Here is a 110941-nt window from a genome sequence, read left to right as displayed (position 1 = left end):
CGGCGCTGCGCCTGGCCGCCGAGATCGCCGAGACAAGAGGAAAGGCCGCGGCCCCGTGAACCACCTGGTGCTGTCCATCAATGTCGATCACGTGGCCACGCTGCGGAACGCCCGCGGCGGCCACTTCCCCGACCCCGTCGATGCCGCGCGAGCCTGCATCGAGGCGGGGGGGGAGGGCATCACCATCCATCTGCGGGAGGACCGGCGCCACATCCGCGACCGGGACGTGGAGCGGATGAAGGCGGAGGTCGCGGCGCCGCTGAACCTGGAGATGGCGGCGACCGAGGAGATGGTGGCGATCGCGCTGCGCGTCATGCCGCATGCCGTCTGCCTGGTGCCGGAGAAGCGCCAGGAACTGACCACGGAAGGCGGGCTGGACGTGCTGAAGGCCGGGCCGGAGCTGGGGGAGGCGGTGAAGCGCCTGGCCGGCGCCGGGATCCGCACCTCGCTCTTCGTGGAGGCCGATGCCGCGCCGATCGAGCGGGCGGCGGCGCTGGGCGCGGCCTGCGTGGAGCTGCACACGGGCCTCTACGCCGATACGGCGCCGGATGCGCGCGGGCCGCAGCTGGCGCGGCTGCGCGCGGGGGCCGCCATCGCGGTGGGGGCGGGCCTGCAATGCCATGCCGGCCACGGGCTGGACTACGGCAGCATCGGCGGCATCGCGGCGATCCCGGAGGTGACCGAGGTTTCCATCGGCCACTTCCTGGTCAGCACGAGCGTCTTCGAGGGTATCGGGAATGCGGTCCGCCGCATGCGCGCCCTGATGGACGCGGCGCGAGGCGGATGACGCCAACTGAAGGCTATCGTGACCTGCGGCCGACGAAGTCGGCCGAGGCCGCCGCGGGTGCCCAGGCGCGTTGCTTCGCAACGTGCATAGGGTCCCGGAAGGCCGCGAAGCCACGCCCGCGGAACGGGCGCCGGCGATCGAGGCCTGCCTCAGGCGACCCGGCGCTGGTCCTGCGTCACGTCCGAATTCGCGGCGCGGACGGAAGCGGCCCAGCCCGGCGCCGCCGCCAGGAAGGCGTCGAGCTGCTGGACGGACAGCGCCTCCAGGTATTCGGTGGCGGTGATGGTGCTGGGGTCCCAGCGCAGCGCCAGGTCGGCGACCACGGTGCCGCTGGCGGCGGGCGCCACCTGCAGGCGCAGCGCGCGATGCGCGATGGTCAGGACACGGGCCGCGGCATCCAGCCGCATGCGCTCCGCCAGGCCGTCCCCGGCCAGGTCGGCGATGGATCGGAGCGCGCGGATCTTCGCCGCCTCAGGCTCACGAACCCTACCCGTATCCGCCATGTCTCGACTTCTCCTGCTATCGAACCGCGCCAGGGGCGACGCGTCGGCCACCGCGGCTCCCCCCGCGGCCGCACAGGGATGGGGAGGCGGTCGCGTGGATACAAGGCCGATGCGTCATCGGACGGCCGCGCAAGGCTGAATTTCCGGGAAGAACTTCACGGGCGCGGCTGCCTGTCCATGAGTGTGACACCCGAATTGTGTCGAAGAGGTTGACGCTTCCGGTGGCGGGACACAGCCTTCGCGCGAAGATCGGGATGAGTGCGACGACAATGATGAATGAATCCGATGCGGCGAGACTTCATGCGGCGACGCTGACACTCGACACGCATGTGGATATTCCCTGGCCCTCCATGCCCGACCCCACGACGGCGACCTCCCGCTGCGTGGACTTCCCGAAGATGCGCGCGGGCGGGCTGAAGGCGGTGGTCTTCATCGCCTATGTGCCGCAGGGGCCGCTGACGCCGGAGGGCCATGCGGGGGCGGCGGCGCGGGCGGAGGCGATGCTGCTGGCGCTGCGCGGCACGGTGGGGGAGGCGCCGATGCGCCGCCGCCTGGTGACCACGCCGGATGAGCTGGAGGGCTGCGCCGAGGCCGGGGACCTCGCGGTGCTGCTGGCGGTCGAGAACGGCTATGCGATGGGGGAGGACCTGTCGCGGCTCGCGCGCTGGCGGGAACTCGGTGCCATCTACCTGACCGTGACGCATGACGGGCACAATGCGCTGTCCGATTCTGCGCGGCCCAAGCCGGCGCTCGGCGATGGCCCGACGCTGCATGGCGGGCTGTCCGCCCTCGGCCGCGCCGCGGTGCGGGAGATGAACCGCGTGGGCCTGATGGTCGATGTCTCCCATGTCGCGAAGCCGGCGATGCTGGAGGCGGCGTCGCTTTCCACCACGCCCGTCGTCGCCACCCATGCCTGCTGCCACGAGCTGCGCCCGCATCCGCGCAACCTGGATGCGGAGCAGCTACGCGCGCTGCGCAATTGCGGCGGGCTGATCCAGATCACGGCGGTGCCGAGCTTCCTGGTGGCGCCGGGCCCCGATGGCCATGCGCGGGCGACGATCCGTGACTATGTCGACCATGTGGACCACGCCGTGCAGCGCATCGGCCTCGATCATGTCGGGCTGTCGTCGGATTTCGATGGTGGTGGCGGCTTCCCCGGCTGGATGGATGCCAGCACCACCGGCGCGGTGACGGAGGAGCTGCATCGCCGCGGCTATGGCGCGCGGGAGATCGGCCTGCTGTGGTCTGGCAACTTCATCCGCGTCTGGCGCAGCGTGCTGCGCGCCGCGGGTCACTGACGACGGTCCAGGGGCGTCTCGCCGCTGGCCCGGGGGTGCAGGGGGAGCGGAGCTCCCCTTGCGGCTAACGGTCGGTGCAGGGGGAGCGGCGCTCTCCCTGCGAGGCCGTCACCCCCCGTGGATCGCCCGCCACACCCGTTCCGGCGTCGCCGGCATGTCGATGTGCCGCACGCCATGCGCGGAGAGCGCATCGACGATGGCGTTCATCACCGCGGGCAGCGAACCGGCGCAGCCGGCCTCACCGCAGCCCTTGGCGCCCAGCGGGTTGGTCTTCGCCGGCACGGCGTGGCTGACGAAGCCGATATCGGGCAGGTCGCCGGCGCGGGGGAGCGCGTAGTCCAGGTAGCTGCCGGTCAGCAGCTGCCCATCCTCCCCGAAGCTCACGCTTTCCAGCAGCGCCTGGCCGATGCCCTGCGCGATGCCGCCATGCGCCTGGCCCGCGACCAGCAGCGGGTTCACCATGACGCCGAAGTCGTTGACCGTGACGTAGCGATCGACGGTGACGATGCCGGTGTCGGGGTCGATCTCCACCTCCGCGACGTGGCAGCCATTCGGATAGGCCTGCGGCGCCTGGTCGAAGACATGCGTCACATCGAGCGTGCTGGGCACACCCTCCGGCAGCCCCTTCGCGCCGCGCAGCTTCACGGCCAGGTCCATGATGCCGATGCCGCGGTCCGTGCCCGCGATGCTGAAGCGCCCCTGGCCGCCTTCCGCATGCGGCTCGTATTCGATGTCGGACGGCGCGGCTTCCAGCGCCCAGGCCGCGGCCTCGCGGCCCTTCTCGATGACGAGCGCCGAGGCCTCCAGGATCGCCGCACCCGACGCCATTATGGACTTCGACCCGCCCGTGCCGCCGCCGGCGATCAGCTGGTCGGAATCGCCCTGCAGCAGGCGCACCTTCTCGAAGGGCACGCCGAGGCTCTGGTGCAGCACCTGCGCGAAGGCGCTCCAATGGCCCTGGCCGTAGTCGAGCGTGCCGGTGATGATCGTGACGGTCCCTTCCTCGTCGAAGCGGATCCCGCCCTGTTCCTTGGTCGGCGGCGCGGTGCACTCGAGGAAATTGCCGATGCCGCGCCCGCGCAGCATGCCGCGCGCCTCGCTCGCCGCCTTGCGCGCGGCATAGCCGGGCAGGTCGGCTTCCTGCAGCGTGCGTTCCAGCACGGCGGTGAAGTCGCCGCCGTCATAGACGCTGCCGGACGCCGCGGAATAGGGGAACTGGTCGGGGCGGATGTGGTTGCGGCGGCGGATCTCCACCGCGTCGATCCCCATCTCCAGGGCGGCGGCCTCGATCAGCCGCTCCATGAAGTAGTTGCCCTCCGGCCGGCCGGCGCCGCGATAGGCGGAGACGGGGGTGGTGTTCGTCACCAGGCTGCGCGTCGAGACCTCGATCAGCGGCGTGCGGTAGTTGGACTGCACGTTCTTCATGAAATTCGCCGTGCCCATCAGCGGCGCGACGGGCGAGAGGAAGGCGCCCATATTGGCGAAGCTGGTGAGGCGCACCGCGAGGAAATGGCCATCCTTGTCCAGCGCCAGCTCGGCCTCGACCTCATGGTCCCGGCCATGCTGATCCGACAGGAAGCTGCCGCTGCGCTCATCCGTCCACTTCACGGGATGGCCGAGTTCCTTCGCGGCATGCAGCAGGCAGGCATATTCGGGATAGGCATTGGCCTTCATGCCGAAGCTGCCGCCGACATTGCCGGTCAGCACGCGGACCTTGTCGGTGGGGACCTTCAGGATCTCGTTGGCCAGCTGGTTGCGCAGGCCGAAGACGCCCTGGCAGCCCACGCGCAGCACGTAGCGCCCATCCTCATAGGTGCCGATCGCGCTGCGCGGTTCCATCGCGCAGACGACGATGCGGTTGTTGCGGATGGAGAGCTTCGTGACGTGGGCGGCTTCGGAGAATGCGCGGGCCACCGCCTCGCGGTCGCCGTGCCGAAAATCCAGCACCTCATTGCCCGGGATGTCGTCATAGAGTTGCGGCGCATCCGGCGCGGCGGCGGCGGAGGCGAGCGTCACGGCGGGCAGCGCATCGATGTCGAGCTCGACGGCCTCCGCCGCGTCCTTGGCCTCGGCCTTGGTCGTGGCGACGACGAAGGCGACGGGATCGCCGACATAGCGGACGCGGTCGGTCGCCAGCGGCAGGCGCTGCGTGCTGCGCAGCGGCGTGCCATCCGCGTTCTTCAGCGGCATGGCGCATTTCATCGGCCCGTAGCCGGCCGCGACCAGGTCCGCCCCGGTCCAGACGCCCGCGACACCCGGCATGGCGCGGGCGGCCGTGGTGTCGATGCCGCGGATCACGCCATGGGCATAGGGGCTGCGCACCATCACGGCCCAGAGCTGGCCGGGCAGGCTGATGTCATCGGTGTAGCGGCCGCGGCCGGTCAGCAGGGTCGGGTCCTCGGCGCGGGGGACGGGCTGGCCGATGCCGAATTTCAGGCGGGTGGGATCGAAGGGGAGGGTATCGGGCATGGGCATCCTCACGGGGAGTCGAGGGGGGAGGTGGGCGCTATCGTAAGCCCGGGAAGGGTCAGGTGGTGCTGATCCAGGCCGCATAATCGGCATAGGCCGCTTCCGGCGCAAAGCGTGGCGCCCAGCCGATGCCGCGCGCCCGGCCGATATGCATCACGCCACGGGGGCGGATTTCGGGGAAGGTGACGCCCGGCGCCTCGCCATCGGCGGCGCGGCGCCAGCGGAATCCGGGCAGGGCCCGCGCCATCTCGGCGCAGCAGCCGTCGAGATGCGGCGACCAGTCGCGGCCGGAGGCCAGGTTGAAGACGCGATGCGCCGGCGCCTCCGCCTCCATCAGCGCCAGCAGCCCCGCGGCCAGGTCCCGCACATAGACCCAGTCATAGCCATGCACGGTCGCGGGCAGCACCGCTTCCCGCCCCTCCCGGGCGGCGGTGGCGATGGCGAGGTGAGGGCTCAGCGTGTCCCGCACGCCCGTATCGCGCTCCCAAGGCCCGAAGGTGGCGCCGATGCGGGCGGCGACGGCGTCCAGCCCCCATTGCGCGGCGAGCCGCAGCCCCGCGCGCTCCACCGCGTATTTCGTCACGCCATAGAGGCTGATCGGCACGCAGGGCGTCGTCGCCTCGTCCAGAAGCGCGTGGTCATAGGCGGATTCGCCATAGACGGCGGCGGAGGAGGGCAGCACCACGCGCCGCACGCCGCCGGCATCCCGCGCCGCTTCCAGCGTCGCGATCAGGCCCTTCAGGTTCACGTCGATGATGGCGCCGGGGACGGAGGCCTCCCGCGCCGGGCCCGCCGTGATGGCGGCGAAGGGGAAGATGCGGTCGATGCGGTGGGCGGCGAACAGCGCCTTGAGCGCGGCGGCGTCCAGCACATCGCCCTGCACCAGGGTCAGCCGGCCCGGCAGCCCGGCGAAGGCGGTGGCGGCGGCCGGGGGCAGCGCCTCCTCCCGCCCGAAGGCCACGACCTCCTCGCCCCGGCCGAGCAGTGCCTCCAGCAGGTTCAGCCCGACGAAGCCGGCACCGCCGGTGACCAGGACAGACGGCATCGGGAACCTCCAGGAAGCGACCCGCCCTGGATAACCCGGCCCATCCCGGTCAGAAAGCCGCCATGACCCCCGATATCATCGTGATCGGCGCCGGGCCCGCGGGCCTGATCGCCGCCGAATTCCTCGCCCGCGCCGGGCTTCGCGTCGCGGTGCATGACCAGATGCCCTCGGTCGGGCGGAAATTCCTGATGGCCGGGCGGGGCGGGCTGAACCTGACGCATTCGGAACCGCTCGACCTGTTCCTCACGCGCTACGCGCCCGCGGCGGCGCCACTGCTGGACGCCGTGCGCGCCTTCCCGCCTTCGGCCCTGATCGCCTGGTGCGAGGGACTGGGCATCCCGACCCTGGTCGGCAGCAGCGGGCGGGTCTTCCCGCAGGGCATGAAGGCCAGCCCCCTGCTGCGCGCCTGGCTGCGGCGGCTGGCGGAGCTGGGCGTGGAGGTGCGGCCGCGCAGCCGCTGGCTGGGGCGCGATGCCGATGGCGGGCTGCGCTTCTCGACCGAGGAAGCGGCGCTGCACCCGCGCGCGGTGGTGCTGGCGATGGGCGGTGCCTCCTGGCCCCGGCTCGGCAGCGATGGCGCCTGGCCGGCGCTGCTGCCCGGCGTGCCGGTCCTGCCCTTCGCGCCCTCCAACATGGGCGTGACGGTGCCCTGGTCCGCGCCCCTGCTGGCGAAGCATGAGGGCGCGGCGGTGAAGCGGATCGCGATCCGATTCGCCGGCGCCACCGCCCGCGGCGATGCGGTGGTGACGCGGGCGGGGCTGGAAGGCGGCGCCATCTATGCGCTGTCCGGCCCGATCCGGGATGCGGTGGCGCGGGACGGCTCCGCGATGCTCTCCATCGACCTGCGCCCGGACCTGACCGCGGCGGCGGTGGCGGAGAAGCTGGGCGCGCGGGGGCGGGCCGAATCGGTCTCGACCGTGCTGCGCAAGGCCGCCGGCCTGTCGCCCGTCGCGATCGGCCTGGTGCAGGAAGCGCTGCATGCGGGTGGCGCGGGGCGCGGCGACCTTGCCGCGCTGGTCAAGGCGCTGCCGCTCCGCGTCACCGGGGTGTCGGGCCTGGCGCGCGCCATCTCCTCCGCCGGCGGCCTGGCCTGGGAGGCGCTGGACGAGAACTTCATGCTGAAGGCGCTGCCCGGCACCTTCGCCTGCGGGGAGATGCTGGATTGGGAGGCCCCGACCGGCGGCTACCTGCTGCAGGGCTGCTTCGCCACCGGCGTCGCGGCGGCGAAGGGCGTGCTGGCGCGGCTCTGATCAGCAAGGCCCATGCACGCCAGGCGGCCGACGAAGCCACCCGAATCCGCCGATGCAACCCTGGAGGACCGGCACCAATCCGGGGTCCCCGCAAAACTGCGAAGCGGTTTTGTGGGGAGTTCTACAGGGGTAAGGCCCCCGGCGGCTTCAGCGCCGTCAGCACGAAGGAACTCCGCGTTTCCTTCACCCCCGGCATGCGCAGCAGCGCCTTCAGCGCGAATTCGGCATAGGCGTCGAAATCCGCCGCCATGACATGCAGCATGTAGTCCATGCCGCCGCTCATGGCGTAGGCCGCGATCACCTCCTCCCGCGCCGCCAGGGCCTTGTGGAAGGCGGAAGCGACATCCTCCGCGTGGGACGACAGCGCCACCTGCACGAAGGCCTGGATGGGCAGGCCGACGCGCGCGGGGTCCACCACCGCGGCATAGCGCGCGATCACGCCCGTCTCCTCCAGCCGCTTGATGCGCCGCAGGCAGGGGGTGGCGGAAAGCCCCACCTGCTCCGCGATCGCGGTCACGGCCATGCGGCCATCGCGCTGCAGGGCGCGCAGGATGCGGCGATCCGTCGCATCCAGCTCGATGGTGGATTTCGCCATAGCGGGGCTGTCCCTGAGTGAAAAGCTGCGCCGGCCCGCATCCTGGCAGCAAATCCGGCGGGATTCACCCCTTTCCCCGCCCTACCATGATGGCATCCCAAGCGAGGAAGCCGAACCATGGACATCCCCCCCGATCGCACCGCCTATGCCGGCGCCATTTCCGACGCCAACCCCATGGGCACGGATGGCTTCGAATTCGTGGAGTTCACGGGGCCGGATACCGCGGCGCTGGAGACCCTCTTCACCCGCATGGGCTTCGCCGCCGTCGCGAAGCACCGGTCCAAGGCCGTCACGCTGTGGCGCCAGGGGGACATCAACTTCATCCTGAACGCGGAGCCCGAGAGCTTCGCGCAATCCTTCGCCCGCGTGCACGGCCCCTGCGCCTGCGCCATGGCCTTCCGCGTGGCCGATGCCGCCGCGGCCTACCAGCGCGCCATCGCGCTCGGCGCCAAGCCCGTCACCAACCGCGTCGGCCCGATGGAACTCAACATCCCGGCCATCGAGGGCATCGGCGGCTCGCTGCTCTATTTCGTCGATCGCTACGGCCCGCGCGGCACGATCTATGACGTCGATTTCCGCTGGACCGGCGCGCCGAACCCGGCGCCGAAGGGCAATGGCCTGACGGTCATCGACCACCTGACCCACAACGTGCATCGCGGCCGCATGGATGTCTGGTGGCAGTTCTACGCGAAGCTCTTCAACTTCCAGGAAATCCGCTACTTCGACATCGAGGGCAAGCTGACCGGCCTGAAGTCCCGCGCGCTCACCTCCCCCTGCGGCCAGATCCGCATCCCGATCAACGAAAGCAGCGACGACAAGTCGCAGATCGAGGAATACCTGCGCGCCTACAATGGCGAGGGCATCCAGCACGTCGCACTCGGCACCACCGACATCCACGCCTCCGTGGAGGCGATGCGCGGCGCGGGCATCGCCTTCCTCGACACGCCGGAAACCTATTACGAGCTGCTGCCGAAGCGCATCCCGGGGACCGAGGCCGATATCGACCGCCTCCGCCGCAACCGCGTGCTGGTGGATGGCGCGCCGACGCCGGAAGGCGGCCGCCTGCTGCAGATCTTCACCAACAACGTCATCGGCCCGATCTTCTTCGAATTGATCAAGCGCGAAGGCGACCAGGGCTTCGGCGAGGGGAATTTCCGCGCGCTGTTTGAGAGCATCGAGCTGGACCAGATCCGCCGCGGCACGCTGAAGGCGGACGCGGCCTGAGGGAAGGGGGGAGCGCCGCTCCCCCCTTTAACCCCCCTCGCCAGGGGCGAGACGCCCCTGGACCGTCGGGACTGGGCGGGGCGGGCGGGGGCGGCCATAGTCGCGGGGGAGGAACCGCCATGTCCGACAGCCCCTTCGAACTGCCCGAAGCCACCCGAGAACTGCGTGACACCGCACTCGCCTTCGCGGCCGATCGCCTGGCACCCCATGCCCTCGAATGGGACGAGAAGCGGCACCTGCCCGTGGACGTGCTGCGGGAAGCCGCCTCGCTCGGCATGGCCGGGCTCTATGTGCGGGAGGAATCGGGCGGCGCCGGCCTCACGCGCCTCGACGCGGCGGTGGTGTTCGAGGCGCTGGCGACGGGCTGCCCCACCATCTCGGCCTTCCTGTCGATCCACAACATGGTCGCCTGGATGATCGACCGCTACGGCAGCGACGCGCAGCGGGAGGCCTGGCTGCCCTCCCTGCTGACCATGGAGCGCATCGCCAGCTACTGCCTGACGGAACCGGCCGCCGGCAGCGATGCGGCGGCGCTGGCCACGCGCGCGGCGCGGGACAACCAGGGCTATGTGCTCAACGGCACCAAGCAGTTCATCAGCGGCGCCGGCGTCTCAGACCTCTATCTGGTCATGGCGCGCAGCGGCGGCGCGGGGGCGGGCGGCGTCTCCGCCTTCCTGGTGCCGAAGGACACGCCAGGCCTCTCCTTCGGCGCGAATGAGAAGAAGATGGGCTGGAACGCCCAGCCGACCCGCCAGGTGATCCTGGAGGAGGCGCGCATCCCGGCCGACGCCCTGCTGGGCGAGGAAGGGCAAGGCTTCCGCTACGCCATGAGCGGCCTCGATGGCGGGCGCCTCAACATCGCGGCCTGCTCGGTCGGCGGCGCCCAGGCCGCGATCGACAAGGCGCTGGCCTATGTGCGGGAACGCCGCGCCTTCGGCCAGGAGATCGCCCGCTTCCAGGCCACGCAGTTCCGCCTGGCCGACATGGCGACGGAGCTGGAGGCGGCGCGCACTCTGATGTGGCGCGCCTGCGCCAAGCTCGATGCCGGCGCGCCGGACGCCACCGCCTTCTGCGCCATGGCCAAGCGCTTCGCCACCGATACCGGCTTCCGCGTGGCGGATGAGGCGCTGCAGCTGCTGGGCGGCTATGGCTACCTCGCGGATTACGGGATCGAGAAGATCGTGCGGGACCTGCGCGTCCACCGCATCCTGGAAGGCACCAACGAGATCATGCGCCTGATCATCGCGCGGGGGATGCTGGGGCGCTGACCCTGGCGGCTTTGCGCTGGCCGGGCTGACCGGGCTGTTCTATCCTGCCGCGATGATGGCCTGGACCCTTATTGTCGCGCTGGTTGTGGCAGCGCCCGCCGGCGCCCAGCCGCTGCGCAGCATGGTCGTGCCGGCGGATGAGGTGGTGGTGGTCGCCCCGCGCGGCCAGGCGCTGCCCCGGCCGGTGGCACCGGTGCGCGTTCCGCCGCCGCCCCCGCCCCCGGTCGTCGTCCCGCCCCCCGCCGTGGTCCTGCCCGCCGGCCCGGGCCTCGGCGCCTTCCTGCCCGCCCTGCTGCCGGTGGCCGGCGCGGTGCTGCTGGGCGCGGGCAGCCCGGGTTCCGGCGGCGGCACCGGCGCGCCCGCCAGCACGCGGTAAGGGGCCTCGCTGGACCGGTCCGGCCGGCTGGGCCATCCTCCCGCCCTCTTCACCACTCGGAACCGAACATCGTTATGGGCACACGCGGCGGGGCCATCGGGCGCGCTTTGACCTTCTTCGACGAGGGGGGGTTCGAGCAGCTTCTCCGCTCCCTCGTCGCCATCCCCTCCACCTCGCAGGAGGCGGAATCCGCCCCCGCCCTCGATGCCTATCTGGCGGAGACGATGGAGCCCTGGCTGAAGCGCCTCGGCTTCGCCGTCTCCATCCACCCGAACCCGCTGCCGGGCTTCGGCCCCATCCTGATGGGCACGCGGATCGAGGATCCGGCCCTGCCGACCGTTCTCCTCTACGGCCATGGCGACACGGTGCGCGGGCTCGCGGACCAGTGGCGCGCGGGGCTCGATCCCTGGACGGTAACGACCGAGGATGGCCGCTGGTACGGCCGCGGCACCGCCGACAACAAGGGCCAGCACGCGCTGAACATCGCGGCGCTGGAGGCGGTGCTGGCGGAGCGCGGCGGCAGGCTCGGCGCCAACATCAAGCTGGTGATCGAGACGGCGGAGGAACGCGGCTCCAAGGGGCTCCGTGAATTCGTCGCCGCCCATGCGGCGGAACTCTCGGCCGATGCGCTGATCGCCTCCGACGGGCCGCGCGTCGAGCCCGGCGTGCCCACCATCGCGACCGGCACGCGCGGCACCTTCCATTTCGACCTGGCGGTGCGGCTGCGCGCGGGCGGCGTCCATTCCGGCCATTGGGGCGGGCTGACCACGGACCCCGCCATCATCCTCGCCCATGCGCTCTCCACCATCATGGACCGGGAGGGCAAGATCCTGGTGCGGGACTGGCTGCCGAGGAACGGCGTGCCGGCCGCGGTGAAGGGCGTGCTGGATGGCTGCCCCGTGGGCGGCGGCGATGGCGCGGCGACGATCGATGCGGGCTGGGGCGAGCCCAATTTGACCGCGGCCGAGAAGATCTATGGCTGGAACAGCTTCATCGTCCTGGCCATGACCTCCGGCCGCCCGGACAATCCGGTGAACGCGGTGGCGCCCGATGCCCGCGCGCATTGCCAGATCCGCTACACCGTGGACAGCGACCCGGCCGATTTCCTGCCCGCGCTGCGCGCGCATCTGGATGCGCATGGGCTCACGCAGGTCACGATCGAGAATCCCGGCATCCGCATGCCCGCCAGCCGCACGGCGCCGGACCATCCCTGGGTGCGCTGGGCGCATGAATCGCTGATGCGCACCCTGGACAAGCCGGTGCAGATCATCCCGAACAGCTCCGGCGGCCTGCCGGGCGATGTCTTCGTGGACCATCTCGGCGTGCCGCTGGTCTGGGTGCCGCACAGCTACAATGGCTGCAAGCAGCACGGGCCGGACGAGCACCTGCTGATCGCGGCCGCGCGGGAGGGCATCGCGGGCTTCGCGGGGATGTGGTGGGACCTGGGCGAGGGGGGCACGCCCAAGGCGGGGTGACCACGTGGGAGGGACGTTACCGTTCCTCACGCACCGACACCCCGCCGGACACGCCCCTGTTGCAAGCGATGGCCATGTTCCCCTCAGACCGGCGCGGTGCCGGCAAGAAACGGAGAACACGACATGGCATCGAAGAAGATCGGCCTGCTGGCCGGCGCGGCGCTCATCCTGGCGGCGGGCGCGGCGCCCGTCCTGGCCCAGCCCGCGCCGGGTGCCGGCGGCCCGCCCCCGCCGCCCCCCGCCCGCGGCTTCGCGGTGGGGGAGGCCTTCGCCCGCGCCGACGTCAACAATGACGGCCGCGTGACGCTGGAGGAAGGCCGCGCCTGGCTGGCGGCCCGCTTCCAGGAAGTGGACGCGAACCGCGATGGCGGCGTCTCGCTGGAGGAATTCACGGCCTATGCCCAGGCCCGCATGGGCGGCCGCACGCCGCCGCCGCAGGCCCAGCAGCATGCCGCGGCGATGTTCCGGGCCGTGGATGCGAATGGCGATGGCCGCGTGACGCTGCAGGAGATCACGCCCTTCGCCGAGGCGATGTTCCGCGCCCGTGACGCGAATGGCGACGGCGCGCTGAGCCGGGAGGAGGTGCGGCCGGAGCATCGCGGCCCGCGCCACCACCATGCGGGCCCCGGCCCGGAAGGCCGCCGCGGCCCGGGCGCGCCGCCGGCGAACTGAGCACGAAAAGGGGAGGCCCTTCGGGGCTTCCCCACCACGCCATCAATCTCTGGAAGCCTGGGGGATGGTGGGCGCGACAGGGATTGAACCTGTGACCCCCGCCGTGTGAAGGCGATGCTCTCCCGCTGAGCTACGCGCCCATCCCTCGGGGCGCGCTGAATATGGCGGCGGGGGGCGGGTGTCAAGCGCTGCCCCGGAAGGCGCTTGGCATTCGCGCCGGGCCGCCGATATGGAAGGCCATGCGCCCCACCCTGCCGGCCGCCGCTGCGATCCTGACCCTTTGCGCCACGGCCCTGCCGGCCGCGGCGCAGCCGCTGCGCGCGACCTATGAGGTCCATGCCGCGGGGATGGTCGTCCTGACCATGGAGGCGGAGATGGAGGTGACGCCGGGCGGCTACCGCCTGGCCACCACGCTGCGCACCCGGGGCCTGGCCGCCGTCTTCGCGCCCGGGGAGCAGGCGACGCGCGTCGCCGGCGGCTGGTCCGGCGGTCTCGCCGCGCCGGCCTCCTACGCCTCGGAAGGCACCTGGCGCGGCCGCCCGCGGCGCACCCTGGTGGATTGGCGCGGCGGCAACCCCGTGATCCGCGACCTGGTGCCCCCCAATGCGGAGGAGCGGGAGGAAGTGCCGGCCGATCTGCAGCGCGGCACGGTCGATGCGCTCTCCGCCCTGGCGCAGCTTTCCCGCGCCATCGCCAGCACCGGCAGCTGCGATGGCCAGGCCGCGGTCTTCGATGGCCGCCGCCGCAGCGACTACACCAGCCGCAGCGCGGGGTGGGAACGCATCTTCCCCTCCCGCAATGCCTGGCACGGGGATGCGCTGCGCTGCGGCTTCGAAGCGCGGGTCATCGCCGGCTTCCGCAAGGATGGCAGCGGGGATGAAGGCCGGCCGACCCCCGGCACGGCCTGGGTCGCCGCCCCCTTCGCCGGCGCGCCGCCCATCCCGGTGCGGGTGGAGATGCCGTCCCGCTGGTTCGGTACCGCGACGGCGATCCTGCTGAAGGCGGAGCCCCTAACCACCCAGGCCCGCGCGCAGTAGCGGCAGCAGCTCGGCCGGCGTCGCGGCCACCGGCGCCCCGGCCGCCATGGCCAGCGGGCCATAGCCCCAGCCCGCGAAGATCACCGGCACCCCCGCGCCACGCCCCGCCGCCACGTCGTTGTGGTGGTCGCCGATCATGATGGCGTCCCGCGCCACGCCCCCGGCATCGCGCAGCGTGGCGTGCAGATGGGCGGGATCCGGCTTGCGGACGGGGTAGGAATCGCCCCCGCCGATGGCGTCGAAATAGTGGTCGATGCCGAGCCCGGCCAGCAGCGTGCGCGCCGGCGCCACCGGCTTGTTGGTGCAGACGGCCATGCGCCAGCCCTCGGCCTTCAGCGTGGCCAGGACGCCGGAAATGCCGTCGAAGGCGGCGGTCTCCACCATGGCGTTGGCGCCGTAATCCTCCAGGAACCAGTCCAGCGCGGCCTGGTCGAAGGCCTGGCCGCGGGCGGCGAGGGCGCGTTCCACCAGCACCTTGGCGCCATCGCCGATCATGGCGACGACCTCCGGCCGCCGGAAGCCGGGCAGGCCGCGCCTGGCCATCAGCCGGTCGAGCGAGGCATGGAGGTCGGGCGCGCTGTCCACCAGCGTGCCGTCGAGGTCGAAGACTGCGATCCGGGTCATGGCCCCGTCCTACGGTCAGGCCGAGGCTTGCGGAAGGGGCGGGCGCGGGATTACGCGGGGGGCATGCCCAGCACCGCCCTGATCCTCGCCGCCGGCCTCGGCACCCGCATGCGCTCCCGCCTTCCGAAGGCGCTCCACCCCATCGCGGGGCGCCCCATGGTCCAGCACCTGCTGGCCGCCGCCACCCAGGTCTTCGACCAAGCGGTGGTGGTGGTGGGGCCGGACATGCCGGAGCTGGAACGCGCCGTCGCGCCGCATGCGACCGTGGTGCAGGCCGAAAGGCTCGGCACCGGGCATGCGGCCCTGCAGGCGGCGGGGCTGCTGGCGGGGTCGGGCGGCGATGTCGCGGTGCTCTATGCCGACAACCCGCTGATCACGGTGGGCACGCTGCGGCGCCTGGTCGCGGCGCGGCAGGAAGCCGGGCTGGCGCTGGTGGCGATGCGCCCGGCCGATCCCGGGCAGTATGGCCGCGTCGTCACCAATGCTGCGGGCGATGTCGATCGCATCGTCGAATGGGCGGATGCGACGGAGGCGGAGCGCGCCATCCCGCTCTGCAACGCCGGCGTGGTCTGCGCCCCGGCGGCGGAGCTGTTCGCGCTGCTGCGCCAGGTCACCAACGCCAATGCCAAGGGCGAATTCTACCTGACGGATGTCGTCTCGCTCGCCGTCACCATCGGCCGGCGCGTCGTGGCGGTGGAGGCGCCGGAGGCGGAGCTGCGCGGCATCAACAGCCGGGCGGAGCTGGCGGGGGCGGAGGCGGAGGCGCAGCAGGCGCTGCGCGCGGCCGCCATGGCGGGGGGCGCGACGCTGATCCAGCCGGAGAGCGTCGTGCTCTCCTGGGACACGGCCATCGGCCAGGACGTGACCATCGGCCCGAATGTCGTCTTCGGCCCCGGCGTGACGCTGGAGGATGGCGTGGAGGTGCGCGCCTTCAGCCACCTGGAGGGCTGCGTGGTGAAGCAGGGCGCCGTCATCGGCCCCTTCGCGCGGCTCCGCCCCGGCACGGTGGTCGGGGAAGCCGCGCATGTCGGCAATTTCGTGGAGCTGAAGGCGGCGGTGCTGGGCCAGGGCGCCAAGGCCAACCACCTCAGCTACCTCGGCGATGCGGAGATCGGCGCGCGGGCCAACATCGGCGCCGGCACCATCACCTGCAATTACGATGGCGTGAGCAAGCACCGCACGGTGATCGGGGAAGGCGCCTTCATCGGATCGGACAGCGCGCTGGTCGCGCCCGTCACCATCGGCGACCGTGCCCTGGTTGCCGCCGGCAGCGTGGTGGTCGAGGATGTGCCCGCCGATGCCATGGCCCTGGCGCGGGGCCGCCAGGTCAACAAGCCGGGCCGTGGCTTCAAGGCGGGCTTCAAGGGCAAGCCGGCGCGATGACATCGCGCACCGCCGGACCCATCTGAGGTCGCCTGGGGGAAGGGACGAAGGAACACGCCATGCTCGACGTCACAGCCAGCCTGCCGCTGAAGGACCCCGACCTGTTCCGCCAAGCCAACCTGATCGGTGGCCAGTGGGTCCAGGCCGATAGCGGCAAGACCATCGCGGTGCGCAACCCCGCGACCGGGGAGGTGGTGGGCCAGGTCCCCGCCATGGGCGCCGCGGAGACGCGCCGCGCCATCGATGCCGCCGCCGCCGCGCTCGGCGCCTGGCGCGCCATGCTCGCCAAGGAACGCGCCGCGATCCTCCGCAAGCTGAACGACCTCATGCTCGCCAATGCCGACGACCTGGCCGCGATCATGACGGCGGAGCAGGGCAAACCCCTGGCGGAAGCGAAGGGGGAGGTGGCCTACGCCGCCTCCTTCATCGAATGGTTCGCGGAGGAGGCGAAGCGGATCTACGGCGACACCATCCCGCAGAACGCCAAGGGCCGCCGCGTGCTGGTGATGAAGGAGCCGATCGGCGTCTTCGCCGCCATCACGCCCTGGAATTTCCCGGCCGCGATGATCACCCGCAAGGCCGGCCCCGGCTGGGCCGCGGGCTGCACCGGCGTGATCCGGCCGGCGTCGCAGACCCCCTTCTCGGCCCTGGCGCTGGCCGTGCTGGCGGAACGCGCGGGCATGCCCGCCGGCGTCTGCAACGTCATCACCGGGCCGTCCGGCGAGACGGGTGGCGAACTCACCTCCAACCCGAATGTGAGGAAACTGTCGTTCACCGGCTCCACGGAAGTCGGCCGCAAGCTGCTGGCGCAATGCGCGCCGACCATCAAGAAGACCTCGATGGAGCTGGGCGGCAACGCCCCCTTCATCGTCTTCGACGATGCGGATCTGGATGCCGCGGTGCAGGGCGCCATGGCGTCCAAGTACCGCAACACCGGCCAGACCTGCGTCTGCGCCAACCGCATCCTGGTGCAGGACGGCGTCTATGACGCCTTCGCGGCCAAGCTGAAGACGGCGGTGGAAGCGCTGAAGGTCGGCAACGGCATGGAAGCCGGCGTGACGCAGGGCCCGCTGATCAACGCCGATGCGGTGGCGAAGGTGGAGGAGCACATCGCGGATGCCACCGCGAAGGGCGCCACCATCGTCACCGGCGGCAAGCGCCATGCCCGCGGCGGCAATTTCTTCGAGCCCACCATCCTCGCCAATGTCCCCGCCGATGCGGTGGTGTTCCGGGAGGAGACCTTCGGCCCCGTGGCGCCGCTATTCCGATTCAAGACGGAGGAGGAGGCCATCGCGCTCGCCAATGACAGCGAGTTCGGCCTGGCCGCCTATTTCTACGCCCGCGACATCGGCCGCATCTTCCGCGTGGCGGAGGCGCTGGAGGCCGGCATCATCGGCGCGAATGAAGGCATCATCTCCACCGAGGTCGCGCCCTTCGGCGGCGTGAAGCAGAGCGGCCTGGGGCGGGAGGGCAGCAAGTACGGGATCGAGGACTACCTCGAGATCAAGTACATCGCGCTGGGCGGCATCGGGACCTGAGGGGCTGGGCGCCGTGATCCGGAACTGGATCGCGGCGCTGCCGCCGGGGCCGCAGCGCTGGCTTCTGCTCGTGGGGCTGCTGGCCTATCCCTACGGCCTGGCGCTGACAGCCCTGCGGTTCGTGCATGAAGGCGCGGCAGCCGCCTGGGTGGCGCCGAGCCTGCCAGTGATCCAGGAATTGCTGCCCCTGGCCTCCGTGATCCTGGCCGGGCATGCGGCGCAGGGCGATCCCGTGCCGGGCATGGTGAATGCCCATCTGCTGGCGGTCGGGCATGTCTCGGGCCTGGCGCTGGGCTTGCTGTTCATCGCTCGGGTGGCGGCCAAGCCTGCAAAGGCGGCGCTGAACTTCCGCCAAAGCGTGGCAACCTCGCCCCAGACATGGGCGCGGCGGATCAGGCCCTGGGCGATGGCCTTGTTCGGCGTGGTGTTCAGCCTGGCGGTCCTGTGGTCGCTCTCGCTCGATACCGGCGGGTTGCGGGCCGATGGCGGGTTCAAGTTCCGTGCCTCGGCGGGGCTGCCTGGATTGATGCTGATCGCCTTCTCGCAATGCGCCTGGCTCATGCTGGCGGGCGGCGCGGCCATGCTGGTGGTCTGGATCAAGTGCCGGGACAGTGCCATCTCTGGGCCGAGCGCGGGGCCACCCGCCGGCATCTGAAGGGCACGCCCATGGCCTATGATTTCGACCTCTTCGTCATCGGCGGCGGCTCCGCCGGCGTGCGCTGCGCGCGCATCTCGGCGGGCCATGGCGCGCGGGTCGGGATCGCGGAGGAGCGCTTCTGGGGCGGCACCTGCGTCAATGTCGGCTGCGTGCCGAAGAAGATCATGGTGAACGCCGCGGAATACGGCATGTGGGCGGAGGATGCGGCCGCCTTCGGCTGGACCATCACGACCGAAGGCCATGACTGGGCGAAGCTGGCCCAGGCGCGGGATGCGGAAGTCGCGCGCCTGTCCAGCATCTACGACAAGCTGCTGCAGGGCGCCGGCGCCACCATCTTCAACGCCCGCGCCACGCTGGTCGATGCCCATACCATCCAGGTCGGCGAGAAGCGCGTGACGGCGGAGCGCATCGTCATCGCGACCGGCGGCCAGGCCGTCCGCCCGCAGATCCCGGGCGCCGAGATCGGCCTGATCTCGGACGACCTCTTCACCCTGCCCGAGCTGCCGAAGCGCGTCGTCGTTGTGGGCGGGGGGTACATCGCCCTCGAATTCGCCTGCATCCTGCGCGGCCTGGGGGCGGAGGTGGATGTGATGTACCGCGCCGCCCTGCCGCTGCGCGGCTTCGACGAGGATATCCGCCAGGCGGTGGTGGAGGCGCTGACCGCCCAGGGCATCCGCCTCAACGCCAATGCCGCGCCGACCTCGCTGGCCCGCGTCGAGGGCCAGGTGATCGTCACCGCCGCGGACAACATGATGCGGGAGGTGGATGCGGTCTTCTTCTGCACCGGCCGCAAGCCCTACACGGCGAAGCTCGGGCTGGAGGCAGCCGGCGTGGCGGTGGACAAGGACGGCGCCATCACCGTGGATGACGACCACCGGACCAGCCAGCCCCATATCCACGCCATCGGCGACGTGATCGACCGGGTGAACCTGACCCCCATGGCGACCGCGGTCGGCCATGCGCTGGCGGATACGCTGTTCGGCAACAAGCCCCGCCGCGCCTCCTACCGCAACGTGCCGACGGCGGTCTTCACCTCCCCCCCCATCGGCACCGTCGGGCTCTCGGAGGCCGAGGCCGCCGCCGAGGGCCCGGTCGATATCTACGTCACCCGCTTCACCCCCATGCGGCACACGATCAGCCGCCGCCAGGGCCGCCGGACGCTCATGAAGCTCATCGTGTGCCAGCGGACGGACAAGGTGCTGGGCGCCCACATGATCGGGGAGGACGCGGCCGAGATCATGCAAGGCATTGGAATCGCGGTGGTCATGGGCGCGACCAAGGCCGATTTCGACCGCACCATCGGCATCCACCCCACCGCGGCGGAGGAGTTCGTGACCTTGCGCACCCGCACCCGGGAAGCCGGGGTGAAGGCGGCGGCGGAGTAGTCAGGTTTTGCGAAACCGGGCCCTGCCGCTACAGTCCGGGGTTCGGAGTGGAGCCCAGGAACATGAGTGCGCGCGCGTGGACCCCGGACAGCTGGCGGGCGATGCCCATCCGGCAGGTGCCGGATTATCCCGACCAGGCCCGACTGAAGGCCATGGAGGACAAGGTCCGGCGATTTCCCCCCCTCGTTTTTGCAGGCGAGGCTGATCGGCTGAAGGCCCAGCTGGCGCGTGCGGGCGATGGCAACGCCTTCATCCTGCAGGGGGGTGACTGCGCGGAGAGCTTCGCGGAATTCCACGCCAACAACATCCGGGACACCTTCCGGGTGCTGCTGCAGATGGCGGTGGTGCTGACCTTCGGCGCCGCCCTGCCGGTGGTGAAGCTCGGCCGCATGGCCGGGCAATTCGCCAAGCCCCGCAGCAGCGACACGGAGACGGTGGAGGGCGTGACCCTGCCCTCCTACCGCGGGGACATCGTCAACGGCCCCGACTTCACCGCGGAAGCCCGCGTGCCCGATCCCGGCCGCATGGAATTCGCCTACCTCCAATCGGCCGCGACGCTGAACCTGCTGCGCGCCTTCGCGACCGGCGGCTATGCGGACCTGCACGAGGTCCATCGCTGGAACCTCGACTTCGCCGCGCGCAGCCCGCTGGCGGACCGCTATGCGGGCCTCGCGCACCGGATCGATGAGACGCTGCGCTTCATGGGCGCCTGCGGGATGTCCGACCTGCCGCAGGTGCGGGAGACGGAGTTTTATACGTCCCACGAGGCACTTCTTCTCCCGTTCGAGGAGGCGCTGACCCGCCAGCCCAGCACGCATCCGGGCCGGCATTTCGCCTGCTCCGCCCATTTCCTCTGGATCGGCGACCGCACCCGGCAGCCCGATGGCGCGCATGTCGAGTTCATGCGCGGCATCGCCAACCCGATCGGCATGAAGGTCGGGCCGAGCATGGAGGCCGATGAGCTGGTGAGGCTCACGGAGATCCTGAACCCGTCGAACGAGAAGGGGCGCCTCACCCTCATCTCCCGCATGGGGGCGGAGAAGGTGGAGGCGAAGCTGCCCGGCCTGCTGCGCGCGGTGAAGAAGGCCGGCCGCAACGTGGTCTGGCTCTGCGATCCCATGCATGGCAACGGCGTGAAGGCCGGCGCCTACAAGACCCGCAGCTTCGACGCCATCCTCGGCGAGGTGCGCGGCTTCTTCGACTGCCATGCGGCCGAAGGGACAGTGCCGGGCGGCGTGCATGTCGAGATGACCGGCCAGAACGTGACGGAGTGCCTGGGCGGCGCGCATCGCCTGACGGAGGCCGACCTCTCCGCCAACTACGCCACCTTCTGCGACCCGCGACTCAATGCGGAGCAGTCGCTGGAACTGGCCTTCCTGATCGCGGAGGAGCTGAAGGCGCGGCGCCCGGGCGCCGCCACCCTGCCGGCCAAGGCCGCGCAGTGACGGCGGGGACGCCGGGGCGGGATGGCCCGTCCCCGGCCGAGGGTGCGGTCCCGGCCTGGACGGACACCTATTTCAACCGGACCAAGGCCGTGGTCGCCCGCTTCGGGGATTGCCGCGTCACCTACGCGGTCTTCCTCCGGCGGCCGGTGATCTCCGCCCCCCGGCTCGCCACCGCCTGGCTGGAAGCGGTGGCGGAGGCGCGGGGGACGAAGTTCGACATCGAGCTGATGCACCGGGAGGGTGACTGGGTCGGCGCGGGCGACCCGATCTTCTACCTCTCCGGCTCCTTCGTGCAGCTCGCGGACCTGGAGACGCTGCTGCTGCAGAAGCTCGGCGCCGCCTGCGTCGCCGCGCACAACGCCTACCAGATGTGCCTCGAGCTGCCGGGCGTGCCCTTCCTCGCCATGGATGCGCGGCACTGCGCGGGGGCGGAGATGCAGGACATGATGGCCTATGCCGCCGCCATCGGGAGCGAGGCCGCCAAGCGGGAGGGGGCGAAGGGCTTCATCGGCAACGCCAATGACGCGACGGCGCATTGGTTCGGCGCGCCGCGGGGCCTCGGCACCATGCCGCATGCCCTGATCGGCTATGCCGGCACCACCGTCCGCGCCGCCGAGATGTTTCATGAAACCTTCCCGGATTCCGACTTGACGGTGCTGGTCGATTACTTCGGGCGGGAGGTGACGGACGCGCTCGCCGTCTGCGCGCGCTTTCCCGAACTGGCCGCGGCGGGGCGGCTGGCCGTCAGGCTCGACACCCATGGCGGGCGGTTCCTGGAGGGGCTGGACCCCGGCGAGAGCTACGCCGTGCTGGAACGCCACGCGCCCCAGGCCGTGCGGCGCTATCGCAGCGAGACGGAGTTGCGCCACCTCGTCGGCACCGGCGTCTCCGCCGCCGCCGTCTGGCGGATGCGGGAGGCGCTGGACGAGGCGGGCTATCCGAAGGTGCGGATCGTCGTCTCCTCCGGCTTCGGCGTCGGCAAGTGTCGCGTGGTGGCGGAGGCCAAGGCGCCGATCGACGTGGTCGGCACCGGGAGTTTCATTCCCGAGGCCTGGAGCGAGACCTACGCAACGGCCGACATCGTCGAGTATGACGGGGCGCCGCGGGTGAAGGTCGGCCGCGAATTCCTGCTGCGCCGGAACGGGGCGCGGAAGCGGAACGGCGAGGGGCACGCCTGATCTGACGACGGTCCAGGGGCGGTTCGCCCCTGGCGGATGGGGTCTGGGGAAGGCAGCGCCTTCCCCAGCGACTACCGCAGCGTCACCCCACCCTGCCCCCGCGCCTTCGCCTCCGCCATCAGGCGCCTCTCCTGCTGCGCCCCCTCCGCATCCGTGAAGAAGGTGAAGATCGCGAAGCGCCGCCCCTTCGTCACCGGCAGCGCCTCATGCAGCAGGTCGCAACAGAAGATCACCGCGCCGCCGGCCTCGGGCTCGTATTCCTCCGGCCCGAATTCCCCGAAGCGCAGCGTGCCGCCCTCATAGTCGCCCGTGTTCAGGTTCAGGCTCATCGCGAAGCGGCGATGCGCCGTGAAGGGGGTGCGGTTGTCGCGATGGGCGCCGAAGGCGCCGGCATTGGCGCTGTCGTAGCAGCCGATGCGCGGCACCTCGAAGCTGGCGGCGCGGAAGCGGTAGGCGCGCCACATCTCCGGCACCACGCGGCGCTCGATCCGGCGCTGGAAGCCCTCATAGAGCGCCTTGTCGTCCAGGAAGACATCGGCGCGGCGCTTGATGTTCGCGACCTTGCCCGCCCCCGCGCCGCCGGCGGAGGATGCGACGCGGTCCGTCGCCTTCTCCCCCTTCTCCCAATGCGCCAGCAACGCCTTGATGAAGTCGGGCTCCAGGATGCCCGGGATGATCAGCGCCGGCGCGCCGCCGCGCCGCACCGGGGCGGGCGGGGCAGGGGGCGGCACCAGGGCGAGCGCGGTGGCGACCGCCTCCTCACCCACCCCGGCATAGGCCAGCCGCCCGCGCGGCGTGACCAGCGCGACGCCGCCCTCCGCCAGGCCGAGCCCCAGGAACAGCTTCCGGTCCGCATCGAAGACCCGCGTCGCGCCGGGTGCCGGGGGCTTCGAGGGCGGGGATTCCGGCAGCACCACGATCGGCACCGCGCCCGCCTTCGCGATGGCGGGGTCGCCCGCCTGCCGCGCCGCCTCCGCCCCCAGCAGCAGGATCCGGTAGCGATCCGCGATGGTCTGCTGGGCCAGGTCGAAGGGCTGGCCCGCGGAATCCGGCAGGGCGAGGGCCGGCAGCAGGTCACCGGGGCGGAAGGGGGATGGCGCGCTCATGGCTGCCATTCTCGCATCCCGATGGGCAGGGCGTGAACACCCGCCTAGTGTCGCCGTCATGGAACCAACCTCCCCAGGGGCCCGGCGCGAACGCCGGATCGGCTATGCCTGCGCCTTCGCCGTGCTGTTCCTCTGGGTGGGCTTCCTGCTTACGGCGCGGCTTTCGGCGAAGCAGGCGCTGACGCCCTGGGACACGGCGGCGCTGCGCCACATGGGCGCCTTCCTGGCCGCGCTGCCGCTGGTGGCATGGCTGGGCTGGCCGAGGCTGCGGGGCGTGCGGCTGCTCGTCGTGCTCGGCACCGCGGCCTTCGGCTTTCCGCTGGCGGCCTATGTCGCCCTCGGCTTCGCGCCCGTGGCGCATGCGGGGGTGTTCATGACGGGCATGCTGCCCTTCTTCACCGCCGCCCTCGGCCTCTGGCTGCTGGGGGAGGCCTGGACCAGGCGGCGCTTCGCCTCGCTCGGCATCGTGGCGGCGGGCATCCTGCTGCTGGCCATCGGCACCTTCGGGGACCATCCCGGCAGCTGGCGGGGGGACCTGCTGTTCCTCGGCGCCAGCCTGTCCTGGGCGATCTACACCACGGCCATCCGGCGCTGGCGCATCTCCGCGGTGGAGGGGACCATGGCCGTCGCCCTCTGGGCGGGGCCGGTCTACCTGCCGGTTTGGTGGCTGGCGCTGCCGTCCAACCTGCAGGCCGCAAGCTGGGGCGTCATCGGCTTCCAGATGCTGTTCCAGGGCGTCTTCGCGGTGCTGGTGGCGGGGTTCCTCTTCACCCGCGCCGTCACCGCCATCGGGCCGGGGCGGACCACGACCATCACCTCCCTCGTGCCGGGGATGGCCGCGCTGGCCGCCTGGCCGCTGCTGGGGGAACCGCTGGGTGTCGCCGCGCTGGCGGGCGTGGCGCTGGTGACGGCGGGGATGGTGATCGGGGTGCTGCAGCCCAACCCCGCATCACCCGCGCGTTGACCCGACGGGGGGCGGAACCTAGCTTCCAAAAATGACCGACCGCCTCCGCATCGCCCTGGCCCAGATCAACCCGCATGAGGGGGCGCTCGACCGGAATGCGGACCGCATCCGCGCCGCGCGCGCCGAAGCGGCGGCGCAGGGGGCGGATCTGCTGGTCACGCCCGAATTCTCCATCGCGGGCTACCCGCCGGAGGACCTGGTACTCAAGCCCGCCTTCGTCGAGGCCTGCCTGGCGCGGATCGAGGCGCTGGCCGCGGAAACCGCGGATGGCGGCCCGGGCGTGGTGGTGGGCGGCCCCTGGCGGGATGGCGATCGCCTCCACAACGCGCTGTTCCTGCTGGAAGGCGGCCGCATCCAGGCGCGCCGCGCCAAGCATGAGCTGCCGAATTACGGCGTCTTCGACGACAAGCGCGTCTTCATGGCCGGCCCCGCGCCCGGCCCGGTGGCCTTCCGCGGCGTCCGCCTCGGCCTGATGATCTGCGAGGATTGGTGGTTCCCCTCGGTCAGCGAGACGCTGATGGAAAGTGGGGCGGAGATGCTGATCAGCATCAACGGATCGCCCTTCGAGGCCGAGAAGCAGGATACGCGCGTGCAACTCGCCGTCGCCCGCGTGGTGGAGACGGGGCTGCCCTTCGTCTTCCTGAACCAGGTCTGCGGCCAGGACGAGCTGGTGTTCGAGGGCGCGTCCTTCGTGCTGAACGCCGATCGCAGCCTGGCCGTGCAGATGCCGATGTTCGCCGAACAGGTGCTGGTCACGGAATGGAATCGCGGCCCGAAGGGCTGGGCCTGCGCGCCCCAGGCCGTGGCGCCCGCCATGCCGCGGCTGGAGCAGATCTACCGCGCCATGATGCTGGGCTTGCGCGACTACGTGGACAAGAACCGCTTCCCCGGCGTGGTGCTGGGCCTGTCGGGCGGCATCGATTCCGCGCTCTCCGCCGCCGTCGCGGCGGATGCGCTGGGGCCGGACCGGGTGCGGGCGGTGATGATGCCCTCCCCCTACACCTCCACCGAAAGCCTGGAGGATGCGGCGGATTGCGCCCGGCTGCTCGGCATCCGCTACGAAAGCGTGCCCATCGGGCCCGCCATGGAAGCCTTCACGGGCATGCTGGCGCCCGCCTTCGGCAACCGCCCGCCCGACATCACGGAAGAAAACCTGCAATCGCGCATCCGTGGCGTGACCCTGATGGCGATGTCCAACAAGTTCGGGGACATGCTGCTGACCACGGGCAACAAGAGCGAGATGAGCACGGGCTACGCCACGCTCTATGGCGACATGTGCGGCGGCTATTCCGTGCTGAAGGACGTCTGGAAGATGACGGTCTTCGCGCTCTGCCGCTGGCGGAACGAGAATTTCCCGGAGGGCGCGCAGGGCCCGAGGGGCGCCGTGATGCCGGAGCGCGTCATCACCAAGCCGCCCTCGGCGGAGCTCAAGCCCGACCAGAAGGACCAGGACACGCTGCCGCCCTATGAGATCCTGGACGCCATCCTGGAAGGGCTGGTGGAGCGGGAGCTCAGCGTGGATGCGCTGGTGGCGGCGGGGCATGACCGCGCCACGGTGCTGCGGGTGTGGCGGATGCTGGACCGCGCCGAATACAAGCGCCGCCAGGCGCCGCCGGGGGTGAAGATCACGCCCCGCGCCTTCGGCCGCGACCGCCGCTACCCCCTCACCAACGGCTTCTCGGCGCTGATCGCATGAGCGATTCCGAGCAGGACCCGATCTTCGCGGGCGGCGGCTTCGGCACCGTCCCCGGGCTCGCGGTGAAGATCATGGATCTCTCGGGGGCCAACGGGTCGGACCCCGTGGAGGTGGTGCGCGGCTTCGACACCATCGCCCACGCCAATGCCTTCGCGCGCCGCTACGTCCGGGATTCGGTCGATCGCTGCCGCACCCGCGGCATGGATGCCTCCGCCGTGCTGGAAGCCTGGTTCGCCTGGGGCGAGGATGCGGAAGTGACCGGCGCCGGCGACGATGCCTGGAAGAGCGCCACCGAGATCCATGATTTCGCCGCCCGCCGCGCGACGGATGCCGAGGAGCGCAACTGGCGCGTGCTCGACCCGCGGCGCGACGGGGATGACGAGGAGGAGGAGGAGTAGGCCGCCAGGCCTACTTCCACCCGCCCCCCTGCACGGGCACCGCATAGGGCGGCGGCGCGGGCGGCACATAGGCGACCGGCGGCGGGGCGTAATAGACCCGCGGCGGCGGCGCATAATAGACCGGCGGCGGCGCGTAGTAGACGGGCGGCGGCACATAGACCACCGGCGGCGGGGCGTAATAGACGGGCGGCGGCGCGTAGTACACGCGCGGCGGCGGCGCCAGCGCCGCGCCCACCGCGACCCCCGCGCCAAGGCCGAGCAGCGCGCCCAGCGCCACCCCGCTGCCATTGTGGCCGTGGTGGTGGCCGCGGCCGCGCCAATCCGCCTGCGCCGGGGCAGGGGCCGCCGCCAGGGCGGCCACCAGCACCGTGCCAACCAACAGCATCCGCTTGATCATCACTCTCTCCCCCATGCCAGGGCATGGCGTTTCACCTGCCGATTATCGCGCCAATTGCGCCCAAATGATGGAGAGAGGCGCTCGATGCCGCGGAGTTGCTCGGCACGCCTTGCCTTCCGCCGCGCCATGTCGTTCCTGTGCCCCCGATGAAAGTCCGTTTCGCCCCCTCTCCCACCGGCCTGCTGCATGTCGGCAATGCCCGGATCGCCATCGCCAATTGGTGCCTCGCGCGGCGCCATGGCGGCCATTTCCTGCTGCGCCTGGACGATACGGATACGGAGCGGTCCAAGCCCGAATACGCCCAGGCGATCGAGGAGGACCTGCACTGGCTTGGCCTCGACTGGGATGGGCTGGTGCGCCAGACCGACCGCCTGGCCCGCTACGCCGCGGCGGCGGAGGTGCTGAAGAAGTCCGGCCGCCTCTACCCCTGCCTGGAGACGGAGGAGGAACTCGCCTTCAAGCGGGAGCAGCGCCAGAAGCAGGGCCGCCCGCCCATCTATGACCGCGCCGCGCTCAAGATGACGAAGGAGCAGCTGGACCGCGCCATCGCCAACGGCAAGTCGCCGCATTGGCGCTTCAAGCTCTCCCACACCAGCGTCGAATGGCAGGATGGCGTGCTGGGGCGCCGTTCGGTGAAGCTGCCGAGCCTGTCGGACCCCGTGCTGATCCGCGCCGATGGCAGCTTCCTCTACACCTTCACCTCCGTGGTCGATGACCTGGAGATGGGGATCACCGACGTGATCCGGGGCGAGGACCACGTCACCAACACCGGCATCCAGCTCGACATCTTCGAGGCGCTGGGCGGCAGGCCGGGCGCCATGCGCTTCGCGCATCTGCCGCTGCTGACGGACAGCGATGGCGGGCCGCTGTCCAAGCGCACGGGCAGCGTGGGCCTGCGGCAGCTGCGGCGGGACGGGATCGAGCCCGCGGCGCTGGTCGGCTACCTGGCGGCGCTCGGCACCTCCGCCGATCCGGTGGCGGCCATGCCGGCGGAGCTCGCACCCGGCTACGACCTCGGCCGCGTGTCCCACTCCGCGGCGCGCTTCGACCTGAAGCAGATGCTGGCGCTGAACCGCAAGCACCTGCACGGCCTGCCCTTCGCCGCCGTCCAGCCGCGGCTGCCGGAAGGGGCGGGGGAGGATTTCTGGCTGGCGGTGCGCGGCAATGTCGATCTGTTCCGCGAAACACGGGACTGGTGGGATGTCGTTGCGGGGGATATCGTGCCCCTCTCCGATCCCGCCGATGCCGATCTCCTGCGCGCGGCGATCGGGACCTTGCCTGAGGAACCCTGGAATGAGGCGACCTGGCCGGCCTGGACCGGAGCATTGGCAGCCAGCACCGGCCGCAAGGGCCGCGCGCTGTACCTGCCGCTGCGCCGCGCCCTGACGGGCGAGGAACACGGCCCCGACCTCAAGGTCTTCCTTCCCTTGATCGGCCGCGAGAAGGCGCTTCGCCGCCTGACGCTGGCCATCCCAGGCTGAGTCGCATGGAAATCCAGCTGCACAACAGCGCCACCAGGCGCAAGGAGCGGTTCATCCCGCTCGATGACCAGCATGTCCGCCTCTATGTCTGCGGCCCGACGGTCTATGACCTGGCGCATCTCGGCAATGCCCGCCCCGTCGTCGTCTTCGACGTGCTGGCGCGGCTGCTGCGGCGCGTTTTCCCGAAGGTCACCTACGCCCGCAACATCACCGATGTGGACGACAAGATCATCGACCGCGCGCGCGACAGCGGGGAGCCGATCGACAGCGTCACCAGCCGCACCACCGCCGATTTCCACCGCGACATGGCCGCACTCGGCAACCTGCCGCCGGATGTGGAGCCGCGCGCGACCGGCACCATCCCGGAGATGGTGGCGCTGATCGAGCGCCTCATCGCCAATGGCCACGCCTATGCGGCGGAGGGCCATGTCCTCTTCGCCGTCGCCAGCTTCGCGCAATACGGCGCGCTGTCCGGCCGCAGCCCCGAGGAGATGCTGGCCGGCGCCCGCGTGGAGGTCGCGCCCTACAAGCGCGATCCCGGCGATTTCGTGCTGTGGAAGCCCAGCACGCCGGAGCAGCCGGGCTGGGACAGCCCCTGGGGCCGCGGCCGTCCGGGCTGGCACATCGAATGCTCCGCCATGTCCTGGAAGCATCTCGGCCCTGATTTCGACATCCATGGCGGCGGCGCCGACCTCATGTTCCCGCACCATGAGAACGAGGTCGCGCAATCCGTCTGCGCCTTCCCCGGCAGCCATTTCGCCCGGTACTGGATGCATAACGGCATGCTGCTCGTGGACGGCGAGAAGATGTCGAAGTCCCTCGGCAATTTCCGCACCGTGCAGGACATCCTGGCCCTCGGCCCCTGGGCCGGGGAGGCGTTTCGCCTGCTGCTGCTGCGGACGCATTACCGCATGGCGATCGACTACACCGTGGCGGGGCTGGAGGAGGCGCGGCGGGAGCTGGACCGCTTCTACCGGGCGCTGGCGAAGATGGAGGATGTCGAGGCGGTGGCGGACGCCGAGCCGCTGGCCTGGGAAGCGCCGAGCTTCGAGGCCGCGCTGGCCGATGACCTCAACACGCCGCTGGCGCTGGCGACGCTGCATCACCTGGTCTCGGCCGCGAATGATGCGCTGGGGCGGGATGCCACCGCCGACCTTCCGATGCTGAAGGGCCGCATCCTGGCCTGCGGGAAGCTGCTCGGCCTGCTCGGCCAGGCGCCGTCGGCCTGGTTCCGGGGCGAGGGCGGCGACGATGCGGCGATCGAGGCCGCCATCGCCGCGCGTCTCGCGGCGCGGAAGGCGAAGGATTGGGGCGAGGCCGACCGCATCCGCAAGGAGCTGGCGGCGCAGGGCATCCTGCTGGAGGACGGGCCGGCGGGCACGACCTGGCGGCGGGCGTGACGCCTCTTGCCTTCCCACGGGGGCAAGGCCCCATGTCGGCATCCGGCTTCATCACCGGAGGAACCGCCATGATCCGTCTTGCCCTCGCCGCCGCCCTGTTCGCCGCCACGCCTGCCTTCGCGCAGCAGGGGCACCAGGGCCATGGTTCGCGTCCCGCGCCTGGCGTGCAGGAGCCGGCAAGCACGCGGGAGTTCCGCGCGGCCAATGCGCGGATGCACCGGGACATGGACATCCGTTTCACCGGCAATGCCGACCGGGATTTCGCCGCCGGCATGATTCCGCACCACCAGGGCGCCATCGAGATGGCGCGCATCCAGCTGCGTCACGGCACCGACCCCGACATGCGCAAGCTGGCCGAGGAGATCATCGCCGCGCAGGAGTCCGAGATCGCCAGACTTCGGGCGTTCCTGGCGCGATGAAGGAAGTGTTTGTTCTCCCGGTCCAGGGTCCGGTTGGACCCTGGCGAGGGGGTGCAGGGGGAGCAGCGCTCCCCCTGCGCACAGCATGACCGGCGGCCGCGGCGAAGGCGGTGCGTTGCTGACGCCCGCCCCCGGCGAATCCCCCATCGTCGTCCTCGTCCGCCCCCAGATGGCCGCCAATATCGGCACTGCCGCCCGCGCCATGGCCAATGGCGGCCTTTTCCATCTGCGGATCGTCGCCCCGCGCGATGGCTGGCCGCAGCCCAACGCCTATGCCGCCGCTTCCGGCGCCGATGCCATCATCGATGCCGCGCAGGTCTTCCCCGACATCGCTTCCGCCGTCGCCGATTGCCATCGCGTCTTCGGCACCTGCCCGCGCCCGCGCCACGTCATCATCCCGATGCGCGATGCCCGCGCCGCCGCCGAGGACCTTCGCGAGATCAATGGCCGCGGCCTGCGCGTCGCCGTGCTGTTCGGGCCGGAGCGGGCGGGGCTGGAGGCCGATGACCTCGCGCATTGCGACACGCTGGTCCGCTATCCCCTGAACCCGCAGCACACCTCGCTGAACCTGGCCCAGGCCGTGATGATCCTGGCCTATGAGTGGTGGATGCAGGCGGAGACGACGTCGCCGCGCGACTTCCAGATGAACGAGACGCGCCCGGCGACGAAGGGCGAGCTCGAGAATTTCCTCACGCGGCTGGTGGATGAGCTGGATGCGTCGGGCTTCCTGCACAATGCGCCGAAGCGCCCCGGCATGGTGCGCAACCTTCGCCACTGGTTCGAACGGGGCGAGGTGACGGCGCAGGAGTTGCGGACGCTGCATGGCGTGGTGACGGAGCTGTCGCGGGGCCGCATGCGCCGCGGCCGTTTCCAGGACAATGACCCGCCGCCTTGGGCCTCATCCCTTGGGCAGGAGAAGGATCAGCCGTGACGACCCACCCCGATGGCACGCCGGTGGCGCCCCTGCCGGACCTTCGCTTCACGGAGGTCGATGGAGGGGCGCTCGGGCTGTCGGGGCGCCGGCTTTCCTACATGGAGGCGGGGGAGGGGCCGGCGACGCTGCTCTGCCTGCATGGCATCGGTGCCAATTCCATGGGCTGGCGCTTCGTGCTGGCCGGCCTGTCGGATGTGGCGCGGGTCATCGCCTGGAACGCGCCGGGCTACCTGATGTCCGACCCCTTCCTGGCGGAGCGCCCGCGGGCGGAGGACTATGTCGAGGCGGCGGTGGCGCTGCTGGGCGCGCTCGGCGTCGAGGGCCCGGTGCATGTGGCGGGGTCCTCCTTCGGCTCCATGCTCGGCGCCTGCCTGGCGGCGCGGCACCCCGCCCGGGTGGCCTCGCTGACCTTGATGGGCACGTCGCGCGGCCAGCGCTGGAAGGGCGAGGAAGGCCGCGCCGCCATGCTCGCCATGCGCAAGGCCAGCGTCGCGGAGGGCGGCGTCGCGCTGGCGCGCACGCGGTCGGACAAGCTGATCTCGCCCAGGGCCGCGCCGCTGGTGCTCGACCTCGTCCGTGGCATGGTGGCGGCGACCAACCCGGCCGGGCTGATGCAATCCGCCCAGGCGACGGACCAGGTGGATGTGGTGGCGGACTACGCGCCGCGGATCACGGCGCCGACGCTGGCCATCACCGGCCAGGACGACGTCGTGAACCCGCCCGATGTCGGCCGCATGATCGCGGAGGCCATTCCCGGCGCCCGCTTCCTCTCGCCCGAGGGCATCGGCCACCTGCCCGAGGTCGAGGCCCCCGCCTTCACGCTCGCGCTGCTGCGCGCCCAGATCCAGGGAGACCGTTGATGCGCCTTGCCCGCCGCACCCTGCTGGCCGCCCTCGCCCTGCCCGCCGTGGCCCAGGCGCAGACCGACTACCCCACCCGCCAGGTGCGCCTGGTGGTGCCCTTCCCGCCGGGTGGCGGGCTGGATGCGCTGGCGCGCGCCCTGGCGGATCGCCTGCAGGCGGCCTGGCGCCAGCCGGTGGTGGTGGACAACCGGCCGGGCGGTTCGACCGTGCCGGGCACCGACATCGTCGCCAAGGCGCCCGGCGATGGCCACACGCTGCTGATCACCGCGGACAATTCCATCACCTCCAACCCGCACCTGATCCGCGCCCTGCCGCATGACCCGATGCGGGACCTGGCGCCGATCAGCCTGCTGGTCGATGTGCACCAGATGGTGCTGGTGCATCCCTCGGTCGGCGCGCGGTCCATGGCGGAGCTGGTGGCGGCGGCCCGCGCGGCGCCGGGGCGGCTCAACTTCGGCTCCTATGGCAGCGCCAGCCAGCCGCATCTCTGCTTCGGCGCGCTGATGGCCCGCGAACGGATCGAGATGGTCCACGTCCCCTATCGCGGGCTGACACCGGCGGTGCTGGCGACCGTGGCGGGCGAAGTGCAGATGACGCTGGCCGGCATCGCCAGCGGCGCCGAACACATCCGCGCCGGCACGCTGCGGGCCCTCGCGGTCGGCAAGCCCACGCGGTTCGAGGCGCTGCCGGAGGTGCCGACCCTGGTGGAAGCGGGCTTCGGGGATATCGACCCCCGCACCTGGTTCGGCGCCTTCGCACCCGCCTCGACGCCCCCCGCGCTGGTGGCACGCCTGCACCGGGACATCGCGGCGGCCATGGCGGAGCCCGCGGTGCGGGACCGCATCCTGGCACCGGCGGGCTACACCGTGCATGCGGCGACGCCCGAGGCGACGGCGGCGTTTCTGCGGGATGATTTGGCCTACAAGGCGCGGTTGATCCAGGCTGCGGGGATACAGGCGGACTGACAAAGCGCCGGGGAAGGCGCTGCCTTCCCCGGACCCCATCCGCCAGGGGCGAGACGCCCCTGGACCGTCGTCAGAGCTGCTTCGCCAGCTTTCGGGCCAGGATGTAACCCAGCAGGCCGGAGAGCGGCGCCGCCGGCAGCAGCAGCAGCCAGCCCAGATGCTGCCCGCCGATGATCAACCCCATGCCGATGCCGAGCATCATGCCGCCTACCAGGCTGCCGACGACACCAGCCGTGAGGCCGAGGACCAGGATCTCTTCGCGCTTGACCATGAAGCGGGAGTAGGGGGCCCAACCCTGGTTTGACAAGGCGCCCCCCCGCCCCTAGAAGCCCGCCACTTCCGGGAACGTGGACAGGCCTTCGGGGCCTGCGCCCGCCTGCGGCCATCCGGGCCACGGGCCTACCGGGACAACCCGCCGCGATGCCCATAAGGGTGCCGGCACAAGAAGAACCCGCACCACGGCACAAGCCGCGGCGGGGCAGGAGCAGCGCATGACCAAGCGCGCGGAAAGCAAGTACAAGATCAACCGCCGCCTCGGCGTGAACCTCTGGGGCCGCGCCAAGTCCCCGATCGCCAAGCGCGAATACGGCCCCGGCCAGCACGGCCAGCGCCGCAAGCAGAAGCCCACCGACTTCGGCGTGCAGCTGATGGCGAAGCAGAAGCTCAAGGGCTACTACGGCAACATCGGCGAGAAGCAGTTCCGCAAGTACTACGAGGAAGCCGTGCGCCGGAAGGGCGACACCTCGGAGAACCTGATCGAGCTGCTGGAGCGCCGCCTCGACACCATCATCTACCGCATGAAGCTGGCGGTGACGCCCTTCGCCGCGCGCCAGTTCGTCAACCACGGCCATGTGCTGATCAACGGCAAGCGCCTCAACATCCCGTCCTACCTGGTCAAGGACACGGACATCATCGAGGTGAAGGAGAAGTCGAAGTCCCTGACCGCGGTGCTGGACGCCGCCCAGTCCGGCGAGCGCGACGTCCCCGAATACATCGAGATCGACCACCGCGCGATGCGCGGCCGCCTGCTGCGCGCGCCGAAGCTGTCGGACGTGCCCTACCCCGTGCAGATGGAACCGAACCTGGTGGTCGAGTTCTACTCGCGCTGATCCAGCGATCCTTCGGGGTTACACGAAGCGCCGGTCCCGCAAGGGGCCGGCGTTTTGCGTTTCGGGGCAGGGCGGCGGGAGGCTGTTGCCGGGCGGAATTCGCACGCGCGAGAACAGCGGAAAGCGGACCTTGCACGGCACGAAGCACGGCGTGCTTGCCTAAGGTTGATACGCGCGTTGGCGCCAGTTGCCCGACCGTTGGACGGCGTCTGCGCCTCGCGACCGCACAGGTACGCCCATGCGCCACGCAGGTGCCGTCGCATGCCTCAGAGCGCGTTGCCCCGTTGCAGGCGCAGGCCCTCACCAGGCAGGCTCGGCGTCCAACGCAGCGGCGCAGCAGGGTCGCTTGCAGGGCGCATGCAACGAAGCGAACCCGTCGTGGTCATGACGAACGTCCACTCGGGATAGAGTGTGCCGCGAACGGAACAGCCAGCATCGGCGGACGCTTGCTGCGGCGGCCGAGGCGGCGTGCCCCGACCCGACGGTTGGACGCAGACCATCGCCGGCTCACCAACGCCCTGTGACGTGACGCTCCATGTTGGCGTCGTTTGCGTGCCCGGCACGCAAATCATGAAGACGCCGATGATGTCGGACGCCAAGGCGATCATGCGGTTCCCCTGTCATCCAAGCCTATACAGCGCGGAAGTTGCCGGACATGGATGGGTGGCAATCTGACCAGCGCATAACCGCAACGATGCCGCGTCTGCAACGGGCCGCATAACAGCCCTCGTCACGCTATCGGCGACGGACCCCGCTGGCAGGGCTTCGTCAACGTGGCTTCCTGGGTCGCCACTGCTGGCCAGCGATTCCAGCGTCTTGACGCATCGGGGAGCAGAAGCCCGGCACGCCTCAGTCTCATGGCACAAACTCATGCCTGATCGCCCGGCGGATCATCGCCTGCGCGTTTCTCCCGCCACGCTCACCCCTCCCGCAGCGCCACCACCGCATCCCGCGCCGCCTGCGCGATCCGCGCCCGCCCCTCCGCATCCGCCGCCACATCCTCGAACACCAGCGGCGTCCCTATCCGCAGCCGCAGCTTCCCCGGCCTCGGCCAGCGGCGGGAGGGTGGCCAGCTTGCATGGGCGCCCTCGATCCAGCAGGGCACCACCGGCACGGGCGTGCCCGCCACCAGCATCGCGAGCCCCGGCTGGAAGGGGGCCATGGTCCCGTCGCGGCTCCGCGTGCCCTCGGGGAAGAGGATATAGGCCAGCCGGTCCTCCAGCAGCCGCTCCCGCAGCAGCTTCAGCTCGCTCCGCTGCGTCCGGCCGCGCCAGACGGGCAGGGCGTTGATGGCATAGGCCGCGAAGGCGGCGCCGGCGGGCTTGCCGAAGAAGACCTCGCCTGCGGCCAGCGCATGCGCGGCCCGCGCGGCCTCCCCGCGCAAGGCCGCGGCCAGGGTCAGCGCATCCAGGTGGCTGGCGTGGTTGGCGATGATGACGAAGGGCGGCGGCGGCAGGTTCTCACGCCCCTCCACCTCCAGCCGATGCGCCGCCGCCAGGTAGAGGCGGAGCGCGTGGCGCCACACCCCGTTCAGCGCCAGGCCGACCAGCCCCCGTTCCCGCGCCAGGCTGCGGAGCCGCTGGCCCAGCGGCAGGCCGAGATCCCGGGCCGGCTTGATCTCCCACGACTTCATTGCGTGAAGATCCGCGTCGGCTCATCCAGCCCGAAGCCCACGAAATAGCCGATGAAGTGGAAGACGGCCGGGGAGACCAGCAGCAGGCTGTTGAAGCGGTCCAGGATGCCGCCATGGCCGGGCAGGACCACGCCCATATCCTTGATGCCGATGTCGCGCTTGATGGAGGACAGCATCAGGTCCCCCGCCTGGCCGGCGACGCTGACCAGCACGCCCAGCAGCAGCAGCCAGAACCAGCCGCCCATCGGCGTCGCGCCGAACAGGGCCTGCGCGATCAGCGCGACGACGCTGCCCGTCACCACCACCGCGCCCAGCGCGCCGGCGATGGTCTTGTTGGGGCTGGTGGCCGGCAGCAGCTTAGGCCCGCCCAGGATCTTGCCGCAGGTGAAGGCCGCCACGTCGTTCAGCGCCACCGCCGTCAGCAGCAGCAGCACGATCGGCCGGTAGCCCGGGTCATTCGCCATGTAGCCGAGATGGGCGAGCCCCGCGCCGAACAGCATGTAGCCCAGCACCGCCAGGCCGACGCGCTGGATATAGCCCTCCGGCCGGTCCTGCGGGATGGAGGCGACGGCCAGCAGGCTGACCGTCAGCGGCCAGAGCGCGACGAAGAAGCCGTACCAATGGTCGAGCGCCGCGAAATTCACCAACAGGATGCCCAGCACCACGACGGCGGAGAGCACCCTCTCCCGGAACAGCCCCGTCGCCCGCGCATATTCGCGGTAGCAGAGCAGGCCGAGCAGCGTGACGGCCAGGATGGTCCATTCCCGCCCCGCCAGCACCGGCCCGATCATCAGCGGCAGCAGCACGCACCAGGAACCGAGCCGCAGCCACAGCTCCCGCCGGAATGCCGGCGTGCCGCGGCCGGCCAGACTCAGCCCGCCGATCACCAGCGCCGCGGTCGCGACCACCGCCAGGGTGGCGCCGACGATCCAGACGGTGACTGGATGGGCAAAAGCGCTCATTCGGGGTCATTCCGCTGGGCCAGTTGCGTCCAGGCGCCCTGCAGCCGGCGCCACCCCGTGACCAGGGAGAGCAGCAGGATGACCCAGAGCGCCATCCCCGGCAGCGCCGCCGTCCAGGCCGAAGGCAGCACGGCGCAGGCGATCGCGAGCGCCGTGACCAGCGCCATGCGGTGCTGCTTGGCCATCGGGCCGCGGAAGTCGCTCGGCGCGCCGGCCGCCTTGCCCACCGCGCGGAGATAGGCCGTCGCCATGGCCGCCAGCGCCGCGCCGAGCCCCAGCGCCAGATCCCCCGCCGCGATGCCGAGGCCCGCCAGCACGGCGGTGTCGGAGACGCGGTCCGGCACCTCGTTGAACAATTCCCCGGCCGGGGAGGCGATGCCGCGCCCGATCGCCACCATGCCGTCCAGCAGGTTCGCCAGCAGCCGGAGCTGGATGAACAGCGCGCCGAGCAGCCAGAGCGGGATCGCCGCCTGCGGCCACCAGGCTGTCCCGGCCAGGCAGAGCCCCGCCAGCAGCCCGGCCCCCATGCCGGCCAGCGAGATGCCATCGGCCGAGGCGCCGCGCCGGACCAGCGCGCCCGCCAGGCGCTGCATGATGCCGAGGTCCCGCGCCGCGATCGGCCGCCTGTCACCGCTCTCCGTCATCCGTCCTGCCTGGCGCCCCTACCGTTGCGCCGCCAGCATCGCATGGGCGCACGCCCCCGCGCAGGATGGCCTGCGAACACAGCAGCATGATTCCGCTGGCTTTCGCGTCGATGTTTTTGTTATGTTCCGGTCACCACGGGGCCGATCCATGTCCGCAGCCTGCCGCCGCGATCCGGCGTGCCCATGCGAAAACGCGACTAAAGGTGCTAAAACGGCTTAATCGGCTAAAGCCACAGTAGTCCTAAATCCGCAGTATTCTGCAGCCGGTCACGCCCCCCGCGCCTCCGGGTACCGCGCGAAGGGGCCGTGCAGGCGGGCGGGCAGGGCCGGCAGGCTGTGCGCGGCGGCCAGCAGCGCCAGGCGCTTGAGGCTCGGCGCGGCCAGGGCGGAGGCGCGGAGCACCCGCAGCCCCTCCGCCCTTGCGCCATGGCGCAGCAATTCCTTGCCGACCACCCAGTCATTCTCGGCCTGCGCCCGGCGGCGGATGCGGGCCGCGGTGGCGGGGCCCAGGCGATCCGCCAGCGCCGGATTCTCCCAGATCGCCGCCATGGCGGGGGCGAAGGCCGCGGGGTCCCGCGCCATGCGGCGATAGGCGCTGCCGCCGCGCTCCCGCACATGGAGCAGGGGCTCGCGGCCCTCGACGGTGGCGAAGGGGCCGGCCAGCGCCAGGCGGATCCAGCACTCCCAATCCTCCCCGTAGCGGAGGCTGGGGCGGAAGCCGCCGGCGGCCTCGAAGGCCGCGCGCCGGGCCAGCAGGTGCCCGCCATTCGCCAGCAGGTTCTCCACCAGCAGGCGCTTCAGGATGTCGCCGGCGGGGTAGGGGCCGGGCTTGAGGCGGAGCGGCGGGTCGCCCGGCCGGGCGCCCTCGGCGACCGCCGCCCAGGGGCCATAGGCCGCGACGGCGCCCGGCGCGCCATCCAGCGCGGCAGACAGCCGGGCCAGGGCATCCGGCGCCAGCCAGTCATCGGCATCGAGGAAGAGCAGCGCCCCGCCGGCCGCGGCCCCGATGCCCGCCATGCGGGCGGCGGAGACGCCGGCATTGGCCTGGCGGAGGATGCGGATCCGGGGATCGCCCTCGGCGGCGCGCTCGGCGGCCAGCGCCGTGCCGTCGCGCGATCCGTCATCGACGATCACCATCTCCCACCGCGTCAGCGACTGGGCCCGGGCGGAGGCGACGGCATCCCCGATGAAGGGGGCGACGTCGAAGGCGGGGGTGACGATCGATATCAGGGGCGCGGCCATCACCCCAGAGTGGGGCAGGCCGGCGGGGTGCCGAAATCAACACCCCGCAAGCAGCGCCGTGCCCTTACTGGGCGGAGGCCTTCGTCGTCACGCCCTTCTCGGCCAGCAGCGTCTCCAGCTCGCCGGCCTGGAACATCTCGGTGACGATGTCGCAGCCGCCGACGAACTCGCCCTTGACGTAGAGCTGGGGGATGGTCGGCCAGTTGGAGAAGGCCTTGATGCCCTCGCGGATCTCCATGTCCTCCAGGACATTGATGCCCTTGAAGGGCACGCCGACGTGGGAAAGGATCTGCACCACGCGGGCGGAGAAGCCGCACTGCGGGAAGACCGGCGTGCCCTTCATGTAGAGCACGACCGGATTCGCATCGATATCGGCCTGGATGCGGTCGAAGGTGGGGTTGCTCATCGGGGTCGGGTCCCTGTTGTCGCGGTTAAGCCGGGTCCGGCGCGGAGGTCTGGAGGGCGAGGGCATGCAGCGCGCCCCCCATCCGCCCCTGCAGCGCGGCATAGACGATCTGGTGCTGCCTGACGCGGGGAATGCCCTTGAAGGCCGTGGAGACGACCTTCGCGGCATAATGGTCGCCATCGCCGGCGAGATCCTCGATCGTCACCTGCGCATCGGGCAGGGCGGCCTTGATCAACGCCTCGATTTCCGCCGCATCCATCGCCATCAGGCCGCTCTCCCCTCCATCAGCGCCGGCAGGGTGGCCTCATGGGCCGCCCGCAGCGAAGCCACGGATATGGAGGAGCCGCCGGCAAGAACCAAGTCCCCGCCGCCGCTGCGCCCGATGATCGCGGCCGGCACGCCGGCGGCGGCCGCGGCCGCGGCCAGCGCGGCGCCATCGGTGACGGCCAGGACGTAGCGGGCCTGGTCCTCCCCGAACCACCAGCCATGGGGCGCGATACCCGCGGGCGGGGCGGCCAGGGTGGCGCCGGTGCCGTCCGCCATCGCCATCTCCGCCACCGCGACCAGCAGGCCGCCATCGGCCAGGTCGTGGCAGGCGCTGACGCTGCCTTCCAGGATGCGGGCGCGGACGAAGTCGCCGTTGCGGCGCTCCACCGCGAGGTCCACGGGCGGCGGTGCGCCTTCCTCCCGCCCCGCGATCTCCCGCAGCCAGAGCGACTGGCCGAGCCAGCCCTGCGTATCGCCGACCAGCACCAGGTCGAGGCCCGGCTTCAGCGCCAGCCCGATGGACTGCGCCGCATCCTCCAGCACGCCGACGCCGCCGATGGCCGGCGTGGGCAGGATCGCGCGGCCCTCGGTCTCGTTGTAGAGGGAGACATTGCCGCTCACGACCGGGAAGTCGAGCGCGGTGCAGGCCGCCGCCATGCCCCGCACGGCGGAGGCGAACTGGCCCATGATCTCCGGCTTCTCGGGGTTGCCGAAATTCATGTTGTCCGTGATGGCGAGCGGCTTGGCGCCGACCGCCGTCAGGTTGCGCCAGGCTTCCGCCACCGCCTGCGCGCCGCCCGCTTCCGGGTCCGCCTGGCAGTAGCGGGGCGTGCAGTCCGTGGTGATGGCGAGGGCGCGCTTGAGGCCTTCGAGCTTGACGACGGCGGCATCCGCGCCGCCCGGGCGCTTCACGGTCTGGCCGCCGACCGTGCTGTCATACTGGTCCCAGATCCAGCGGCGGGAGCAGAGGTCGAGGCTGCCGACCAGCGTCTCGAGTGCCGCCAGAGGGCCCACGGGATCGGCGATGGAAGCGGCATCCAGCACCGGCTGCTTCGGCGTCTCCGCCGCGGGACGGCGATAGAGCGGCGCCTCGGATTCCAGCGGCGCGAGGGGAATGTCCGCCTCCACCACGCCCTTGTGCCGGATGACGATGTGGCCGGTATCGGTCAGGTGGCCGATGACGGCGAAATCGAGTTCCCACTTATGGAAGATGGCCTGGGCCTCGGCTTCCCGGCCGGGCTTCAGGATCATCAGCATGCGCTCCTGGCTCTCGGAGAGCATCATCTCATAGGCCGTCATGCCCACTTCGCGCTGGGGGACATTGTCCATCACCAGCTCGATGCCGACGCCGCCCTTGCCCGCCATCTCGACGGAGGAACTGGTGAGCCCCGCCGCGCCCATGTCCTGGATGGCGACGATCATGTCGGTCGCCATCAGCTCCAGGCAGGCCTCGATCAGCAGCTTCTCCGTGAAGGGGTCGCCGATCTGGACGGTGGGGCGCTTCTCCTCGGAATCCGCGGAGAATTCGGCGCTGGCCATGGTGGCGCCATGGATGCCGTCGCGCCCGGTCTTGGAGCCCACATAGACCACGGGGTTGCCGATGCCGGCCGCGGCGCTGAGGAAGATGCGGTCCTTCGGCGCGATGCCGACGGTCATCGCGTTCACCAGCGGATTGCCGTTATAGGCGGGGTGGAAGTTGACCTCGCCGCCCACGGTCGGCACGCCGACGCTGTTGCCATAGCCGCCGATGCCGCGCACCACGCCATCGATCACGCGCTTCATCCGCGGCGCCTCGGGCGATCCGAAGCGCAGCGCGTTGAGGTTCGCGATCGGCCGCGCCCCCATGGTGAAGACATCCCGCAGGATGCCGCCGACGCCGGTGGCGGCGCCCTGGTAGGGCTCGATGAAGCTCGGGTGGTTGTGGCTTTCCATCTTGAAGATGGCGGCCAGCCCGTCGCCGATATCGATCACGCCCGCATTCTCGCCGGGGCCATGGATGACCCAGGGCGCCTTGGTCGGAAGCTGGCGCAGCCAGACGCGGCTCGACTTGTAGGAGCAGTGCTCCGACCACATGACGGAGAAGATGCCGAGTTCGGTCAGCGACGGCGTGCGGCCGAGGATCGACAGCACGCGGTCATACTCATCGGCCTTCAGGCCGAATTCGGCGGAAAGCTGCTTCGCCCGCGCGGCGTCGAGGGAGGTCGGGGCGTCAGTCATGCGGTGGCCAGGCTCTCGACGAGGGAGGTGAACATCGGCAGCCCATCCGTGCCGCCCATCAGCGGGTCCACGAGGTCCTCGGGATGCGGCATCAGCCCGCAGATGCGGAGATTGGGGGAGAGGATGCCCGCGATGCCGTCGCGCGCGCCGTTGCGGTTGGCGGCGGGCGTCACCTCGCCCTCCGGCGTGCTGTAGCGGAAGGCGACCAGGCCTTCGCCCTTCAGCCGGGCCAGGGTCTCGTCATCGCAGAAGTAGTTGCCGTCGCCATGCGCCATGGGCGCGCGGAACACGGCGCCCTGCTGCCAATGGGCGGTGAAGGGCGTGCCCGCGCGCTCCACCCGCATGTGGCAATCCATGGATAGGAACCGCAGCGTCGCATTGCGCAGCAGCGCGCCGGGCAGCAGCCCGGCCTCCGTCAGGATCTGGAAGCCGTTGCAGACGCCAAGCACATGGCCGCCCTTCGCCGCGAAGTCCCGCACCGCCCGCATGATCGGCGATTGCGCCGCCATGGCGCCGGAACGGAGGTAGTCGCCATGGCTGAAGCCGCCGGGCAGCACCACCAGGTCCGTGCCCGCGGGCAGCGCATCCGCGCGGTGGAACAGCAGCGTCGGCTTGCGGCCGCTGACGCGTTCCAGCGCGATGGCCATGTCCCTCTCCCGGTTCGTGCCGGGGAAGACGATGATGACGGCGTTCATGGTGCCACCCGTTCGCCCGCCGGAGACGGGCCTTGACTGTACAGGGATGCCGCCGTCGTCACGGCAGCGCCCCTCAGAGACCGTTTGAGAACACCGGCGGGTCGGTTTCGCTGGGCTTTTCCGCGCTGGGTGCGTTGCCGGGCTTGCCGATGCAACCAGCATCGGCCGCACCCGGCGCCTTCCCAGCACGCAAAATCCCTCGCGAAGCCTCAGCCGCCGGCATTCTCAAACGGTCTCTCAACCCACCCAGACCCGCAGCCAGTGCAGCCCGCCCACGACGACCAGGGTCGTCAGCGCGGCCAGCGCCGCGGCGGTCACCCAGCGGTCCAGCCCCTTCTTGCCCCGCGCCACCAGGCCGAGGCGCTTCGACTGCGCCACCGCCGGCATGCGCTGCTCGCGCCAGCGGAGCCCCATGGAGATGAGGACCGTCAGCACCAGCATGACAAGGAGGGAGACCTTGACCATCGGGGGTCAGACCACCTCGACCCGGAAGGATTCGATCACGGTGTTGGCCAGCAGCTTGCGGGCCATCTCCTCCGCGGCGGCCTTGGCCTTCACCGGGTCCGTCTCCGCCAGCTCCAGCTCGATCACCTTGCCCGCGCGCACATCGGCGACGCCGGCGAAGCCGAGGGAGGAGAGGGCGTGGCCGATGGCCTTGCCCTGGGGGTCGAGGACGCCGGGCTTCGGCATCACGGTCACAAGCGCCTTCACTGGACGGTCTCCGGCCCCTTCATGTCCCTGACACCCGCTTCCGGCAGGATGCCGAGGCGGCGCGCCACTTCCTGGTAGCCTTCCTCGACCTTGCCGAGGTCCCGGCGGAAGCGGTCCTTGTCCATCTTCTCCCCGGTCTTGACGTCCCAGAGGCGGCAATTGTCCGGGCTGATCTCATCGGCCAGGACGATCCGCATCTCGTCATTCTCGTAGAGGCGGCCGAACTCCAGCTTGAAGTCCACCAGCGTGATGCCGACGCCGAGGAAGAGGCCGGTGAGGAAGTCGTTCACCCGCAGCGACAGCGCCACCATGTCGTCCAGGTCCTGGGTAGAGGCCCAGCCGAAGCAGGTGATGTGCTCCTCCGACACCATCGGATCGCCGAGCGCGTCGTTCTTGTAGTAGTATTCGAGGATGGAGCGCGGCAGCCGCGTGCCTTCCTGGATGCCGAGGCGCTTGGCCAGGCTGCCGGCGGCGACGTTGCGGATGACGATCTCGAGCGGGATGATCTCCACCTCCCGGATCAGCTGCTCGCGCATGTTCAGCCGGCGGATGAAGTGGGTCGGGATGCCGATCTCGGTCAGCTTCATCATCAGGTATTCGCTGATGCGGTTGTTGAGCACGCCCTTGCCGGTGATCGTGCCCTTCTTCGCGCCGTTGCCGGCGGTCGCGTCGTCCTTGAAATACTGCACCAGGGTGCCGGCTTCCGGGCCCTCGAACAGAATCTTGGCCTTGCCCTCGTAGAGCTGACGGCGGCGCGCCATGGTGCTGAAACTCCTCGACTGCCGCGGCCGCCAGGGAATGGGGCGCGCGGGTGCGGCCGGGCGCGGGGCCCGGTGCCGGGGTCGCTATAGCAGGGGAACAACAAGCCCGCCACGCCACCGGCGGGATGCTGCCCGGCGGCGTGTTCAGGGGGCGGCCAAGGGGGGAGACAGGGCCACCGGGGCGAAGGGCGCGGTGCCCGGCGGGGCCGGGCAGAAGCGCCAGCGCCGGCGGCCATCCGCCGCCAGGGCGACCAGGCTGGCGCAGACCGTGCCGAAGCCGCCCACCGGCGGCACCCGCAGCGCTTCCGCCCCCATGCCGGGGCGGGTGGTGTCATCCGCCAGCAGCGCGGCCCACCCCGACCAGTCATCCCGGTCCGGATCGGGCGGCGGCGCGGCCTGGAACAGCGGCAGGTGCCGGGCGGTGCGGGGACTGCCGAGGTCATTGGGGTCATGCGCCGTGACCATGGAAATCCCCGGGGCGAGCGGCATGGCCCGCGGCCGGCCCTCGCCCAGGCCCTTCACGAACCAGGCGCCGGCATGGTCGGCGATCACCATGTTGAAGGGGCGCCAGGCGCCGGCATCGAGGGCGGCCATGGCCGCGACGGCGGCCTCGGCGGAGGGGGCGGCGGCGGCGGCCAGCGGCAGGTCGCCCCGGCTGCGCTTGCCCGCGGCGGGGCCGAGGCTGCCGGGCCGGTTGAGGATGGCGGCCAGCACGCCCCCTGGGCCCAGCGCCATCCAGGTGCCGCCCGCCGTCAGGTCCCGCCCGCCGACCACGCCGGGCCGGTCCGGCCAATGCGCGGCCGGGCCCTGCCAGGCGCGGTCCAGCCTCTCATCCCGGTTGGCCGCGACCAGCACGGGCCAGGCATGGCCCGGGCGCCACAGGCAGATGACGGTGCACACGGGCGGCCACTGGTCCTTGAAGCAGGGGTCCTCAGAAGCGGAAATAGAGCCCGACGCCGGGCGGTGGCGGCGGGCGGTAGTAGCGCGGCCGGGGCGGCGGCGGCGCGTAGTAGTAGACCGGCGGCGGCGCGTAGTGGCGGGGCCGCGGCGGCGGGTAGTAGTAGTAGGCGGGCGGCGGCGGCGCGTAATAGGCCGGCGGCGGCGCGTAGTAGGGCGGTGGCGGGACGTAGGTGCCATAGGGCTTCCAGTCCACGCCGAGCGCGCCCTGCTGCGCCATCGCCGGCGCCGCCATGCCGAGCAGGGCGGCCACCACCATCCCCGGAATCCTGGACATCACACGGGCCTCCTCATGGGTGGAGGAGATAGGCACCACCCATGGCGAAACCGCGGCATCCGGGATGACGTGGGCGCGATCAGTCCCGCTTGCCGCCCATGACGCGCGCGAAACTCTGGTCCACATGGACGAAGTCCCGCGCGGGATCCATGGCGCGGTCCAGCGCCTCCGCCGTCATGCAGGCCGCGACCTCCGGGTCCGCCAGCAGGTTGCTGCGGAAATCCTTGGCACCCGGCTTGCCCAGCGCCTGCCAGGTGGCCATGGCGGAGCGCTGCACGGCGGCATAGGCGCCTTCCCGGCTCATGCCCGCCTGGGTCAGCGCCAGCAGCACCTTCTGGCTGTGCACCACGCCGCCGAGGCTTTCCAGGTTCTCCGCCATCCGCTCCGGATAGACCGTCAGCTTCTCCATCATCCCGGTCAGGCGCATCAGCGCGAAGTCGAGGGTGATGGTGGCGTCGGGCCCGATCACGCGTTCCACGCTGCTGTGGCTGATGTCGCGCTCATGCCACAGCGCGACATTCTCCAGCGCCGGCATGGCATAGCCGCGGACGATGCGGGCCAGGCCGGTCAGGTTCTCGCTCAGCACCGGGTTCCGCTTGTGCGGCATGGCGCTGCTGCCCTTCTGGCCGGCGTGGAAGAATTCCTCCGCCTCCCGCACCTCGCTGCGCTGGAGGTGGCGGACTTCCGTGGCCAGGCGCTCCACGCCGCTGGCCACCACGGCGAGCGCGCAGAAGAACGCCGCGTGGCGGTCCCGCGGGATGACCTGGGTCGAGACGGGCTCGACGGCGAGTCCCAGGTGCTTCGCCACATGCGCCTCCACGCGCGGATCGACGCTGGCGAAGGTGCCGACGGGGCCGCTGATGGCGCAGGTCGCGACCTCCGCCCGCGCGGCGACCAGGCGCGCGCGGTTGCGCTCGAACTCCGCGACGTAGCCGAGCAGCTTGAGCCCGAAGGTCGTCGGCTCCGCATGGATGCCGTGGCTGCGGCCGATGGTGGGCGTGTGGCGGTATTCCTCCGCGCGGTTGCGGAGCGCCACCAGCAGCGCATCGACATCGGCGATCAGCAGGTCGGCGGCGCGGGTCAGCTGCACGGCGAGGCAGGTGTCGAGCACGTCGCTGCTCGTCATGCCCTGGTGCACGAAGCGTGCCTCCGGCCCGATGCCCTCGCCCAGCCAGGTGAGGAAGGCGATCACGTCGTGGCGAGTCTCGCGCTCGATCGCGTCGATGCGGTCGAGGTCGGCCTGCGTGATCGCGGCCACCTTGGCGCTGCCGCCGCGGCGGATCGCGACCGCGGCCTCGGCCGGGATGGTCCCGAGTTCTGCCATCGCTTCAGCGGCCAGCGCCTCGATCTCGAACCAGATCCTGAAGCGCGACTCCGGCGACCAAATGGCGACCATGTCAGGTCGGCTGTAGCGGGGGACCATGTCGTGGATTCCATGAAAGAGACGCCATCAGCGGGTGATGACGCCGTAAAGAGGCGGTTGACAAGCCTCCCGCCGCCAATGGAATTAGCGCCGCCGAGACCGGGAATGGATGCGTCTTAACATGGATTTTTCTTCATTTGGCCCGGAGCTTGTCGCTCTCGGGCAGGTTCTCTTCATCGATATCGTCCTTGCGGGCGATAATGCGATTGTCGTTGGCATGGCGGCCGCGGGCCTGCCGGCCGACCAGCGTCGCAAGGCGATCTTCTGGGGCATCGCGGCCGCGACGCTGATGCGCATCGGCTTCGCCTCCATCACCGTGCAGCTGCTCTCGATCGTCGGCATCACGCTGGCGGGCGGCGTGCTGCTGCTGTGGGTGTGCTGGAAGATGTACCGCGAGCTGCGCAGCGGCGGGCATGGCGATGGCGAGGTGACGGATACCGGCGTCGAGCTCGACGAGAACGGCAATCCGCGCAAGACGCTGCGGCAGGCCATCACCCAGATCCTGGTGGCGGACGTGTCGATGAGCCTCGACAACGTGCTGGCGGTGGCCGGCGCGGCGAAGGACCATCCCTACATCATGATCATCGGCCTCGCCTTCTCGGTCGTGCTGATGGGCGTGGCGGCGACGCTGATCGCCAAGCTGCTGGACAAGAACCGCTGGATCGCCTGGCTCGGCCTGCTCGTCATCCTCTACGTCGCGGGGCAGATGATCTTCGAAGGCACGCACCAGGTGGCGGACAACGTGCCGGAGGCGTATGGCTATCTCTTCCTGCCGCTCGGCTGGATGGCGGTGCCGGAGGTGTTCCCCGTGGGCCTCTGGATCTTCGCGACCCTGTTCCAGGTGGCCGTGGTGGCCATGGTGGCCACCATCGTGGTGGATTTGACGCAGCAGCTGCTGCGCAGGAACCGCTGACCATGCGCCACGCCCCCTTCCCGATCCTCGTCGCGCTCTCCCTCGGCCTGGCCGGGTGTGCGCCGCAGGAAGGGGAGGAGGTGGCGACGGGGGCGTCGCCCGCCGGGGGGCGCCCCACCCTGGCGGCGGTGGCGGATCGCCTGCCCGATGCCGTCGCGGGCTTCACGCGCCGCGACACCACCTGGCACGAACAGTCCCGCGCGGGGCTCGGCGTGGCGATGGACTATGACGGCCCGGCGCGCAGCGCCGTCGCCACCGTCAGCGTCTATGACCGCGGCCTGGCGGGGGTGCCGGACAATACCGACTCGGCCGCGCTGCAGGCCGAGTTCACCGCCGCGGTGAGCGAGGCGGTGGCCATGGCGGGCACCCGCACCAGCCAGCGCATCGCGGAGCGCGACCGCACGGATGTCGAGGTGCCGGGCCAGGCGCCGATGCGCTGCGCCACGCTGCACGGCACCTATGGGCGGCAGGAGGTGCAGACGCTGGTCTGCCTCGGCCCGGCGGCGGGGCGGTTCCTCAAGATCCTCGTCACCTCCCCGGCCCGGCAGGTGCGGCCGGTGAACCCGGTGCCCTTCGTCGTCGGAGTCGCGCAGGCGGCGCGCGGATAGGCTGGCAGGCGGCGCGCGGATAGGCTGGCAGGCGGCGCGCGGATAGGCTGGCAGGCGGGGCGGACGCCGTCAGGCGTCCACCGATTCCTCGTCCACCCGGGCGGCATTGTCCTGGATGAAGCGGAAGCGCAGTTCCGGGCGGCGGCCCATCAGCGCCTCGATCAGCTCCGACGTCCGGGCGCGCTCCTCGCTCGGCAGCACAACCCGCAGCAGGGTGCGGCGCTTCGGGTCCATCGTGGTTTCCTTGAGCGACGCGGGCGGCATCTCCCCCAGGCCCTTGAAGCGGCTGACATCGACCTTCTGGTTGGCCTTGAATTCCCGCTTCAGCAGCCGCTCCCGGTCCGCATCATCCTTGGCATAGACGGTCTTGCCGGGCGCCTGCAGGCGGAAGAGGGGGGGCTGCGCCAGGAAGAGGCGGCCCTGGCGGACCAGTTCGGGCAGTTCCTTGTAGAAGAAGGTCATCAGCAGGGCCGCGATATGGGCGCCGTCCACATCGGCATCCGTCATGATGACGATGCGGCCGTAGCGCAGCCGCGCCAGGTCGAAGCGGTCCCCGGCGCCGCAGCCCAGCGCCTCGATCAGGTCGCGCAGCTCCTGGTTCTGGCGCAGCTTGTCGGCGGAGGCTGAGGCCACGTTCAGGATCTTGCCGCGCAGCGGCAGCACCGCCTGCGTCTCCCGGTCCCTTGCCTGCTTGGCGGAGCCGCCGGCGCTGTCGCCCTCCACCAGGAACAGCTCCGTGCCGTCCACGCCTTCGCGGGAGCAGTCGGCGAGCTTGCCGGGCAGGCGGAGCTTGCGGGTCGCGGATTTCCGCGGCGTCTCCTTCTGCTCCCGCCGGCGGATGCGCTCCTCCGCCCGCTCGATGGTCCAGGCCAGCAGGTTGTCCGCGTTGCCGGGGTCGCCGGCCAGCCAATGGTCGAAATGGTCGCGCAGCGCATTCTCGACCAGGCGCGCGGCCTCCGGGCTCGTCAGCTTGTCCTTGGTCTGGCCCTGGAATTGCGGGTCCCGGATGAAGACGGAGCACATGCCGGCCAGGCCGCCGAAGAGGTCCTCCGCCGTCACGGAGGCGGCGCGGCGTTCCTTCTTCAGCTCGCCATAGGCGCGCAGCCCCTTCACCAGCGCGGCGCGGAGCCCGGCCTCATGCGTGCCGCCCTGGGGGGTGGGGATGGTGTTGGCATAGGTGGAGAGGAAGCCATCGCCCTGTTCCACCCAGGTGATGGCCCATTCGGCGCGCCCTGCGCCTTCCGCGAAGCCGACCTCGCCCGCCCAGGGCTGCGGGACCACGGTGGCGCGGCCCTCGATGGAGGTGGCGAGGAAGTCGCGCAGCCCGCCCGGGAAATGCAGGGTGGCGCTGGCGGGGGTGTCGGTGCCCTCCACCAGCTTCGGGTCGCAGTTCCAGCGGATCTCCACGCCCTTGTAGAGATAGGCCTTGGACCGGCAGAGGCGGTGCAGGCGGGCGGGCTGGAAGAGCTGCTTGCCGAAGATCTCGGGGTCCGGCTTGAAGCGGACCTGCGTGCCGCGGCGGTTGTGGACGGCTCCCAGGTTCTTCAGCTTCTGGACCGGCTTGCCCTGTTCGAAGGCGTGGCCGAACAGCGTGCGGTCGCGCGCGACCTCCACCTCCATCCGCTCCGCCAGCGCATTGACGACAGAGGAGCCGACGCCGTGCAGGCCGCCCGAGGTGTCATAGGCCTTGCCGGAGAACTTGCCGCCGGAATGGAGCGTGGTGAGGATCACCTCCAGCGCGGAGAGCTTGGGGAATTTCGGGTGCGGGTCGATCGGGATGCCGCGGCCGTTGTCCCGCACGGTCAGCCAGTTGCCGGCCTCCAGCGTCACCTCGATGCGGTCGGCATGGCCGGCCACGGCCTCATCCATCGCATTGTCGATGATCTCGGCGGCCAGGTGGTGCAGCGCATTGTCGTCGGTGCCGCCGATATACATGCCCGGCCGCCGGCGCACGGGCTCCAGCCCCTCCAGGACCTCGATGTCCTTGGCGGAATAGTCGGAGCCGCCCGCGGCAGGGGCGGGCGCCTTGGCGGCAGGCTTGGCGGCCGCCTTGGAGGGGCCGCCGCGGGAGAAGAGGTCGTTCATGCTGTGTTCTCGGTCCGGGGGCCAAGATAGCGACCGGGACCGCCCGGCACAACCAACTCCCCGGAGTCGAGCGGGGCGGGCCGGTCAGTAGCCGGCCTTCTTCTCCACGTCGAAGCCGCGCTTGGCGATCAGCATCATGCGATCGAATTCGCAGACCAGCTTGCGGTCCTGGTTGTAGCCGCGGGTGCGTACCGCGACGATCCCGGCATTGGGGCGGGACTTGGACTCCCGCTTGTCGAGCACCTCGCTCTCCCCGGAGAGCGTGTCGCCGGCAAACAGCGGAAACGTCAGCTTGATCTCCTTCCAGCCGAGATTGGCGATGGCCTTCTGGCTGACGTCGCTCACGCTCATCCCCACCAGCAGCGCGACGGTGAAGGGGGAGCAGATGATGCAGCGGCCGAATTCGGAGTGCTTGGCGTATTCGGCATCGAAATGCATGGGGTGCTGGTTCATCGTCAGCAGGGTGAACCAGGTGTTCTCCGTCTCCGTGATGGTCCGGTTGGGGCGGTGTTCGTAGATGTCGCCGACCTGGAAATCCTCGAAGTAGCGGCCGAAGCTTTCGCGGAAGCGCTGGGGTGCCACTTCCGTGTGGGTCTGTACCATGCGGCGTCTCCTGATTTGTCCGGACAAATTCATAGCCGAGACGCCGCGCGCATTCAACGCCGGCGGCGGGCAATCGCGCGGTAGCTGGGCGCCACCAGGCTCGGCATGATGAAGAGGGTGAGCTGGGCGGCGGAGATGATGAGGCTGAGGTCGCCATCCCCCGGCGCGCCGATGGCGGCCAGCAGCAGCACGTTGTTGCGCGACCCCGTGACGAGGGCGGCGGAGAGCGCGGCGGCGACGGCGGCCCGCTGGAAGACCAGGTAGCCGATGACCTGCAGGACCATGTTGAGGCCGAGCGCGAAGGCCAGCATGGCCGCGAAGGTGGCGGGCCGCGCCATCAGCGCCGGGCCCACGCCATCCATGCAGGGGATGGCGGAGACGGTGATCAGCAGCACCACGGCCGAATCCAGCCCCGGCGCGGCGCGGCGGATGGCGGGGCGGCCGAAGATGCGCACGGCCAGGATCGCGCCCGCGAAGCTGCCGCCGACCAGCACCGCGAGCCGCTGCGCCATGCCCAGCGGGTCGACCTGTGCGCCCACCCCCATCAGCGATGCCACCATCGGCAGCCAGGCCGGCGCCAGCGCGTTGGAGGGGATGCCCACCACGGTCAGCAGCGCGCCATCGGCGCCGAGCAGGATGGCGAAGGCGGAGGCCGACATGACGGAGGGCGTGGCCGCGATCAGCACGGCGGCGGCCAGGAAGGGCGAATCGGCGGCCAGGAAGGGACTGAGCGCCAGCCACACCATCACGGGGACGATGACGGTGACCCAGGCGAGGATGAGGATCGCGAGCAGCGGGCGGCGGAGCACCGCGCCGAAATCCGCGGGCTCGATCCGCAGCAAGGCCACCATCATCGTGCCGATGGACAGCAGCACGAGCCAGGGGCGCATCGCACTCGCGAGGTCCGGCAGCGCGATGCCGATGAAGGCCCCCGCCGCGATCAGCGGCAGGCCATGGCGGCGGATGAGGCCGCCAAGGCGTTCCATCATCCGCGCAGCGATTTCGGCAGCGCCGTGACGATATCCGGGGCCAGGGTGATCAGGGCGGTGAAGACCATCATGATGACGCAGAAGGGCCAGGCATAGGCGGCGATCCTGAAGATGCCCTCCTTCGTCAAACCCTGGATGACGAAGAGGTTGAAGCCCACGGGCGGCGTGATCTGCGCCATCTCGATGGTGATGATCAGGAAGACGCCGAACCAGATCGGATCGAACCCCGCCGCGACGGCCAGCGGCAGCGTCACGGGCAGCGTCATGACGATGGCGGAGAGGCCATCCAGGATGCAGCCCAGCGCCAGGTAGAAGAGCAGCAGCACGAAGATCAGCATCCAGGGATGCAGGCCCCAGGCCTGGATGGCATTCGCCACATCCGCCGGCAGGCCGAGCCGCGCCATGGCCTTCGACAGGAACAGCGCGCCGACGATGATGAGCCCGATCATGGAGCAGGTGCGCACCGTGCCGAGCAGCGCGCCCCACATGCCGGCCAGCGTCAGCGTCCGCTGCGCGATGGCGACGATGAGTGAGCCGAGCACGCCGATCGCGGCCGCTTCCGTGATGCTGGCGAAGCCGAAATAGAGGCTGCCCATGACGAACAGGATGAGGAAGGCGATGGGGGCGAGCTGGCCGAGGGCGAGCAGCGCTTCCTTGCGCGGAATCGCGGGCTCCTGCGCCGGCACCAGGCTCGGGTCCTGCCACGACCGGAAACCGATCCAGCCCATGAACATCATCGCGAGCAGCAGGCCCGGCACGATGCCGGCCATGAACAGCTCCAGGATCGAGACATCGGCGACGACGCCATAGACGATCATCGGGATGGAGGGCGGGATGAGGAAGCCGAGCGTCCCCGCGCCGGCGAGCGACCCCACCGCGAGCCGCCGGTCATAGCCGCGGCCGAGCAGCTCCTGCAGCGTGATGCGCCCGACGGTCGCCGTGGTGGCGGCGCTGCTGCCGGACACCGCGGCGAAGAGGGTGCAGCCCAGCACGTTCACATGCAGCAGCCGCCCCGGCAGCCGCCGCGTCCAGGGCGAGAGGCCGGCGAAGAGGTTCTCCGACAGCCGCGTATGGAACAGGATCTCCCCCATCAGGATGAAGAGCGGCAGCGTGATGAGCTCGACGGCGGTGGAACTGGACCAGATGTCCCCGGCGAGGAAGCGGTCCACCCGCATGTCGCGGAAGACCTCCAGCGCCACGATGCCGATCGACATCAGCCCGACACCGACCCAGACGCCACCCGCCAGGGTGACGAAGAGCATGCCGAGGACGAGGGTGAGGGGGCCGGTCATTCGACGCCTCCGCCGGAAAGGGCTGCCTTGGCCTCGACATCCTGCCCCAGCAGCAGCCGCACCAGGCGCGCGACGAAGGCCAGCACCAGCAGCGTGACGCCGAGCGTGAGGAAGCCCTGCGGGATCCAGAGCGGCGTCGCCATGGGGTAGAAGGAGGTGGAGCCGAAATCGATGGTGCGCAGCCATTGCTGCCAGAGTGCCCAGCAGGCGTAGCCGAGCACGCCGATGGCGAAGGTGCAGCCGGCCATGTCCAGCAGCCGCGCCGCCGGCGCGGGCAGCGCCTGCAGCAGGATCGCCACGCGGATGTGCCCGCCCTGCCGCAGCGTCCAGCCCGCGCCGCAGAACAGCACCATGCATTGCAGGTAGATCGCGTATTCCACCGCCCAGGGCTGAGACCAGGCGAAGAAGGAGGTGGCGATGACCTCCGTGATCAGGATCAGCGCGAGCAGCGCGGCGGCGATGCCGGCGACCCAGGCGCCGATGGTGCAGGCGCCATCGACCGCGCGCAGCAGCAGGTCGAGCGGGCCACGTCCCGATGCGGGTTCAGTCATGGATCACGCGGCCTTCTCTCCTGGCTCGAATCACGGCCCAATGGGGGGGCATCGGTGCGGCGCGAGGCGTGGACATGGACGAAGCGGACAGGCATTTCGGGCAGACCATCGGCGGCGTGCCGGACAGCGTCGCGCTGCTGCAGCGGCACGCGCCGGAGGCCTTCGCCGCCTATCTGATGGCGCGGGAGGCCGCCTATCGCCTGCCGCCGGAGGGGCACCTGCCGCTCGCCAGCAAGGAACTCGTCTTCATCGTGCTCGACGTGGTGGCCGGCCATGTGGAGGGCGCGATCGCCCATGCCGAGGCGGGGCTGCGCGCCGGCCTGACGCCCGGGCAGATCATGGAGGCCTTGAGCATCGCCATCCTGATCCATGGCCATCAATGCTGGGCGCGCGCCGGTGCCGCCGTGATGCGCCATGTCGAGCGCATGACGGCAACGGGGGAGGGCTGACACGCCGGCCGTCAGGCCCGGCCGACGCGCTGGCGGAACTGCTGCAGGATCGGCGCCGCCACCGGATTGGCGCGGGCGAATTCGTCGCCCATCGTCGCCGTGGCCTGGCGCACCGCCTGCAGTAGCGCCGGCGCCGGGTCCTCCACGATCATGCCGTTCTGCTGCAATTCGCCCATGCGCAGCGTGTGCTCGCCCTTGGAGACGTTCCAGAACTCCGGCTCCAGCCGCTTTCCGAGATCGGCGATGGTGGTGCGCGTCGCGGCCGGCAGGCGGCGCCAGGCATCGTTGTTCACCACCATCAGGTTCGTCGCCCAGAGGTGGTTCGTGACGTAGGCGTGCTTCAGGAATTCCCAGTACCGCTGCGCCACGGCCGTCGTGCCGCTGGTCATCACCGCATCGACGCGGCCGGAGGCGAGCGCGGGCACGACGTCCGGGTTGGTCAGCTGCTGCGGCACCATGCCGAGCCGCGTGCACATCTCCGCCGTCACGCGGTCATAGGTCCGCATGCGGATGCCGCGCAGGTCGGCGGCGCTGGCGATGGGGCGCTTGAAATAGAAGAGCTGCGTCGGCCAGGGGCACATGTAGAGAACCGTCTGGTTGCGCCGCTCCAGCTCCCTCTCCCAGATCGGGCGGACCAGGGAGTGCATGATCTGCAGCTCGTCATAGTTGCTGATCAGGAAGGGGATGCTCTCGATGCCGAGGATCGGCAGGTCGCCCACATTCTGGAAGGCGGCGAATTCCGCCATGGGCACCACGCCGTCGCCGACGGCGCGCACCGTCTCGTTCGCGCGGACGCCGAGGGAGCCGCCGGCATGCACCGTCATCTGCACGGCGCCATTGGTGGCGTTGCGCACTTCCGTCGCGAAGCGCTGGGCGTTCACGGTGTGGAATTCGGAAGGGCCCCAGGGGATGGAGATGTCCCATCGCGTCGGCGCCTGCGCCCGCGCCACGCCCGGGGCGGCGGCCAGCGCCGCGGCGCCGGCAACCTTCATCACATCGCGTCGAAGCATCCTGATCTCCCTGCCCGTCTGTCCCTGCCACGGAAGCGAAGCATGGGATGGAGCATCGGACAAGAAATTTGTACGGACAAGTCCCGGCGGCGCGGTTATCGTCGCGCCATGCATGCCCCGATCCGGCTGGCGCGCGACGGCGCCATCGCGACCCTGCTGATCGACAACGCGGCGCGGCGCAACGCCATGTCGCGTGCCATGTGGGCCGCGGTGCCCGCGCTGGTGGCGGAGGCCGTCGCGGACCCTGCCGTCGCGGTGCTGCGCCTGACGGGCAGCGGGGGGCATTTCTGCGGCGGCGCCGACATCGCCGAGTTCGGGGAGGCCTATGCGGATGCGGCCGCCATCGCGCACAGCAACCGCCTGATCCGCGAGGCGATCGAGGCCATCGCGGCCTGCCCCAAGCCGACCCTCGCCACGATCCGCGGCGCCTGCGTGGGCGGCGGGGTCGCCATCGCCCTGGCCTGCGACCTGCGCCTGGCGGCGGATGATGCGCGCTTCGCCGTCACGCCGGTGCGGCTCGGCCTGACCTACAGCCATGCCGATACGCGCCGCCTGGTGCTGGCGGTGGGGTCCAACCGCGCGAAGGAGATGCTGTTCAGCGCGCGGATCGTGGAGGCGGCGGAGGCGGCGCGGATCGGCCTGGTGGACCGGCTGTGGGCGGCCGAGGCCTTCGAGGCGGAGGCCGCGCGCTACCTCGGCGGCATCGCCGCCACCTCCCGCCCCGCGCTGCGCGGCGTGAAGGCCATGGTGAATGCCATCGCCGGCGGCGCGGCGGCGGAAACGCCGGCGCTGGCCGCGCTGTTCGAAAGCCCCTTTGCCGGCGACGACTTCCAGGAAGGCTACCGTGCCTTCCTGGAGAAGCGCCCGCCACGCTTCACCGCGCCCTGAGCAGCCAATCCGCCAGCGCGCAGATCGCCTGCTCCCCATAAGCGGGGCCCATGAGTTGAAGCGAGCAGGGCAGGTCGCCATCCGGCGCCGGCCAGGGGAAGGCCAGCGCCGGCAGGCCCGCGACATTGGCGAGCGCGGTGAAATCGGCTTGGTCCACCGGCACCGGGGCGCCATGCGGGAAGGCGCGCTGCGGCGCCGTCGGCATCAGCAGCAGGTCGCAGCGGTCCAGCGCCCGCAGCGCGCCGGCACGCGCCTCCGCCAGGCGGAACAGGGCCTGCGCGATGCGGACGCCCTTGGCATCCCGCCCATAGGCGAGGGCGGCCCGGAAGCCTGGTGTGGCGGCTTCGGGACCATCGACCAAAGCGGGGTGCAGCGCGGCGGCCTCGGCCTCGATCAGCAGCAGCCCGGCGCGGCGCGTGGCGGTCAGCTCCCAGCCCGGCACGGACACGGGCGCCAGGATGGCGCCGGCCTCCCGCAGCCGGGCCTGCGCCTGTTCCCAGGCCGCACGGATGGCGGGCTCCATCGGGGCGGCCAGCACCGGCTCCGGCAGGCCGATGCGCAGGCCGCGGGGGTCGGCCGGCGCCGCGGGCAGGGCACGCCAGCCTGGCGGCGTGGGGCGGCTGTCGGGGTCGTCCGGATCGTCGCCGGCCATCGCCTCCAGACCCAGCGCGGCGCCTTCGATGCTGGCGGCCAGGATGCCGACATGGTCGAGGCGCGGCGAGAGGGCCACGACGCCGCTGCGCCCGACCAGGCCCGAGGTCGGCTTCAGCCCGATCACGCCGCAATAGGCGGCGGGGAGGCGGACGGAGCCCATCGTATCCGTGCCCACGGCCAGCGGGACGAAGCCCGCCGCGACGGCGGCACCGGAGCCGCCGGAGGATCCGCCCGGCGTGTAGCCCGGGCGCAGCGGGTTCATGCAGCGGCCGAAGCCCGGCGTATCCGTGGTGGCGCCGAGCGCACCCTCATGCATCGCCAACTTGCCGAGGATGACGAGCCCGGCCTCCCGCAGGCGTCGCACCACGGGCGCATCGCGGTCGGCCAAGCGGTGGCGGAAGGCGGCGATGCCGGCGGTGGTGCGCAGCCCCGCGACATCGACATTGTCCTTGATGCCGATGGCCACACCATCCAGCGGGCCGCGCCCGGCAGGCGTGGCGGCCAGCGCGCCGTCGCGATCCACCTGCCAGAAGCTGCCGATCGCGCCATCCTCCGCCGCGATGCGGGCGAGCAGCGCGGGGATGTCGCTCGGCGTCATTTGCGGTCGTCGATCAGGCGGATCGGCTTCTGCCGGCTTTCCACCTGCGTCAGCGCCGCGAGCGAACCCGGCGCGCAGAGCGCCACGCCGATCTCGACGCCGAGGCGGGTGCGCAGCGCGCCTTCCAGCCGGGACTGCAGCGCGGCATCGGCATCGCCGCGCACCTCCAGGTGCACGACCATGGCATCGCGCCCGTCGCTGCGCCCGACGCGGCAGATGAAGTCGCCCGTCGCCGTCTCGCACTGCTCCACCAGCAGCGCGCCGATGCCGGTGGGGAAGAGGTTGATGCCGCGCAGCTTCACCATGTTGTCGCTGCGGCCGAGGAATCCCTTGATGCGGCGGAAGGGGATGCCGAGCGGATTGGCCCCCAGCACTTCCTCCGTCACGTCATGGGTGTTGAAGCGGATGATCGGGAAGATGTCGTCCTTGAAGAGGCAGGTGCAGACCATGTCGCCAAGCGTGCCTTCGGGCACCGGGAGCCCCGTGTCGGGGTCCGCGATCTCCAGCGCATGCGCATCCTCCATCACATGCATGCCGGTTCGGTCGGGGCCCTCGCCGGCGATGATCCCGGTATCGCCGACGCCATACCAGTCATAGACCGCCGCACCCCCCCAGGCGGCGGAGAGGCTCGCCTGGCTTTCGCTGCCGAGATGGGCGCAGATCAGGCGGATGGGCAGGTCGCGTCCGGGTTCCAGCCCTTCCTCCCGCGCCACTTCCGCCAGGCGCTTGATGTAGTCGGCGAAGCCCACGATGGCCGTGGCGCCGAACTGCTTCATGATGAAGACCTGCTGGGCGGAGCGTGTCTCCACCCCCGTGCCGGCGCTCAGGAATCGCGCGCCGACCCAATGCGTCACCGTCTCCCGCACATAATGGCCGCCATTGATCATGCCGTGGCCATAGACGGAATGGACGACGTCGTCCCGCGTCATGCCGGCCAGCAGGTACATGCGGGCGAGCAGGCGGTTCTGCACCTCACGGCTCTTCGGGCCGAAGAGCAGGGGTTGCGGCGTGCCGGTGGTGCCGCTGGTGGTCTGCATGATGATCTGCGGGCGGCGTTCCGGCGGATGCGCGTCCTGCCCGTGGAAGTCGCCGATCGGCGGATAGGCCGCGACGGAGGCCATGAGGTCCGACTTGTCGTAGGAAGGCAGCTTCGGCAGATCGTCGAGGCCCCTGATGTCGCCGGGCTCGATCCCCTTGGCGCCCCAGAGCCGCTGGTAGAAGGGCACCTTCCAGGCGAAGGCGAGGAGCTTGCGGAAACCCGCATCCTGGCGCGCGCGCAGCGCATCCCGCGACAGGCCGCGCAGCGCGCCGGGATAGTCGGCGCCGATGGGGAAGTCCCGCAGCAGCGCCGGATGGTCCATCGCCGTCACATAGTCGAAGACGGTCATGCGGGGCGGCTCCTTCAGGGCAGGATGATGTCGAGCGAGGCGACGGGCGCGCCGCCGGGCAGGGCGAGGGTGGCGGCGATCACATGCTCGATCGCGCCATCGGCCACGCCGGCGCTGCGCATCAGGCGGCGCGCCTTGTCGAGGATCTGTCCGGCGGGCAGCGGGTTCTCCGGATCGCCCAGCGCATCGGGGATGGCGGCGCGGCGGGTCTCGCCATCCGCCAGCGTGACGGTGACGGCGCTGCCGAAGCGGGCGGGATAGGCGGCGGTGAAGGCGGGATCGCGAATCAGCGTGACGCGATCGCGCAGCGCCGCCAGGCCGGGATCCGTGAAGCAGGCGGGCTCGAAGGCATCGAGCGGCGGCGGGCCGTCGCGCAGCGTGACGGCCACGGCATGCTGCAGGGAGAATTTCGACTGGATCACGCTTTCGGGCTGCACGCGGTCGCAGAAGGCGATGGCGTCGGCGAAGGCGGCGACCTCGATGGCGGCGATGGCGCGGCCCGCGACCCAGTCGCGCAGCGCCAGCGCGGCATCGATGGTGGCGTGGCAGTGGCGGCAGGCGGGCCAGGGCTTGAAGCTGGTCTCATGCACCAGCCAGGGCGCCGCCGGATCGGCCAGCACGCGGTCCGGCTTCGCATCCGGCGCCATGCCGGCGAAGAGTCCGAGCGCGCCTTCCAGGATCGCGCGCGGCCCGGTCAGACCATCGGCGGCGAGGAGCGCGGCTTCCAGCCCCATCACCGCGGCGCGGGCGGTGTGCAACTGCTTGGTCATCACCGGTTCCGCCCGGCACTGCCAGACGCCGCCCGCCTGCGTGCCGGCATTGCCCAGCGCCCAGACCGTCCGCGCCTCATCCAGGCCCAGCAGCGACGCCGCCGCGGCGGCCGCGCCGAAGGGGCCGCAACTCGCGGTCGGGTGGAACTGGCGGTAATGCGCGTGGCCCATGGCGCGGCCGATGCGGATCTCGGCCTCATAGCCCCGGATGATCGCATCCAGCAGCGCGGGGCCATCCGCGCCGCGTTCCGCCGCCAGGGCGAGCGCGGCCGGCATGACGACGGGGCCGGGATGCAGGATCGCCTCCCGGTGCACGTCGTCCATCTCCAGCACATTGCCGAAGGCGCCGTTGGCGAAGGCGGCGTCCCGCGCGGTGTGGGCCGCGCCGAGGATCACGCGCGCACCACCCACGGGCTGGCGCGCGGCCTGGCGGCGGAAGACGGCGCCCGTCTCGCTGGCCGCGCCCGCCACCGCGCAGCCGATCCAGTCCAGCAGGTGCAGCGCGGCCCTGTCGCGATCCGCATCGCCGATGGGACGACGCAGCAGCGTGGCGATACCCTCGGTCAAGGTGCCCAAGGCGACGACCCCGTTTGCCAGCAAAGTTGTCCGGACATATCAACGGAAGCCCGCCGAGGACGCAAGCCGCCATGCCGATGATCTCGCCCGCCGCCTTCGCCGATACGCTGCGCCCGGGGATGCGCCTCTTCGTCGCGGGATGCGCGGGGGAGCCGACCGCGGTGCTGGATGCGCTGGCGGCGCGGCCCGGATCGCTGGCGGGCAGCACGCTGCTCGGCGTGCCGATCGCCAGCATCAACCGGCGCGACTGGTCGGCGCTGGCGCCGGTGGAGGCGGCCTTCATGACGCCGGAGCTGCGCGGCGGGCTGGCGGCGGGGCGCGTCAGCTTCCGGCCGCTGCACTATAGCGACGCCTTCGCCTGGCTGCGCGGGCCGGCGCGCGGCGACATGGCGATCTTCCGCTGCGCCGCGCCGCGCGGGGGCAGCGTGTCGCTGGCGCTGACGCATGACTTCGTGCCCGCGCTGGTGGAGGCCGGTGCCGCCCTCGTCGCCGTCGTGGACCCGTCCCTGCCCGACGTGCCGGATGGCGTGCGGATTCCGCTGGACCGCCTGCATGCGCTGGTCGATGGGCCATCCCCGACGCCGCTGCTGCCGGTGGATGAACCCGGCGAGGCGATGGCCGCGCTTGGCCGCCACGTCGCCGGCCTGGTGCGGGATGGCGACACGGTGCAGACGGGCATCGGCACCGCGGTGGCGGCGGTGGTGCAGGCGCTGGCAGGGCACCGGCGGCTGCGCTTCCACGGCGGGATGATCGGCGATGCGGTGCTCGGCCTGCTGGATGCGGGGGTGCTGGAGGCCGCCACCACGGGCATCGCCATCGGCAGCGCGGCGCTCTATGAGCGGATGGGCCGGGAGGGGCGGATTGCCTTCCGTTCCGTCGGCGTCACCCATGATGCCGCGCGCATCGCCGCGCTGCCGTCCCTGGTCGCGATCAATGCGGCGGTGGAGGTCGACCTGTTCGGCCAGGTGAATTCGGAGATGATCGAGGGACGGCAGGTATCGGCCCAGGGCGGCGTGGCCGATTTCGTGCGCGGCGCGCGGCGCGCGGCGGGCGGGCGTTCCGTCATCGCGCTGCTGGCCAGCGGCAAGGGCGGCAGCATCAGCCGCATCGTGCCGCATCTGGCGCCGGGCACGCCGGTTTCGATCACGCGCGGGGATGCCGACATCGTCGTGACGGAGCATGGGGTCGCCGCGTTGCGCGATGCCGATCTCGATCAGCGGGCCGAAAGGCTGATCGCCATCGCCGCGCCGCAGCATCGCGACGCGCTGGCCGATGGCTGGGCGCGGCTGCGCGCGCGGTTCTGACTCAGCGGCCGAGGCGCTGGCGCGCCTCCGCGATCACCGCTTCCGTGTGTTCGCCGAGCGCCGGCAGGGTTGGATCGAGCGTGCCGGGTTCGTCGCGGAACTTGATGGGCAGGCCGATATGCAGGTTGCCTTCCTCGTCGCGGACCAGCATCTGCCGCGCGGCCGCATGCGGGCGGTGGAAGGCCTCGTGCAGGTCGAGCAGGGGTGCGAAGCAGACGTCGCGGCCCTCGAACCAGGCTTCCCATTCGTCGCGCGTGCGGGTCAGGAAGGTCTCCCGCAGGAAGGCCTTGGCGGGTTCATGCGCGGGGCCGGGCGGGCCGCTGGCGCCGGCGATAAGGTCGTCGCGGCCGAGGGCGCGCAGCAAATTCTCGACGAATTTATGCTCGCTGCCGCCGAGCACGACATGCCTGCCATCCTTCGTCGCGTAGATGTTGTAGAAGGCGCCACCGCCCCATTGGCGGACCTGCTTCACATCCGGCGCGCGATCCGCGCCGAGCACGGCACCGGTGGCGTTGGGCAGCCAGGACAGCGTGGCGTCGTACATCGCCATGTCGATCACGTCGCCGCGTCCGGTCTTCTCCCGCCGCAGCAGCGCCATCAGCACGGCGGAGAGCGCGAGGAGGGAGGCGGTGGCATCGGCGACGGGCACGTTGGGATGCGTCGGCAGGCCATCCTGGCCGAGATTGGTGGAGAGGGTGCCGGCCAGCGCCTCCACCGCCAGGTCATGCGCGGGCTTGTCGCGCAGCGGGCCGTCCTGCCCGAAGGCGGAGATGGAGCAATAGACCAGGCGCGGGTTGAGCGCCGTCATCGCCGCGGGGCCGAAGCCGAGGCGATCCGCGACGCCGGGGCGGAAGGCTTCCACGAAGACATCGACGGTGCGGACGAGGTCGTACAGCGCCGCCAGCTGGTCCGGCTTCTTCAGGTCCAGCACGATGGACTTCTTGCCGCGATGCGTGTTGCGGAACCAGACGCTCTGCCCGCCCGCGCGTTCGCCGATGTTGCGCACCGGCTCGCCGGAGGGCGGTTCCAGCTTGATGACTTCCGCGCCGTGGTCCGCCATGACGGTCGTCATGTAGGGGCCGGGCAGGAACAGCGAGAGATCGAGGACGCGGATACCGTCGAGCTTCATCAGATGGCCCCAAGCGCACGCAGCTGCGCGATCTCCGCCGGCGTATAGCCGGCCTCCGTCAGCACGGCCTCGCTATCCGCGCCATAGCCGGGGCCGGCGCGGCCGGGCAGGCGCTGCCCGTCGAGGCGGATGGCGTTGGCGACGACCTTGAGGTCGGGCCGCGCCGGATGCGGCAGGTCCAGCACGCCGCCGCGGGCGCGGAAATACGGATTGTCCAGCGCCTGGCCCAGGCCGAGCACGGGCGCGACCGGGACCTGGCCGGCCAGCGCCGCGACCCATTCGGCGGAAGTCCTGGCGCGCATCACGGGATCGAGCGCGGCCATCAGCGCCTCCCGGTTCGCGAGGCGTGCGTCGAAGCCCTTGAACCGCGGATCGGCGGGCAGGTCTGGCAGGCCGGCGATGGCGCAGAACTTCCGCCAGAAGCCGGGCTTGATGCACATGACGAAGACATGGCCATCGGCGGTCGGGAACATCTCGCAGGGCACGATGAAGGGATGGCCACCGCGCGGGCGGCGCGGCACCTCGAACCCGTCATTCAGGTACCAGGTCGCGACATAGGTGAGCGTCTGCATCGCGACATCGTAGAGGGAGACATCGAGGTCGCAGCCGCGGCCCGTCGCGCGCGCGCCGTTCACGCCGGCCAGCAGAGCCATCGCGGCGGTCAGGCCCGACATGAAGTCCACCACGGAGAGGCCCGCGCGCGCCGGCAGCGCCTCGGGCTCCCCGGTCAGGGCGCAGAAGCCGGCCTCGGCTTGCGCCAGGTAGTCATAGGCGGGCCAGGCGGCGCGTTCGCCCTCCCGGCCATAGCCGGAGAGGTGGACGCAGACGATGGAGGGCTTCACGGCGGAGAGCGCGGGGTAGTCGATGCCGAGCCGCGCGGGCAGGTCGCCGCGGAGGTTGTTCAGCACCGCATCCGCATCGCGCACCAGGCGGTGCAATGCCTCCCTTGCACCGGGCTTGCGCAGATCGAGCGTCAGGCTCCGCTTGTTGCGGTTGAAGGATTGAAAATACTGGCTGTCATTCTCGCCGAGGGCGAAGCCGCCGGTGTGGCGCGCGATGTCGCCGGGCGGCTCCGCCCCGTCACCGGGCGGAGGCTCCACCTTGATGACCTCGGCGCCGAGGTCGGCCAGGTTCATGGTCGCGAAGGGGCCGGCGCCGAACTGCTCGAAGCTGATGATCCTCAGCCCCTTCAGGGGCAGCATCACGCCGGGAACCGCTCGATCAACTGCTTCGCGATGATCATGCGCTGGATCTCGTTCGTGCCTTCGCCGATGCACATCAGCGGCGCATCGCGGTAGTAGCGCTCCACATGGTATTCCTTGGAATAGCCGTAGCCGCCATGGATGCGCATGGCTTCCAGGCTGTTCTCCACCGCGGCCTCGCTGGCGTAGAACTTGGCCATGCCGGCTTCCATGTCGCAGCGCTCCCCGGCGTCATAGGCACGGGCGGCATCGTAGGTGAGGAGGCGGGCGGCCTGCACGCGCGTCGCCATCTCGCCGAGCTTGAGCTGGATCGCCTGGTGCTGGCAGATCGGCTTGCCCATGGTCTTGCGGATCTGGCTGTACTTCACGCTGTCCTTCAGCGCGGCAGACGCCAGCCCCACGCCGCGCGCCGCGACATTGATGCGGCCGAGTTCCAGCCCGCCCAGCGCCGTCTGCAACCCGCGGCCTTCCTCGCCGCCGATCAGGTGGTCGGCGGGGATGCGGTAATCGTCGAAGACCAGCTCCGCGCTGTCGATGCCCTTGTAGCCGAGCTTCTCGAGCTTCTTGGAGACGGTGAAGCCCGGGCCCTTCGGCGCGATCACCATGGACATGCCCTTGTGGCGCGGCGTCGCCTCCGGGTCCGTCTTCACGAGCAGGGCGAAGCAGCTGCCCTGGATGCCGTTGCTGATCCAGGTCTTGGTGCCGTTGATGACGTAGTGGTCGCCATCCCGCCGCGCGCGGGTGCGGATGGCCTGGAGGTCGGTGCCGCAATCCGGTTCCGTCAGCGCGAGCCCGCCCCGGATCTCGCCGGTGGCGAATTTCGGCAGCCAATGCGCCTTCTGCGCGGCCGTCCCCATGCGGCTGACGCAGGCCGCCATGATGAGGTGGGAGTTGAAGATGCCGGAAAGCGACATCCAGACTTCCGCGATACGCTCGACGATCTTCGCATAGGTGGTGGCGGAGAGACCGAGGCCGCCATATTCGGGATCGATGGTCGCGCCGAACAGGCCCAGCTCCTTCATCTGCTCGACCATCTCATGCGGGTATTCATCCGCATGTTCCAGCTTCAGCACATGCGGCCGCACGTCGCGGGCCAGCCACTTGTCGATGGCGTCGAGCAGCGCGGCCTCTTCCTCATTGGCCTGCGAGCGGGCGACATGCGTGTCCATGGCTGGTGCTCCCGTGGAATTTGTCCGGACAAATAAGGCCGGGGAGGCGCCGCGTCAATCACTTCCGCCGGTGGTGGCGGACAGGATCGCGACATCGGCCAGCGTTTCGATCCCCGTCACGAGGTCGCGGATGCGCGTCGCCCGGTCCTGCGGCACCGGAGGGACGGCGTGGCCGCAGCAGCGGAAGAATTTCTCCTCGTTCTCCTCCGCCGTCAGGGGCACGGCCGGGTGGCCATAGGTGTGGGCCAGGTGCTTCACGTGGCGCGTGCCATTGGCGAGCGTCACGATGATCTCTTGCGGGTCCAGTGCATTCTCGTTCGTGTTGCCGTCCGGTTCGATCCGGACGCGGGATGCGAAGGCATGGACGCGCGGGTCGCGCAGCGCCTCGCCCCGGAAATCCGGCACGTCGCAGCGCCCCTTGGCCAAATAGACGCCGGCGACGAAGGGCAGGCAGAGCTTCGCGTAGTTGGAGGCGGGATCGGGAATGTCCGGCCGCCCGACCAGGCGCCGCACCAGCGGCGGCACGCGGCACGTCACCTCCGCGACGTCGTCGGGCGCGAAGCCCTGTTCCCGCATTAGGTCGCGCAGCGCATGCACGACGCCATGCGTCAGGCGGCCGGAGGGGAAGGGCTTGTGCGAGAGTTTTTCGAGTTGCCACTCGCGTCCGAGCGCCTTCTCGACGCGATCGGGATGCACGTTCTCCTCGATCAGCGTGAAGTAGCCGTAGCGGCCGGTGAAGACGTCGAGCGGCCCCTGCATGCCGGCGGCGGCCAGGTCGCAGGCCTCGATCGCGCCGCGGGCATTGAAGCCGATCTGGAGGCCGAGCAGGGGCGAGCCTTCGAGATGCGGCTGCAGCGTGCCGCTGGTCTGGCCATACATGTGGCCGAAGGCGCTGCGCGTCGTGGCCTCGTCGAAGCCCGCCAGGTTGGCGATGGCGGCGACGGCGCCGAAGCCGCCGGCGGTGGCGGGGCGGAAGAAGCGCAGCGCGGAATCGGTCGCGACGCCGAGCAGGCCCGCGATATCGACGCCGACCGCCATGGCGGCGATGAAGCGGTCGCCGGACACCGGGCGGCCCTGCGCCGATTCCCGTTCGCACCACGCGAACAAGGCGGAGAGCAGCGTCGCCATGGGGTGGACCACGGCGCCTTCATGGACGCAGTCGAATTCCAGGCAGTGGATGAGGTAGGCGTTGACGATGGCGGCCGATCCCGCGGCCATGCGGCGGCCGCCGATCCAGCTTGTCGCCTCATCCCCCGCGCCCCAGCGCTCCGCCAGGTCCAGCACGGTGTGGACATTGGCGCCGCTGCTGCCGGCGATGCCGACGCCGAGCGTATCCAGCAGGAAGGTCCGGCCCGCACGGATTGCGCCCGGGGAGAGGTCGCTGTGCCGCACCCGCACCGCATGGGCGGCGAAGGCGGCGGCGATGTCGTAGGACGTGCTCATCGGGCAGCGGGCTCCGCGGGCGGGGGGGTGTTGGCGGCGAAGGCGCGGGCGATCTCGGCGCGCGTGGCCATCCAGACGCCCGGCTTGCTGCGGGCATACTGGAGAAACTTGCCGAAGGCGCCGATGCGGCCGGGGCGGCCGATGATGCGCAGATGCACGCCGAGCGACATCATCCGCGTGGCGCTGGCCCCTTCCTCGTAGAGCACGTCGAAGGTCTCCACGGCGTAGTCCAGCCAGTGCTGCGGCGTATAGCCCGGCGCCAGCCAGAACTTCATGTCGTTGCTGTCGAGGGCATAGGGCATGATGACGATGGCGCGCGGGCCGTCCTTCGTCTCCACCACGTCCCAGCGCGGCTCGTCATCGGAGAAATCGTCCATGTGGTAGAGGAAGCCCTCCTCCGCCAGCGTGGTGCGCAGCCGCGGGGAATGCAGGTAGCGGGACAGCCAGCCGATGGGGCGATGGCCGGCGGTCGCGGCGATGGAGGTCACGGCCTTGCGCACGAAGTCGCGTTCCCGCCCCTCGTCATAGGAGAATTGGTGGATCCAGCGCCAGCCATGGCTGCAGGCCTCGTGCCCGCCTTCGGCGATGGCGCGCCCGATCTCCGGCGCCCGTTCCAGGGCGACGGCGGCGGCGGTGAAGGTGGCCTTGACCTCGTGCTTCGCCAGCTGCGCCGCCACCCGCGGCCAGCCTGCCCGGATGCCGTAGAGGTAGTTGGATTCATTCGCGAAGTTGCGGATCGGCACCTTCAGGTGGACGCCCAGCTCATCGACCGGCTCCGGCCCCTTGTCGCCGTCGCGCACCGACATCTCGGCGCCTTCCTCCACATTCACGACGATGGAGAGGGCGAGGCGGGAATCCTGCGGCCATGGCGAGGTCGGCATCCGGGGCACCTGCTGTTGTCCGGACAAATCCTAGGCGCAGCTTTCCGTGTGCGGAAGCCCCTCAGCCCTCGCCGCGGCGCAGCCGCATCGCATAGGTGAAGCGTTCCGCCGGGTGCCATGAGCGGGAGAGCAGCAGCGTCGCGCCATCCGTGCCGAGGTAGCGGCGCAGGAACCGCATGCCGACGGCGCGCGGCTTGCGGCCGAGCGCGGCGGCGACGGCGGCGGACATGGGCGCGGCCGTGATCTCCTGCACCACCTCCGCCACCTCCACCCCGAAGCGGCTTTCGATCATGGCGTAGATGGCGCCCCGTTCCGGCAGCGCATTGGCGATGGCGGCGAAGCGCGGATGGATCAGGACATCGGCGGTCGCGATGGGCAGGCCATCCTGGCCGATGCGCAGGCCCTCCAGCGTCAGCCATTGCTCCCCGACCGGCGCGGGCACGGCGGCCGCATCCTCCGGCGTCAGCGGCGCCATGCGGCGGCTGCGGATGTCGAGGCGGGTATCCGCGGCGTATTGGAACAGCGCCTCGATGCTGCGCATGGACTGCACCGTGCCGCTCGGTGCCTCCCGCGCCACCACCATCGTGCCGGCGCCCTGGCGGCGCTCCACCAGGCCGGATTCGACCAGGCGGCGCAGCGCCTCGCGGATGGTGTGGCGGGAGACCCGCAGCGTCTCGCAGAGCTCGGCCTCGGTCGGCAGCAGGGTGCCGACGGCGTAGTCCCCCTGGGCGATGGCGTCGCGGAGCTGGGCCTCGATCCGGGCATAAAGCGGCAGGCCGGCGCGATCAGCGCCCTGCGACGTCCCCACGCTTGAAGGAGCGCCCCTGCCCGCCATCCACCGTGTCCTTCCCCTGTTGCGGAAGGCTAGCCGCTGATTTTTGTCCGGACAATCGCCGTGTCGTCACGATATGACGGGAAGGGCCTGGATGTCGTAGGCGTGGCGGATCCTGCGGCGGAGCACGGGATCGTTCAGTTCCATGGCGAATCGGGTGGCGGGCCGGATGCCGCCGATGGCGCCGAGCGTGCCGCAGAACATCAGGCTGCCCGGCGGAAGGGCGGGGCCGCCCGGGCGGCGCGCCAGCAGGTCCCGCGGATGGCGGAGCGCGGCGAGGCTGCCCTGCTGGTAGGGCACCTCCACGCCATCGATGGTGGCGGTGGCGCGCATCTCCAGCGCGTCCCAATGGCCTTCCACCTCCTCGAACCGCCAGAGCGTGGTGCCGACCGGCTTGCCGCAGAGCTGCTTGGACAGCGCGATGCCCGCCGCTTCGGCCTTGCGGTCCGTATGGTCCGAGCCGAGGCCCAGCCAGAGGCCATCGGCGAGCGAGAGGAGGACGGGCTCGACCTCTCCGGAACTGTCCGGGCCCAGCACCTCCAGCACCGGGGCCTGGGTCAGGTTGGCGGCGGCGGCGCGGTAATAGACGGGGACGGAGGAGGGGGGCGGCACGCCGATGGCGGCCAGTTCCTCGATATGGTGGCGCACCGCCGCCTCGTCGCGGCCGGCCCAGCCGGCGATGACCAGGGTCGAGACCTCCACCGCCACGCGGTCGGTGCCGGTGGCGGAGATGCGGTCGAAGGTCAGCATGCCATGCTCCTCAGGGGCCGACCGCGCGGGGCAGCCAGAGCGCGATGTCGGGCATGATCATCATCAGCACGATCGCCAGGATGTAGACGGCGCAGAAGGGCAGCACGCCCGCGAAGACGTCGCCGATGGCGCCACCATCCTTGCGCAAGCCCTGCAGCACATAGAGCACCGTGCCGTCCGGCGGGCTGATGAGCGCGATCTCCACCAGCATGGTGACGACGACGCCGAACCAGATCGGGTCGTAGCCCAGCGCCGTCACCACCGGGAAGATCACGGGGATGGTGGTGATGATCATGGAGAAGCCCTCCATGAACGTCCCCAGCGCCAGGTAGAAGCCGATGATGAGCGCCATGATCGCCCAGGGCGGCAGCGGCAGGTGGGAGACGAGGCCCGCCATCATCTGCGGCACGCCGAGCATGGTGATGACGTAGTTCAGCACATAGGCGCCGAGCAGGATGAGGCCGATCATCGCCGTGTTGCGCGCCGTGGCCTCCGCGCTGGCATGCAGCATGCGGAGGGAGAAGCGCCGTTCCACCACCGCGATGCCGATCGCGGCGACCACCCCGAGCGCGGCCGATTCGGTCGGCGTGGCCAGGCCCGCATAGATGGTGCCCAGCACGATCAGGATCAGCACGATGGTGGGGATCAGCCCGACCAGGCCGCGGATCTTCTCCCCCATCGGGATCACCGGGCCGGGCGGCGGCGCGGCGTTCTTCTTCAGCAGGATCACCGCGATGAACAGCGCCATGACGAGGATGGAGGGGCCGACCGCCGCGAGATAGAGCGCGCCGACGGAGGTTTCCGTGATCAGCGCATAGATGATGAAGGTGATGCCGGGCGGGATGAGGTTGCCGAGCGCGCCGCCCGCCGCGAGGCTGCCCATCACCATCTTCGGGTCGTAGCCGCGCCCCTGGAAGAAGGGCATGGCGACCGATCCCATGGTGGCCGCGGTGGCGACGGAGGAGCCGGAGATGGCGGAGAAGACGCCCGACGCCACGATGTTGGTGTGCAGCAGCCCGCCCGGCATGCGGTTCAGCCAGAGGTTCAGCGCGCGGTAGAGCCGTTCCGACAGGCCGGCGCGCAGCAGGATCTCCCCCATCAGCAGGAAGAGCGGCACGGCGACGAGCACGAAGGAGGAGGAGGGGCTCCAGGCCGTCTGGCCCAGGAAGGCCCAGAAGGGACGGTCGGAGAAGACGAAGCCCGCCAGCAGGCCGAGCACGCCGAGCGCCGCGCCGACATAGATGCCGGCCGCGAAGAAGCCGCCGAAGACGCCGAGCAGCAGCAGCACCGCGCCAATCGGCACATCAGCGCCACCACCCACCCCCATCAGCGACATGCCGAGGAAGATGACCAGCATCACCAGGATGAAGACGACGGCGATCATGGCTTCGTCTCCGTGACGCCCAGCGCTTCCAGCGCCTCCTGCGCCTCCTCGTCATAGCCGCGGGAGGAGAGGTTGCGCTCCACCTGCTTCGCATCGCCCAGGATGGCCAGCAGCAGGTTCTCCACCAGCATGCAGGCGATCAGGGCGAGGAACACGACCATGCCGGCGGCCCAGAGGCCCTGCGGGATGGCGAGCGGCGTGCGCAGCAGGCTGATGTCGGTGGCGTTGAACAGCAGGCTTTCATCCACCAGGTCCCAGGCGCCCTTGGCGATGAAGGCCATGAAGACGCCGAGCGCCAGCAGCGAGAGCAGGTGCAGCCAAATGCGGATGCGCTGCGGCAGGCGGTTCACCAGCATGTCGATCCGGACATGGGATCGCTGCGTCAGCGTATGCGCCAGCCCCCAGGAAAGCCCGAAGGCCAGCATGTAGCCGGTGATCTCCGTGGTGGATTGCGTGCTGACGCGCAGGATGGCGCGCGCCAGCACATCGAAGGTGATGAAGAAGGCACAGAGCACGAAGCCCCAGCCGGCGACGAGCCCCATGGCATGGCCGAGGAAGCCGACCGCGCGGCGCAGGCCGGTCGCGGCCCGCAGGATCAAGGGTGCGGGCCGCTCCACGCTCAGCGGGCCTCGTAGCGCGTGCCGGAGATCGGCGCGACGATGCGGTTGTAGGTCTCCCCGCAGCCGGCGCCGCAGCGGCGGACGAAGGCGGGCAGCACGTTGTTGGCCAGGATGCCGCGCAGGGTCTGCAGGTCGTCCGGCGTGGGGCGGGAGACGGTCATCGGCCGGTTCTCCACCAGGCGGCCGATGGAGCAGTTGGCGCGGTCGCCGATGTTGCAGGCGATGCCGTCCTCCGACGCCGCGTCGCCGAGCTTCCACTGCTCGTCCTGGATCTTGGCGAAGGTGCTGGTGATGAGGTCGCGCGCCGGCGCGTCCAGGCGGTTCCACCAGGCCAGGTTGATGAAGTAGCCATAGGTGGACCAGGCGACGGGCAGCGCATACATATGCGTCGTCACCTCATACCAGCGGGCGCCATTGCCCGAACCGGTGCCGGTGATGGCGCAATCCGCCACGCCGCGTTCCAGCGCCGCATAGACTTCCGGGAAGCCGATGCCGACGGCCTGGCCGCCGATGGCGGCGACGAAATCGTTGATGCTGCCGCCACCCGTGCGGATGCGGCGGCCGCGGAGATCGGCCAGCGAATTGGCGCGTTCGCGACAGAACAGCACCTGCGCGGGGTAGGGCGCCATGGCGATGATGCGCACCCCGAAGCGTTCCAGTCCGCGATTGACCTCCGGCATCAGCGCTTCCGCCACCTGCCGGGCCTGGCCGATGGTGGGGTTGAGGCCGGCGAGGTCCACCATGTCCAGCAGCGGCACATCGCCGGCGACGGTGTTGAGCGGCACGGCGCCGATCTCCACCTGGCCGGAGCGGACCAGGCGGATGATCTCCGGCCCGTTCAGGTTGCGCTCCGGCCAGGCGGCCAGGTTCACGCGGATGCGGCCATTGCTGGCGGCGGCCAGGCCATCGCGCAGCAGCGGGATGTCCACGCGCGTGTATTGCGGGATGGCCGGCGTCGGCTGCGTCACGGCCTGGATGGTGATCTGCGGCTGCGCCAGCGCGGCGCCGGCCGAAAGGCCGATGGCAAGCGCGGCGCCGAGCGCGGCGCGGCCCAGTTGGACGATGCTGGTCATGGTTCCCCTGTTCTCCCTGTCGGTGGCTGTCACTACAGCATGGCGAGGCTGCTGTTGCGGAGGTCCGTCACCAGCATGGCGCCGGGCGCATGGGTGATGGCGAAGTCGGGCTTCGCCGCGGCGATCACGGCCTGGGGCGTGACGCCGCAGGCCCAGAAGACGGGAAGCTCATCGGCGCCGACCTCGACCGCGTCGCCATAGTCGGGGCGGGACAGGTCCTCGATCCCGATGAGGTGCGGGTGGCCGATATGCACGGGCGCGCCATGCACGCCGGGGAAGCGCGTGGTGATCTGGATGGCGCGAATCGCATCCGCCGGCGGCAGGGGCCGCATGGAGACGACCATCGGCCCGCCGAAGGGCCCGGCCGGCGCGCAGGCGATGCTGGTGCGCCACATCGCGACGTTGCGGCCCTGCTCCACATGCCGGAGCCGGATGCCATGCTCCATCAGCGCGTGTTCGAAGGTGAAGGAGCAGCCGAGCACGAAGGCGACGAGGTCATCGCGCCAGAGATGGGCGATGCTGGCCGGTTCCTCCACCAGCTCGCCCTGCCGCCAGATCCGGTAGCGCGGCAGGTCCGTGCGCAGGTCGAGGTCGAGGCCGAGTTCGGGGATGCGGGGGCTGCCCGGCTCGCTGATGCCCAGCACCGGACAGGGCTTCGGGTTGCGCTGGCAGAAGCGGAGGAAATCGCCGGCCAGCGCGGCGGGCAGGATGGCCAGGTTGCCCTGCACGAAGCCGGGGGCGAGGGAGGAGGTGTGCCCGGCCAGCCTGCCCCCGCGCGCCGCCAGGCGCACGCCGCGCCCATCCAGCGGCATCGGCGGCAGGGGGTGGTCCGGCATCGGCGCTCCTGGGCAAGGTGTCCGGACAAATCATGCCGGTCCTGGCCATAGGCGCCAATCGTGTTTTCGAATGTTTTCCGATCACCGCGGCTTATCGGTGGCCGGCTTCCCCCGCCACCTCCACCGCCAGTTCCGCCAGGCGCCGCGCCAGCGCGTCATCCGGCCCGGCGGGCCAGGATGCGGTGAAGGCGATGTCAGGGGGTGTCAATGTCGTCTCCACCAGCCGCAGCGTGCCCTCCGCCAGCTCCCGCGCCACCACCGCGGGGGGGATGACGGAAAGGCCGATGCCGTCCAGCGTCATGCGCACGATGGTGGCTAGCGACGCATTGCCGAAGACGCGCGGCGCCGGGCCATCCGCGCTGCGCAGCGCGGCGGAGAGGGCGATGGTGGGCGCGGTGCTGCGGGGATAGGTGATGATCGGCAGCGCCAGCACCGCGTCGCGGTCCAGCGGCTCCGCCGGCAGCGCCAGGCGCGGGCTGGCGGCGAAGGCCAGCGGGTAGCGGCAGAGCGGCAGGTTCGCCATCTCCGCCTCCACCAGGGGCCCCATCAGGAAGGCGAGGTCGAGGCTATGGCTCGCCAGCGCGCCACGCAGCGCATGGGTCACGTCCACCTCGATGTCCAAGGTGACGGAGGGGTAGAGCGCATGCGCGCGTTCGATGAAGCGGGCGAGCCAGGTGTGGACGATGGTTTCCGCCACGCCGAGGCGCAGCACGCCGCCCACCGCGCCGGGTCCGGCCACGGCTTCCAGCATCTCGGTGCGCAGGCGCAGCATGCGCTCCGCATAGTCCAGCAGGCGGCGGCCCTGCACGGTGGGCACCACGCCGCGGCCGGCGGCGGGTGGCGCGGCCCGGCCGCGTTCCAGCAGCCGCACGCCCAGCTCCGCCTCCAGCGCCGCGATGCGCTGGGAGACGGCGGGCTGGGTCGTGTTCAGCCGCTCCGCCGCGCCGCGGAAGGAGCGGAGGCGGGCCACCCAGAAGAAGATCTCGAGGCTGCGCAGATCGGCCATGCGGGCGCAGCCTGCGGGCTTGCTCAGGCGGTGTCGAGACGCCCCATCTCCTCCACCAGCCGCGCCGCCAGCTGCCGCGCGGGGGCGGTCGGGGCCCGGCTGGCGGGGACCAGCAGGCCGATGCGCAGCGCGTTGATGGCGGGGCTGTCGAAGGGGCGCCAGGCGACCTCGCCGCGCTCGATCTCCTCCAGGAAGCCGAGGCGGGTGAAGAAGGCGATGCCCATGTTGAGGCGGATCGCGGTCTTCAGCGCCTGGATGGAGTTGGAGACGAGGCGCGGCCGCAGCCCCGAGCGGAAGCGCGCGAAGCCGGCATCGACATCGGCGGAGCGGGGCAGGGGCCCGGCCTGGGCGAGGAAGGGATAGGGCGCGACGTCGTCGAAGCTGACCTCCCGCTTCTGCCGCAGCGGGTGGTCGGCGGGCATGACGACGCCGATCGGCGCCGGCACCTCATGCTCGAAGCGTAGCGAGGGTGGAGTCGGGCCCACGAAGGTGAAGCCGAGATCGTATGTGCCGTCAGCAACCAGGCGCGGCACCTCCGCCGGGTTGGCGGCATCCAGCGCATAGGTGACCGCCGGGAAATCGGCGCGGAAACGGTCGAGGGCGCGGGGCAGGAAATCCACTAGCAGGCTGTCCACCGCCGCGATGCCGACATGGCCGGTGCGGGCGGCGCGGAGGTCATCGATGCGGGATCGCACGCGATCGAATTCCACCAGCGTGCCGACGACATGCTGCAGCAGCAGATCGCCCGCCGCCGTAAGCCGCATGCCGCCGGGCAGGCGATCGAAGAGCGCGGTGCCGAGTTCTTCCTCCAGGATCAAGATCTGGCGGTTGAGCGCGCTGGCGGAGACGTTGAGGGCGGCGGCGGCGCGGCGCACGGAACCGCGCCGCGCCGTCTCCCGGAAATAGGTCAGGGCGGCGGCGTGCACGGGGCCGTCAGGTGCCGGACCAGACGGGCTTGCGCTTTTCCACGAAGGCGCGGACGCCCTCATCCTGGTCCTTGGATTGCAGCGCCTCGATCAGCGCGGGCAGGCGCGCGGCCTGGGCTTCCTGGGCGGTGAGGTGCGCCGTGCGGCGGACGGATTGCTTGATGGCGCGGACGGAGAGCGGCGCGCAGGCCAGGATGCCGTCCAGCCACCGGTCCACGGCGGCGTCGAGACCGTCCTGCGGCACGACCTCATTCACCAGGTGGAAGGCGAGTGCTTCCTCGGCCGTGATGCGCCGGCCCGTCAGCATCATGCCCATCGCCATGCGATGGGGAATCTGCCGTTGCAGCAGCGCCATGCCGCCATCCAGCGGCAGTCGGCCGAGGCGTGGTTCCGGCAGGCCGAGGGTCGCGGTCTCCGCCATGACGATGAGGTCGCAGCCCAGCACCATCTCGAACCCGCCGCCCAACGCATGGCCGTTGACGCGGGCGATGACGGGCACGTCGAGCGTCGTGCGCAGCGCGATGCCGCCGAAGCCGCCGGGGCGGGGCGCGGCCCAATACTCCAGCCCCGTCATCCCGCCGCCATCCTTGACATCGGCGCCGGCGCAGAAGGCGCGCGTGCCGGCGCCGGTCAGCACCACGGCCCGGATGTCGCGACGTCCCTCGATCTCCGTCCAGATGCGCTGGAGCTCGGCCTCCGTCGCGCGATCGACGGCGTTCATCGCCTCGGGCCGGTTCAGCGTGACGCGGGCGACGTGGTCCGCGACCTCGAAGAGAACGGTCATTCGGCTGCGATGCCTCGCGTGAGTTCGGCCTTCACTTCCTCCGTGTGCTTGCCGAGTCTCGCGGGCGGGATGCGCAGCGTGACCTTCGCGTCGGACATGTGGATGGGGGAGCCGACCAGGCGCATGGGCTCGATCTCGCCGGGGCCTTCCAGGATCATCTCGTTGATCCGCGCCTGCTCGTCCTCCAGCGCCTCCGCCAGGCTCCGGACGGGGGCGCAGAGGAGGTCCTGCGCTTCGAGCCGGGCGAGCCAGTAGGCGGTGGTGTTGGATTTGAAGCGCTCGCGGAAGATCGCCTGCAGCGCGGGCTTGTTGGCGACCTGGTCCTCGAAGGTGGTGAAGCGCGGGTCGCGGCCGAGATGGTCGATCTCCAGCGCCGTCGAGATGTCGCCCAGCGGATCGGCCTTGAAGGCGCCGACCATGACCAGCGCGCCGTCGCTCGTCTCGAAGACGCCCGACAGCGGCATCGCGCCCCAGTTGATCTCCTTGCCGCGCATCAGATGCGCCGCGCCTTCCTGGGTCTGCGCCGCCAGCATGGAATCGAGCAGCGAGACGGCGATGCGCTGGCCGCGGCCTGTCTTCTGCCGCTGCAGGATCGCGAGCAGGATGCCCTGCACCAGATGCATGCCCGCGGAATAGTCCGCGAAGGTGGTGGCGTGGACATAGAGCGGCTGGTCGGCATTGGACCGGCGATGCATGACGCCGGACATGGCCTGCGCCAGCACGTCCTGCCCGCCCTTATGCGCATAGGGGCCTTCCAGCCCGAAGCCGGTACCGACGGCATAGATGATGCGCGGATTGACCTTCGACAGGTCTTCCCACCCGAAGCCCAGGCGTTCCATCACGCCGGCGCGGAAATTGTTGACCACCACGTCGGCGGTGCGGACCAGGTCCAGCACCACCTGCCGTTCCTCCGGCTTGCGGAGGTCCAGCACCACGCTGCGCTTGTTGCGGTTCAGCGAGCAGAAGACCGGGCCGAGCGGGCCGGCGGGATCGGGGAAGGAGGTGCGGGAGAGGTCGCCCTGCGGGCGTTCGATCTTGATGACGTCGGCGCCGAAATCGGCCAGCGTCTGCGTCGCGACCGGGCCCATCATCACCTGGGTGAAGTCGATGACTCGGATGCCGTCCAGCGGCAGGGGCGTGCTCATGCCGCCGTCTCCAGGATCTTCGCATTGGCGGAGGGGCGGTCACCCGGATCGCCACCCTGCGCGCGCACGGCCGCGCAGATGGCGGCGGGGGAGACAGCGCGCGGTGCGATGCCGCCCTGCACCGCGAGCGCGGCGGCGACGCCGGCCGACTGGCCCATCGCCATGCAGGGCGGGATCTCCCGCGACTGCTTCTGCGCGGATTCGGTGGCGGAGTAGTGCCGCCCGGCGGCGATCGCGCCATCCAGCCCCTTGGGCAGCATGGCGCGATAGGGGGTGTAGTAGTCGCGGCCGCGCGCGACGGTGTCGGGGAAGTGGACGCGGTCCTGCACATCCTCCTTCGTCACGACGTAGTCGCCCTGCAGCAGGCGCGTCTGGCGGATGCCGAGCTGCGGCGCGACATCGATGACGAAGCAGTTCTGGAAGCCCGGCATATGGGCCCGGGCATACTCCACCAGCGCGTAGATGCGCTTGCGGCCTTCGAAATCCGCCTTCGACATGTCCTCCACCGACAAGCCGTCATAGCCGATGAGGTGCGGGCAGTTGCACCAGACCACGCCGGGAAGCGGCGTCTTCAGCCACCAGTATTCCCAGGATCCGCCCATGATCTTCTTGGCCTGCTTGTCGAGGGCGGCGTGACGCTCCGGCTCCTCGAACTGCACGCGCTCAGCCTCATCGGTATCGACGCCGCCCAGGCGGAAGACGGTGGTGACCATGTAGGCGCCATGGGTGAAGGCGCCGCCCGCGGCCGCGACCACGTCGAGGTCGCCGGTCGCGTCGATGACGACATCGCCCATGATGGCCTGGCGGCCGGCCTTGGTCTCGCAGACCACGCCCTTGATGGCGCCGTCCTGCACGATGGCGGAGGAGAACCAGGAATGCATCCGCGTCTCGACGCCGGCCTCGGCCACCATCTCATTGGCGATGCGCTTCCAGCCATCGGGATCGAAGGTGGCGGCCATGACGATGGGATGGGGGCGGACATGGGAGCGGAAGTCGAAGACGCCCCAGCGCGCCCATTTCCGGTACATCGCCCAGTCGGTCAGGCGCTCGGCTTCCGGCGGATAGACGCAGGCGCCGACGCGCGCCATGCGGTCGATCATCTCCATGCAGATGCCGGTGGTGGTGACTTCATGCCCGTTATGCATGTCGTCCAGCACCAGCACCATGCCGCCCGACGCGAGGCCGCCGAGGTAGGGGTAGCGTTCCAGCAGGGTGACGGAACATCCCATCCGCCGCGCCGCGACCGCGGCCGAGAATCCGGCCGGCCCGCCGCCGACGACGACGACATCCGACCGCGCGACAATGGTCGCCTCCCGCGGCGTTTCCTGCACGCGCTGCGTGACCATGGCTGTTTCCTTCAGACGGGGTTGGCCGGCTGCCAGCGCACCACCAGGCGTTCCACGGCGATGATCGCGCCGAAGAAGGCCACGGAGAAGGCCGAGCCGACGATGACGGTGGCGTAGAGCATCGCGCTGTCGAAATTGTACATGGACTGGATGATCAGCGCGCCGATGCCGGTGGTGGAGCCGATCCATTCGCCGACGATGGCGCCGATCACGGCGGTGGAGGCCGCGATCTTCAGCGCGGAGAACAGATAGGGCAGGGAGTTGCGCAGCCGCAGCTTGAAGAAGATCTCGCGCTCACTGGCGGAGAGCACGCGCATCAATTCCATCGCCTGCGGGTTCACCGATTCCAGCCCCCGCACCATGTTCACCAGGGTCGGGAAGAAGCAGATCAGCGCGGCGATGGCGATCTTGGGCTCCATCCCGTTGCCCAGCAGCAGCACCAGGATCGGTGCCTTGGCGACGACGGGGATGGTGTTGATCAGCACGACGACGGGGAAGAAAGCTTCCTCCACCGTCTTGCGATGCACGAAGACGGTCGCGATCACGATGGCGACGATGTTGCCGAGCGTGAAGCCGGCCAGCGCCTCGATCGCCGTCGGCAACAGATTGGCCATCAGGATGGGCCATTTCGCGACCAGCGTGGTGGCGACCGCGACCGGCGAGGGCGCCACGAAGGGCGGCACTTCCAGGATATAGACCAGGCACCACCAGACCAGCAGCATGGACAGGATGCCCGCCACCGGCAGCAGGCGCCGCCGCCAGGCCAAGCGGCGGCGCGCGCGTTCATGCGCGGCCTCGGCCTCCCGCAGCCCGGGGTCGTCGATCAGGGTGTCGGCGGTGATGCTCAATGCCCCCTCCCCAAAGCGTCGCGCAGGCCGGAGACGATGCTGGTGAAGGCCGGCGTCTCGCGGATCGTGAGGTCCCGGTCGCGCGGCAGGTCGACGCTGACATGCGCGGCGTTGCGCCCGGGATTGGCGGCCAGCACCAGCACCTGCTCGCCGAGATAGACGGCCTCATAGACGGAATGGGTGACGAAGAGGATCGTCGTCCCCGTCTCCTGCCACACGCGGCGCAGCTCCTCGTTCAGCCGGTCGCGCGTGATCTCATCCAGCGCACCGAAGGGCTCATCCATCAGCAGCAGCCGCGGGCCACCCAGCAGCGCGCGCGCGATGGAGACGCGCTGGCGCATGCCGCCGGAGAGTTCGTGCGGGTAGCTGTTCTCCCACCCCTCCAGCCCGACCAGCTTCAGCAGTTCGCGCGGCGTTGGTGCCGTGGGCGGCAGGTCGCGCTTGCCGCCCACTTCCAGCGGCAGTTCCACATTCTGCAGCGCCGTCCGCCAGGGCAGCAGCGCCGCATCCTGGAAGACGAAGCCTAGTGTCCGCGCCGCCCGCGCCGCTGCCGGCGCCATGCCGAAGACGGAGACATGGCCCGTGCTCGGCGTCACGAGGTCCGCCACCACGCGCAGCAGCGTGGACTTCCCGCAGCCGGAGGGGCCGAGCAGGGAGAGGAAGCCGCCCGCCTCCACGTCCATGCTGACATCCCGCAGCGCGGTGACGGTGCGGCGATCCGTGACGAACCGCACCGTGACGCCGCGGCATTCGACGGCAGAGGTCACCGCCTCAGCCGATCAGCGGGCGGTTGCCGTTGGTCATGCGGAGGATATCGAGCGTCATCACCTCCTCCAGCCGCGGCGTGCGGCGGGAGAACTGGCCGAGCTGCGCGTAGAGGTCGATCTGCTCCCGCCACACATCCGGGTCCATGGTGCCCCAGCCCTCCGTCGCCGTCTTCGGGCCGAAGGCATAGGCCAGCATCACCTCCAGCGCCTCCAGCTCATCGGCGCGGTTGAGGTTCGGGAATTCCTTCAGCAGCAGGTCGACGGCCGCGGCGCGGTTGGCATGGGCATAGGCCCAGCCGCGGCCGGAGGCGCGCAGGAACCGCGCCAGCACATCGGCGCGGCGTTCCAGCGTTGTCGCCGTGGCGTAGTAGGGCAGGGCATAGAGCCGGACGCCCGTGTCCCACAGCCGCATGACGACGGGGTCCGTCACCACGCGCAGCGCGGTCGTGTTCGTCAGCCAGCCCGTGATGACATCGACCTGGCCCGTCATCAGCGGCGCCATGTCGGCGCCGATCGGGATGATGGTGACGTCGCGCTCCGCGATGTTGTTCTTGGCCAGCAGCGCGCGCAGCAGGATCACCGCGGTGGACTGAGTGCCGATCTTCTTGCCGATCAGGTCACGCGGCTGGCGCACCGGGTTGCGGGCGCGCGAGATGTAGCTGAAGGGATGCACCTGCGCGCCGGCCGCGAAGCAGCGCACGGGAATGTCCTGCGACGCCGCGAGCATGAGGGAGGGGGAGGAGGAGACCTGCCCCACCTCGAACCGCCCGGCGGCGACGACCGCGACGCCATCGATGTTGGGCCCGCCGGGCTGGATGCGCAGGTCCAGGCCCTCGGCCTCGTAGTAGCCGAGTTGCTTGGCGCAGACCTCGCCGATCTGGTTGCCGCCGGTAATCCAGCCGAGCTGGAGGTTGATCACGGCGCGGCCCTGCGCTTCCGCGACATCCACCATCATCCCGGTGCCCGCCACGGCAGCCGAGGCCTTGAGCAATGTCCTGCGATCCAACGCCATGCCCAATCTCCATCGCGCAGGCCGCGCTTGGCCCCCTCGGCCCCGCGGCGCGTTGGGCTGGCATGCAAGCATGGTGCCGGGTGTGCGCAAAGCCGAATTTTTCCGGCCGATGCGTGCGGAAAATTCGTACGCCAGGCCGGGCTTGACCAGGCCCGCCACGCCATGCGGGCATGCCGCATGGCCCTGATCCTGACCCATGCCGCGATCCTCACCATGGATGCCGCGCATCGCATCCTGCGTGGCCATGACATCAGGATCGAGAACGGAGTCATCGCCGCCATCGGCCCTGGCCTGGCGGTCACGCCCGCGGATGAGGTGATCGACTGCCGCCACGCGCTGGTCACGCCCGGCCTCGTGAACGTCCACACCCATGCCGCGACGGCGCTGTTCCGTGGCCTGGCCGAGGACCTGCCGCGCGACTTCTGGGCGGGCGCCTATCGCGTGCCGGGGCAGGAACGCTTCACGGAGGCTGACTACGCGCTCTCCCTCCGCGCAGCCTGTGCGGAGTTCCTGCTGAACGGCGTGACCTGCATCGCGGACCGTCTGGCCGGCATGGATCGGCTGGCGCCGGTGATCGAGGAATCGGGAATGCGCGCCGTGGTCGGCAGCACATTGACCGATGCGCGGGCGGCGGAGGCCTGGGCGGAGACGGATCGGCTGCTCGCGCGCTACGGCAGCGATCCCGCACGATCCCGCATCACCACGGCCATCGCGCCACATGCGCTCGATTCCTGTTCCGACGCGCTGCTGGCGGAGGTTGCGCGGCGTGCGGAGCGGGAGGGCGCGCGCGTCGTGTTGCATGTCGCGCAATCCGCGCCGGAGGTGGCGGCGGTGCGCGCGCGGGGCCACGCCGGCGCGCTGGCCTGCCTGCGCCGCGCGGGCCTCGCCAGTCCCCGCACCGTCGCGGCGCATGCCATCTACCTCGAGGAATCGGAGATCGAGGGCTGGTGCGAGGACGGCATCGCCATCGCGCATTGCCCGGCCAGCAACCTGAAGATTGAGGCACGCACCATCCCCCTGCATCGCTATGTCGGCCGCGTGCCGGTCGGGCTCGGCACGGACTGGACGGCCAGTGACAACGCGATGGACATGATCTGGGAAGCGCGCCTGGCCGCGCTGGTCGGCAAGCAATCCGCCGGCGATCCCACCGCGCTGCCCGTGGCCACCATGCTGCGCATGATGACGGTGGATGGGGCGCGCGTGCTGGGCCTCGATCCCCACATCGGCAGCGTGGAGGTCGGCAAGCGCGCGGACCTCGTCACCTGGAGCCTGGACCGGCTGGAGATGGCGCCGGCGCATGACCTCGGCGCCAACCTGCTCTACAGCGCCTCGCCCCGCAGCGTGAGGGACGTGATGGTGGATGGCACCGTGCTGGTTCGCGACGGACGGTTGGTGCGGGAGGAGGAGGCCGCGCTGGTGGCGGCCATGCGTCGAGCCGGATGGGGCGGCCTGCCCGCCTGATGGGCGCCGCTGCCTGCGCCACGCGCAGCTTCGCGATGGCCTGGTGCCGCTGACCGCGCATCCGCACTGGCACGGGGGTTGCTGCATCCATCCGGGATGAGGATGGACCACCATGAGGGCTGATGGCGCCGCGATCACCGCCGGGCTGTTCCATGTCGCGGTGAAGACGAATGACCTGGCGCAGACCGTCGCCTTCTACACGCGCATCATCGGCCTGGCCGAAGTGAAGCGGCCGGATTTCGGCTATCCGGGCGCCTGGCTCGGCGTGCCGCTGCCCGGTGGCGCGGCCATCCTGCATGTCTATGCCGGCGGCCCCGCGCTGGGGGCGGAGGGGCGCGCGCCGACGGGCACGGGCGCCATCGACCATGTCTCGCTGGCCTGCCACGGCTATCACGCCTTCATCGCCCGCTTCCGCGCCGCGGGCCTCGACTGGCGGGAGTTCCTCGTGCCCGGCACGAGCCTCTGGCAGCTCTTCGTGTATGACCCCTCCGGCCTGCAGCTCGAACTCACCTTCGATGGCCAGGCGGAGACGGGGCCGATGCCGGACATGTCCGACCACCGCCGCTACGTCGCCGGTCACAACTTCCACGATCCCGCCACCTATCCGAAGCTCGTCTGAGGAAACCGCCATGATCAGCCGTCGCCCGTTGCTTCTTGCCGCGCTCGCAGCGCCGTCCGTGGCGCGCGCGCAGGCGTCCGAACGCGTCCGCGTCGCGGTCTTCAACGTCTCCTCCGCGCTGCCCTACTACGTGGCGGTGGAGCGCGGCTTCTTCGCGGCCCATGGCATCGAGGCCAGCGCCGTGCCGCTGCAGGCCGCGCCGCTGATCGTGCAGGCGATGGTCGCGGGCGATGTGGAGGCCGCGTCGAACCTGGTGACGCTGGAGGGCGCCAACATCAATGCGCGGCGCGCCAATACCGCCGTCTATGTCGCGCTGAACGGGCAGAACGCGCAGTACCAGATGGAACAGTTCGTCGTGCGCGCGGGCAGCACGGCGCAATCGATCCGCGACCTCAAGGGCGCGCGCATCCTCTCCGCCCCCGGGCCCGCCAATATCTCCGCCGCCCGCGCCGTGCTGGCGGCGAATGGGCTGCAGGAGGGGCGGGACTACACGATCCAGGAACAGCAGATGGGGGTGCATGTCGGCGCACTGGCCGCCGGCACCTTCGATGCCGCCTATACGCTGGAGCCCGTCGCCACCATCGCGGAGCGCGCCGGTGCCGCGCGGCGGCTGGAGACGGGCGTCATCGCGACGCATCTGCTCGGACGCCGCGATGCGCAGGCCTGGGCCGCCGGCGCGGCCCTGACGGGGAAGTTCCTGGCCGAGAAGCCCGCCGTCGCGCAGCGCTTCGCCGCCGCCTGGGCGCAGGCCTGCGCGCTGGTGGCGTCCGATCCCGCCAGTGTGCGGCCGCTGCTGGTGCAGCACATGCAGACCTCCGCCGAGCTGGCGCCGACCATCCCGCTGGTGAATTTCCGCATGGTGAAGGACATGACGCCGGCGGAGATCGCGGATTTCCAGAAATTCGTGGACCTGGCCGTGGCGCAGGGCGTGGTGCGTGACCGGATCGAGGTGCGGTCCTTCCTGCGCGCGCTGTGAGCATCCCCCCGCGGGAGGCCGCGATCTCCATCCGTGGCCTGCGCAAGGCCTTCGGCGGGCAGCCCGTCTATTCGGGCTTCGACCTGGATGTGCGCCGGGGCGACATCCTCGCCATCTTCGGGCCCAATGGCTGCGGCAAATCCACGCTGATCAACATGGCGGCGGGGCTGCTGCCGACGGATGGCGGCACGATCCTGTATGATGGGCGGGATGTCGCCGATGTGCGTGTCGGCTATGTCTTCCAGAACTATCGGGAGGCGTTGTTTCCGTGGCGCCGCGCCGCCGACAACATCCGCTATCCCCTGCGCCTGATGGGCCTGCCGAAGGCGGAGATCGAACGGCGCGTGGAACGCCTGGCCACCAGCTTCCGCGTGCGCTTCGACCTCCACCGCTACCCCTATGAATTGTCGGGCGGTCAGCAGCAGCTGGTCTCCATCATGCGGGCGCTGGCGGTGGAGCCGGAGGTGCTGTTCCTGGACGAGCCCTTCTCCGCGCTGGACTATGAGACGACGCTGTCGCTGCGCGACCTGCTGCAGGCCGTGCTGAAGGAGATCGGCGTCACGACGCTGCTTGTCTCCCACGACCTCGAGGAGTCGATCGTGCTGGCGGACCGGCTGCTCATGCTGACGCGGCGACCGACGACGGTGGCGGATGACGTGCCGGTGGCGCTGCCCTGGCCGCGCGGCACGGCGGCGCTCTCCTCGCCTGATTTCGTGGCGATCAAGGCGCGCTGCCTCGATGTCTTCCAGGCGGCGGTGGCGGCATGAGGGCGATCGCCGCGCCACTCGCCGGCGCCATCGGCTTCATCCTGCTCTGGCAGGTCGCCGTCTGGCTGCGCGTGGCCGATCCCATCCTGCTGCCGCCACCGGCCGAGGCCTTCACGGATACCTGGGCGGCGCTGACGCGCGGGACGCTGGCGCTGGACACCTGGCGTACGGTGCAGCGGACGATGCTGTCCTTCCTGATCGCCACCGCGATCGGCGTGCCGCTGGGAGTCGCGCTGGGGGCGAAGGAGCGGGTCTATCGCAGCGTCGAATTCGTGGTGGATTTCTTCCGCTCCACGCCGGCCTCCGCCATGTTTCCTCTGTTCATCGTGCTGTTCGGGCCGGGCGAGTCCACAAAGATCGCGGTGGCGGCCTTCGGCGCCGCGCTCGTCATCCTCTTCAACGCGGCCTATGGCGTCATCAATGCGCGCCGGACGCGGGTGCTGGCGGCGCGGATCATGGGCGCCTCCGGCCCGCGCATCATGGCCGATGTGCTGGTGTGGGAGGCGCTGCCCCAGATCCTGGTCGGCATGCGCGCCGGCGTCTCCCTCGCGCTGGTGATCGTGGTGGTGGCGGAGATGTTCATCGGCTCCACCGACGGGCTCGGCCATCGCGTCATCAACGCGCAGATGCTGTTCGAGAGCGGGCTGATGTACGGCACCATCTTCGTGGCCGGCGCGCTCGGCTATGCGCTCAACCTGCTCTTCCTGCTGATCGAGAAGCGCTTCGTCCACTGGGCCGGGCGGTAGCCCTTACGCCACGTCGGTGTAGAGCTGCCGCAGCTTGTCCATGAAGGGCGCCTCCATCTTGGCGCGGGTGCCGGCCACGACGTCGCAGGGCGGCACCAGCGTGTCGCTGGCTTCCCAGGAGAAGTCGCTGACGAATTTCACGCGGGGGTCGCGCAGCGCCGCGATCTCCGCCACCGTCCCGCCGCGCTTCAGCACCGTGCCGGCGACGACGCCGCATTCCACCGCCTGGGTAGCGCCCTGGCCGAGCGTCGGCACCATGGCTTGCGCCGAATCGCCGAGGAACAGCGCCCGGCCGCCTGCGGCATGGCGCTGGACGGGGGAGGTGGCGCTGCGCGCCCAATGGATGTCGGGCAGGTGTTGTTCGATTTTATCCAGCATCCAGGCGACCGCGGGGCAGGGGGTGCCGTTTGCCGGCGTGAACAGCGCGCGCTGCGCCTCCGCGGTCTTCATGCCCTCCGGGATCGTCTCGGACCCGTTCAGCGGGAAGGTGCCGGCGATATAGACGGCGCCGCCCGGCACGCGGAAGGACAGCAGCCGCGCATTGCCGTTGAACCACTGGCCGTAATCGTCATAGGGGCAATCCGCGGCCTCGGTCACCAGCAGGCGCCAGATGCAGACGCCGAGCAGCGTGCTGCCGGGCTCCCCCGCCGTCAGCGCGCGCAGCCGGCTGTAGCGGCCGTCGCCGCCGACCAGCAGGTCGAAGCCGCCGTGGCGCGCCAGGCCATCCGGCGTGCGGAACACCGGCACCAGGCGGCCCGCCGCATCCTCCTCCAGCGCCTCCAGCACATGCGCGTTGCGGGTGCAGCCTGCTGCCGGGGCGCGCAGCAGCCGGTAGAGTTCCGACCAGCGGATGCGCACGCCCGGCTCCTCCGCGACCGAGAGCATGTCGAGGTCGAAGAGCCGCGTGCCATCCGTGAGATCGACGAACCAGCGATGCCAGGGCAGCGAGGCCTCCCGCAGCGCGGCGTGGCGCTTCGGCATGTGCAGGCGCAGCGCCTTCAGCGCGTTCGGGCCGATATTGAGGCCCGTGCCGGCTTCCGCATGCTCGCCCGGCGCCACGCGTTCGAAGGCCGCGACGTCGATGCCGGGGGCATCGAGAAGCGCCTCCGCCAGCAGGCTGCCCGCGACTCCCGTGCCGATGATGCCGATGCGCATGGAAACTGTCCGTCCGTTCTGCGCGGGCCGTGCAAAGCCCGCGCCATTCGCCCTATGCTTCAGCCATGCCGAGCCTGTCCATCCATCGCCTCCCCATGGCCCATCCGGGCGACCTTTCCGCGCTGGCCGCGCTGATCGAGGCCGGCACGATCCGCGCCGGCGACGTCCGCGCCGTGATCGGCAAGACGGAGGGCAATGGCGGCCTGAACGATTTCACCCGCGGCTTTTTCACGCAGTCGCTGATGCTGCTGCTCGCGCGGCATACGGACGAGACGCCCGAAGCCCTGGCGGCCCGCATCCCTTGCGTGCTGTCGGGGGGCACGGAGGGCGCACTCTCCCCGCACTACATGGTCTTCGCCGTGGCGCGCGATGCCGGTGGTGAGGCCGGCCTCGCGCTCGGCAGCGCCTTCAGCCCACCGACGCCGGCCGCGACCATCGGCCGCGTCGCGCAGATCGAGGCGGTGACGGAAGCCGTCCGCGCCGCCATGGCCGATGCCGGGATCACGCGGGCGGAGGATGTGGCACTGGTCCAGGTGAAGGCGCCCTGTGCGCTCGCGCCCGGGCCCGATGCGCGCAGCACCGACCCGCGCGTGCTGATGGCGTTGTCCCGCGCCGCGGCGGCCTTCGGTGCGGGCATCGCCATCGGTGACATCGCGCCGGAGGCCGGCACGGAAGCGGCGCTGCTGCGCGATGTGCAGCACTACTCCAACCGCGTCAGCATCTCCTCCGGCATCGAGGTCACCTGCAACGAGGTGGTGGTGATCGGCCGCGCCGTGGGCTGGGCGCCCGGCATCACGGCGGGTGTCGCGCCGATGCGGGACCTGCTGGACCTCGATGGCGTTATCGCCGCCTGCCGTGCTGCGGGGCTGGACGCCTCGCCTGCCGTGCAGGACCGCAGCCGCGTGCTCGGCGTGATCGCGAAGGGGGAGCCCGACAAGGCCGGGCACATCCGGGGCGCGCGGCACACCATGCTGGGTGATACGGATATCGATGCGCAGCGGCACCTGCGCGGCGCGCTCGGCGCCATCGTCGCCGCCGTCACGGGCGATGGCCAGGTCTTCGTGAGTGGCGGGGCGGAACATCAGGGGCCGCCCGGCGGTGGGCTGGTCTGCGTCTTCGCCCGCGAATAGGGGGCCGCCGGTCAGCGGCCCCCGTGATGCTCAGCGGATCGCGTCCACCACCGCATGCGTCCAGGCATTGGTGGGCGCGCGGCTGATCACCGGCGAATCGCCGCCGGAGGACAGCAGCGTCTGCACCGTGCGCTCGTAATCCGCCGGCGCCAGGCGGCCGCCGCCCTCGGTATCCAGCAGGCGGCCGATCTCGCCCATCATGCGGCGCTGATGCGCGATGGTCTGCGCGCCGGAGGCATCGTTATCCAGCACGATCTGCGCCGCCGCATCCGGGTTCTGCCGCGCCCAGTCCCAACCCTGCATGGAGGCACGAACGAAGCGCGCCATGCGCGCGACGAAGGCCGCATCCGTCAGGCGGTTCTCCAGCACATAGAGCCCATCCTCCAGCGTCGCCACGCCCTGCTCCTCATACCGGAAGACCTGGAGCTGTTCCGGGCGGAAGCCGCCATCGATGACCTGCCAGTATTCGTTGTAGGTCATGGTGGAGACGCAATCGGCCTGGCGCTGCAGCAGCGGGTCCACGTTGAAGCCCTGGCGCAGCACGCGCACGCCCTGGGGCGTGCCGTTGGTGGGGTAGCCGAGGCGCGACATCCAGGCGAGGAAGGGATACTCGTTGCCGGAGAACCAGACGCCGAGCGTCTTGCCACGCAGGTCGGCGGGGGTGCGGATGCCCGTCTCCGCCCGGCAGGTCAGCATCATGCCGGAGCGCTTGAAGGGCTGCGCGATGTTCACCAGCGGCACGCCACGCTCCCGGCTGGCGAGTGCGGCGGGCATCCATTCCACGATGACATCGGCGCGGTTGCCCGCGATGACCTGCGGCGGCGCGATGTCCGGCCCGCCCGGCGCGATGCGGACGTCGAGGTTGGCGGCACGGTAGAAGCCGCGGGCCTGCGCGACATAGTAGCCCGCGAACTGCGCCTGCGTGACCCATTTGAGCTGCAGGTTCACGCGCTCCTGCGCCTGGGCGCTTGCAGCGCCTGCCAGCATCCCGAGCCCCACCAGCCCGCCGAGCACGGCGCGCCGCATCGATTCCATCACCATCCCTGTCTCTCCTTCCTTGTCAGCCGCGAACCGAAGGGTGCCAGAAGGTCACCCGCCGCTCGATCAGCGCCATGGCGCCGTAGAATGCCGAACCCACCACCGCCGCCACAACGATTTCCGCCCAGACCATGTCGAGCGCGAGCCGCGCCGCCTCCGTCGTGATGCGGAAGCCCATGCCGGTGGTGGGGGATCCGAAGAACTCCGCGACGATGGCGCCGATCAGCGCCAGCGGCGCGTTCACCTTCAGCGCCGTGAAGATGAAGGGCAGGGCGGCGGGAAGGCGCAGCCGCATCAGCGTCTGGCCGTGGCCGGCGGCGTAGCTGCGCATCAGGTCACGCTCCAGCGCGCCGGCGGCGGCCAGGCCCGCCACCGTGTTCACCAGCATGGGGAAGAAGGTCATGGCGACGACGACCGCGGCCTTGGAGGGCCAGTCGAAGCCGAACCACATGACCATGATGGGCGCGATGCCGACCACGGGCAGCGCCGCCACCAGGTTGCCGATGGGCAGCAGGCCACGGCGCAGGAAGGGCACGCGGTCCGCCACCAGCGCCATCAGGAAACCCGCGCCGCAGCCGATCGCGTAGCCCGCCAGCACGGCCTTGAGGAAGGTCTGCACGAAATCCTGCCAGAGCAGATGCGCCCCGCTGGCCATCCGCGCGGCGATGGCGGAGGGCGCGGGCATGAGGGCCATCGGCACCTCGAACCCCACCACCAGCACCTCCCACAGCGCGAGGATGGTGGCGCCGAAGGCCAGCGGCGCGGCCAGCGCCTGCCAGCCCTGCCCGGGCTGGTCGCCGAGCCGCTTCACCAGCCAGGCCGCGAGCCCCGCGGTGAGGGCGATACCGGCCCAGGCCAGGGAGCCCGGCTCGCCCGGCGCATGCACGCCCGCGATCGCCAGGACGAAGCCCAGCACGACGACGGCCGCGAGCAGCCCGGTCCTCATGCCCGCGCCCCCATGCGCCGCGCCAGCAGCCGCTCCGCCAGGCCGACCACGCCGACCAGCGTGGCGGAGACCACGGCCGCGACGGTCAGCGCCGACCAGATCTGCAGGGTCTGGCCGAAATACGACCCCGCCAGCAGCCGCGCGCCCAGCCCCGCCTGCGCGCCGGTCGGCAACTCCGCCACGATGGCGCCGACGACGGCGGCGGCGACCGCGACCTTCAGGCCGGCGAAGAGGTAGGGGAGGGAGGTCGGCACGCGCAGCGTCCAGAACACCTGCGCCGGCGTCGCCGAATAGGTGCGGAGCAGGTCGCGGGAGAGTGCGTCCGGCGCCGCCAGCCCCTTCACCATGCCGATGGCGACGGGGAAGAAGCAGAGATAGGCGCTGATGATCGCCTTCGGCATCAGCCCCGTCATGCCGAGCGCGCCCAGCGCCACGATGACGATCGGCGCCAGCGCCAGCACGGGCACGGCCTGGGAGGCGATGATCCAGGGCATCAGGCTGCGTTCCAGCGCCCGCACATGGATGATCGCGACGGCCAGCAGGATTCCCGCCAGCGAACCCAGCCCGAACCCCGCCAGCGCGGCGGAGAGCGTGACCATCGCGTGGTTCACCAGGCTGCGGGGCGAGGTGATGGGCGGCCCCGTCAGGCTGTTCCAGGTTTCCACCAGCACCTGGTGCGGCGCGGGCAGCAGCGGGCGCGCATGCGACAGCGTCAGCGACACCATGGTGGCGACGTCGGGCGCATTGCCGGCCCGCGCCTGCATGTCCCAGACCACCTGCCAGTTCAGCCAGACCGCGCCGCAATACCACAGCACCACGATGCCGGCGGAAACCGTCAGCACCGGCAGGATGCTAGCCCTCATAGGAATGGCCAGCCCGCAGCCCCTCCCGCACGCGCTGCGCGATGCGGAGGAATTCCGGCGTTTCCCGTATTTCCAGCGGGCGATCGGGGCCGAGGTCGCAATCGACGATATCCGTGATCCGCCCCGGCCTAGGCGACATCACGACGATACGGGTCGAGAGGAAGACGGCCTCCGGGATGGAATGCGTGACGAAGACCACGGTCTTCCGCGTCGCGGCCCAGAGCTTCAGCAGTTGTTCGTTGAGGTGGTCGCGCACGATCTCGTCCAGCGCGCCGAAGGGCTCGTCCATCAGCAGCAGCTTCGGCTCGAAGGCCAAAGCGCGGGCGATGGAGGCGCGCTGCTGCATGCCGCCGGAGAGCTGCCAGGGGAATTTCCGCTCGAAGCCCGCCAGGTTGACCAGCGCCAGCTGCTGGCGCGCGCGTTCCTGCCGCTCGGCTTTCGAGAGGCCCATGATCTGCAGCGGCAGCATCACATTGCCCTCGATGGTGCGCCAGGGGAACAGCGCCGGGGCCTGGAAGACGTAGCCGTAGTCACGCGCCAGCCGTGCCTGCTCCGGCGTCACGCCGTTCACGCGGATCTCGCCCCCGGTTGGCTTCTCCAGGTCGGCGATGACGCGCAGCAGCGTCGTCTTGCCGCAGCCCGAGGGGCCGATGAGGGAGATGAACTCGCCCGGCGCGATGTCGATGTTCACGTCGGACAGCGCATGGACCGGCCCGTCATTGGTGCGGAACACCAGGGACAGGTTCCGCGCGGCGATCGCCGGCTCAGCCACCGTTGCTGATCTCCCAGAGTCGCGAGGGGCTGAGCGGCATTTCGAGAATCTCGATGCCCTTCTCGGGCAGGTTCAGCGCATCCTCCAGCGCCTGTGCGAAGAGCGCGCCGACGGGGATGGCCCCGGCCTCCCCCGCGCCCTTCACGCCGAGCGGGTTGAGCGGCGAGGGCGTCACGGTGTGGTCGAGGCGCATGCGCGGCACGTCGAGCGCGGTCGGCAGCAGGTAGTCTGCCAGGCTGGCATTCATCAACTGGCCCTGTTCGTCCCAATGCAGCTGTTCGAAGAAGGCATTGCCGATGCCCTGCGCGACGCCGCCCTGGATCTGCCCCGCCAGGATCAGCGGATTGATCACCGTGCCGCAATCATGCACCACCACGTAGTCGAGGATGGTTGGCCGGAGCGTCAGCGGATCGACCTCCACGATCATCGCATGGGCGCCGCTGGCCGTGGCGCCACCCGCCGGGCCGAAATAGGAAGTCGCCTCCAGCCCCGGCTCCGTACCCGGGGTGACGGCGCCGCGCATGGGGTTCGCCAGGCCCGCCAGCGCGCCGAGCGTGATCGAATGATCCGGCACGCCGACGACATGCACCTTGCCATCGGCCAGGACCAGATCCTCCTCCGCGCATTCGAAGTGGCGCGCGGCGGTCTTCAGGATCTTCTGCCGCACCACCTTCGCGGCTTCATGCGTGGCGCTGCCGGCGACGACGGCGCCGCGGCTCGCGAAGGTGCCGACCCCCCAATAGAACTGGTCGGTGTCGCCGGTCGTGACCTCCACGTCGCGGATATCGACGCCGAGTTGTTCGGCGACCACCTGCGCGAAGGCCGTGGCGTGGCCCTGGCCCTGCGAACCGATCCCGGTGGCGAGGCTCACCTTGCCGCTGCCCTGCACCTGGATCTTCGCGCCCTCATAGGGGCCGATGCCCGTGCCCTCGACATAGCAGACGACGCCGATGCCGAGCGCCCGGCCCTCCGCGCGCGCCTTCGGCTGCGTCTCCTGCACGAAGCGGTCATAGCCGATGGCGTCCAGCGCCTTTTCCAGGATCGGCGCGTAGTTGCCGCTGTCGTAGGAGAGGCGGGAGAAATCCTGGTAGATCACGCCCTGGTCGTAGGGGAAGGCGTCGGGCGGGATGAAGTTGCGCCGCCTGATCTCGTTGCGGTCCAGCCCGAGTTCGCGCGCCGCGATATCGAGCAGCCGCTCCATGACAAACACGCCGTGCTGGCGCCCCGCGCCGCGATAGGGCGTGACCAGGGTGCGGTTGGTGAAGACGGCGGTGAAGACGCTGTCATAGGCCGGGACGACGTAGCAGCCGAGCAGCGTGCATTGGCTGTTCAGTGGCAAGGTCAGCCCATAGGGGTCATAGGCACCATTGTCGTGCAGGAAGACATCCTTCACGCCGAGGATGCGCCCTTCCGCATCCAGCGCGATCTCCGCGTCATGGATCTGGCTGCGCTCATGCGTGGTGGCGAAGAAATGCTCGAGGCGATCCTCGACCCACTTCACCGGCCGGCCGAGGCGCATGGCCGCCCAGGGCACCAGCACTTCCTCGGGGTAGAACATCATCATCTTCGGCCCGAAGCCGCCGCCGATATTCGGTGCCACCACGCGCACCTGGCGTTCGCTGAGACCCAGCATGGCAGCGAGCCCGTTCCGGATGACGACGGGTGCCTGTGTCGTGTCCCAGACCGTCAGCCGGTCCGCGCGAGGGTCCCATTGCGCGACGACGCCGCGCGTCTCCATCGGGATGGAGGCGCCGCGGTCATAGGTGAAGCGCCGTTTCACCACCAGCGCGGCCGCCTTCGCCGCCGCGGCATAGTCGCCGCGATGCTGATGCACGCGCGCCGCGACATTGACGCCGAGATGGTCATGCACCAGCGGTGAGCCCGGCTGCAGCGCGGCCTCGAGATCGCCGACCGCGTCCAGCACCTCCCACTCCACGACGATGTCGGCCAGCGCGTCCTCCGCGATGTAGCGGCTCTCGGCCACCACCATCGCGACGGGCTCCCCGACATGCCGCGCCTTGTCCTTCACCAGCGGCACCTGGCAGCACTGGTGAAAGACCATGCCGGGGACGGGCGGCGGCGGCACCAGCAGGGGTCCCGGCTTCCAGTAGTCGCCCAGATCCTCCGCCGCATAGGCCGCGATCACGCCGCGCCGCGCGCGCGCGGCGCCGAGATCGACGGAGACCAGCCGCGCATGCGCATGCGGGCTGCGCAGGAAGGCCACATGCAGCAGGCCGGGCAGCTCGACGTCATCGACGAACAGCGCCTCGCCCCGCAGCAGTCGCGGATCCTCGTTCCGCGTCAGCGGCTTGCCGAAGGCATGCGTCATGCGCCGCGCTCCGCCGACGTCACGTTTTGCCGCTCCGCAGCGAGCAGCACGGCATCGACGATGTGCTGGTACCCCGTGCAGCGGCAGAGGTTGCCGGACAGCGCGTGGCGCACCTCATCCTCGGTAGGCTTCGGGTTCTCCGCCAGGAAGGCCGTCATCGTCATCAGGATGCCGGGCGTGCAGTAGCCGCATTGCAGCGCGTGGCTGTCCTGGAAGGCCTGCTGCAGCACGTTGAGCTGGCCCGGCGCCGGCGCCAGACCTTCCACCGTGCGGATGTCATGCCCCTCCGCCTGCACGGCGAAAGCCAGGCACGCACGCGCGGGCTCGCCATCCCAGAGGATGGTGCAGGCGCCGCAGACGCCGTGCTCGCAGCCGACATGGGTGCCGGTCAGCCCGATCTCGTGGCGCAGGAAGTCGCTGAGCAGCAGGCGCGGCTCGACCTCCCGCTCATGGGCCACGCCATTCACCGTCACGCGCACCTTCATGCCGCGCGCTCCGCCGCCAGGGTCAGCGCGCGGGCGGCCAGCACGCCGGCCAGGTGGCGCTGATAGGCCGGGGAGGCCTGCACGCTGCCCATGGGCTCGATCTCCGCCTTCGCCGCTTCCGCCGCCGCCGCGATTTCGCCGACTGTCAGCGCGGTGCCGACCAGCATCGCCGCCGCGCCCGGCGCCGCCATGGGCGTCGGCCCCGCGCTGCAGAAGGCGAGCCGCGCTTCGGCGCAGCGCCCGGCGCCGTCCCGGCGCAGCACCGCCGCGACCCCCATCATCGCGTAGTCGCCCCGCCGGCGCGCCACCTCCAGGAAGGCGGTGCCGGCACCCTCGGGCAGGGGGGGCACCACAATCGCGGCCAGCATCTCATCCTCCGCCAGCGCCGTGGTCAGCGGGGCCACGAAGAATTCGGCGGCCGGTACCATCCGCGTGCCGCGCGGGCCCCGCACCTCCATCCGCCCCCCCAGCGCCAGCATCACGGCCGGCATCTCGCTGGCCGGATCGGCGTGGCAGAGATTGCCGCCGAGCGTCCCGCGGGTGCGGATCTGCGGATGCGCCACCTCGGCCAGCGCCTCCACCAGCAGGGGCAGGCGCTGCGCCACCGCCGCATCACGCTCGATGGTCCGGTAGCGGGTGGTCGCCCCGATCCGCAGCGACCCATCCGCCTGCCACTCCAGCGAATCGAGCCCGCCGACCCGGCCGAGGTCGATCAGCACGGCCGGCTGGGCGACCCGGAAATTCATGGCGGGTACCAGGGATTGCCCCCCCGCGATGAACCGCGCGCCGTCGCCATGGGTGGCCTTCAGGGCCAGGGCGGCGTCCAGGCTCTCCGGCGCCAGCCACTCGAAGGGCGCCGGCTTCAATCGATGATCCTCATGGGCGCGAAACTGCCAGAAGCCGCCCCGCCCCTGCCAGAGGCGTTTTCCGGATGGCGGCGCCCGGCGGGCCCCGGCCCTGCCACCTTCTTGCCCAGGCTGCGCGCGGCATGGTCAGGTGGGGCATGCCCATCACCGCCTACCTCGCCGGCCCCGATGTCTTCCTGCCCGATGCCCCGGCCCATGCCGCGCGCAAATCGGCCATCTGCGCCGCCCATGGCATCACCGCCCTGCCCCCGCTGAACGAGGATGTGGCGAGCCTGGCCGCGATGCCGGAGGCCGAGGCCTGGCGCGTCATCTTCGCCAAGGACATCGCGATGATGGAGCGCGCCGACATCGTCATCGCCAACCTGACGCCCTTCCGCGGCGCCTCCGCCGATGCCGGCACGCTGGTGGAGCTCGGCTGGTTCCTCGGCCGCCGCCGGCCGATCTTCGCCTATTCCAACAGCGGGACGCTGTTCGCCGCGCGCAGCCAGGCGCAGGTCGCGGCGGTGCCGGACCCCATGCCGGGGCTGACGGTCGGCGGCTTCGGCCTGCCGGACAACCTGATGATCCCCGGCGCGGTGGAGACGGGCGGCCTGCCCATCCTGCTGCCGGAGGACGGAGCCGACCTGCCCTTCGATTCGCTCGTGGTATTCAGCCGCTGCGTGGCGGCCGCGGCGCGGCGGCTCGGCGTGGGGCCTGGTTGACGGGGAGCGGTTCGAGATTGGCCTTGGCGCGCTTCAGCAGGGCGATCAGCGTGCCGACCTCCGCCTCGCTCATCCCCTCCGTCGCGACGCCGATCACCTCCCGCGCCCGGGGCAGCAATTCCTCCCGCAGCGCGCGCCCGGCATCGGTCAGGCGGATATGGACCTTGCGCCGGTCCTCGCTGCTGCGGTCCCGGGTGATCCACCCCGCCTCCTCCATCCCCCGCAGGGCGATGACGGCGGTCGGTTCCTGCATGCCGATGCGGGTCGCGAGTTCCCGCTGCGTCAGGCTGTCCTCCTCCCACAGCACGCGGAGGAAGTACCAGGCGCCGAGCGTGGCGCCGCTGGGTTGGATGCGGATCTGCAGCGCCCGCTGCATGGCGCGGTTCAGGTCCCGCACCTGGAAGCCGAGGCTGTCTTCCAGCGGCAGCGCCAAGGCGCGGTCCGATTCCTTGGCGGCGCGACGGGTCATGCTTCCTTCTACAACCGCCAGCGGCCGGCCGGAAAGCGCGCCGTCCCGGTCAGGACGGCGCCAGCGGCCAGAAGAAGGCCACCGCCGGCACCCCCACCAGGATCACCGTGGCCGATAGCGGCAGGCCGAGCCGCCAGTAATCCTGGAACCGGTACCCCCCGGGGCCCATCACCAGCGTGTTGCACTGGTGGCCGATGGGGGTCAGGAAGTCGCTCGCCGCGCCGATCGCGACCGCCATCAGGAAGGGGTCGGGGCTGAGGTTCAGCTGCGTCGCCAGGCTCGCCCCCACCGGCGCCATCACCAGCACCGTCGCCGCATTGTTCAGGAAGGGGGTCACCGCCATGGCGATGACCATCATCAGCGCCATGGCGGCGATGGGCGGCATGGCGGCGGCGGCGATGGCGAGCCATCCCGCCACCAGCTCCGTCCCCCCGGTGGTGCGGATCGCCTCGCTGACCGGGATCAGGGCGGCCAGCAGGACGATGACTGGCCATTCCACCGTCTCATAGGCCTCCCGCATCGTCATGGCCCGCAGCGCCAGCAGCACCACGGCCGCGCCGAAGAAGGCGATGGAGACCGGCACGACATGCGCCGCCACCAGCCCCATGGCGATGGCCAGCACCAGCGGCGGCACCCAGCCGCGGCGGTTGCGGCCGAGCGGGATGTTGCGTTCCGACAGCGGCAGGATGCGCAGGCTGCCCATGGCGCGGGGCACCGCCTCGGCCTCCCCCTTCAGGATCACCACGTCGCCGGGGCGGAAGCGCAGCGCGCTGAGCTTCTCGCTGATCCGCTGGCCGCGGCGGCTGACGGCGATCAGGTTGAGCCCGGTGCGGCCATGCAGGTCGAAGCCGGCGACGGTGGCCCCGACCAGCGGGCTTTCCCCGGTGACGACGCCTTCCACCACCTCCGCCTCATCCGCCGCCAGGGCCTGGCGTTCCCCGACCAGGGTCAGGCCGCTGCGGGCGATGAAGGCGTCGAGGTCATCTGCCTCCCCCTCCAGCAGCACGCGGTCGGCGGGGCGCAGGCGCTCGGCGTCCCTCGGCGTGCTGCGCAGGCCATCCCGGATCAGGGCGGTGATGCGGATCTCGCCCTCGCCCAGCGCGGCCAGCTCCGCGACCGTCCGGCCGGCGGGGTCGCCCTCGGCGGGCAGGCGCGCCTCCGTGGTGTAGTGGGGCAGGGTGAAGGCCGCCGCCTTGCCGCCGCCGCCCCGCTGCCCGCCCGGCAGAAGGCGCCAGCCCAGCGCCAGCACCACCAGCCCCGCCAGCGCGATGCAGCCGCCGACGGGCGCGAAATCCAGCAGGCCGAAGGGCTGGCCCTGCATCTCCTCCCGCAGGCGGGAGACGATGATGTTGGGGGAGGTGCCGACCAGCGTGACCAGCCCGCCGAGCAGCGCCGCGAAGGCCATGGGCATCAGCAGCGCGGAGGGGGCGGTGCCGGTCCGACGCGCCAGCTGGAAGGCGACGGGCATCAGGATCGCGAGCGCGCCGACATTCTTGGTGACGGCGGACAGCACCATGACCACCGCCGCCAGGATCGGCACCTGCACGGCCGGGCCGCGCCGCAGATGCGGCAGCAGGGGCCGCATCGCCGCCTCCACCGCGCCGGAGCGGGCGACGGCGCCGCTGACCAGCAGCGCGCCGGCCACGATGATGACGACATCGTCGCTGAAGCCGGAAAACGCCTTCTCCGCCGGGACGACGCCGCTGATGACCGCGGCGAAGAGCGACAGCAGCGCGACCAGGTCATAGGGCAGGCGGCCATGGATGAAGGCCGCGATGGTGCAGCCCAGGATGGCGAAGGCGATGGCCTGGTCGATCGTCACACGGTAATCCCCGCGCCGGAGATCGACGCGGGGATGCGAACGGCGGGCCGGCCCCGCCGGTTCCGTGGCCTATTCGGCCAGGGACATGCCGAGCGCCGGCTTGGCATCCGCCGGCAGCGGGCTCTGATAGGGCTTGCCACCCGTGCGGGCGCGGTGGTCGGCCTTGGCCTTGGCGATGATGTCGGGGTTGCGGATCGCATCCACCGCCGTGCCCGCCATCACCTTGGCCACATGGACCATGCCGGTATGCGCCGCATCCGTCTTGCCCTGCGCCACGACCTGCCAGGAATGGCCGGGGGTGCCGATAGCGTAGGTCGCGCCGCGCGCCTGAACCGTCGGCACTTTCCAGGAGACGTCGCCCACATCGGTGGAGCCGTTCATGCCCGCACCTTTCGCCCCCAGCGGGACGATGGCGTCGCACAGCGCCTTGCCCGTCTCCGGCGCCACGCCCTGGCGGCGATAGGCGGAGAGGATGTCCTCCTCCCGCAGCGTCTTCTGGATCTCGGCGGCGAAGGCCTTGTCTGCCTCGCTGAAGGGGGGCGGGCCCAGGCGTTCGAAATTGTCGTGCATGAGCTGTTCGAGCGGCGAGTTGCCGAGCAGGTTGGAGACGGCGGAGATGACCTGGGTGGAGACGGTCGTCTCCGTCATCAGCGCCGCGCCATCCGCGATCTTGCGCACGCGCTTCACCAGGCCGTTCAGTTCCTCCAGGTTCCGCGCGCGGATGAGGTAGCGGACCTTGGTGCGGCTCTGCACCACGTTGGGCGCGATGCCGCCGGCATCGAGATAGGCGTAGTGGATGCGGGCATCGGACGGCATGTGTTCCCGCATGTAGTTCACGCCGACATTCATCAGCTCGATCGCGTCCAGCGCCGACCGGCCGAGATGGGGCGAGGAGGCTGCATGGGCCGCGCGGCCGACGAAGGAGAAATCGATGCGGGTATTGGCGAGGCTGATCGGCTCGTTCACGCCGGAGAAGGCGGCGGGGTGCCAGGAGATGGCGATGTCCACATCGTCGAAGGCGCCCGCCCGCACCATGAAGCCCTTCGCGGCCCCGCCTTCCTCCGCCGGGCAGCCATAGTAGCGGACACGGCCCGGCAGGTTGTTCGCCTTCAGGTAGTCCTTCACAGCCGCGGCCGCGAGCAGGCTCGCCGAGCCCAGCAAATTGTGGCCGCAGCCATGGCCATTGCCATCGCCCGGGATGGGCCGGTGTTCCGCCACGCCTGCTTCCTGCGACAGGCCCGGCAGGGCGTCATACTCGCCGAGGATGGCGATGACGGGCCCGCCCTCGCCGGCTTCCCCCATCACGGCCGTCGGGATGCCGGCCACGTCCTTCGTGGTGGCGAAGCCCTCGGCCTCCAGCATCGCGATATGCTCGGCGACGCTGCGATGCTCGTTGTAGCAGAGCTCCGGCATGCCCCAGACGCGGTCGCTGAGCGCGGCATACTCGGCGCGGCGTTCATCGACATGGCGCCAGATCTCTTCATCGTTGCGCATCGCCATTATCCCCTAGATCCGCCCGCCATTCACCGGCAGGACATGGCCCGTGATGAGTTTCGCATGCTCCGAGGCGAAGAACAGCACGCCATCGGCGATGTCATCGGGCTCCCCCAGCCGCCCCAGCGCGATGGTGCGCAGCACGGCCTGCTTCTCGGCCTCCGGCCGCGCCTCCCAGATCTTCATCTTGTCGGGGGTGCTGTATTGCAGCCCCGGCGCCACGCTGTTGACCGTGATGCCATAGGGGCCGAATTCCACCGCCAGCTGCTTCGTCAGCCCCACCAGCGCATGCTTCGCCGCCGTATAGGCCTGGATCCCGGTGCGGGAGGCCTGGAGCCCCGCGGTGGAGGAGATGGTGACGATCCGCCCCCGCCCCGCCGCCTTCATGCCCGCCCCCGCCGCGCGCGTCAGCGCCAGCGCCGCGTTCACGTTGACGGCGAAGATCGAATCCCAATCCGCGTCCGGCGCTTCCTCCACCTTGTGAAAGGCCGCACCCAGCGTGCCGCCGGCATTGTGGACCAGCACGCGGATCGCCTCGCCGGCCGCCTCCTCCACGTCCTTGATCCAGGCGCCGGCGGCGGCGCGGTCGGAGAGGTCCACGACCGCCGTCGCGATATCCCGCCCGGCCGCACTCTCCGCCAGCCCCGCCGCATCCACGTCGCAGGTGAAGACGCGCGCGCCAAGGTCCGCGAAGCGCCGGCAGATGGCGCGGCCGAAGCCGATCGCGCCCCCGCTGACGGCCACTACCTGGCCATCGAACCGGATCTGCATCAGGAGAGCGCCGCCGCGGCGTCCGCGATGGCGGCCCGGGCTTCCCGCAATGCGAAGGCGATGCGGTTGCGGGCGCGCAGCGCATCCACCGCGGCGTATTTCTCCTCATCCGTCCCGGGCGCCGTGGCGGCCAGGTCGCGCAGCGGCTGGATGGTCGGCCAGTTCGGCATGGGCAGGGCATGCGGGTGCAGGAAACGGTCGCCCGCCGTGTAGTCCGCCGGCACCAGGGCGCGCGACGCGCGCATCAGCGCGGCATTCGCCCGCCGCGTATCGCCCTCCTGCCGCCCGGCCAGCGCGGCCGCGGCATCGCGCAGCGCCGTCGCGCTTTCCACCACCGGCTCGATCGGGAAGCGCCCGGCGAGCGTCGCGCGCAGCGGCTCCAACTCCGCCAGCAACGATGCCGCCGTCGCGGCGTGGTCCAGCGGTGCCACCGGGCTCGCCATCAGGGTCCAGACCACCTGGCCCAGCACGCGCGTATCCCGCACCAGATTCGCCTCATCCACCTTGTCGATCGTGTCGTGCGGCGTGTGCCACCACCAGCCGAGCGCGTTGCGCGCCGCGGCGTGCTTCGCCGGCTGTTCGCTCAGCGTGCCGAACATGGAGGGGATGCCGATGCCGACGAAGCTGTCGTCGCTGCTGCGGTTCTTGCGCTTGCCCTTGTAGGCCTGGTTGGTGTGGGCCTGCACGGCGGTGGCCGCCAGCTGCCACAGCTCCGCCATCGCCGCCGTATTGGCCAGCACCGTCGCGCCCGCGCCGCCCAGGCTGTCCACGTTCACATGCGCGACGCAGCGGCGATCCAGCTCATCCCAATGCGCATCGGCGTACCAGGCGCTGCTGGAATAGCGCCCATGCGAATGGCCGGACCAGAAGCAGACGCGCAAGCCACGCTGCCACTGCCCACGCCGTTCGGCGCAAAGCCGCGCCACCTCCATCATCCCCGCATTGGCGGAGCCGTTGTCCATCACGCCGTAGTACCAGGTGTCGTGGTGGCCGGAGAGCAGGACGAAAGGCTCGTCCCCGCCGCCCGCCGGCCCGTCCAGCTCCGCCACCAGGATCGGCGTCTTGCGCCAGCCCGTATCGACCTCCGCCTGCAGGGTCACGACCGGCGATTGGCCAGCGGCGAGCGCATCGCGGATGGCGCTGCCATCGGCATGGTCCACGCTGCACACCACGGTGCGCGGCATGCCGTCCTTCGTGCTGTTGCCCGGGCTGCCCCAGACCGGGGAGATGCACATCTCATGGATGTGCTCGTGGTGGCTGATGTGCAGATGCGCGATGGCGCCGGCATTCGTCGCGCGCTGCGCCGTGGCGGGCGTGGCCATGCCCTCGATCAGCAGGATCCTGCCCGCCAGGTCGCGGCCGGCGAAATCCGCCTCCGCCCCATGCCCGACATAGACCGGCACGCCGGAGACGCCCCCGGGCGGCGAGGATTGCGAGAAGCTCTGCGTGATGGCTTTCAGTGGCCTGCCATCCACCAGCACGGAGGCCTTGCCCGGCAGGCTGATGAAGGCGTCGTGCAGGATCACCTCCGTCCGGAAGCCGTAGTCGCGCATCCGCTTGTCCACGAAGGCCAGCGCCTCCCGCTCCTCCGCCGTGCCGGAGCTTTTCACCCAGCGCGCGATCTCGCGCAGATTGGCCATCATCTCCGGGCCGCTGACGGCGTCGGTGAAGCTCGTCGTGATTCCGTCGGGCATGCTTGCCTCCCCCTCACTCCATGGTCACGCCGGCGGTGCGGATCACCCGCGTCCAGCGTTCGACATCCGTGGCCAGCCGGCGCCCATAGGTCGCGCCATCGGCGCCGACCGGCGTGAAGCCGAGATATTCCAGCCGCGCGGCGATGCTGGCTTCCGTGACGCCGGTGGCGAAGGCGCGTTCCAGCACGCGCAGCACCGCATCGGGCGTGCGCGCGGGCGCCAGCACGCCCCAGTTGCTCGCGGCCTCGATCCCCGGCAGGCCCTGCTCGTCGAAGGTCGGCACATCCGGCAGCGCGGCGTTGCGCTGGCTGCCGGTGACGGCCAGCGCCACCAGCCGCCCCGCATCCACATGCGGCTTGGCGGCGCTGATGCCGTTGAACATCAGCTTCACATGCCCGGCCACCACGTCGTTCGTCGCCGGCCCCGTGCCGCGATAGGGCACATGCGTCATCTCGATCCCGGCCTGGATCTTCACCAGCTCCGCCGCCAGATGCGGGCCGGTGCCGTTGCCGCCGGAGGCGTAGCTGAGTTCCCCGGGGCGCGCCCGCGCCAGCGCGATCAGCTCCTGCACGCTGCGCACGGCCAGGGAGGGATGCACCAGCAGCACGGAGGATCCCGTGGCCAGCAGGGAGACCGGCGCGAAGTCGCGCAGCACGTCGAAGGGCAGCCGCGGATAGAGGCCGGGGATGATGCTGAAGCTCGCATCCGTCATCAGCACGGTATGGCCATCGGGCTCCGCCCGCATCACGGCCTCCGATCCGATGACGCCGCCGGCCCCCGGCCGCGTCTCGATCACCAGGTTCTGGCCGAGCGCGCGGTTGACATGCCCCTCGATCAGCCGGGCGAGGTTGTCCGTGCCGCCACCGGGGGCGAAGGGGATGATCACGCGCACGGGCCTGGCCGGAAAGCCGGGCTGCGCGCCCGCCGGCGCCGCCAGCAGCGCCAGCGCGCCGCCCAGCAATCCCCGCCGCCGCATGGTCATCGCTTCCCCGGCACGCGGCCCTCACCGATGTCCCACCAGATGCCGGCCATCAGGCCGAGCCCTTCCCGCAGCAGCGGCGCCAGCGCGTGCTCATCCGGCCCATGCTGGTTGCAGCCGGCATAGCTGTTGGGGATCCAGATCACCGGCGTGCCCAGCTCCTCCAGGAACATGTCGGAGGGGTTGGAGCCCGAGGAATTCGGCACGATGTTCGGCGCGCGGTTCGTGGTGCGCGCCATCGATCCCGCCACCATCCCCACCCAGGGATCATCCGGATCGGTGCGGGAAGCGCCGAACATGTCGCGCTCCATAACCGGGATGATCTCCACCTCCGGGAAACCCTTCGCATCCAGGTGGCGCCGCAGCGCGGGCACGATGCTGTCGCCCGGCACATCGGCGCAGTGCCGCACCTGCAGCCGCGCCCGTGCCTCGCCCTGCACGGCATTGGTCGGCGCATCGGGGTGGCCGGTGATCTGCGCCAGCACGATGACGCTGGTCCAGCCGAAGATCTTCTCGGCCTTCGTCAGCCCAGGCTCGCCCCAAGCCGGGTCGCCCTCCGGCAGGCCGGGAATATCCTCGAACACCAATTCGCCGATCGCGCGCTTCACCGAGGGTGGCATGGCGGCCGGTGTCCAGCCTTCCACCTGGATGCGCCCGTTGCGGTCCGTGATGCTGGCCAGGGCATGGGCCAGCACGAAGCCCGGGTCCGTCAGCACGCCGCCCCAATGGCCGGAATGATGCGCATGGTCACGCAGGTGCACGCGCAGGTCGAAGGCCACGCCGCCGCGCGCGCCCAGCTTCATCTCCGGCATGAAGGTGGTCTGCCGCGGCCCGTCGAGGCCGATGAACACATCCGCCGCCAGCCGGTCCTTCTCCGCCTGCAGCAGCCCGCGCAGGCCGGGCGATCCCTGTTCCTCGCCGGTCTCCACCAGCACCTTGGCGTTGAAGCCGAGCCTGCCGCCGCGCTCCGCCATCACGGCGCGCAGCGCCTCGATCGCGATCAGGTGCTGGCCCTTGTTGTCCACCGTGCCGCGGCCATACCACTTGTCGCCGCGCACGGTGACGGCCCAGGGATCCATGCCGTCCGACCACTTGCCCTTCAGCCCGCGCACCACGTCGCCATGGCCATAGACGAGCACGGTCGGCAGCGATGGATCCTCGATCCGCGTCGCGACGAAGACGGGGCCGCGGCCCTTCTTCGGGTTCTCCAGCACCACCTGGTCGAATGCCATGTCGCGCATCAGCGCGGGCAGCGTCTCCTCGCAGTAGCGGCGCAGCGCGGGTTCGCTGTCCGGCAGCTGGCTTTCCGTCGGCACGGCGACCAGGGCGCGCAGGCGCTCCAGATATGCCCCCTCGTCAAAGCAGCGTTCCGCCCGCGCGATCGCGCCCGCCCGCGTCCCTGCCATGGAGACTTTCCCTTCCTTGCCCGGAGGATGCTGGCACGCATCGCCCCGCGGCGGGAAGCCACCAGGCCCTTGCCGTCTTCGCAAAGCAGGCGCCACCCTGGCGCATCGCGGAGGCATCACCGATGGAACAGCCAGGCACCACGCAACGCATCGCCGCGTGGATCGCGACCGTCCCGCGCGACCGCATCGCCCGCGCCGCGCCGCTGGCGATCGAGGGCATGCGCGACGCCATCGGCGTGATCCTGGCCGGCGCGGCGGAGCCCGTGCCGCGCAAGGCCTTCGCCGCCGTCTCCCGCTGGGGCGCGGGGCCGTCGCGCATCATCGGCCGCGACGGCGCGCTCGCCGCCCCCTGGGCCGCGCTGGTGAATGGCGCGGCCGCGCATGTGCTGGATTACGACGACACCTTCGCGCCGCTGAGCGGCCACGCCACCGCGGTGCTGGTGCCCGCCATCCTGGCGCTGGGCGAGGAGCGCGGCGCGAGCGGTCCCGACCTGCTGGATGCGCTGGTGGTGGGGCTGGAGGTGATGGCCTGCGTGGGACGCGGCGTGAACCCGAAGCACTACGCGCTGGGCTGGCACGCGACCTCCACCATCGGCGCCATCGGTGCGGCGGCGGCCTGCGCGCGGCTCATGCGGCTCGATACGACGCAGGCGCGCGATGCGCTGAGCCTCGGCGTCAGCATGGCGGCCGGCACGCGGATGCAACTCGGCGCGGAGGCGAAGTCGATGCATGCCGGCTTCGCCGCCAAGGACGGCATCCTGGCCGCCACCCTGGCGGAGGCCGGTGCTGGCGGCGCGGCGGAGGCGCTGGAGGGGCGCTGGCGCTTCGTCGATCTCTATGCCGGGCGCCCGGCGCCGGAGGGCAGCATGCTGCCGCCCGGGGAGAACGAGGCGCTGGCCATCGAGAGCATCGGCATCAGCTACAAGGCCTATCCGACCTGCGCCGCGACGCATCTCTCGCTGGATGCGCTGCTGGCGCTGCGGGCGGGGATCGACCCCGGCGGCATCACCGCCATCGAGACCGACCTGCCGCTGGTGCTCTCCCGCAACCTCATGCATCCGCGCCCCACCACGGGGATGGAGGCGCGGTTCAGCATGGAATACTGCCTGGCCGCCGCCGCCACCCAGGGCACGCTGACGCTGGCCGACTTCGAGGGCGATGCGATCCATCGCGGCCCGATCCGCGCGCTGATGCCCCGCATCACCATGCGCGGCGTGCCGGAGCCCGAGGACGGGCCGCCCCCGCCGACGCGCGTGACGCTGCACCTGGCCGATGGCACGACGCGGACGGAGACGCGCATCGAGCGGCGCGGATCGCGCGGCAACCCGATGAGCGAGGCGGAGCACGACGCCAAGTTCCGCGACTGCGCCAGCCATGTGCTGGATGCCGCCGGCACCGCGCGGGCGCTGGCGGCCATCAGCGGCCTCGCCACGGGCGGCGATGCCGCGTCGCTGGTCGATACGCTGGTGCCGTAGCTATTCCGCCGCGATCCGCGCCGGGTCCAGCTCCACCTGCTTGACGTCATAGGCGCGGAGCGAGGCGTAGAAGGCGGGCAGGTCCGTCTCGAACAGCCCGCGCGTGACGCCCGCCGCCAGCCGCGGCACGGCCATCCCCATGGCGTTGATGGAGGCGCCGGCGGGGCCGAAGGACATGGTCGTGCCGATGCCGAAGAGGTGGATGTCCCGGATCCAGGGCGCCTCGCCCGGCACGCGCTCCATGAAGCTGTAGTCGGGCGCGAGGTAGGGGAACTCGCCCAGCCGCGCATTCGCCTCCTCCGCCGGCGGTGTGTAGCGGTCCTGCCAGCGGGCGATGGCATCGGCGAAGCCGGCGAGGGTCGGCACGCGCGCCGGGTCCATCTTCACGCCCGTGCCGCAGATCAGGAAGTCGGCTGCGACCTCGCCGCGCGCCGTCGCGACCAGCGCGCGGCCATCCGGCCCGACCCGCGCATCGGTCCAGGGCCGGCCGACATGCATCGTGAAATTCGGGAAGCGGTTGACGCGGGCATAGGTGTCGGGCGGGAAACCCTCCCGCAGCCCCAGTACGTAGCTCATGAAGCGCCAGCGCCATTCATCCGGCATCTCGTGCAGGTGCCGCATGAAGCCGGCGAAGGTCAGCCAGCGGTACGGCTGTACCACCATCGGCTCCGCGCGCCGGCAGAACAGGTGCACGTCGGAAGCGCCGGCCTCCAGCGCCATCGCCGCATTGTCGAAGGCGGAGGCGCCGGCGCCGAGCACGGCGACGGTCTTGCCGCGCAGCGCATCGAAGTAGATCGGGTCGGCTGCGTGGGCACGGAGATGTGGTGGCAGCGCAGCCACGAAGTCCGGCATCCACCAGAAGCCCGCATCCTCCTGTCCCGTCGCCAGCACCACCTTGCGCGCCAGCATGGGGCCGGCGCTGGTCTCGACGCGCAGGCAGGGCAGGCCATCATCCGTCCGCGCCGGCGTGATCCGTCCGGCCTCCACCCCGTTGCGCACCGGCACGCCGATGACCCGCCGCAGCCAGAGCAAATAATCGTTCCAGTATTCCTTGGGGATGTAGCGCAGCAAATCCCAGGAGGCGCGGCCGTAGCGCGCCTCATGCCAGGCCTGGTAGGTGAGGGAAGGAACGCCGAGATCGGGCCCGCTCTGGTCCTTCCAGGACCGCAGGTTGTGCATGCGCGCATAGGTCAGCCACGGGCCCTCCCGCCCTTCCTCCGCGCGATCGATGACCAGCAGATTGCGCACCTTGTCGCGCATCAAGGCAAAGGCCGTCACCACGCCGCACTGCCCGCCACCGACGATCAGCGCATCCAGTACCGGCGCGCCATCGCAGGTCTTCGGCTGCAGCCACGGCATGCGGGGATGCGCGATCAGGTCCAGGTCGCGCTGCACATCGGCTTCCAGTTCGGCCAGCGTGCGGGGTGCGGGCAAGGCGGTGTCTCCGTCGGAGGTAGCGATGAGGTGGGAGGATTCCACGCCGACGCCAGTCCGCGCCAGCCATCAGGTCGCGACAGGAATCGTATATGCCCGCGCCGAATCGAGAGTGCGCCGTATACGCGCAGTGGCTGCCGCACCCGCTTGCAAACCACCGGCCGAGGGGCTGCGAGACGCCCTCTTCCGCGCTTGCCAGACGCCCGGGGTTCTTGCCACGCTCGCGTCTGGAAGCATGGCGGGGAGCTGGCATATGAAGCGTCGTGATCTGATGGGGGTGGGGCTGGCGGTCGGCCTGGCGGCACCGGCAACCCTGCGGGCGCAGGCCGCGCAATTCACCTTCCGCCTGCACTCCTTCTCCTCGCCGACGGCGCTGGACCACACCATGCACCTCGACCCCTGGGCCGAGAAGGTCGCGCGGGAGTCCAACGGCCGCATCAAGATCGACGTCTTCCCCGCCATGCAGCTGGGCGGCCAGCCGCGTGACCTGGTGCAGCAGCTGGAAGACGGCGTCGTCGATATCATCTGGACCGTGCCCGGCTTCACCCCCGGCCGCTTCATGGGGACGGAGGGGCTGGAGCTTCCCTTCCTGAACACCGGCCTGAGCGCGACGGAAAGCCCGGCGGCGATGGAGTTCATCGCCAAGCACCTGGCGGATACCGAATACCGCGGCATCAAGATCATCGCCGTGCATTCCACGGATCGCGCGCTGATCCATACCTCCCGCAAGCCCATCCGCACGCTGGAGGATTTCCGCGGCCTCAAGCTGCGCGTCGCCGGCCGCTTCATCGGAGAGGCCGTGACCGCGCTCGGCGCCACGCCCGTCGGCATCCCGCTGGGTGGCGTCTACGAGGCCACGGCGCGCAACCAGGTGGATGGCTTCCTCATCAACTGGGCGATCACGCATCCCTTCCGCCTGTATGAGGTGGCGAAGTTCCACAGCGAGCCGCCCGGCGTCGGCCTGTTCCAGGGCATGATCCTGACGCTGATGAACGGCCGCAGCTACAACCGCCTGCCGCCGGACCTGAAGGCGGTGATCGACGCCAATTCCGGCCCGGCGCTGGCCGCCAATCGCGGCGCGATCTGGGACAGCCAGACCAAGCCCGCCGTCGATGCCACCATCGCCGCGGGGAACGAGATCATCGCCATCGGCCCGCAGGAAAAGGCACGCTGGCAGGCCGCCGTCGCGCCGGCCTATGACGCCTGGATCGCGGAGATGAACCGCCGCGGCCGCAACGGCCGTGCCATGTTCGACGACATCCTGGCCATCACCGCGCGGCACGGCCGCGCGTGAGCCTGGCCGCGATGCGAGGGGCGCTGACGCGCCTCTCGACCTTCTTCGCCCTCGTGGCCGGGGCGCTGCTGATGCTGGCCGTGGGTGTCACCAGCGCCTCCGTCCTGCGCAGCGCCGTGCTGGGCCGGCCCATCCTGGGCGACAGCGAGATCGTGGAGCTGGCGCTCGGCGTCGCCGTCGTCTTCTGCATGCCGGTCTGCGAGATGAAGGGCGCGCATGTCCTCGTCGATTTCTTCACGCAGAAGCTGCCGAAGCGGGGCATCGCGGGGCTTGATGCCGTGATGCGCGCCGTGGCCGCGCTCGTCGTGGCCGTCCTGGCCTGGCGGCTGGCGATCGGCGGCTACAACCAGTGGGACCGCGAACGCGAATCGATGTTCCTGCAGCTGCCCTTCTGGTGGGGCTACGCCGCGGCGGCCATCGGCATGGCGGTATGGAGCCTGTGCGCGGCCTTCGTGGCCCTCGAGAGCTTTGTCAGGATGCGCCGGCCCGCATGAGCAACGTCACCATCGGGCTGCTGATGTTCGGCGGCGCCCTCCTCCTCATCGGGCTGCGCATGCCCGTTGGCGTCGCGATGCTGCTGGTCGGCGGGCTCGGCTATGCCGAGATCTCCGGCTGGGACCGGCTCTTCGCGACGCTGAACACCATGACCTTCAGCCGCTTCTCCTCCTACACCCTCTCGGTCATTCCCCTCTTCCTGCTGATGGGCGACTTCGCGACCAAGGGCGGCATGAACCGGGCGCTGTTCCGCTGCGCGCGGGCCTGGATGGGGCATTGGCGGGGGGGACTTGCGGTGGCCAGCATCGGCGGCTGCGCGGCCTTCGGCGCCATCTGCGGATCGTCGCTGGCCACCGCCGCCACCATGTCCCAGGTCGCGCTGCCGGAGATGCGGCGCCACGGCTATTCGCCGGCGCTGGCCACCGGCACGCTGGCCGCGGGCGGCACGCTCGGCATCCTCATCCCGCCCAGCGTGATCCTCGTGATCTACGCCATCTACACGGAGATGAGCATCGGCCTGCTCTTCATCGCCGCGGTGATCCCCGGGCTGATCGCGACCGCGGGCTACATGCTGGTGGTGAACATCTACACCCGCCTGCACCCCGAAGCCGCGCCGCCGGCGGAACGCATGGCCTTCCGGGAGCGCCTGCGCGCGACCGGGGAGGTCTGGCCGGTGGTGCTCGTGTTCCTCATCGTCGTGACCGGAATCTACGATGGCTGGTTCAGCGCGACGGAGGGTGCGGCGATCGGCGCCGCCGCCACCTGCATCCTGGCCGTGGTCCTGGGCGGCATGCGCTGGCAGGGGCTGAAGGAAAGCCTGCTCTCCACCGCGGAAACCACGGGGCTGATCTTCATCGTGCTGCTGGGCGCGGAGCTGTTCAGCGCGGCGCTCGCCCTGTCGCACCTGCCGTCGGAAGTGTCCTCCTTCGTCGCCGGGCTGCCCGTTTCCCCCACGGTGATCCTCTTCGCCATCCTGATCGTCTACTTCATCCTCGGCTGCTTCATGGAAAGCATGGCCATGGTGCTGCTGACGCTGCCGATCTTCGTGCCGCTGATGCTCGGCCTGGATTTCGGCCTGGACAAGACGCAGACGCTGGTCTGGTTCGGCATCCTGGTGCTGATGAGCGTGGAGGTCGGCATGATCTCGCCACCCTTCGGCCTCAACCTCTTCGTCATCAACGCCATGGCGAAGGACGTGCCGATGGGGGAGACCTATCGCGGCGTCATGGGCTTCGTCATCTCGGACGGCATCCGCATCGCCATCCTGGCGCTATTGCCCGCCCTCTCGCTCTGGCTGCCCGGCCTCTGGTAACAACGCCTCCGCAAGAACAGGGACAAGAACCCCATGCGCCGCGCCTTCACCCGTGCCCTCCTCGCCGCCGCCCTGCTGCTGCCCATGGCGGCGATGGCGCAGCCCTACCCGAACCGCCCCGTGCGCATCGTCGTGCCCTTCCCGCCGGGCGGTGGCACGGATAGCCAGAGCCGCGCCTTCGCCGAAGCCCTGGCCACGCAGCTCGGCCAGCGCGTGATCGTGGACAACCGGCCTGGCGCGGGCGGCAACCTCGGCACCGATGTCGTCGCCAAGGCGCCGGCGGATGGCTACACGCTGCTCACCGGCGGCCCCAACATCATCAACACGCGCTACCTGATCCGCGACACGCCCTATCAGTGGGAGCGGGACCTGGAGCCGCTCGGCATGATGTTCTCCAGCGTCAACGTGCTGGTGGTCCACCCCTCGCTGCCCGTGCGCACGGTGCCGGAATTCATCGCCCATGCGCGCGCCAATCCCGGGCGGCTGAACTTCGCCTCCGCCGGCGCGGGTGGGTCGATCCATCTCTCCGGCGAGATGTTCATGAAGATGACGGGGACGGAGATGGTGCACGTCCCCTATCGCGGCGATGCGCTGGCGCGCGCGGACCTCACGAATGGCGCGGTGCAGGTGATGTTCAACACCATCGCGACCTCCATCGAGCCGATCCGCGCCGGCCATTGGCGCGGCATCGCCACCACCGGCTCCGTCCGCGCCGCGGCGCTGCCGGAACTGCCGACCATCGCGGAATCCGGCCTGCCGGACTACCTGGTGCTGAGCTGGATGGGCCTCTTCGCGCCGAAGGGCGTGCCCGATCCCGTCGTCGCCCGGCTGCGGCAGGCCTTCGACGCTGTCTTCGCGGATGCGACGAACCGGGCGGCCTTCGAACGCCTCGGCGTCGATGTCACGCCGAGTTCGGCGGCTGATCACCTGGCCTTCATGCGGGCGCAGGAAGCGACCTGGGCCCCGATCCTGCGCACCATCGAACCGCAATGACGCTGTTGCGCATCGCGGCGGAGAAGTGCCGCTTCACGCCGCCGCGCCAGGTGACGGACGACACCAGCGTCCTGACCCTGAAGAACCTGGTGCTGGAGCCGTTGATCCGCTGGGATGATGGTGTGCTGCGCCCGGCACTGTTCGGCGCCTGGTCGCATGACGGCACCGCGCGGCGCTGGCGCTTCACCATCCGCCCCGGCGCGCGCTTCCATGACGGCAAGCCCTGCGTCGCGGAGGATGTGGTCCATTTCATCGAGCAGATCTGCAACTCGCTCGACATGTTCGGCATGAAATGGGCCTATTCCCGCTACCTCGCCCATGCCCGCATCACGGCGGAGGCGAGCGACGTGGTGGCGGTGGAGAATCCCACGCCCTTCGCCGACATCCTCGACATCTTCACCGAGTTCTACATCTGCCGCCTGACGCCGGATGGCCGCCCGCTGCTCGGCACGGGGCCCTGGCGCGTGCTGGACCACACGCC

110 protein-coding genes, 1 tRNA gene and 1 pseudogene (2 of these 112 running past the window's edge) are annotated in these 110941 nt (G+C 70.8%); 44 read left to right on the top strand and 68 right to left on the bottom strand.

From position 1 onward, the window contains the following. On the top strand, positions 1-59 hold the final stretch of the coding sequence (gene pdxA / locus JJI54_RS18840) for a 4-hydroxythreonine-4-phosphate dehydrogenase PdxA (protein WP_318987532.1). It extends 943 nt beyond the left edge of the window; the window shows 59 of its 1002 coding nt (coding positions 944-1002); its start codon lies off the left edge, out of view; its stop codon occupies positions 57-59. After that, positions 56-787, top strand: coding sequence for a pyridoxine 5'-phosphate synthase (locus JJI54_RS18835; protein WP_456305603.1), 732 nt, complete (start codon positions 56-58; stop codon positions 785-787). Before pdxA ends, JJI54_RS18835 begins: the two co-directional genes overlap by 4 nt. A 149-nt stretch (positions 788-936) precedes the next feature. Here JJI54_RS18835 and JJI54_RS18830 read toward each other — a convergent pair whose 3' ends face one another. Then, positions 937-1290 (bottom strand): hypothetical protein, encoded by a 354-nt coding sequence (locus JJI54_RS18830; protein ID WP_203074597.1) that lies wholly within the window; start codon positions 1288-1290, stop codon positions 937-939. A gap of 269 nt (positions 1291-1559) precedes the next feature. Here JJI54_RS18830 and JJI54_RS18825 point away from each other — a divergent pair, with 269 nt between their 5' ends. Continuing rightward, the gene (locus JJI54_RS18825) at positions 1560-2588 is read left to right on the top strand and encodes a dipeptidase (RefSeq protein ID WP_318987531.1); all 1029 of its coding nucleotides are present in this window, start codon (positions 1560-1562) and stop codon (positions 2586-2588) included. A gap of 108 nt (positions 2589-2696) precedes the next feature. Here the strand turns inward: JJI54_RS18825 and JJI54_RS18820 are convergent, their stop codons facing one another. After that, positions 2697-5057: a xanthine dehydrogenase family protein molybdopterin-binding subunit gene (locus JJI54_RS18820; RefSeq protein WP_203074596.1), complete on the bottom strand. Its 2361-nt coding sequence runs from the start codon at positions 5055-5057 to the stop codon at positions 2697-2699. A 58-nt stretch (positions 5058-5115) separates the two neighbouring features. Beyond that, on the bottom strand, positions 5116-6102 hold the full coding sequence (locus JJI54_RS18815) for an NAD-dependent epimerase/dehydratase family protein (RefSeq protein WP_203074595.1): 987 nt from the start codon (positions 6100-6102) through the stop codon (positions 5116-5118). A 62-nt stretch (positions 6103-6164) separates the two neighbouring features. On the opposite strand from JJI54_RS18815, the gene JJI54_RS18810 reads away from it, so the two are divergent. Continuing rightward, entirely contained in the window at positions 6165-7352 is a 1188-nt protein-coding gene (locus JJI54_RS18810) for a BaiN/RdsA family NAD(P)/FAD-dependent oxidoreductase (protein ID WP_203074594.1), read from the top strand. Between the two features lie 121 nt (positions 7353-7473). Here the strand turns inward: JJI54_RS18810 and JJI54_RS18805 are convergent, their stop codons facing one another. Continuing rightward, positions 7474-7947: an Lrp/AsnC family transcriptional regulator gene (locus JJI54_RS18805; RefSeq protein WP_164696176.1), complete on the bottom strand. Its 474-nt coding sequence runs from the start codon at positions 7945-7947 to the stop codon at positions 7474-7476. 117 nt (positions 7948-8064) lie between these two features. Between JJI54_RS18805 and hppD the strand changes: the two genes are divergently transcribed. The 5 genes from hppD (at position 8065) to JJI54_RS18780 (ending at position 12962) form a co-directional block, all read left to right on the top strand. Next, positions 8065-9171 (top strand): 4-hydroxyphenylpyruvate dioxygenase, encoded by a 1107-nt coding sequence (gene hppD, locus JJI54_RS18800; protein WP_203074593.1) that lies wholly within the window; start codon positions 8065-8067, stop codon positions 9169-9171. Between the two features lie 119 nt (positions 9172-9290). Next, positions 9291-10439 carry an acyl-CoA dehydrogenase family protein gene (locus JJI54_RS18795; protein WP_203074592.1) on the top strand — a complete coding sequence of 383 codons (1149 nt, stop codon included), beginning with the start codon at positions 9291-9293 and terminating at the stop codon, positions 10437-10439. A gap of 52 nt (positions 10440-10491) precedes the next feature. Continuing rightward, positions 10492-10815 (top strand): hypothetical protein, encoded by a 324-nt coding sequence (locus tag JJI54_RS18790; protein WP_203074591.1) that lies wholly within the window; start codon positions 10492-10494, stop codon positions 10813-10815. A 74-nt stretch (positions 10816-10889) separates the two neighbouring features. Further along, positions 10890-12290: a M20/M25/M40 family metallo-hydrolase gene (locus JJI54_RS18785; RefSeq protein ID WP_203074590.1), complete on the top strand. Its 1401-nt coding sequence runs from the start codon at positions 10890-10892 to the stop codon at positions 12288-12290. A gap of 123 nt (positions 12291-12413) precedes the next feature. Beyond that, the gene (locus tag JJI54_RS18780; RefSeq protein ID WP_203074589.1) at positions 12414-12962 is read left to right on the top strand and encodes an EF-hand domain-containing protein; all 549 of its coding nucleotides are present in this window, start codon (positions 12414-12416) and stop codon (positions 12960-12962) included. Between the two features lie 65 nt (positions 12963-13027). Here the strand turns inward: JJI54_RS18780 and JJI54_RS18775 are convergent. Continuing rightward, positions 13028-13102: transfer RNA gene (locus tag JJI54_RS18775), tRNA-Val, on the bottom strand. A gap of 99 nt (positions 13103-13201) precedes the next feature. On the opposite strand from JJI54_RS18775, the gene JJI54_RS18770 reads away from it, so the two are divergent. After that, a complete protein-coding gene (locus JJI54_RS18770) occupies positions 13202-13999 on the top strand; it encodes a DUF3108 domain-containing protein (RefSeq protein ID WP_203074588.1) in 798 nt (265 codons plus the stop codon). Here the strand turns inward: JJI54_RS18770 and JJI54_RS18765 are convergent. Then, positions 13973-14623 carry an HAD-IA family hydrolase gene (locus tag JJI54_RS18765; RefSeq protein WP_203074587.1) on the bottom strand — a complete coding sequence of 217 codons (651 nt, stop codon included), beginning with the start codon at positions 14621-14623 and terminating at the stop codon, positions 13973-13975. The genes JJI54_RS18770 and JJI54_RS18765 overlap by 27 nt on opposite strands. A 63-nt stretch (positions 14624-14686) precedes the next feature. Between JJI54_RS18765 and glmU the strand changes: the two genes are divergently transcribed. The 6 genes from glmU (at position 14687) to JJI54_RS18735 (ending at position 22210) form a co-directional block, all read left to right on the top strand. Next, complete coding sequence (gene glmU / locus JJI54_RS18760) at positions 14687-16006, top strand: bifunctional UDP-N-acetylglucosamine diphosphorylase/glucosamine-1-phosphate N-acetyltransferase GlmU (RefSeq protein ID WP_203074586.1); 1320 nt, start codon at positions 14687-14689, stop codon at positions 16004-16006. 59 nt (positions 16007-16065) lie between these two features. Next, the gene (gene gabD / locus JJI54_RS18755) at positions 16066-17544 is read left to right on the top strand and encodes an NADP-dependent succinate-semialdehyde dehydrogenase (protein ID WP_264177197.1); all 1479 of its coding nucleotides are present in this window, start codon (positions 16066-16068) and stop codon (positions 17542-17544) included. A gap of 13 nt (positions 17545-17557) precedes the next feature. Next, positions 17558-18199, top strand: coding sequence for a hypothetical protein (locus JJI54_RS18750; RefSeq protein WP_203074585.1), 642 nt, complete (start codon positions 17558-17560; stop codon positions 18197-18199). An 11-nt stretch (positions 18200-18210) separates the two neighbouring features. Further along, on the top strand, positions 18211-19587 hold the full coding sequence (gene gorA / locus JJI54_RS18745) for a glutathione-disulfide reductase (protein ID WP_203074584.1): 1377 nt from the start codon (positions 18211-18213) through the stop codon (positions 19585-19587). A gap of 62 nt (positions 19588-19649) precedes the next feature. Further along, positions 19650-21032, top strand: coding sequence for a class II 3-deoxy-7-phosphoheptulonate synthase (locus JJI54_RS18740; protein ID WP_203074583.1), 1383 nt, complete (start codon positions 19650-19652; stop codon positions 21030-21032). Beyond that, positions 21029-22210: a beta/alpha barrel domain-containing protein gene (locus JJI54_RS18735; protein WP_203074582.1), complete on the top strand. Its 1182-nt coding sequence runs from the start codon at positions 21029-21031 to the stop codon at positions 22208-22210. Before JJI54_RS18740 ends, JJI54_RS18735 begins: the two co-directional genes overlap by 4 nt. Before the next feature lie 71 nt (positions 22211-22281). Here the strand turns inward: JJI54_RS18735 and JJI54_RS18730 are convergent, their stop codons facing one another. Next, entirely contained in the window at positions 22282-23316 is a 1035-nt protein-coding gene (locus JJI54_RS18730; RefSeq protein WP_203074581.1) for a 2OG-Fe(II) oxygenase family protein, read from the bottom strand. Between the two features lie 58 nt (positions 23317-23374). Between JJI54_RS18730 and JJI54_RS18725 the strand changes: the two genes are divergently transcribed. Genes JJI54_RS18725 through JJI54_RS18715 form a run of 3 tightly spaced genes read left to right on the top strand, consistent with a single transcriptional unit; the run spans position 23375 to position 26374 of the window. Beyond that, positions 23375-24280, top strand: coding sequence for a DMT family transporter (locus JJI54_RS18725; RefSeq protein ID WP_203074580.1), 906 nt, complete (start codon positions 23375-23377; stop codon positions 24278-24280). A 31-nt stretch (positions 24281-24311) separates the two neighbouring features. Beyond that, a complete protein-coding gene (locus JJI54_RS18720; protein ID WP_203074579.1) occupies positions 24312-25976 on the top strand; it encodes an NAD+ synthase in 1665 nt (554 codons plus the stop codon). Continuing rightward, on the top strand, positions 25973-26374 hold the full coding sequence (locus tag JJI54_RS18715) for a hypothetical protein (protein ID WP_203074578.1): 402 nt from the start codon (positions 25973-25975) through the stop codon (positions 26372-26374). Before JJI54_RS18720 ends, JJI54_RS18715 begins: the two co-directional genes overlap by 4 nt. Before the next feature lie 10 nt (positions 26375-26384). Here the strand turns inward: JJI54_RS18715 and JJI54_RS18710 are convergent, their stop codons facing one another. Continuing rightward, the gene (locus JJI54_RS18710) at positions 26385-26771 is read right to left on the bottom strand and encodes a hypothetical protein (protein ID WP_203074577.1); all 387 of its coding nucleotides are present in this window, start codon (positions 26769-26771) and stop codon (positions 26385-26387) included. A gap of 146 nt (positions 26772-26917) precedes the next feature. On the opposite strand from JJI54_RS18710, the gene gltX reads away from it, so the two are divergent. From gltX to JJI54_RS18680, 6 genes are all read left to right on the top strand, one after another. Next, entirely contained in the window at positions 26918-28252 is a 1335-nt protein-coding gene (gltX, locus tag JJI54_RS18705; RefSeq protein ID WP_203074576.1) for a glutamate--tRNA ligase, read from the top strand. Between the two features lie 5 nt (positions 28253-28257). Further along, positions 28258-29652, top strand: a complete 1395-nt coding sequence (cysS, locus tag JJI54_RS18700; protein WP_203074575.1) for a cysteine--tRNA ligase — start codon at positions 28258-28260, stop codon at positions 29650-29652. Between the two features lie 32 nt (positions 29653-29684). Continuing rightward, entirely contained in the window at positions 29685-30071 is a 387-nt protein-coding gene (gene copM, locus JJI54_RS18695) for a CopM family metallochaperone (protein ID WP_226381899.1), read from the top strand. 85 nt (positions 30072-30156) lie between these two features. Next, complete coding sequence (locus JJI54_RS18690; RefSeq protein WP_203074574.1) at positions 30157-31002, top strand: RNA methyltransferase; 846 nt, start codon at positions 30157-30159, stop codon at positions 31000-31002. Beyond that, a complete protein-coding gene (locus JJI54_RS18685; RefSeq protein WP_203074573.1) occupies positions 30999-31865 on the top strand; it encodes an alpha/beta fold hydrolase in 867 nt (288 codons plus the stop codon). The genes JJI54_RS18690 and JJI54_RS18685 overlap by 4 nt, the downstream gene beginning before the upstream one ends. Beyond that, positions 31865-32833, top strand: a complete 969-nt coding sequence (locus JJI54_RS18680; protein ID WP_203074572.1) for a Bug family tripartite tricarboxylate transporter substrate binding protein — start codon at positions 31865-31867, stop codon at positions 32831-32833. The genes JJI54_RS18685 and JJI54_RS18680 overlap by 1 nt, the downstream gene beginning before the upstream one ends. A 70-nt stretch (positions 32834-32903) precedes the next feature. On the opposite strand, the gene JJI54_RS18675 is transcribed toward JJI54_RS18680, so the two are convergent. Further along, the gene (locus JJI54_RS18675) at positions 32904-33104 is read right to left on the bottom strand and encodes a hypothetical protein (protein ID WP_203074571.1); all 201 of its coding nucleotides are present in this window, start codon (positions 33102-33104) and stop codon (positions 32904-32906) included. A gap of 220 nt (positions 33105-33324) precedes the next feature. Between JJI54_RS18675 and rpsD the strand changes: the two genes are divergently transcribed. Further along, positions 33325-33942, top strand: coding sequence for a 30S ribosomal protein S4 (rpsD, locus tag JJI54_RS18670; RefSeq protein ID WP_164696152.1), 618 nt, complete (start codon positions 33325-33327; stop codon positions 33940-33942). A 266-nt stretch (positions 33943-34208) separates the two neighbouring features. Here rpsD and JJI54_RS18665 read toward each other — a convergent pair whose 3' ends face one another. The 15 genes from JJI54_RS18665 to purB all read right to left on the bottom strand — a co-directional run bounded on the left by JJI54_RS18665 (position 34209) and on the right by purB (position 46137). Then, complete coding sequence (locus tag JJI54_RS18665; protein WP_203074570.1) at positions 34209-34550, bottom strand: hypothetical protein; 342 nt, start codon at positions 34548-34550, stop codon at positions 34209-34211. A gap of 311 nt (positions 34551-34861) precedes the next feature. Then, positions 34862-35575 (bottom strand): lysophospholipid acyltransferase family protein, encoded by a 714-nt coding sequence (locus tag JJI54_RS18660; RefSeq protein ID WP_203074569.1) that lies wholly within the window; start codon positions 35573-35575, stop codon positions 34862-34864. Then, positions 35572-36537 (bottom strand): phosphatidate cytidylyltransferase, encoded by a 966-nt coding sequence (locus tag JJI54_RS18655; RefSeq protein WP_203074568.1) that lies wholly within the window; start codon positions 36535-36537, stop codon positions 35572-35574. The genes JJI54_RS18660 and JJI54_RS18655 overlap by 4 nt, the downstream gene beginning before the upstream one ends. Continuing rightward, positions 36534-37181, bottom strand: coding sequence for a CDP-alcohol phosphatidyltransferase family protein (locus JJI54_RS18650; RefSeq protein WP_203074567.1), 648 nt, complete (start codon positions 37179-37181; stop codon positions 36534-36536). Before JJI54_RS18650 ends, JJI54_RS18655 begins: the two co-directional genes overlap by 4 nt. Positions 37182-37448: 267 nt before the next feature. Beyond that, positions 37449-38423, bottom strand: a complete 975-nt coding sequence (locus JJI54_RS18645) for a glycosyltransferase family 2 protein (RefSeq protein WP_203074566.1) — start codon at positions 38421-38423, stop codon at positions 37449-37451. A gap of 64 nt (positions 38424-38487) precedes the next feature. Beyond that, a complete protein-coding gene (gene grxD, locus JJI54_RS18640) occupies positions 38488-38829 on the bottom strand; it encodes a Grx4 family monothiol glutaredoxin (RefSeq protein ID WP_203074565.1) in 342 nt (113 codons plus the stop codon). Between the two features lie 25 nt (positions 38830-38854). Beyond that, a complete protein-coding gene (locus JJI54_RS18635; protein WP_203074564.1) occupies positions 38855-39094 on the bottom strand; it encodes a BolA family protein in 240 nt (79 codons plus the stop codon). Next, entirely contained in the window at positions 39094-41313 is a 2220-nt protein-coding gene (gene purL / locus JJI54_RS18630) for a phosphoribosylformylglycinamidine synthase subunit PurL (protein ID WP_203074563.1), read from the bottom strand. The genes JJI54_RS18635 and purL overlap by 1 nt, the downstream gene beginning before the upstream one ends. Then, entirely contained in the window at positions 41310-42008 is a 699-nt protein-coding gene (gene purQ, locus JJI54_RS18625) for a phosphoribosylformylglycinamidine synthase subunit PurQ (RefSeq protein ID WP_203074562.1), read from the bottom strand. The genes purL and purQ overlap by 4 nt, the downstream gene beginning before the upstream one ends. 237 nt (positions 42009-42245) lie before the next feature. Continuing rightward, complete coding sequence (locus tag JJI54_RS18620; RefSeq protein ID WP_203074561.1) at positions 42246-42473, bottom strand: hypothetical protein; 228 nt, start codon at positions 42471-42473, stop codon at positions 42246-42248. A gap of 6 nt (positions 42474-42479) precedes the next feature. Continuing rightward, positions 42480-42719 (bottom strand): phosphoribosylformylglycinamidine synthase subunit PurS, encoded by a 240-nt coding sequence (gene purS, locus JJI54_RS18615; RefSeq protein ID WP_203074560.1) that lies wholly within the window; start codon positions 42717-42719, stop codon positions 42480-42482. Then, positions 42716-43480 (bottom strand): phosphoribosylaminoimidazolesuccinocarboxamide synthase, encoded by a 765-nt coding sequence (purC, locus tag JJI54_RS18610; RefSeq protein ID WP_203074559.1) that lies wholly within the window; start codon positions 43478-43480, stop codon positions 42716-42718. The genes purS and purC overlap by 4 nt, the downstream gene beginning before the upstream one ends. A gap of 144 nt (positions 43481-43624) precedes the next feature. Then, positions 43625-44380, bottom strand: coding sequence for an NRDE family protein (locus tag JJI54_RS18605; RefSeq protein ID WP_203074558.1), 756 nt, complete (start codon positions 44378-44380; stop codon positions 43625-43627). Positions 44381-44411: 31 nt separating this feature from the next. Then, complete coding sequence (locus JJI54_RS18600; RefSeq protein WP_203074557.1) at positions 44412-44714, bottom strand: hypothetical protein; 303 nt, start codon at positions 44712-44714, stop codon at positions 44412-44414. Positions 44715-44793: 79 nt separating this feature from the next. Then, positions 44794-46137: an adenylosuccinate lyase gene (gene purB / locus JJI54_RS18595; protein WP_203074556.1), complete on the bottom strand. Its 1344-nt coding sequence runs from the start codon at positions 46135-46137 to the stop codon at positions 44794-44796. A 121-nt stretch (positions 46138-46258) separates the two neighbouring features. On the opposite strand from purB, the pseudogene JJI54_RS18590 reads away from it, so the two are divergent. Continuing rightward, a pseudogene (locus JJI54_RS18590) lies at positions 46259-46885 on the top strand (TerC family protein); the annotation flags it as partial. A 167-nt stretch (positions 46886-47052) separates the two neighbouring features. Further along, positions 47053-47658 (top strand): hypothetical protein, encoded by a 606-nt coding sequence (locus JJI54_RS18585; RefSeq protein WP_203074554.1) that lies wholly within the window; start codon positions 47053-47055, stop codon positions 47656-47658. A 69-nt stretch (positions 47659-47727) separates the two neighbouring features. On the opposite strand, the gene parE is transcribed toward JJI54_RS18585, so the two are convergent. The 5 genes from parE to JJI54_RS18560 all read right to left on the bottom strand — a co-directional run bounded on the left by parE (position 47728) and on the right by JJI54_RS18560 (position 53178). Further along, entirely contained in the window at positions 47728-49743 is a 2016-nt protein-coding gene (parE, locus tag JJI54_RS18580; protein ID WP_203074553.1) for a DNA topoisomerase IV subunit B, read from the bottom strand. 84 nt (positions 49744-49827) lie between these two features. Next, positions 49828-50346 carry a MaoC family dehydratase gene (locus tag JJI54_RS18575; RefSeq protein ID WP_203074552.1) on the bottom strand — a complete coding sequence of 173 codons (519 nt, stop codon included), beginning with the start codon at positions 50344-50346 and terminating at the stop codon, positions 49828-49830. A gap of 53 nt (positions 50347-50399) precedes the next feature. Then, positions 50400-51335, bottom strand: a complete 936-nt coding sequence (locus JJI54_RS18570) for a hypothetical protein (RefSeq protein ID WP_203074551.1) — start codon at positions 51333-51335, stop codon at positions 50400-50402. After that, on the bottom strand, positions 51332-52627 hold the full coding sequence (locus JJI54_RS18565; protein WP_203074550.1) for a TRAP transporter large permease: 1296 nt from the start codon (positions 52625-52627) through the stop codon (positions 51332-51334). Before JJI54_RS18565 ends, JJI54_RS18570 begins: the two co-directional genes overlap by 4 nt. Continuing rightward, positions 52624-53178 carry a TRAP transporter small permease gene (locus tag JJI54_RS18560; RefSeq protein WP_203074549.1) on the bottom strand — a complete coding sequence of 185 codons (555 nt, stop codon included), beginning with the start codon at positions 53176-53178 and terminating at the stop codon, positions 52624-52626. The genes JJI54_RS18565 and JJI54_RS18560 overlap by 4 nt, the downstream gene beginning before the upstream one ends. Before the next feature lie 74 nt (positions 53179-53252). Between JJI54_RS18560 and JJI54_RS18555 the strand changes: the two genes are divergently transcribed. Next, positions 53253-53627, top strand: coding sequence for a carboxymuconolactone decarboxylase family protein (locus JJI54_RS18555; RefSeq protein ID WP_203074548.1), 375 nt, complete (start codon positions 53253-53255; stop codon positions 53625-53627). Between the two features lie 11 nt (positions 53628-53638). Here the strand turns inward: JJI54_RS18555 and JJI54_RS18550 are convergent, their stop codons facing one another. Continuing rightward, positions 53639-54637: a TRAP transporter substrate-binding protein gene (locus JJI54_RS18550; protein ID WP_203074547.1), complete on the bottom strand. Its 999-nt coding sequence runs from the start codon at positions 54635-54637 to the stop codon at positions 53639-53641. Between the two features lie 108 nt (positions 54638-54745). Here JJI54_RS18550 and JJI54_RS18545 point away from each other — a divergent pair, with 108 nt between their 5' ends. Continuing rightward, positions 54746-55525 carry an enoyl-CoA hydratase/isomerase family protein gene (locus JJI54_RS18545; RefSeq protein WP_203074546.1) on the top strand — a complete coding sequence of 260 codons (780 nt, stop codon included), beginning with the start codon at positions 54746-54748 and terminating at the stop codon, positions 55523-55525. Here JJI54_RS18545 and JJI54_RS18540 read toward each other — a convergent pair. The 3 genes from JJI54_RS18540 to JJI54_RS18530 are packed head-to-tail and all read right to left on the bottom strand — an operon-like array spanning position 55512 to position 59511. Beyond that, complete coding sequence (locus tag JJI54_RS18540) at positions 55512-56777, bottom strand: amidase (RefSeq protein ID WP_203074545.1); 1266 nt, start codon at positions 56775-56777, stop codon at positions 55512-55514. The two genes, JJI54_RS18545 and JJI54_RS18540, sit on opposite strands and share 14 nt — an antisense overlap. Then, positions 56774-58165, bottom strand: coding sequence for a phenylacetate--CoA ligase family protein (locus JJI54_RS18535; protein ID WP_203074544.1), 1392 nt, complete (start codon positions 58163-58165; stop codon positions 56774-56776). Before JJI54_RS18535 ends, JJI54_RS18540 begins: the two co-directional genes overlap by 4 nt. Positions 58166-58179: 14 nt before the next feature. Then, the gene (locus tag JJI54_RS18530) at positions 58180-59511 is read right to left on the bottom strand and encodes an MmgE/PrpD family protein (protein ID WP_226381898.1); all 1332 of its coding nucleotides are present in this window, start codon (positions 59509-59511) and stop codon (positions 58180-58182) included. Positions 59512-59582: 71 nt separating this feature from the next. Between JJI54_RS18530 and JJI54_RS18525 the strand changes: the two genes are divergently transcribed. Further along, on the top strand, positions 59583-60815 hold the full coding sequence (locus tag JJI54_RS18525) for an acetyl-CoA hydrolase/transferase family protein (protein ID WP_203074543.1): 1233 nt from the start codon (positions 59583-59585) through the stop codon (positions 60813-60815). Between the two features lies 1 nt (position 60816). On the opposite strand, the gene JJI54_RS18520 is transcribed toward JJI54_RS18525, so the two are convergent. The 19 genes from JJI54_RS18520 to JJI54_RS18430 all read right to left on the bottom strand — a co-directional run bounded on the left by JJI54_RS18520 (position 60817) and on the right by JJI54_RS18430 (position 79968). Next, positions 60817-61944, bottom strand: a complete 1128-nt coding sequence (locus JJI54_RS18520; protein WP_203074542.1) for a CaiB/BaiF CoA transferase family protein — start codon at positions 61942-61944, stop codon at positions 60817-60819. Beyond that, complete coding sequence (locus JJI54_RS18515) at positions 61944-63146, bottom strand: CaiB/BaiF CoA transferase family protein (protein ID WP_203074541.1); 1203 nt, start codon at positions 63144-63146, stop codon at positions 61944-61946. The genes JJI54_RS18520 and JJI54_RS18515 overlap by 1 nt, the downstream gene beginning before the upstream one ends. Further along, a complete protein-coding gene (locus tag JJI54_RS18510; protein WP_203074540.1) occupies positions 63146-64315 on the bottom strand; it encodes an acyl-CoA dehydrogenase family protein in 1170 nt (389 codons plus the stop codon). Before JJI54_RS18510 ends, JJI54_RS18515 begins: the two co-directional genes overlap by 1 nt. Positions 64316-64369: 54 nt before the next feature. Then, entirely contained in the window at positions 64370-65758 is a 1389-nt protein-coding gene (locus JJI54_RS18505; protein ID WP_203074539.1) for an MmgE/PrpD family protein, read from the bottom strand. Next, on the bottom strand, positions 65755-66639 hold the full coding sequence (locus JJI54_RS18500) for a polysaccharide deacetylase family protein (protein WP_203074538.1): 885 nt from the start codon (positions 66637-66639) through the stop codon (positions 65755-65757). The genes JJI54_RS18505 and JJI54_RS18500 overlap by 4 nt, the downstream gene beginning before the upstream one ends. A gap of 61 nt (positions 66640-66700) precedes the next feature. Next, positions 66701-67447, bottom strand: coding sequence for a GntR family transcriptional regulator (locus JJI54_RS18495; protein ID WP_203074537.1), 747 nt, complete (start codon positions 67445-67447; stop codon positions 66701-66703). Positions 67448-67540: 93 nt separating this feature from the next. Continuing rightward, positions 67541-68221: a DUF2848 domain-containing protein gene (locus JJI54_RS18490; protein ID WP_203074536.1), complete on the bottom strand. Its 681-nt coding sequence runs from the start codon at positions 68219-68221 to the stop codon at positions 67541-67543. A 10-nt stretch (positions 68222-68231) separates the two neighbouring features. After that, positions 68232-69605 (bottom strand): TRAP transporter large permease, encoded by a 1374-nt coding sequence (locus JJI54_RS18485; RefSeq protein ID WP_203074535.1) that lies wholly within the window; start codon positions 69603-69605, stop codon positions 68232-68234. Beyond that, positions 69602-70204 carry a TRAP transporter small permease subunit gene (locus JJI54_RS18480; RefSeq protein WP_203074534.1) on the bottom strand — a complete coding sequence of 201 codons (603 nt, stop codon included), beginning with the start codon at positions 70202-70204 and terminating at the stop codon, positions 69602-69604. Before JJI54_RS18480 ends, JJI54_RS18485 begins: the two co-directional genes overlap by 4 nt. Positions 70205-70224: 20 nt before the next feature. Beyond that, positions 70225-71298, bottom strand: a complete 1074-nt coding sequence (dctP, locus tag JJI54_RS18475; protein WP_203074533.1) for a TRAP transporter substrate-binding protein DctP — start codon at positions 71296-71298, stop codon at positions 70225-70227. A 32-nt stretch (positions 71299-71330) separates the two neighbouring features. Further along, positions 71331-72134, bottom strand: a complete 804-nt coding sequence (locus JJI54_RS18470) for a putative hydro-lyase (protein ID WP_203074532.1) — start codon at positions 72132-72134, stop codon at positions 71331-71333. 91 nt (positions 72135-72225) lie between these two features. Further along, entirely contained in the window at positions 72226-73140 is a 915-nt protein-coding gene (locus JJI54_RS18465; RefSeq protein WP_203074531.1) for a LysR family transcriptional regulator, read from the bottom strand. A 23-nt stretch (positions 73141-73163) separates the two neighbouring features. Further along, positions 73164-74066, bottom strand: a complete 903-nt coding sequence (locus JJI54_RS18460; protein WP_203074530.1) for a LysR family transcriptional regulator — start codon at positions 74064-74066, stop codon at positions 73164-73166. A 7-nt stretch (positions 74067-74073) separates the two neighbouring features. Next, complete coding sequence (locus JJI54_RS18455) at positions 74074-74850, bottom strand: enoyl-CoA hydratase-related protein (protein ID WP_203074529.1); 777 nt, start codon at positions 74848-74850, stop codon at positions 74074-74076. Next, positions 74847-75995 (bottom strand): CaiB/BaiF CoA transferase family protein, encoded by a 1149-nt coding sequence (locus tag JJI54_RS18450; RefSeq protein WP_203074528.1) that lies wholly within the window; start codon positions 75993-75995, stop codon positions 74847-74849. The genes JJI54_RS18455 and JJI54_RS18450 overlap by 4 nt, the downstream gene beginning before the upstream one ends. Further along, positions 75992-77341, bottom strand: coding sequence for an FAD-dependent oxidoreductase (locus JJI54_RS18445; protein WP_203074527.1), 1350 nt, complete (start codon positions 77339-77341; stop codon positions 75992-75994). The genes JJI54_RS18450 and JJI54_RS18445 overlap by 4 nt, the downstream gene beginning before the upstream one ends. A gap of 11 nt (positions 77342-77352) precedes the next feature. Continuing rightward, on the bottom strand, positions 77353-78189 hold the full coding sequence (locus tag JJI54_RS18440; RefSeq protein ID WP_203074526.1) for an ABC transporter permease: 837 nt from the start codon (positions 78187-78189) through the stop codon (positions 77353-77355). Next, positions 78186-78956, bottom strand: coding sequence for an ABC transporter ATP-binding protein (locus JJI54_RS18435; RefSeq protein WP_318987530.1), 771 nt, complete (start codon positions 78954-78956; stop codon positions 78186-78188). The genes JJI54_RS18440 and JJI54_RS18435 overlap by 4 nt, the downstream gene beginning before the upstream one ends. A gap of 4 nt (positions 78957-78960) precedes the next feature. Continuing rightward, the gene (locus JJI54_RS18430) at positions 78961-79968 is read right to left on the bottom strand and encodes an ABC transporter substrate-binding protein (protein ID WP_203074525.1); all 1008 of its coding nucleotides are present in this window, start codon (positions 79966-79968) and stop codon (positions 78961-78963) included. A gap of 177 nt (positions 79969-80145) precedes the next feature. Between JJI54_RS18430 and JJI54_RS18425 the strand changes: the two genes are divergently transcribed. The 5 genes from JJI54_RS18425 to JJI54_RS18405 all read left to right on the top strand — a co-directional run bounded on the left by JJI54_RS18425 (position 80146) and on the right by JJI54_RS18405 (position 84537). After that, the gene (locus tag JJI54_RS18425; RefSeq protein ID WP_203074524.1) at positions 80146-81429 is read left to right on the top strand and encodes an amidohydrolase family protein; all 1284 of its coding nucleotides are present in this window, start codon (positions 80146-80148) and stop codon (positions 81427-81429) included. A gap of 112 nt (positions 81430-81541) precedes the next feature. Continuing rightward, entirely contained in the window at positions 81542-82048 is a 507-nt protein-coding gene (locus tag JJI54_RS18420) for a VOC family protein (protein WP_203074523.1), read from the top strand. A 10-nt stretch (positions 82049-82058) separates the two neighbouring features. Further along, a complete protein-coding gene (locus tag JJI54_RS18415; protein ID WP_203074522.1) occupies positions 82059-83024 on the top strand; it encodes an ABC transporter substrate-binding protein in 966 nt (321 codons plus the stop codon). After that, positions 83021-83791, top strand: coding sequence for an ABC transporter ATP-binding protein (locus JJI54_RS18410; RefSeq protein WP_203074521.1), 771 nt, complete (start codon positions 83021-83023; stop codon positions 83789-83791). The genes JJI54_RS18415 and JJI54_RS18410 overlap by 4 nt, the downstream gene beginning before the upstream one ends. Further along, positions 83788-84537 (top strand): ABC transporter permease, encoded by a 750-nt coding sequence (locus JJI54_RS18405; protein ID WP_203074520.1) that lies wholly within the window; start codon positions 83788-83790, stop codon positions 84535-84537. The genes JJI54_RS18410 and JJI54_RS18405 overlap by 4 nt, the downstream gene beginning before the upstream one ends. A 3-nt stretch (positions 84538-84540) precedes the next feature. On the opposite strand, the gene JJI54_RS18400 is transcribed toward JJI54_RS18405, so the two are convergent. Further along, positions 84541-85692: an FAD-dependent oxidoreductase gene (locus tag JJI54_RS18400; RefSeq protein ID WP_203074519.1), complete on the bottom strand. Its 1152-nt coding sequence runs from the start codon at positions 85690-85692 to the stop codon at positions 84541-84543. Between the two features lie 65 nt (positions 85693-85757). Between JJI54_RS18400 and atzD the strand changes: the two genes are divergently transcribed. Continuing rightward, positions 85758-86822 carry a cyanuric acid amidohydrolase gene (gene atzD, locus JJI54_RS18395; RefSeq protein WP_203074518.1) on the top strand — a complete coding sequence of 355 codons (1065 nt, stop codon included), beginning with the start codon at positions 85758-85760 and terminating at the stop codon, positions 86820-86822. Between the two features lie 30 nt (positions 86823-86852). On the opposite strand, the gene JJI54_RS18390 is transcribed toward atzD, so the two are convergent. From JJI54_RS18390 to JJI54_RS18360, 7 genes are read right to left on the bottom strand one after another with little or no spacing between them, the layout of a single operon-like run. Further along, the gene (locus JJI54_RS18390) at positions 86853-87863 is read right to left on the bottom strand and encodes an ABC transporter substrate-binding protein (protein ID WP_456305602.1); all 1011 of its coding nucleotides are present in this window, start codon (positions 87861-87863) and stop codon (positions 86853-86855) included. A 19-nt stretch (positions 87864-87882) separates the two neighbouring features. Next, positions 87883-88806: an ABC transporter permease gene (locus JJI54_RS18385; protein ID WP_203074517.1), complete on the bottom strand. Its 924-nt coding sequence runs from the start codon at positions 88804-88806 to the stop codon at positions 87883-87885. Further along, on the bottom strand, positions 88803-89669 hold the full coding sequence (locus tag JJI54_RS18380; RefSeq protein WP_203074516.1) for an ABC transporter permease: 867 nt from the start codon (positions 89667-89669) through the stop codon (positions 88803-88805). Before JJI54_RS18380 ends, JJI54_RS18385 begins: the two co-directional genes overlap by 4 nt. Then, entirely contained in the window at positions 89659-90441 is a 783-nt protein-coding gene (locus tag JJI54_RS18375; RefSeq protein WP_203074515.1) for an ABC transporter ATP-binding protein, read from the bottom strand. The genes JJI54_RS18380 and JJI54_RS18375 overlap by 11 nt, the downstream gene beginning before the upstream one ends. Beyond that, positions 90434-92770, bottom strand: a complete 2337-nt coding sequence (locus tag JJI54_RS18370) for a xanthine dehydrogenase family protein molybdopterin-binding subunit (RefSeq protein WP_203074514.1) — start codon at positions 92768-92770, stop codon at positions 90434-90436. The genes JJI54_RS18375 and JJI54_RS18370 overlap by 8 nt, the downstream gene beginning before the upstream one ends. After that, positions 92767-93255 (bottom strand): (2Fe-2S)-binding protein, encoded by a 489-nt coding sequence (locus JJI54_RS18365; RefSeq protein ID WP_203074513.1) that lies wholly within the window; start codon positions 93253-93255, stop codon positions 92767-92769. The genes JJI54_RS18370 and JJI54_RS18365 overlap by 4 nt, the downstream gene beginning before the upstream one ends. After that, positions 93252-94121, bottom strand: coding sequence for an FAD binding domain-containing protein (locus JJI54_RS18360; RefSeq protein ID WP_203074512.1), 870 nt, complete (start codon positions 94119-94121; stop codon positions 93252-93254). The genes JJI54_RS18365 and JJI54_RS18360 overlap by 4 nt, the downstream gene beginning before the upstream one ends. Positions 94122-94258: 137 nt before the next feature. Between JJI54_RS18360 and JJI54_RS18355 the strand changes: the two genes are divergently transcribed. After that, positions 94259-94822, top strand: a complete 564-nt coding sequence (locus JJI54_RS18355; protein ID WP_226381895.1) for a nucleoside 2-deoxyribosyltransferase — start codon at positions 94259-94261, stop codon at positions 94820-94822. Here JJI54_RS18355 and JJI54_RS18350 read toward each other — a convergent pair. The 7 genes from JJI54_RS18350 to JJI54_RS18320 all read right to left on the bottom strand — a co-directional run bounded on the left by JJI54_RS18350 (position 94770) and on the right by JJI54_RS18320 (position 103457). After that, positions 94770-95291 (bottom strand): MarR family winged helix-turn-helix transcriptional regulator, encoded by a 522-nt coding sequence (locus tag JJI54_RS18350; protein ID WP_203074510.1) that lies wholly within the window; start codon positions 95289-95291, stop codon positions 94770-94772. The two genes, JJI54_RS18355 and JJI54_RS18350, sit on opposite strands and share 53 nt — an antisense overlap. A 49-nt stretch (positions 95292-95340) precedes the next feature. Next, on the bottom strand, positions 95341-97113 hold the full coding sequence (locus JJI54_RS18345; RefSeq protein ID WP_203074508.1) for an SLC13 family permease: 1773 nt from the start codon (positions 97111-97113) through the stop codon (positions 95341-95343). A 69-nt stretch (positions 97114-97182) separates the two neighbouring features. Next, positions 97183-98607, bottom strand: coding sequence for a M20 family metallopeptidase (locus JJI54_RS18340; RefSeq protein ID WP_203074507.1), 1425 nt, complete (start codon positions 98605-98607; stop codon positions 97183-97185). A gap of 12 nt (positions 98608-98619) precedes the next feature. Further along, positions 98620-99378 (bottom strand): SDR family NAD(P)-dependent oxidoreductase, encoded by a 759-nt coding sequence (locus JJI54_RS18335; protein WP_203074506.1) that lies wholly within the window; start codon positions 99376-99378, stop codon positions 98620-98622. After that, positions 99378-101072 (bottom strand): M28 family peptidase, encoded by a 1695-nt coding sequence (locus JJI54_RS32780; protein WP_203074505.1) that lies wholly within the window; start codon positions 101070-101072, stop codon positions 99378-99380. The genes JJI54_RS18335 and JJI54_RS32780 overlap by 1 nt, the downstream gene beginning before the upstream one ends. 13 nt (positions 101073-101085) lie before the next feature. Next, complete coding sequence (locus JJI54_RS18325) at positions 101086-102048, bottom strand: tripartite tricarboxylate transporter substrate binding protein (protein ID WP_226381894.1); 963 nt, start codon at positions 102046-102048, stop codon at positions 101086-101088. A gap of 2 nt (positions 102049-102050) precedes the next feature. Continuing rightward, positions 102051-103457: a M20/M25/M40 family metallo-hydrolase gene (locus tag JJI54_RS18320; protein ID WP_203074503.1), complete on the bottom strand. Its 1407-nt coding sequence runs from the start codon at positions 103455-103457 to the stop codon at positions 102051-102053. Positions 103458-103579: 122 nt separating this feature from the next. Between JJI54_RS18320 and JJI54_RS18315 the strand changes: the two genes are divergently transcribed. Next, a complete protein-coding gene (locus JJI54_RS18315) occupies positions 103580-104932 on the top strand; it encodes an MmgE/PrpD family protein (protein ID WP_203074501.1) in 1353 nt (450 codons plus the stop codon). Here the strand turns inward: JJI54_RS18315 and JJI54_RS18310 are convergent, their stop codons facing one another. After that, the gene (locus JJI54_RS18310; RefSeq protein ID WP_203074499.1) at positions 104933-106366 is read right to left on the bottom strand and encodes an FAD/NAD(P)-binding protein; all 1434 of its coding nucleotides are present in this window, start codon (positions 106364-106366) and stop codon (positions 104933-104935) included. Positions 106367-106619: 253 nt separating this feature from the next. Here JJI54_RS18310 and JJI54_RS18305 point away from each other — a divergent pair, with 253 nt between their 5' ends. The 5 genes in view from JJI54_RS18305 to JJI54_RS18285 are tightly spaced (at most 33 nt apart) and all read left to right on the top strand, a layout consistent with a single transcriptional unit that may run on beyond the window. Next, positions 106620-107660 (top strand): TRAP transporter substrate-binding protein, encoded by a 1041-nt coding sequence (locus JJI54_RS18305; RefSeq protein ID WP_203074497.1) that lies wholly within the window; start codon positions 106620-106622, stop codon positions 107658-107660. Further along, the gene (locus JJI54_RS18300) at positions 107657-108154 is read left to right on the top strand and encodes a TRAP transporter small permease (protein WP_203074496.1); all 498 of its coding nucleotides are present in this window, start codon (positions 107657-107659) and stop codon (positions 108152-108154) included. The genes JJI54_RS18305 and JJI54_RS18300 overlap by 4 nt, the downstream gene beginning before the upstream one ends. Beyond that, the gene (locus JJI54_RS18295; protein ID WP_203074495.1) at positions 108151-109467 is read left to right on the top strand and encodes a TRAP transporter large permease; all 1317 of its coding nucleotides are present in this window, start codon (positions 108151-108153) and stop codon (positions 109465-109467) included. The genes JJI54_RS18300 and JJI54_RS18295 overlap by 4 nt, the downstream gene beginning before the upstream one ends. A gap of 33 nt (positions 109468-109500) precedes the next feature. After that, entirely contained in the window at positions 109501-110460 is a 960-nt protein-coding gene (locus tag JJI54_RS18290; RefSeq protein ID WP_203074494.1) for a Bug family tripartite tricarboxylate transporter substrate binding protein, read from the top strand. Further along, on the top strand, positions 110457-110941 hold the 5' portion of the coding sequence (locus JJI54_RS18285; protein WP_203074493.1) for an ABC transporter substrate-binding protein. The gene runs 895 nt beyond the window's last position; only the first 485 of its 1380 coding nucleotides appear in the window; its start codon is at positions 110457-110459; its stop codon lies beyond the right edge, outside the window. Before JJI54_RS18290 ends, JJI54_RS18285 begins: the two co-directional genes overlap by 4 nt.

The sequence above is a fragment of the Falsiroseomonas ponticola genome (assembly GCF_016805305.1).
Lineage (GTDB): Bacteria > Pseudomonadota > Alphaproteobacteria > Acetobacterales > Acetobacteraceae > Falsiroseomonas > Falsiroseomonas ponticola.
Note: the sequence above shows the minus strand (reverse complement) of the source record. Positions and strands in the feature narration are given on the sequence as shown.

Coding starts and splice junctions, on each gene's coding strand:
- JJI54_RS18510 (WP_203074540.1), bottom strand. CDS start 64,315: ATGGACACGCATGTCGCCCGCTCGCAGGCCAATGAGGAAGAGGCCGCG.
- JJI54_RS18445 (WP_203074527.1), bottom strand. CDS start 77,341: ATGGTCACGCAGCGCGTGCAGGAAACGCCGCGGGAGGCGACCATTGTC.
- JJI54_RS18720 (WP_203074579.1), top strand. CDS start 24,312: ATGACCGACCGCCTCCGCATCGCCCTGGCCCAGATCAACCCGCATGAG.
- JJI54_RS18420 (WP_203074523.1), top strand. CDS start 81,542: ATGAGGGCTGATGGCGCCGCGATCACCGCCGGGCTGTTCCATGTCGCG.
- JJI54_RS18400 (WP_203074519.1), bottom strand. CDS start 85,692: ATGCGCATCGGCATCATCGGCACGGGAGTCGCGGGCAGCCTGCTGGCG.
- JJI54_RS18545 (WP_203074546.1), top strand. CDS start 54,746: ATGCATGCCCCGATCCGGCTGGCGCGCGACGGCGCCATCGCGACCCTG.
- JJI54_RS18525 (WP_203074543.1), top strand. CDS start 59,583: ATGCCGATGATCTCGCCCGCCGCCTTCGCCGATACGCTGCGCCCGGGG.
- JJI54_RS18645 (WP_203074566.1), bottom strand. CDS start 38,423: ATGGCCGCGCCCCTGATATCGATCGTCACCCCCGCCTTCGACGTCGCC.
- JJI54_RS18710 (WP_203074577.1), bottom strand. CDS start 26,771: ATGATCAAGCGGATGCTGTTGGTTGGCACGGTGCTGGTGGCCGCCCTG.
- JJI54_RS18325 (WP_226381894.1), bottom strand. CDS start 102,048: ATGCGGCGGCGGGGATTGCTGGGCGGCGCGCTGGCGCTGCTGGCGGCG.
- JJI54_RS18560 (WP_203074549.1), bottom strand. CDS start 53,178: ATGACTGAACCCGCATCGGGACGTGGCCCGCTCGACCTGCTGCTGCGC.
- JJI54_RS18815 (WP_203074595.1), bottom strand. CDS start 6,102: ATGCCGTCTGTCCTGGTCACCGGCGGTGCCGGCTTCGTCGGGCTGAAC.
- JJI54_RS18805 (WP_164696176.1), bottom strand. CDS start 7,947: ATGGCGAAATCCACCATCGAGCTGGATGCGACGGATCGCCGCATCCTG.
- JJI54_RS18740 (WP_203074583.1), top strand. CDS start 19,650: ATGAGTGCGCGCGCGTGGACCCCGGACAGCTGGCGGGCGATGCCCATC.
- JJI54_RS18355 (WP_226381895.1), top strand. CDS start 94,259: ATGCCCATCACCGCCTACCTCGCCGGCCCCGATGTCTTCCTGCCCGAT.
- JJI54_RS18335 (WP_203074506.1), bottom strand. CDS start 99,378: ATGCAGATCCGGTTCGATGGCCAGGTAGTGGCCGTCAGCGGGGGCGCG.
- JJI54_RS18295 (WP_203074495.1), top strand. CDS start 108,151: ATGAGCAACGTCACCATCGGGCTGCTGATGTTCGGCGGCGCCCTCCTC.
- JJI54_RS18455 (WP_203074529.1), bottom strand. CDS start 74,850: ATGACCGTTCTCTTCGAGGTCGCGGACCACGTCGCCCGCGTCACGCTG.
- JJI54_RS18520 (WP_203074542.1), bottom strand. CDS start 61,944: ATGAAGCTCGACGGTATCCGCGTCCTCGATCTCTCGCTGTTCCTGCCC.
- JJI54_RS18825 (WP_318987531.1), top strand. CDS start 1,560: ATGATGAATGAATCCGATGCGGCGAGACTTCATGCGGCGACGCTGACA.
- JJI54_RS18390 (WP_456305602.1), bottom strand. CDS start 87,863: ATGGTGATGGAATCGATGCGGCGCGCCGTGCTCGGCGGGCTGGTGGGG.
- JJI54_RS18730 (WP_203074581.1), bottom strand. CDS start 23,316: ATGAGCGCGCCATCCCCCTTCCGCCCCGGTGACCTGCTGCCGGCCCTC.
- JJI54_RS18550 (WP_203074547.1), bottom strand. CDS start 54,637: ATGCTTCGACGCGATGTGATGAAGGTTGCCGGCGCCGCGGCGCTGGCC.
- JJI54_RS18555 (WP_203074548.1), top strand. CDS start 53,253: ATGGACGAAGCGGACAGGCATTTCGGGCAGACCATCGGCGGCGTGCCG.
- purQ (WP_203074562.1), bottom strand. CDS start 42,008: ATGAACGCCGTCATCATCGTCTTCCCCGGCACGAACCGGGAGAGGGAC.
- JJI54_RS18505 (WP_203074539.1), bottom strand. CDS start 65,758: ATGAGCACGTCCTACGACATCGCCGCCGCCTTCGCCGCCCATGCGGTG.
- JJI54_RS18405 (WP_203074520.1), top strand. CDS start 83,788: ATGAGGGCGATCGCCGCGCCACTCGCCGGCGCCATCGGCTTCATCCTG.
- JJI54_RS18290 (WP_203074494.1), top strand. CDS start 109,501: ATGCGCCGCGCCTTCACCCGTGCCCTCCTCGCCGCCGCCCTGCTGCTG.
- cysS (WP_203074575.1), top strand. CDS start 28,258: ATGGAAATCCAGCTGCACAACAGCGCCACCAGGCGCAAGGAGCGGTTC.
- purL (WP_203074563.1), bottom strand. CDS start 41,313: ATGACTGACGCCCCGACCTCCCTCGACGCCGCGCGGGCGAAGCAGCTT.
- JJI54_RS18770 (WP_203074588.1), top strand. CDS start 13,202: ATGCGCCCCACCCTGCCGGCCGCCGCTGCGATCCTGACCCTTTGCGCC.
- JJI54_RS18340 (WP_203074507.1), bottom strand. CDS start 98,607: ATGCGCAACGATGAAGAGATCTGGCGCCATGTCGATGAACGCCGCGCC.
- JJI54_RS32780 (WP_203074505.1), bottom strand. CDS start 101,072: ATGCCCGACGGAATCACGACGAGCTTCACCGACGCCGTCAGCGGCCCG.
- JJI54_RS18795 (WP_203074592.1), top strand. CDS start 9,291: ATGTCCGACAGCCCCTTCGAACTGCCCGAAGCCACCCGAGAACTGCGT.
- glmU (WP_203074586.1), top strand. CDS start 14,687: ATGCCCAGCACCGCCCTGATCCTCGCCGCCGGCCTCGGCACCCGCATG.
- JJI54_RS18665 (WP_203074570.1), bottom strand. CDS start 34,550: ATGATCGCCTTGGCGTCCGACATCATCGGCGTCTTCATGATTTGCGTG.
- JJI54_RS18675 (WP_203074571.1), bottom strand. CDS start 33,104: ATGGTCAAGCGCGAAGAGATCCTGGTCCTCGGCCTCACGGCTGGTGTC.
- JJI54_RS18830 (WP_203074597.1), bottom strand. CDS start 1,290: ATGGCGGATACGGGTAGGGTTCGTGAGCCTGAGGCGGCGAAGATCCGC.
- JJI54_RS18585 (WP_203074554.1), top strand. CDS start 47,053: ATGCGCCACGCCCCCTTCCCGATCCTCGTCGCGCTCTCCCTCGGCCTG.
- JJI54_RS18465 (WP_203074531.1), bottom strand. CDS start 73,140: ATGGCCGATCTGCGCAGCCTCGAGATCTTCTTCTGGGTGGCCCGCCTC.
- grxD (WP_203074565.1), bottom strand. CDS start 38,829: ATGAGCAACCCCACCTTCGACCGCATCCAGGCCGATATCGATGCGAAT.
- JJI54_RS18690 (WP_203074574.1), top strand. CDS start 30,157: ATGACCGGCGGCCGCGGCGAAGGCGGTGCGTTGCTGACGCCCGCCCCC.
- JJI54_RS18570 (WP_203074551.1), bottom strand. CDS start 51,335: ATGATGGAACGCCTTGGCGGCCTCATCCGCCGCCATGGCCTGCCGCTG.
- JJI54_RS18425 (WP_203074524.1), top strand. CDS start 80,146: ATGGCCCTGATCCTGACCCATGCCGCGATCCTCACCATGGATGCCGCG.
- gorA (WP_203074584.1), top strand. CDS start 18,211: ATGGCCTATGATTTCGACCTCTTCGTCATCGGCGGCGGCTCCGCCGGC.
- JJI54_RS18470 (WP_203074532.1), bottom strand. CDS start 72,134: ATGCCGGACCACCCCCTGCCGCCGATGCCGCTGGATGGGCGCGGCGTG.
- JJI54_RS18680 (WP_203074572.1), top strand. CDS start 31,865: ATGCGCCTTGCCCGCCGCACCCTGCTGGCCGCCCTCGCCCTGCCCGCC.
- rpsD (WP_164696152.1), top strand. CDS start 33,325: ATGACCAAGCGCGCGGAAAGCAAGTACAAGATCAACCGCCGCCTCGGC.
- parE (WP_203074553.1), bottom strand. CDS start 49,743: ATGAACGACCTCTTCTCCCGCGGCGGCCCCTCCAAGGCGGCCGCCAAG.
- atzD (WP_203074518.1), top strand. CDS start 85,758: ATGCCGAGCCTGTCCATCCATCGCCTCCCCATGGCCCATCCGGGCGAC.
- JJI54_RS18535 (WP_203074544.1), bottom strand. CDS start 58,165: ATGACCGTCTTCGACTATGTGACGGCGATGGACCATCCGGCGCTGCTG.
- hppD (WP_203074593.1), top strand. CDS start 8,065: ATGGACATCCCCCCCGATCGCACCGCCTATGCCGGCGCCATTTCCGAC.
- JJI54_RS18715 (WP_203074578.1), top strand. CDS start 25,973: ATGAGCGATTCCGAGCAGGACCCGATCTTCGCGGGCGGCGGCTTCGGC.
- JJI54_RS18490 (WP_203074536.1), bottom strand. CDS start 68,221: ATGCTGACCTTCGACCGCATCTCCGCCACCGGCACCGACCGCGTGGCG.
- JJI54_RS18430 (WP_203074525.1), bottom strand. CDS start 79,968: ATGGCGTTGGATCGCAGGACATTGCTCAAGGCCTCGGCTGCCGTGGCG.
- JJI54_RS18820 (WP_203074596.1), bottom strand. CDS start 5,057: ATGCCCGATACCCTCCCCTTCGATCCCACCCGCCTGAAATTCGGCATC.
- JJI54_RS18350 (WP_203074510.1), bottom strand. CDS start 95,291: ATGACCCGTCGCGCCGCCAAGGAATCGGACCGCGCCTTGGCGCTGCCG.
- gltX (WP_203074576.1), top strand. CDS start 26,918: ATGAAAGTCCGTTTCGCCCCCTCTCCCACCGGCCTGCTGCATGTCGGC.
- JJI54_RS18575 (WP_203074552.1), bottom strand. CDS start 50,346: ATGGTACAGACCCACACGGAAGTGGCACCCCAGCGCTTCCGCGAAAGC.
- JJI54_RS18765 (WP_203074587.1), bottom strand. CDS start 14,623: ATGACCCGGATCGCAGTCTTCGACCTCGACGGCACGCTGGTGGACAGC.
- JJI54_RS18450 (WP_203074528.1), bottom strand. CDS start 75,995: ATGAGCACGCCCCTGCCGCTGGACGGCATCCGAGTCATCGACTTCACC.
- JJI54_RS18635 (WP_203074564.1), bottom strand. CDS start 39,094: ATGGCGATGGATGCGGCGGAAATCGAGGCGTTGATCAAGGCCGCCCTG.
- JJI54_RS18485 (WP_203074535.1), bottom strand. CDS start 69,605: ATGATCGCCGTCGTCTTCATCCTGGTGATGCTGGTCATCTTCCTCGGC.
- dctP (WP_203074533.1), bottom strand. CDS start 71,298: ATGACCAGCATCGTCCAACTGGGCCGCGCCGCGCTCGGCGCCGCGCTT.
- JJI54_RS18370 (WP_203074514.1), bottom strand. CDS start 92,770: ATGACGCATGCCTTCGGCAAGCCGCTGACGCGGAACGAGGATCCGCGA.
- JJI54_RS18565 (WP_203074550.1), bottom strand. CDS start 52,627: ATGACCGGCCCCCTCACCCTCGTCCTCGGCATGCTCTTCGTCACCCTG.
- JJI54_RS18660 (WP_203074569.1), bottom strand. CDS start 35,575: ATGAAGTCGTGGGAGATCAAGCCGGCCCGGGATCTCGGCCTGCCGCTG.
- JJI54_RS18600 (WP_203074557.1), bottom strand. CDS start 44,714: ATGTCCAGGATTCCGGGGATGGTGGTGGCCGCCCTGCTCGGCATGGCG.
- JJI54_RS18315 (WP_203074501.1), top strand. CDS start 103,580: ATGGAACAGCCAGGCACCACGCAACGCATCGCCGCGTGGATCGCGACC.
- JJI54_RS18385 (WP_203074517.1), bottom strand. CDS start 88,806: ATGAGGACCGGGCTGCTCGCGGCCGTCGTCGTGCTGGGCTTCGTCCTG.
- JJI54_RS18500 (WP_203074538.1), bottom strand. CDS start 66,639: ATGCCGACCTCGCCATGGCCGCAGGATTCCCGCCTCGCCCTCTCCATC.
- JJI54_RS18780 (WP_203074589.1), top strand. CDS start 12,414: ATGGCATCGAAGAAGATCGGCCTGCTGGCCGGCGCGGCGCTCATCCTG.
- JJI54_RS18415 (WP_203074522.1), top strand. CDS start 82,059: ATGATCAGCCGTCGCCCGTTGCTTCTTGCCGCGCTCGCAGCGCCGTCC.
- JJI54_RS18650 (WP_203074567.1), bottom strand. CDS start 37,181: ATGACGGAGAGCGGTGACAGGCGGCCGATCGCGGCGCGGGACCTCGGC.
- JJI54_RS18305 (WP_203074497.1), top strand. CDS start 106,620: ATGAAGCGTCGTGATCTGATGGGGGTGGGGCTGGCGGTCGGCCTGGCG.
- purB (WP_203074556.1), bottom strand. CDS start 46,137: ATGGTCCCCCGCTACAGCCGACCTGACATGGTCGCCATTTGGTCGCCG.
- JJI54_RS18655 (WP_203074568.1), bottom strand. CDS start 36,537: ATGAGCGCTTTTGCCCATCCAGTCACCGTCTGGATCGTCGGCGCCACC.
- gabD (WP_264177197.1), top strand. CDS start 16,066: ATGCTCGACGTCACAGCCAGCCTGCCGCTGAAGGACCCCGACCTGTTC.
- JJI54_RS18540 (WP_203074545.1), bottom strand. CDS start 56,777: ATGACGCCGAGCGACATCCCCGCGCTGCTCGCCCGCATCGCGGCGGAG.
- JJI54_RS18810 (WP_203074594.1), top strand. CDS start 6,165: ATGACCCCCGATATCATCGTGATCGGCGCCGGGCCCGCGGGCCTGATC.
- JJI54_RS18785 (WP_203074590.1), top strand. CDS start 10,890: ATGGGCACACGCGGCGGGGCCATCGGGCGCGCTTTGACCTTCTTCGAC.
- JJI54_RS18790 (WP_203074591.1), top strand. CDS start 10,492: ATGATGGCCTGGACCCTTATTGTCGCGCTGGTTGTGGCAGCGCCCGCC.
- JJI54_RS18725 (WP_203074580.1), top strand. CDS start 23,375: ATGGAACCAACCTCCCCAGGGGCCCGGCGCGAACGCCGGATCGGCTAT.
- JJI54_RS18365 (WP_203074513.1), bottom strand. CDS start 93,255: ATGAAGGTGCGCGTGACGGTGAATGGCGTGGCCCATGAGCGGGAGGTC.
- JJI54_RS18515 (WP_203074541.1), bottom strand. CDS start 63,146: ATGCTGCCCCTGAAGGGGCTGAGGATCATCAGCTTCGAGCAGTTCGGC.
- copM (WP_226381899.1), top strand. CDS start 29,685: ATGTCGGCATCCGGCTTCATCACCGGAGGAACCGCCATGATCCGTCTT.
- JJI54_RS18620 (WP_203074561.1), bottom strand. CDS start 42,473: ATGGTCAAGGTCTCCCTCCTTGTCATGCTGGTGCTGACGGTCCTCATC.
- purC (WP_203074559.1), bottom strand. CDS start 43,480: ATGGCGCGCCGCCGTCAGCTCTACGAGGGCAAGGCCAAGATTCTGTTC.
- JJI54_RS18380 (WP_203074516.1), bottom strand. CDS start 89,669: ATGAGGGCTAGCATCCTGCCGGTGCTGACGGTTTCCGCCGGCATCGTG.
- JJI54_RS18320 (WP_203074503.1), bottom strand. CDS start 103,457: ATGGCAGGGACGCGGGCGGGCGCGATCGCGCGGGCGGAACGCTGCTTT.